This is a genomic window from Bacillus sp. FSL K6-2841, from assembly GCF_037976435.1.
GTDB classification, from domain to species: Bacteria; Bacillota; Bacilli; order Bacillales; family Bacillaceae; genus Bacillus; species Bacillus pumilus.
In genome coordinates, this window is sequence record NZ_CP150266.1 from 3,161,467 (window position 1) to 3,276,809 (window position 115,343).

General features: G+C 41.4%; 115 protein-coding genes (2 of these 115 only partly in view). 44 read left to right on the plus strand and 71 right to left on the minus strand.

What is annotated here, in order from left to right; translation table 11 throughout:
* The 6 genes from tagH to tagD form a co-directional block, all read right to left on the minus strand.
* Positions 1–1,134: the 5' portion of a teichoic acids export ABC transporter ATP-binding subunit TagH gene (gene tagH, locus MHH68_RS16235; protein ID WP_339164111.1), read on the minus strand. It extends 468 nt beyond the left edge of the window; only the first 1,134 of its 1,602 coding nucleotides appear in the window; its start codon is at positions 1,132–1,134; the stop codon falls past the left edge of the window.
* A 19-nt stretch (positions 1,135–1,153) separates the two neighbouring features.
* Entirely contained in the window at positions 1,154–1,981 is an 828-nt protein-coding gene (locus tag MHH68_RS16240; protein WP_142945334.1) for an ABC transporter permease, read from the minus strand.
* 171 nt (positions 1,982–2,152) lie between these two features.
* Entirely contained in the window at positions 2,153–4,519 is a 2,367-nt protein-coding gene (locus MHH68_RS16245; RefSeq protein ID WP_339164114.1) for a CDP-glycerol glycerophosphotransferase family protein, read from the minus strand.
* Between the two features lie 182 nt (positions 4,520–4,701).
* Positions 4,702–6,963 (minus strand): CDP-glycerol glycerophosphotransferase family protein, encoded by a 2,262-nt coding sequence (locus MHH68_RS16250; RefSeq protein ID WP_339164117.1) that lies wholly within the window; start codon positions 6,961–6,963, stop codon positions 4,702–4,704.
* Between the two features lie 48 nt (positions 6,964–7,011).
* Positions 7,012–8,478 (minus strand): alpha-glucosyltransferase N-terminal domain-containing protein, encoded by a 1,467-nt coding sequence (locus MHH68_RS16255; RefSeq protein ID WP_339164120.1) that lies wholly within the window; start codon positions 8,476–8,478, stop codon positions 7,012–7,014.
* 97 nt (positions 8,479–8,575) lie between these two features.
* Positions 8,576–8,965 carry a glycerol-3-phosphate cytidylyltransferase gene (gene tagD, locus MHH68_RS16260; RefSeq protein WP_008343212.1) on the minus strand — a complete coding sequence of 130 codons (390 nt, stop codon included), beginning with the start codon at positions 8,963–8,965 and terminating at the stop codon, positions 8,576–8,578.
* A gap of 372 nt (positions 8,966–9,337) precedes the next feature.
* Here tagD and MHH68_RS16265 point away from each other — a divergent pair, with 372 nt between their 5' ends.
* A complete protein-coding gene (locus MHH68_RS16265; RefSeq protein ID WP_169055811.1) occupies positions 9,338–10,108 on the plus strand; it encodes a WecB/TagA/CpsF family glycosyltransferase in 771 nt (256 codons plus the stop codon).
* A gap of 11 nt (positions 10,109–10,119) precedes the next feature.
* A complete protein-coding gene (locus tag MHH68_RS16270; RefSeq protein ID WP_339164124.1) occupies positions 10,120–11,307 on the plus strand; it encodes a CDP-glycerol glycerophosphotransferase family protein in 1,188 nt (395 codons plus the stop codon).
* Between the two features lie 17 nt (positions 11,308–11,324).
* Here the strand turns inward: MHH68_RS16270 and MHH68_RS16275 are convergent, their stop codons facing one another.
* The 12 genes from MHH68_RS16275 to MHH68_RS16330 form a co-directional block, all read right to left on the minus strand.
* Entirely contained in the window at positions 11,325–13,955 is a 2,631-nt protein-coding gene (locus tag MHH68_RS16275; protein WP_339164127.1) for a glucosaminidase domain-containing protein, read from the minus strand.
* Between the two features lie 125 nt (positions 13,956–14,080).
* Complete coding sequence (gene manA, locus MHH68_RS16280) at positions 14,081–15,031, minus strand: mannose-6-phosphate isomerase, class I (RefSeq protein WP_058013538.1); 951 nt, start codon at positions 15,029–15,031, stop codon at positions 14,081–14,083.
* 146 nt (positions 15,032–15,177) lie between these two features.
* Entirely contained in the window at positions 15,178–15,999 is an 822-nt protein-coding gene (locus MHH68_RS16285) for a carbohydrate ABC transporter permease (RefSeq protein ID WP_339164131.1), read from the minus strand.
* Positions 15,996–16,961: a sugar ABC transporter permease gene (locus MHH68_RS16290; protein WP_058013887.1), complete on the minus strand. Its 966-nt coding sequence runs from the start codon at positions 16,959–16,961 to the stop codon at positions 15,996–15,998. Before MHH68_RS16290 ends, MHH68_RS16285 begins: the two co-directional genes overlap by 4 nt.
* A gap of 61 nt (positions 16,962–17,022) precedes the next feature.
* Positions 17,023–18,288 carry an ABC transporter substrate-binding protein gene (locus tag MHH68_RS16295; RefSeq protein WP_339164134.1) on the minus strand — a complete coding sequence of 422 codons (1,266 nt, stop codon included), beginning with the start codon at positions 18,286–18,288 and terminating at the stop codon, positions 17,023–17,025.
* Between the two features lie 102 nt (positions 18,289–18,390).
* Positions 18,391–19,809 carry a response regulator gene (locus MHH68_RS16300; RefSeq protein WP_339164137.1) on the minus strand — a complete coding sequence of 473 codons (1,419 nt, stop codon included), beginning with the start codon at positions 19,807–19,809 and terminating at the stop codon, positions 18,391–18,393.
* Positions 19,803–21,245 (minus strand): histidine kinase, encoded by a 1,443-nt coding sequence (locus tag MHH68_RS16305; RefSeq protein ID WP_339164140.1) that lies wholly within the window; start codon positions 21,243–21,245, stop codon positions 19,803–19,805. Before MHH68_RS16305 ends, MHH68_RS16300 begins: the two co-directional genes overlap by 7 nt.
* The gene (locus MHH68_RS16310; RefSeq protein WP_339164142.1) at positions 21,242–22,243 is read right to left on the minus strand and encodes a sugar-binding protein; all 1,002 of its coding nucleotides are present in this window, start codon (positions 22,241–22,243) and stop codon (positions 21,242–21,244) included. Before MHH68_RS16310 ends, MHH68_RS16305 begins: the two co-directional genes overlap by 4 nt.
* Before the next feature lie 67 nt (positions 22,244–22,310).
* Positions 22,311–22,766, minus strand: coding sequence for a GNAT family N-acetyltransferase (locus tag MHH68_RS16315; protein WP_339164144.1), 456 nt, complete (start codon positions 22,764–22,766; stop codon positions 22,311–22,313).
* 118 nt (positions 22,767–22,884) lie between these two features.
* A complete protein-coding gene (locus tag MHH68_RS16320; protein ID WP_339164145.1) occupies positions 22,885–23,484 on the minus strand; it encodes a bifunctional 4-hydroxy-2-oxoglutarate aldolase/2-dehydro-3-deoxy-phosphogluconate aldolase in 600 nt (199 codons plus the stop codon).
* Complete coding sequence (locus tag MHH68_RS16325; protein WP_339164148.1) at positions 23,456–24,472, minus strand: sugar kinase; 1,017 nt, start codon at positions 24,470–24,472, stop codon at positions 23,456–23,458. The genes MHH68_RS16320 and MHH68_RS16325 overlap by 29 nt, the downstream gene beginning before the upstream one ends.
* An 86-nt stretch (positions 24,473–24,558) precedes the next feature.
* Positions 24,559–25,569: a LacI family DNA-binding transcriptional regulator gene (locus MHH68_RS16330; RefSeq protein WP_339164150.1), complete on the minus strand. Its 1,011-nt coding sequence runs from the start codon at positions 25,567–25,569 to the stop codon at positions 24,559–24,561.
* Positions 25,570–25,831: 262 nt separating this feature from the next.
* On the opposite strand from MHH68_RS16330, the gene kduI reads away from it, so the two are divergent.
* The 5 genes from kduI to MHH68_RS16355 all read left to right on the plus strand — a co-directional run bounded on the left by kduI (position 25,832) and on the right by MHH68_RS16355 (position 31,256).
* A complete protein-coding gene (gene kduI / locus MHH68_RS16335; RefSeq protein WP_058013530.1) occupies positions 25,832–26,659 on the plus strand; it encodes a 5-dehydro-4-deoxy-D-glucuronate isomerase in 828 nt (275 codons plus the stop codon).
* Positions 26,660–26,663: 4 nt separating this feature from the next.
* A complete protein-coding gene (kduD, locus tag MHH68_RS16340) occupies positions 26,664–27,437 on the plus strand; it encodes a 2-dehydro-3-deoxy-D-gluconate 5-dehydrogenase KduD (protein ID WP_339164152.1) in 774 nt (257 codons plus the stop codon).
* Between the two features lie 106 nt (positions 27,438–27,543).
* Positions 27,544–29,010, plus strand: a complete 1,467-nt coding sequence (locus MHH68_RS16345) for a spore germination protein (protein WP_180309978.1) — start codon at positions 27,544–27,546, stop codon at positions 29,008–29,010.
* Between the two features lie 3 nt (positions 29,011–29,013).
* A complete protein-coding gene (locus MHH68_RS16350; RefSeq protein ID WP_339164158.1) occupies positions 29,014–30,114 on the plus strand; it encodes a GerAB/ArcD/ProY family transporter in 1,101 nt (366 codons plus the stop codon).
* Positions 30,111–31,256: a Ger(x)C family spore germination protein gene (locus tag MHH68_RS16355; protein ID WP_306011307.1), complete on the plus strand. Its 1,146-nt coding sequence runs from the start codon at positions 30,111–30,113 to the stop codon at positions 31,254–31,256. Before MHH68_RS16350 ends, MHH68_RS16355 begins: the two co-directional genes overlap by 4 nt.
* Before the next feature lie 13 nt (positions 31,257–31,269).
* Here the strand turns inward: MHH68_RS16355 and MHH68_RS16360 are convergent, their stop codons facing one another.
* Entirely contained in the window at positions 31,270–32,667 is a 1,398-nt protein-coding gene (locus MHH68_RS16360) for a bifunctional glycosyltransferase family 2 protein/class I SAM-dependent methyltransferase (protein WP_339164162.1), read from the minus strand.
* A 137-nt stretch (positions 32,668–32,804) separates the two neighbouring features.
* Positions 32,805–34,169 carry a sugar porter family MFS transporter gene (locus tag MHH68_RS16365; RefSeq protein ID WP_144461686.1) on the minus strand — a complete coding sequence of 455 codons (1,365 nt, stop codon included), beginning with the start codon at positions 34,167–34,169 and terminating at the stop codon, positions 32,805–32,807.
* 271 nt (positions 34,170–34,440) lie between these two features.
* On the opposite strand from MHH68_RS16365, the gene MHH68_RS16370 reads away from it, so the two are divergent.
* Together MHH68_RS16370 and MHH68_RS16375 are read left to right on the plus strand one after the other, a co-directional pair.
* Positions 34,441–35,406 (plus strand): LCP family protein, encoded by a 966-nt coding sequence (locus MHH68_RS16370; protein WP_003212964.1) that lies wholly within the window; start codon positions 34,441–34,443, stop codon positions 35,404–35,406.
* A gap of 197 nt (positions 35,407–35,603) precedes the next feature.
* The gene (locus tag MHH68_RS16375) at positions 35,604–36,485 is read left to right on the plus strand and encodes a Cof-type HAD-IIB family hydrolase (RefSeq protein WP_339164166.1); all 882 of its coding nucleotides are present in this window, start codon (positions 35,604–35,606) and stop codon (positions 36,483–36,485) included.
* Between the two features lie 56 nt (positions 36,486–36,541).
* On the opposite strand, the gene MHH68_RS16380 is transcribed toward MHH68_RS16375, so the two are convergent.
* From MHH68_RS16380 to pgsB, 5 genes are all read right to left on the minus strand, one after another.
* Positions 36,542–37,765 carry an NlpC/P60 family protein gene (locus MHH68_RS16380; protein WP_339164167.1) on the minus strand — a complete coding sequence of 408 codons (1,224 nt, stop codon included), beginning with the start codon at positions 37,763–37,765 and terminating at the stop codon, positions 36,542–36,544.
* A gap of 106 nt (positions 37,766–37,871) precedes the next feature.
* Positions 37,872–38,042: a hypothetical protein gene (locus tag MHH68_RS16385; protein ID WP_339164170.1), complete on the minus strand. Its 171-nt coding sequence runs from the start codon at positions 38,040–38,042 to the stop codon at positions 37,872–37,874.
* The gene (locus MHH68_RS16390) at positions 38,039–39,205 is read right to left on the minus strand and encodes a CapA family protein (protein ID WP_061409794.1); all 1,167 of its coding nucleotides are present in this window, start codon (positions 39,203–39,205) and stop codon (positions 38,039–38,041) included. Before MHH68_RS16390 ends, MHH68_RS16385 begins: the two co-directional genes overlap by 4 nt.
* An 18-nt stretch (positions 39,206–39,223) precedes the next feature.
* Positions 39,224–39,673, minus strand: coding sequence for a poly-gamma-glutamate biosynthesis protein PgsC (gene pgsC, locus MHH68_RS16395; protein WP_012011488.1), 450 nt, complete (start codon positions 39,671–39,673; stop codon positions 39,224–39,226).
* Positions 39,674–39,688: 15 nt separating this feature from the next.
* Complete coding sequence (pgsB, locus tag MHH68_RS16400) at positions 39,689–40,870, minus strand: poly-gamma-glutamate synthase PgsB (protein WP_012011489.1); 1,182 nt, start codon at positions 40,868–40,870, stop codon at positions 39,689–39,691.
* A 746-nt stretch (positions 40,871–41,616) separates the two neighbouring features.
* Here pgsB and MHH68_RS16405 point away from each other — a divergent pair.
* The 9 genes from MHH68_RS16405 (at position 41,617) to rbsB (ending at position 51,068) form a co-directional block, all read left to right on the plus strand.
* A complete protein-coding gene (locus tag MHH68_RS16405) occupies positions 41,617–43,098 on the plus strand; it encodes a spore germination protein (protein ID WP_268497477.1) in 1,482 nt (493 codons plus the stop codon).
* Positions 43,088–44,185: an endospore germination permease gene (locus MHH68_RS16410; protein WP_268497475.1), complete on the plus strand. Its 1,098-nt coding sequence runs from the start codon at positions 43,088–43,090 to the stop codon at positions 44,183–44,185. The genes MHH68_RS16405 and MHH68_RS16410 overlap by 11 nt, the downstream gene beginning before the upstream one ends.
* Entirely contained in the window at positions 44,175–45,317 is a 1,143-nt protein-coding gene (locus MHH68_RS16415) for a Ger(x)C family spore germination protein (protein WP_268497474.1), read from the plus strand. The genes MHH68_RS16410 and MHH68_RS16415 overlap by 11 nt, the downstream gene beginning before the upstream one ends.
* A gap of 117 nt (positions 45,318–45,434) precedes the next feature.
* Positions 45,435–46,421 carry a LacI family DNA-binding transcriptional regulator gene (locus tag MHH68_RS16420; protein ID WP_061409800.1) on the plus strand — a complete coding sequence of 329 codons (987 nt, stop codon included), beginning with the start codon at positions 45,435–45,437 and terminating at the stop codon, positions 46,419–46,421.
* The gene (rbsK, locus tag MHH68_RS16425) at positions 46,418–47,296 is read left to right on the plus strand and encodes a ribokinase (RefSeq protein WP_339164174.1); all 879 of its coding nucleotides are present in this window, start codon (positions 46,418–46,420) and stop codon (positions 47,294–47,296) included. The genes MHH68_RS16420 and rbsK overlap by 4 nt, the downstream gene beginning before the upstream one ends.
* Positions 47,293–47,685, plus strand: coding sequence for a D-ribose pyranase (gene rbsD / locus MHH68_RS16430; protein ID WP_339164177.1), 393 nt, complete (start codon positions 47,293–47,295; stop codon positions 47,683–47,685). Before rbsK ends, rbsD begins: the two co-directional genes overlap by 4 nt.
* A 15-nt stretch (positions 47,686–47,700) precedes the next feature.
* Positions 47,701–49,182: a sugar ABC transporter ATP-binding protein gene (locus MHH68_RS16435; RefSeq protein ID WP_061409804.1), complete on the plus strand. Its 1,482-nt coding sequence runs from the start codon at positions 47,701–47,703 to the stop codon at positions 49,180–49,182.
* 1 nt (position 49,183) lies between these two features.
* On the plus strand, positions 49,184–50,137 hold the full coding sequence (rbsC, locus tag MHH68_RS16440; protein ID WP_058013514.1) for a ribose ABC transporter permease RbsC: 954 nt from the start codon (positions 49,184–49,186) through the stop codon (positions 50,135–50,137).
* Between the two features lie 13 nt (positions 50,138–50,150).
* On the plus strand, positions 50,151–51,068 hold the full coding sequence (rbsB, locus tag MHH68_RS16445; RefSeq protein WP_012011498.1) for a ribose ABC transporter substrate-binding protein RbsB: 918 nt from the start codon (positions 50,151–50,153) through the stop codon (positions 51,066–51,068).
* 36 nt (positions 51,069–51,104) lie between these two features.
* Here the strand turns inward: rbsB and MHH68_RS16450 are convergent, their stop codons facing one another.
* Both MHH68_RS16450 and alsR read right to left on the minus strand, forming a co-directional pair.
* The gene (locus MHH68_RS16450) at positions 51,105–51,722 is read right to left on the minus strand and encodes a flavin reductase family protein (RefSeq protein ID WP_081042261.1); all 618 of its coding nucleotides are present in this window, start codon (positions 51,720–51,722) and stop codon (positions 51,105–51,107) included.
* A 49-nt stretch (positions 51,723–51,771) separates the two neighbouring features.
* Positions 51,772–52,668 (minus strand): acetoin biosynthesis transcriptional regulator AlsR, encoded by an 897-nt coding sequence (alsR, locus tag MHH68_RS16455; RefSeq protein WP_061409806.1) that lies wholly within the window; start codon positions 52,666–52,668, stop codon positions 51,772–51,774.
* Positions 52,669–52,818: 150 nt separating this feature from the next.
* Here alsR and alsS point away from each other — a divergent pair, with 150 nt between their 5' ends.
* The 5 genes from alsS (at position 52,819) to MHH68_RS16480 (ending at position 57,085) form a co-directional block, all read left to right on the plus strand.
* On the plus strand, positions 52,819–54,519 hold the full coding sequence (gene alsS, locus MHH68_RS16460; protein ID WP_058013512.1) for an acetolactate synthase AlsS: 1,701 nt from the start codon (positions 52,819–52,821) through the stop codon (positions 54,517–54,519).
* 35 nt (positions 54,520–54,554) lie between these two features.
* Positions 54,555–55,325: an acetolactate decarboxylase gene (gene budA, locus MHH68_RS16465; protein WP_058013511.1), complete on the plus strand. Its 771-nt coding sequence runs from the start codon at positions 54,555–54,557 to the stop codon at positions 55,323–55,325.
* A gap of 152 nt (positions 55,326–55,477) precedes the next feature.
* The gene (locus MHH68_RS16470) at positions 55,478–55,954 is read left to right on the plus strand and encodes an Lrp/AsnC family transcriptional regulator (RefSeq protein WP_058013883.1); all 477 of its coding nucleotides are present in this window, start codon (positions 55,478–55,480) and stop codon (positions 55,952–55,954) included.
* A 16-nt stretch (positions 55,955–55,970) separates the two neighbouring features.
* Positions 55,971–56,552 (plus strand): chromate transporter, encoded by a 582-nt coding sequence (locus tag MHH68_RS16475; protein ID WP_339164183.1) that lies wholly within the window; start codon positions 55,971–55,973, stop codon positions 56,550–56,552.
* Positions 56,552–57,085, plus strand: coding sequence for a chromate transporter (locus tag MHH68_RS16480; protein ID WP_058013882.1), 534 nt, complete (start codon positions 56,552–56,554; stop codon positions 57,083–57,085). The genes MHH68_RS16475 and MHH68_RS16480 overlap by 1 nt, the downstream gene beginning before the upstream one ends.
* 37 nt (positions 57,086–57,122) lie before the next feature.
* Here the strand turns inward: MHH68_RS16480 and MHH68_RS16485 are convergent, their stop codons facing one another.
* The gene (locus MHH68_RS16485; protein WP_339164185.1) at positions 57,123–58,442 is read right to left on the minus strand and encodes a UDP-glucose/GDP-mannose dehydrogenase family protein; all 1,320 of its coding nucleotides are present in this window, start codon (positions 58,440–58,442) and stop codon (positions 57,123–57,125) included.
* 116 nt (positions 58,443–58,558) lie between these two features.
* Entirely contained in the window at positions 58,559–58,702 is a 144-nt protein-coding gene (locus MHH68_RS16490; RefSeq protein ID WP_003214884.1) for a hypothetical protein, read from the minus strand.
* A gap of 186 nt (positions 58,703–58,888) precedes the next feature.
* Between MHH68_RS16490 and MHH68_RS16495 the strand changes: the two genes are divergently transcribed.
* On the plus strand, positions 58,889–60,496 hold the full coding sequence (locus tag MHH68_RS16495) for an SWIM zinc finger family protein (RefSeq protein WP_339164187.1): 1,608 nt from the start codon (positions 58,889–58,891) through the stop codon (positions 60,494–60,496).
* Complete coding sequence (locus MHH68_RS16500) at positions 60,483–63,260, plus strand: DEAD/DEAH box helicase (protein ID WP_339164189.1); 2,778 nt, start codon at positions 60,483–60,485, stop codon at positions 63,258–63,260. Before MHH68_RS16495 ends, MHH68_RS16500 begins: the two co-directional genes overlap by 14 nt.
* Before the next feature lie 70 nt (positions 63,261–63,330).
* Here MHH68_RS16500 and MHH68_RS16505 read toward each other — a convergent pair whose 3' ends face one another.
* The 3 genes from MHH68_RS16505 to MHH68_RS16515 all read right to left on the minus strand — a co-directional run bounded on the left by MHH68_RS16505 (position 63,331) and on the right by MHH68_RS16515 (position 65,862).
* Positions 63,331–64,119 carry an STAS domain-containing protein gene (locus tag MHH68_RS16505; RefSeq protein ID WP_058013506.1) on the minus strand — a complete coding sequence of 263 codons (789 nt, stop codon included), beginning with the start codon at positions 64,117–64,119 and terminating at the stop codon, positions 63,331–63,333.
* A 153-nt stretch (positions 64,120–64,272) separates the two neighbouring features.
* A complete protein-coding gene (locus MHH68_RS16510) occupies positions 64,273–65,133 on the minus strand; it encodes a Cof-type HAD-IIB family hydrolase (protein ID WP_339165818.1) in 861 nt (286 codons plus the stop codon).
* A 372-nt stretch (positions 65,134–65,505) separates the two neighbouring features.
* Positions 65,506–65,862, minus strand: a complete 357-nt coding sequence (locus MHH68_RS16515; RefSeq protein WP_058013504.1) for a hypothetical protein — start codon at positions 65,860–65,862, stop codon at positions 65,506–65,508.
* A 117-nt stretch (positions 65,863–65,979) separates the two neighbouring features.
* Between MHH68_RS16515 and MHH68_RS16520 the strand changes: the two genes are divergently transcribed.
* Complete coding sequence (locus MHH68_RS16520) at positions 65,980–66,390, plus strand: YwpF-like family protein (RefSeq protein WP_003215215.1); 411 nt, start codon at positions 65,980–65,982, stop codon at positions 66,388–66,390.
* Between the two features lie 28 nt (positions 66,391–66,418).
* Here MHH68_RS16520 and mscL read toward each other — a convergent pair whose 3' ends face one another.
* Both mscL and fabZ read right to left on the minus strand, forming a co-directional pair.
* Complete coding sequence (gene mscL / locus MHH68_RS16525; protein WP_061409819.1) at positions 66,419–66,814, minus strand: large conductance mechanosensitive channel protein MscL; 396 nt, start codon at positions 66,812–66,814, stop codon at positions 66,419–66,421.
* 126 nt (positions 66,815–66,940) lie between these two features.
* Positions 66,941–67,375: a 3-hydroxyacyl-ACP dehydratase FabZ gene (gene fabZ / locus MHH68_RS16530; protein ID WP_041108123.1), complete on the minus strand. Its 435-nt coding sequence runs from the start codon at positions 67,373–67,375 to the stop codon at positions 66,941–66,943.
* Positions 67,376–67,594: 219 nt separating this feature from the next.
* On the opposite strand from fabZ, the gene MHH68_RS16535 reads away from it, so the two are divergent.
* Positions 67,595–68,650: a tetratricopeptide repeat protein gene (locus tag MHH68_RS16535; RefSeq protein ID WP_058013503.1), complete on the plus strand. Its 1,056-nt coding sequence runs from the start codon at positions 67,595–67,597 to the stop codon at positions 68,648–68,650.
* A gap of 14 nt (positions 68,651–68,664) precedes the next feature.
* On the opposite strand, the gene MHH68_RS16540 is transcribed toward MHH68_RS16535, so the two are convergent.
* The 4 genes from MHH68_RS16540 to spoIIID form a co-directional block, all read right to left on the minus strand.
* A complete protein-coding gene (locus MHH68_RS16540; protein WP_106071348.1) occupies positions 68,665–69,483 on the minus strand; it encodes a flagellar hook-basal body protein in 819 nt (272 codons plus the stop codon).
* Positions 69,484–69,513: 30 nt separating this feature from the next.
* Positions 69,514–70,353 carry a flagellar hook-basal body protein gene (locus MHH68_RS16545; protein WP_268466871.1) on the minus strand — a complete coding sequence of 280 codons (840 nt, stop codon included), beginning with the start codon at positions 70,351–70,353 and terminating at the stop codon, positions 69,514–69,516.
* 124 nt (positions 70,354–70,477) lie between these two features.
* Complete coding sequence (mbl, locus tag MHH68_RS16550; protein ID WP_012011515.1) at positions 70,478–71,479, minus strand: cell shape-determining protein Mbl; 1,002 nt, start codon at positions 71,477–71,479, stop codon at positions 70,478–70,480.
* 184 nt (positions 71,480–71,663) lie between these two features.
* Positions 71,664–71,942: a sporulation transcriptional regulator SpoIIID gene (gene spoIIID / locus MHH68_RS16555; RefSeq protein WP_008343327.1), complete on the minus strand. Its 279-nt coding sequence runs from the start codon at positions 71,940–71,942 to the stop codon at positions 71,664–71,666.
* Positions 71,943–72,280: 338 nt separating this feature from the next.
* On the opposite strand from spoIIID, the gene MHH68_RS16560 reads away from it, so the two are divergent.
* From MHH68_RS16560 to MHH68_RS16570, 3 genes are all read left to right on the plus strand, one after another.
* A complete protein-coding gene (locus MHH68_RS16560; protein ID WP_044140115.1) occupies positions 72,281–72,694 on the plus strand; it encodes a MarR family transcriptional regulator in 414 nt (137 codons plus the stop codon).
* Positions 72,695–72,709: 15 nt separating this feature from the next.
* Positions 72,710–73,897: an MFS transporter gene (locus tag MHH68_RS16565; protein ID WP_339164195.1), complete on the plus strand. Its 1,188-nt coding sequence runs from the start codon at positions 72,710–72,712 to the stop codon at positions 73,895–73,897.
* Positions 73,898–74,001: 104 nt separating this feature from the next.
* Complete coding sequence (locus tag MHH68_RS16570) at positions 74,002–74,601, plus strand: undecaprenyl-diphosphatase (RefSeq protein ID WP_339164198.1); 600 nt, start codon at positions 74,002–74,004, stop codon at positions 74,599–74,601.
* Positions 74,602–74,638: 37 nt separating this feature from the next.
* On the opposite strand, the gene MHH68_RS16575 is transcribed toward MHH68_RS16570, so the two are convergent.
* Positions 74,639–76,027 (minus strand): MFS transporter, encoded by a 1,389-nt coding sequence (locus MHH68_RS16575; RefSeq protein ID WP_339164200.1) that lies wholly within the window; start codon positions 76,025–76,027, stop codon positions 74,639–74,641.
* Positions 76,028–76,239: 212 nt separating this feature from the next.
* Between MHH68_RS16575 and MHH68_RS16580 the strand changes: the two genes are divergently transcribed.
* The 5 genes from MHH68_RS16580 to MHH68_RS16600 all read left to right on the plus strand — a co-directional run bounded on the left by MHH68_RS16580 (position 76,240) and on the right by MHH68_RS16600 (position 80,322).
* Positions 76,240–77,085, plus strand: a complete 846-nt coding sequence (locus MHH68_RS16580) for a transporter substrate-binding domain-containing protein (protein ID WP_235567013.1) — start codon at positions 76,240–76,242, stop codon at positions 77,083–77,085.
* 40 nt (positions 77,086–77,125) lie between these two features.
* On the plus strand, positions 77,126–77,803 hold the full coding sequence (locus MHH68_RS16585; RefSeq protein WP_339164201.1) for an amino acid ABC transporter permease: 678 nt from the start codon (positions 77,126–77,128) through the stop codon (positions 77,801–77,803).
* Between the two features lie 10 nt (positions 77,804–77,813).
* Positions 77,814–78,554 carry an amino acid ABC transporter ATP-binding protein gene (locus MHH68_RS16590; RefSeq protein WP_044140122.1) on the plus strand — a complete coding sequence of 247 codons (741 nt, stop codon included), beginning with the start codon at positions 77,814–77,816 and terminating at the stop codon, positions 78,552–78,554.
* Between the two features lie 193 nt (positions 78,555–78,747).
* Complete coding sequence (locus tag MHH68_RS16595; protein ID WP_339164204.1) at positions 78,748–79,956, plus strand: ammonium transporter; 1,209 nt, start codon at positions 78,748–78,750, stop codon at positions 79,954–79,956.
* An 18-nt stretch (positions 79,957–79,974) separates the two neighbouring features.
* A complete protein-coding gene (locus tag MHH68_RS16600; protein WP_339164205.1) occupies positions 79,975–80,322 on the plus strand; it encodes a P-II family nitrogen regulator in 348 nt (115 codons plus the stop codon).
* 80 nt (positions 80,323–80,402) lie between these two features.
* Here the strand turns inward: MHH68_RS16600 and MHH68_RS16605 are convergent, their stop codons facing one another.
* Complete coding sequence (locus tag MHH68_RS16605; RefSeq protein WP_058013494.1) at positions 80,403–81,299, minus strand: peptidoglycan DD-metalloendopeptidase family protein; 897 nt, start codon at positions 81,297–81,299, stop codon at positions 80,403–80,405.
* Between the two features lie 115 nt (positions 81,300–81,414).
* Between MHH68_RS16605 and MHH68_RS16610 the strand changes: the two genes are divergently transcribed.
* Complete coding sequence (locus MHH68_RS16610) at positions 81,415–81,924, plus strand: GNAT family N-acetyltransferase (RefSeq protein ID WP_058013493.1); 510 nt, start codon at positions 81,415–81,417, stop codon at positions 81,922–81,924.
* Between the two features lie 32 nt (positions 81,925–81,956).
* Here MHH68_RS16610 and MHH68_RS16615 read toward each other — a convergent pair whose 3' ends face one another.
* From MHH68_RS16615 to MHH68_RS16625, 3 genes are read right to left on the minus strand one after another with little or no spacing between them, the layout of a single operon-like run.
* Positions 81,957–82,487 carry a thioredoxin fold domain-containing protein gene (locus MHH68_RS16615; protein ID WP_061409833.1) on the minus strand — a complete coding sequence of 177 codons (531 nt, stop codon included), beginning with the start codon at positions 82,485–82,487 and terminating at the stop codon, positions 81,957–81,959.
* Positions 82,484–83,041 (minus strand): MauE/DoxX family redox-associated membrane protein, encoded by a 558-nt coding sequence (locus tag MHH68_RS16620; RefSeq protein ID WP_339164209.1) that lies wholly within the window; start codon positions 83,039–83,041, stop codon positions 82,484–82,486. Before MHH68_RS16620 ends, MHH68_RS16615 begins: the two co-directional genes overlap by 4 nt.
* A gap of 1 nt (position 83,042) precedes the next feature.
* Positions 83,043–84,842 carry an ABC transporter ATP-binding protein gene (locus MHH68_RS16625; RefSeq protein ID WP_339164212.1) on the minus strand — a complete coding sequence of 600 codons (1,800 nt, stop codon included), beginning with the start codon at positions 84,840–84,842 and terminating at the stop codon, positions 83,043–83,045.
* A gap of 98 nt (positions 84,843–84,940) precedes the next feature.
* Between MHH68_RS16625 and MHH68_RS16630 the strand changes: the two genes are divergently transcribed.
* On the plus strand, positions 84,941–85,450 hold the full coding sequence (locus MHH68_RS16630) for a hypothetical protein (RefSeq protein ID WP_058013489.1): 510 nt from the start codon (positions 84,941–84,943) through the stop codon (positions 85,448–85,450).
* Positions 85,451–85,494: 44 nt separating this feature from the next.
* Here the strand turns inward: MHH68_RS16630 and MHH68_RS16635 are convergent, their stop codons facing one another.
* A complete protein-coding gene (locus MHH68_RS16635; protein WP_339164215.1) occupies positions 85,495–85,899 on the minus strand; it encodes a hypothetical protein in 405 nt (134 codons plus the stop codon).
* Positions 85,900–86,427: 528 nt separating this feature from the next.
* On the opposite strand from MHH68_RS16635, the gene MHH68_RS16640 reads away from it, so the two are divergent.
* From MHH68_RS16640 to rpsN, 4 genes are all read left to right on the plus strand, one after another.
* The gene (locus MHH68_RS16640; protein WP_058013487.1) at positions 86,428–86,850 is read left to right on the plus strand and encodes a DUF5362 family protein; all 423 of its coding nucleotides are present in this window, start codon (positions 86,428–86,430) and stop codon (positions 86,848–86,850) included.
* Positions 86,851–86,994: 144 nt separating this feature from the next.
* Complete coding sequence (gene rpmG / locus MHH68_RS16645; RefSeq protein WP_268497460.1) at positions 86,995–87,144, plus strand: 50S ribosomal protein L33; 150 nt, start codon at positions 86,995–86,997, stop codon at positions 87,142–87,144.
* A gap of 81 nt (positions 87,145–87,225) precedes the next feature.
* On the plus strand, positions 87,226–88,422 hold the full coding sequence (locus tag MHH68_RS16650) for a GTP-binding protein (protein ID WP_058013486.1): 1,197 nt from the start codon (positions 87,226–87,228) through the stop codon (positions 88,420–88,422).
* A 16-nt stretch (positions 88,423–88,438) separates the two neighbouring features.
* Positions 88,439–88,708 (plus strand): 30S ribosomal protein S14, encoded by a 270-nt coding sequence (gene rpsN, locus MHH68_RS16655; protein ID WP_012011533.1) that lies wholly within the window; start codon positions 88,439–88,441, stop codon positions 88,706–88,708.
* A gap of 254 nt (positions 88,709–88,962) precedes the next feature.
* Here the strand turns inward: rpsN and moaA are convergent, their stop codons facing one another.
* Positions 88,963–89,970, minus strand: a complete 1,008-nt coding sequence (moaA, locus tag MHH68_RS16660; protein WP_339164219.1) for a GTP 3',8-cyclase MoaA — start codon at positions 89,968–89,970, stop codon at positions 88,963–88,965.
* 10 nt (positions 89,971–89,980) lie between these two features.
* Positions 89,981–90,769: a formate dehydrogenase accessory sulfurtransferase FdhD gene (fdhD, locus tag MHH68_RS16665; protein WP_339164222.1), complete on the minus strand. Its 789-nt coding sequence runs from the start codon at positions 90,767–90,769 to the stop codon at positions 89,981–89,983.
* Between the two features lie 134 nt (positions 90,770–90,903).
* Between fdhD and MHH68_RS16670 the strand changes: the two genes are divergently transcribed.
* Complete coding sequence (locus MHH68_RS16670; protein WP_058013483.1) at positions 90,904–92,169, plus strand: OFA family MFS transporter; 1,266 nt, start codon at positions 90,904–90,906, stop codon at positions 92,167–92,169.
* An 82-nt stretch (positions 92,170–92,251) separates the two neighbouring features.
* Complete coding sequence (locus MHH68_RS16675; RefSeq protein WP_268497452.1) at positions 92,252–94,600, plus strand: FdhF/YdeP family oxidoreductase; 2,349 nt, start codon at positions 92,252–92,254, stop codon at positions 94,598–94,600.
* A 54-nt stretch (positions 94,601–94,654) separates the two neighbouring features.
* Here MHH68_RS16675 and MHH68_RS16680 read toward each other — a convergent pair whose 3' ends face one another.
* The 6 genes from MHH68_RS16680 to MHH68_RS16705 form a co-directional block, all read right to left on the minus strand.
* Positions 94,655–95,332, minus strand: a complete 678-nt coding sequence (locus MHH68_RS16680) for a VWA domain-containing protein (protein WP_058013481.1) — start codon at positions 95,330–95,332, stop codon at positions 94,655–94,657.
* Positions 95,333–95,414: 82 nt separating this feature from the next.
* Positions 95,415–96,113, minus strand: coding sequence for a VWA domain-containing protein (locus MHH68_RS16685; protein WP_081042276.1), 699 nt, complete (start codon positions 96,111–96,113; stop codon positions 95,415–95,417).
* Between the two features lie 323 nt (positions 96,114–96,436).
* Positions 96,437–97,462 carry a stage II sporulation protein D gene (gene spoIID, locus MHH68_RS16690; RefSeq protein ID WP_339164227.1) on the minus strand — a complete coding sequence of 342 codons (1,026 nt, stop codon included), beginning with the start codon at positions 97,460–97,462 and terminating at the stop codon, positions 96,437–96,439.
* 253 nt (positions 97,463–97,715) lie between these two features.
* The gene (murA, locus tag MHH68_RS16695; RefSeq protein ID WP_034660278.1) at positions 97,716–99,023 is read right to left on the minus strand and encodes a UDP-N-acetylglucosamine 1-carboxyvinyltransferase; all 1,308 of its coding nucleotides are present in this window, start codon (positions 99,021–99,023) and stop codon (positions 97,716–97,718) included.
* 32 nt (positions 99,024–99,055) lie between these two features.
* A complete protein-coding gene (locus tag MHH68_RS16700; protein WP_339164229.1) occupies positions 99,056–99,790 on the minus strand; it encodes a YwmB family TATA-box binding protein in 735 nt (244 codons plus the stop codon).
* Positions 99,791–99,918: 128 nt separating this feature from the next.
* Entirely contained in the window at positions 99,919–100,149 is a 231-nt protein-coding gene (locus MHH68_RS16705; protein ID WP_339164231.1) for a DUF1146 family protein, read from the minus strand.
* A 170-nt stretch (positions 100,150–100,319) separates the two neighbouring features.
* Between MHH68_RS16705 and MHH68_RS16710 the strand changes: the two genes are divergently transcribed.
* On the plus strand, positions 100,320–100,793 hold the full coding sequence (locus tag MHH68_RS16710; protein ID WP_034620330.1) for a hypothetical protein: 474 nt from the start codon (positions 100,320–100,322) through the stop codon (positions 100,791–100,793).
* A gap of 42 nt (positions 100,794–100,835) precedes the next feature.
* Here MHH68_RS16710 and MHH68_RS16715 read toward each other — a convergent pair whose 3' ends face one another.
* From MHH68_RS16715 to MHH68_RS16805, 19 genes are all read right to left on the minus strand, one after another.
* Complete coding sequence (locus MHH68_RS16715) at positions 100,836–101,231, minus strand: F0F1 ATP synthase subunit epsilon (RefSeq protein WP_003214592.1); 396 nt, start codon at positions 101,229–101,231, stop codon at positions 100,836–100,838.
* Positions 101,232–101,255: 24 nt separating this feature from the next.
* Positions 101,256–102,677: a F0F1 ATP synthase subunit beta gene (gene atpD, locus MHH68_RS16720; protein WP_012011546.1), complete on the minus strand. Its 1,422-nt coding sequence runs from the start codon at positions 102,675–102,677 to the stop codon at positions 101,256–101,258.
* A gap of 24 nt (positions 102,678–102,701) precedes the next feature.
* Entirely contained in the window at positions 102,702–103,568 is an 867-nt protein-coding gene (locus MHH68_RS16725) for a F0F1 ATP synthase subunit gamma (RefSeq protein ID WP_012011547.1), read from the minus strand.
* Between the two features lie 88 nt (positions 103,569–103,656).
* Positions 103,657–105,165 carry a F0F1 ATP synthase subunit alpha gene (gene atpA, locus MHH68_RS16730; protein WP_012011548.1) on the minus strand — a complete coding sequence of 503 codons (1,509 nt, stop codon included), beginning with the start codon at positions 105,163–105,165 and terminating at the stop codon, positions 103,657–103,659.
* Between the two features lie 16 nt (positions 105,166–105,181).
* A complete protein-coding gene (locus MHH68_RS16735; RefSeq protein ID WP_012011549.1) occupies positions 105,182–105,727 on the minus strand; it encodes a F0F1 ATP synthase subunit delta in 546 nt (181 codons plus the stop codon).
* The gene (gene atpF / locus MHH68_RS16740) at positions 105,724–106,245 is read right to left on the minus strand and encodes a F0F1 ATP synthase subunit B (RefSeq protein WP_113767797.1); all 522 of its coding nucleotides are present in this window, start codon (positions 106,243–106,245) and stop codon (positions 105,724–105,726) included. The genes MHH68_RS16735 and atpF overlap by 4 nt, the downstream gene beginning before the upstream one ends.
* 120 nt (positions 106,246–106,365) lie before the next feature.
* On the minus strand, positions 106,366–106,578 hold the full coding sequence (gene atpE / locus MHH68_RS16745) for a F0F1 ATP synthase subunit C (RefSeq protein ID WP_003214968.1): 213 nt from the start codon (positions 106,576–106,578) through the stop codon (positions 106,366–106,368).
* Between the two features lie 48 nt (positions 106,579–106,626).
* Positions 106,627–107,361 carry a F0F1 ATP synthase subunit A gene (gene atpB, locus MHH68_RS16750; RefSeq protein ID WP_113767798.1) on the minus strand — a complete coding sequence of 245 codons (735 nt, stop codon included), beginning with the start codon at positions 107,359–107,361 and terminating at the stop codon, positions 106,627–106,629.
* A 7-nt stretch (positions 107,362–107,368) separates the two neighbouring features.
* Positions 107,369–107,752, minus strand: coding sequence for an ATP synthase subunit I (locus MHH68_RS16755; RefSeq protein ID WP_003215321.1), 384 nt, complete (start codon positions 107,750–107,752; stop codon positions 107,369–107,371).
* A gap of 496 nt (positions 107,753–108,248) precedes the next feature.
* Entirely contained in the window at positions 108,249–108,878 is a 630-nt protein-coding gene (upp, locus tag MHH68_RS16760; protein WP_003214553.1) for a uracil phosphoribosyltransferase, read from the minus strand.
* A 147-nt stretch (positions 108,879–109,025) separates the two neighbouring features.
* On the minus strand, positions 109,026–110,273 hold the full coding sequence (gene glyA / locus MHH68_RS16765; protein ID WP_339164234.1) for a serine hydroxymethyltransferase: 1,248 nt from the start codon (positions 110,271–110,273) through the stop codon (positions 109,026–109,028).
* 177 nt (positions 110,274–110,450) lie between these two features.
* Complete coding sequence (locus MHH68_RS16770) at positions 110,451–110,990, minus strand: TIGR01440 family protein (RefSeq protein WP_058013477.1); 540 nt, start codon at positions 110,988–110,990, stop codon at positions 110,451–110,453.
* Positions 110,991–111,002: 12 nt separating this feature from the next.
* Positions 111,003–111,452 carry a ribose 5-phosphate isomerase B gene (gene rpiB, locus MHH68_RS16775; RefSeq protein WP_003214714.1) on the minus strand — a complete coding sequence of 150 codons (450 nt, stop codon included), beginning with the start codon at positions 111,450–111,452 and terminating at the stop codon, positions 111,003–111,005.
* Between the two features lie 141 nt (positions 111,453–111,593).
* Entirely contained in the window at positions 111,594–112,052 is a 459-nt protein-coding gene (locus tag MHH68_RS16780; protein WP_061409856.1) for a low molecular weight protein arginine phosphatase, read from the minus strand.
* Positions 112,053–112,115: 63 nt separating this feature from the next.
* On the minus strand, positions 112,116–112,670 hold the full coding sequence (locus MHH68_RS16785; protein WP_012011556.1) for a manganese efflux pump MntP family protein: 555 nt from the start codon (positions 112,668–112,670) through the stop codon (positions 112,116–112,118).
* 60 nt (positions 112,671–112,730) lie between these two features.
* Complete coding sequence (locus tag MHH68_RS16790; protein ID WP_339164236.1) at positions 112,731–113,783, minus strand: L-threonylcarbamoyladenylate synthase; 1,053 nt, start codon at positions 113,781–113,783, stop codon at positions 112,731–112,733.
* A gap of 161 nt (positions 113,784–113,944) precedes the next feature.
* Positions 113,945–114,388 carry a general stress acyl- n-acyltransferase gene (locus MHH68_RS16795; RefSeq protein WP_339164238.1) on the minus strand — a complete coding sequence of 148 codons (444 nt, stop codon included), beginning with the start codon at positions 114,386–114,388 and terminating at the stop codon, positions 113,945–113,947.
* 63 nt (positions 114,389–114,451) lie between these two features.
* Entirely contained in the window at positions 114,452–115,108 is a 657-nt protein-coding gene (spoIIR, locus tag MHH68_RS16800) for a stage II sporulation protein R (RefSeq protein WP_058013473.1), read from the minus strand.
* A gap of 118 nt (positions 115,109–115,226) precedes the next feature.
* Positions 115,227–115,343, minus strand: the end of a protein-coding gene (locus MHH68_RS16805) for a hypothetical protein (RefSeq protein ID WP_058013472.1). 363 nt of this gene lie beyond the right edge of the window; 117 of the gene's 480 nt are visible here — the last part of the coding sequence; its start codon lies off the right edge, out of view — the gene reads right to left on this strand; its stop codon occupies positions 115,227–115,229.

Below are 115,343 nucleotides of genomic sequence, written 5' to 3' on the forward strand. Positions count from 1 at the left end.
AGCAACAGCCTGTACTTCTTGTCCAAATGGCAAGGTGACATCCGCCTTTTTTTTCAAGGCTTGGTCTTTGTAAAGTGTGAGTGGATCAGACGTGACAATCACCTGTTGATCCACCTTTTTCATATCGGGAGCTCCCTTGGTCTCCGGGTTCTTCGAATGAGGCGCTTCTATCTTATCTGATGGGATTGCACCAAATGTCGCCAGTGTACGAAGCGGGCGATCTGAAAACATCGATAAGGCAAGCAATATCGTTAATACTGCTAAAACTGTCACTTGAAATGCGGGTCCGAACAGTGAACGCCGTTTTCCGTTCTCTTGATAACGAGACACCTTTTCTGTCTTCTGTACGCCTTTGCGGCCTTCTTTATGTTTCAATTGATATTCTTTTTTCTCTTTCTTTGAAAGCTTGTTAAACCACTCAACAAACTCCTTATACTCTTTCACAACTTTTTTCGTATCATCAAACATACGAAGTTCACCATAATGCATCCAAGCTACCCGATCACAGATTTTTTGAATTTGGCTAATAGAGTGACTGACAAAAAAGATCGTCTTTCCTTGTTCTTTGAATTCTGTAATACGGTCCACACATTTTTGATAGAAGGTTTGGTCTCCAACAGAGAGCGCTTCATCAATAATCAGGATATCTGGATCGATATGCGCTGAAATGGCAAAGCCAAGGCGCGATTTCATTCCACTTGAATAGCTCTTTACAGGCTGGTCAATAAAATCACCAATATCCGCAAACTCTACGATTTTTTCATAAAGCTCGTCTATCTCTTTATTCGTCAGTCCCATCATTAAACACTTTAAGCGAATGTTATCTTTCCCGCTTAATTGGTTGTTCAGCCCTGCAGCAATTGCAATTAACGAAGGCTGGCCGTCCATATCAATTTCACCATTTGTCGGTGGAATGATTTTCGCTAGAAGGTTCGACATTGTCGATTTCCCAGATCCGTTAATTCCTACAAAACCAATCGTCTCGCCTTCATATACATCAAAGGACACATCACGAACAGCAAAAAAACCTTTTTCATTTTTATTAGGAAAAAACAGCCCTTTAATCTTATCTGACTGCTTTTTATATAGGACGTATTGCTTGGATACGTTTCGAAACGAAACCTTTAGTTTCATCGTATAATCTCCTTACTTTTTAAAGAAAATCGACAAATTTATCCCTAAATTTCATATGAAGCAATGAACCGACTGTTAAAAGAAGAAGCGTGATCAGCCAAAAATAAAGTGTGTATTTGACATCATGGAAGAACCATTCTCCCTTTAACAAACTATTTCTAAAACCATCGATAATGTAGAAAAGAGGATTCAATCTTAATATATCCCCAATCCACGCTTTGTCTCCAGTGAGCTTCTCTGAAATATTCCAAAAAATCGGCAGCAAAAAGAAAAGTAATCGTGTCACGGATTGTAAAAGAAATTGATAGTCTCTCACGAGTACGCTAATCGTGGAATTAAACAAACTAAACGAAAACATAAACGCGATCATACAAATAAGATAGTATATATATTGCAGCCAATGTGCGTCAGGATAGATGCCATAGGAAATCAGCACAATCAAATAGACGCCCATCATGACAAAGTAGCTGAACAAGTTGGACATAATCACCACAGACGGCAGCGCACTAATCGGAAAATTCATTTTCGATACCATATTAATGCGTTTAAACACACTGTTTGATCCATCAAGAATCGTCGGACTAATGAAGAACCAAGGGATTAATCCAGCAAGCATCCAGATGATAAATGGAACCTCCATGCCTCCAATAACAATTGGCTGTCCTCCGCGAATGCCCATACCAAAAACAAACCAGTAAGCCAGCATTTGAATCAATGGATTTAAAAACTGCCATAAAACACCTAAATAATTCATCTGATATTTTGATTTTGTTTCATAAACAGCAAGTCGCATAATCAGCGGAAATGAGCTGATTTGCTCCTTTAGTATCGTCAACATTGCGTTCATTCTAATCTTCCTTAGATATAAGTTTTTGGGATTACTTTTTTAAAAAGCACCGCTCATAATTGTAACAGATAACGATGCACATTTCATCTTATAACAAAAGTCATGCACATCAAACTAGAAGACAAAAAACCCCCGAATCCTTTCAATCATAGATTCAGGGGGCATAAGACATTAGATAATTTGATGCTCTTTTAAGAAATCTGTAATTCTTTTCGTATTTTGATTATCGTTAAAGCTGTTAATTTTCAAGTATTTTTCTTTATATTCATCTTCCACAACATACTGATTCTCAATCGCATGTTTGACAATACGAATCAGCTCTTGAGTATTATATGCAATCGGTCCTGGAGCATTTTCTTCGTTTACAGGAGGAATTGCTTTATACTGTCTAATCAAGTAATCTTTTTCTTCCCAATAAAAAATAGGGTATGCTCCTCTATATTGTGCATCATAAATAGCAGAAGAGTAATCAGTGATAAACACCTTTGATACTTTTAGCGCTTCCGATGGATTATCAGAAATAATATGTTTATACTGAGGCAGGTTTTGATAAACGTACTGTGAAAATTTGTTATGCGGTACAATTAACAGACGATCAAGAAGACCTGCTTCTTCAAAGCTTTTAATGATTTTAATCAGAACTCTATAGTAAGATGTTTCTTCGATTCTATTTGTATATATTAGTCCCTCTTCCCAATAGCGGTAAGTTGGCATAAAGGCGATCTTATCTGCACCGTCTACTAATTTGGCATGATCAAAAGTTGCGAGACCTGTCAAAATCAAATCCTCACGGTCATATTTCATTTTGTAGAATTCACCAGCCTCTAGTTCAGAGCTGATGACTGATTTATAAATATTATATTGGTTCTTGTCTTTATGGAATCCAAAGGCCATCGGATTATCAACTGGTTTCGCAAACATTATTCCATGCTGCAAAAAGACAAGTGGAACACTCATAATTCTTTCTCTAAGATGATCAATATATAACCTATCATTCAGAACATGGTTAGATAATTCACTTGAAATAAAATAGCTGGCATTGAAGATGCTTAAATAATGTCTCAGACTATATTTCGGAATGATTCCCTTTCCATATTTAGCTTTAAGTGCCGGATAAGCAGTTGATTTCTTATTAAGAATAAAGTAATTTCTTGAGTCTGTTTGACAATTCTCTTGTACATAGTCATACACTCTAATAGCGGATTCATCTGCTTTATCACTCTTTTTCTCAAAAAACAAATTCACACCATACTTCTTGTCTTTATAGAATGATGATAAGATACTCGCTATTTTTATTTTTACTTTACTAAATAAAGAATATTCCTGTGAATAAGGAATAATGGTTGATGTCACATTTCCAAATAGATTTGTTCTTAGTACTTGAAGCTTGTCCCCATTCTTTTTCGTAATATATGTTTTCACCTTTTTATCTCTTTTTTTCAGCCTTAAACTATGGATAATTCGGTTATCATTTCCAACGAATAGGTTATTATGGATTCTGCTGTCTAAGTCAAGATCATTTAACGAAATTTTAAAGAAACCATACCTTTTTAGGAATTTGATCTTTCTAAATGGTCTTATAAATTTCGCCACTTGGTAATCAGAATTTCTAATGTACAGATATTCATATTTTTGGTCTGAATTATACGCGTAATGTGTCAGTCTTCCATAAACATAAAAGCTATTAAACAAACTAAAAATACGTAGTCTTGATGTATGTTTTGTAACAAGATAAGGGTTTCCTCTTACTAAGTAAACACCATTCGTTCTTACATAAATGTAATACCTTTGTTTATTAATCACCAAAATATTAATGATATTATCTTCTTTGAATTGCTCTAATGTATCTTTACCAAAAACCTTGAGCGGCTGATATCTAGGAACAAGTCTAAAGTTGACTATTTTCTTTTGCTCAGTCACCTTATTTAAAATTTTGATTTGATTACGATTATTCACAGTCACTTCAATATCTTTATGTTCCTGCATCACATCAAACAAAATTTTCCTTACATTTAGTTCTTTATTTTGGCAATCATACGTAACGACAAAGTTGAAGGGACTATATTTGATAAAGGAGATGTCTACAAATCTTCTATCTGCCCCATGAATCTTCAAATCCATTTTATAATTCCGATTGATCTCATCTACGTTCAGCAGCCCTGAGAATAATAACAGTTCCTCTTCGCCTCTATATAAGCCATAGCGGTCTAACCCTAATTGTTTGACATATATATCTTCAAATTGATTGTTAATGTCGATAGGATGTATTTGATTTGGTTGAAGAATGTCAGAACTTTCTTTGACAATATACAAGTTCTGATCCTTAGAATAAAGATAGATCATTTCATTAGAATGATCTATTGAAGATTCAAAAATCATCTGATCCTTTACATTAATTTCACAAATCCTCTTTGATTCGTTTACAATTAGCTCTTTAAATTCAAAAGTACACAACTTCTCTATGTCATCAATATATAACACTAACTTTTGTTCATCTAAATTAAGAATTTCTATAAAATTATGATAAAGTTTGTACATTGAAGCACCTCTATATTATTTTCAGCAAATTTACATTACCGGATAATCTTATCTAAATTTAGCATGTTTACTGTTAAAATTCTATGTTTTTTTATTTTTACCATAACTTTTAAATATGTGTACATTGGAATAAAAAACACAAAAAAGTACCGTTCAAAAGATGAAGAACGGTACTTTTTAAACTATTTTTCAGAAAACACTACTTCCACTACACGCTTCGAAGACTCTCCGCTCTCTAAGTAACAGAATTTCTCATAAAAGGGCGCGAATGAAGCTGGCAATGTAAAGTTTGGCTGTTCTGTTTCTCTTACCCAGTCAATGACGCTGGCTGTTTCTTTCACAAGAGGTCCAGGTGCTTCTTGTTCAAAATCGAAGTAGAAGCCCCTCAGCTTGTCACGATATGTTTCAATGTCTGGCACATAGAACAGCATCGGACGTTTGAGGTTTGCATAATCAAAGAACACTGATGAGTAGTCAGTGATGAGCAGATCAGAAATCATATAAAGGTCTCTAATGTCTTCGTAATGAGAGAGGTCATAGGCAAAGCCTTCATATGGCCCTAAATCAAAGTTTTCAGCGACTAAATAGTGCATACGCAGAATGATGATATATTCGTCTCCGATAGCGGCTCTCAGCTCATGCAGATCAAGGTCTAAATCAAATTTGTACTGCCCCTTTTTATAAAATTGATCGTCTCTCCATGTTGGTGCGTATAAGATCAATTTTTTATCAAGCGGCAGGTTCATCTTTTGTTTGAGTGCTCTCATCGTTTCTTCATTGTTTTGATTGTGAAGGAAGTCATTTCTCGGATATCCTGACTCAATCATAGTCTTTTGAAATTGGAAAGCTCGTGTAAAGATTTCGGTCGAATAAGCATTTGGAGAAATGAGATAGTCCCAATTCGATGCTTCCTTCGTGAAATTCTTTTTGTATTTCTTTGTGTTTGTTCCAGGCATATGAACTTCGTCCATATCCATCGCCAGTCGTTTTAACGGTGTACCATGCCAAGTCTGTAAGTATGTGGTGTGTTCTGGTTTTGGAACCCATAGCGGCAAACGACTGTTTACGACCCAATACTCCGCTCTTGCCATTGCAAAAATCCATTTCAATGACAGACGATTGATATAGTAGATGCCCTTTTCCTTAAATGGTGCTTCATGCCCTTTTTTCACGCTCCAGATCAGCGTATATTCAGGGTGATTTTCTTTCATATATTCATAAATACCACGCGGGTTACAACTGAATTGTTTTCCATTAAAGCTTTCAAAAATAACGGTTTTCTTCTTCACAGACAACTTACTTGCCAGCTTAAAGGTCGTTTGGAAAGTTCTTGTCACAAGGCGGTTACGAACTTTCTTTATTTTACCGATTTGCTTTTTGAACTTCTTCCACTTGCTTTTGACGTAGTACTTCGCACGTGTTTTCATTGTATAATCATTGATTCGGATGCCAAGCGTTTGTCTTTTTTTCTTTCGATACACCTCATATCGAATCGGTACATCATTTCTTTTATGAATTTGGACAAGTCCTTTGAGTTTGTTCGAGCGATCTCCAAGCACTAAAGAAGTGGTTGTTAATGTTTCCTCTGCTCCGTTCACATCGCAGATAAATTCAAGATAAAAGCGGTATACAAAGCGTTTGTTTAATGAATAGGTCAATTCCTCTAAAGGAACTTCCGCTGAAAATTGATAAAGCTGTGGTACATGTTGATCATCACGGTATTCGATCACTTCATCTTTTATATAGGTGATATTTACCGGAAAACGATGCTCAATTGGTTCTTCACCATTTTTCTTCAATAGAAGCTTTGCTTCTATGATCTCATACGGATGTTCAGCACTTAGAACGCCTGCATAACCGGACACAGATAACATACATCCTTTGTTGAGCTCGATATGATTGAATTTCACAACCTTCAGCTCACGTTTGATTTTCAAAGATGCATTTCCTTTGTCTGTGCGGTATGGAATAATATACAGCATGGCGTCTTTATTTTCTAAAAAAGTCATCTCAGGTTTTTCTATTTCCATTTTTAAACGGCGTTTATAGTATGACGTCTTTTCTTCTACTTCGGCATGATCCGTTTCTTTTAGTTCTTCTTCCTCTTCTTCCGAATCAGAATCATAGGCCGAGTCCTCAAGCTCGTCCTCATCCTCTTCTTTGTCTGCACTCAAATAGTCCGTCACATACAGGTTGTATGTCTGACCCTGCTCTAATGCAAGCGGAAGCGATGATTCACTCAATACCAATTTGAATAGATTGTCTTCTTGATGAACAAGCGGCAGGAAAAGCTCTTGTTTTGATACTCTTTCCCTCATAAATAAATAAAATTCTCTATCTGTTAATGGCATGTCATCGTCGATACGAATAAGCATTTCTAGTTTCTCATGATGATTTTTTAACCCTTCAACGACACTCTTCTTATGAATTCCCTCTTCAATCATTAATCGTTAATCTCCTCTGTTCAGAAATCTTACCGTTGTGTTGTCACATTATTTTACTTTCCAAGAATAGTTTCCTTGTTTCGTTTGATACGACCATCCATCGATTGACGACGGTTTATTGGTGAGCAGCTCTTCCTCTACTTCTAGACGCTGCAAAACTTCCTGAAGTTCTTCTGTTTTAAAACGAATGTAAAAATCAACGTATTTTGTTTGATTCGTTTCAATGTTTTTCTTTGTTTGAAAATGGCCAATTGGGAAGCTGACTTGATGGTTTTCATCGATTGTTTGAGATATGATTTCAGCTCCATTTACTCGATCATATCCTGCGAAATCAATTTGCACATGATCCGCATGACTCATTTCGTCCCTCAGCTCAAGCTGAAGATGAAGAACATGATGTTCAGCGCTTAGATCACGCAAAACCCATTTCATGCGGTCCACGATCCTTCTCAGTTCATCTTTACGCTCACGGTTTTCGAGCATTTGATGAAGCGCTGTATTCCAAAGAGACATTTCATCAGAAGGCACAAGATAAAAATAGGCTTGTTCTCCCAATACCTTCTCAACATCTAACTTATGCTTAGTATCTCCAAAGAAGACGGCATCCACTTGCTGTTTTCTTATTTGTTTAAATAATTCTCCGTAATGAGAATAAAGTTGATGCGGATCTTCTTCATAATGTGCGTCATGTACAAATGCAGCATAATACGTTGTTTCGGGCTGTTCGACTTTAAACAGGTGACGGTCTTGATCCCGGTCTTCTGTAATCATCAGTTTCAAACGGTCATTTTGTGTTTGAATACTAGATAACCATAGTTGCTTTATATCCGTCTTCTTTGTAAAAGTTTGAATTCCTGTTTTTTTATACCAATTAATATGCCGGACTGGATTCTTTTTTGTATCTCCAGGGTAGATGATCTCCATATAGATATTGCCATCGTCATTGATTAGTTCTTCCAAGTATAGAGCACCTGTATGAGGAACAAAGCTTTGTACTCTGCACAAAACGCCCTGCCAATTGTACTCTTCCCTCTTTACTAATTGCTGCTCTTTATTATATTGATCAATAAAACAAATAGGGGAAGATGGCAGTTCATATCTCGTCACCTGCACTGTTGATTCTTCTGCTGGCATCACTGCTTCATTGATCGATTGAAAAGATGTACCAATGATAAATTCCGAGTAACGCCTTTTACTTCCACTTTCCGGTAGAATATAGTGCTCAAATACATTCAAGATGTCAACTTGGTGAAGAAAGGTCTCCTCCAAGCTATGAATATGTTCTTTCACATTTGCATCATAATTCAAAGTTAAAATGGCATTACGTTTATGTTTGTCAGCCAATGGCTTTAATCTCGCTTTTAAAGACTTTGTTAAGGGCTCATCCTGTTTTGGTACATCACCCATGATAAAGTAGTAATCCATATCAGGCATGTCAACTGATGTCATTGTTTCATGTTGTTCAGGTTGATCCAATGTGTGTTCAACTTTTTTCTTCATCCAATTTTGAAACAAAGGAAGCTCTCCTTAAAAATAATGATAACTTGCTCATTGTATTTTACATGAAAAAGTACTTCTCACCAAAAGATAAGAAGTACTTTTTTTCGATCTATTAAAGTCCAGCAATTTCTTCCTTAATTTGTGTTGTCGAGATGCCTTCTGTTCTTTTCAAGTACACGACTTCGCAATGCTCTTTCAAGAAATCGAATTTACCTTCCCAGTCATCTCCCATGACAAACACATCAATATCGTGCTCTTGCACGTCACGGACTTTTTGATCCCAGCTGTTTTCTGGAATGACTTCGTCTACATAACGAATCGTTTCAAGAATCAGCTTTCGATGCTCGTAGCTGTGATAAGCCTTTTTTGATTTTTGCAAATTAAACTCATCTGTCGATATGGCCACCACTAAGTAATCTCCAAGCTGCTTTGCACGTTCGAGCAGCTTAATGTGCCCCCAGTGTAATAAATCAAATGTACCGTAAGTAATAACTTTCTTCATTGCAAACATGAACTCCTTTCTTCATTCCTTATTCAACTGCTTTCATGCAGTAATGTTTATCCGTAATCCTATGATCATCGTTCGTATTTTTTCGCTCTTCGGAACCTCATTATATCACAGCGCCTATCAAACGTTAAGCAGATGTAAAGACAAACTATTTCCAATTTATTGGGTGAAGAAGGGAAAGTCCGAAGAATCAATGTTTCTCGCAGCAGCATCCTTATGAATTGATGAAAATGTCATGAAATTTAAAGGTTTGTAAAGTTATTGTTAATATTTCATGGAGCATCTGTGATAAAATGATGTGTAGACGAAAAACGAATTTACTAATTAACGTTCATAGATAACAAGATAAAAAAGGAGGTCTAAACAATGCAAACAGAAGTGGTCTCTAACCTTTCTTATGTAAACGGCGACCTAGATGAATTTATTAGCTATATGAATCACCATCATATTTCTCAAAGAAGAGGCGCAATGATTGCGACTGTCAATCCAGAGATTGGCTATGCTGTTATGAAGGATCATGCATATCATCAAGTTGTTTCTTCTGCGGATTATGTTCTGCCGGATGGTGTTGGCGTCGTCTTGATGTCACGTTTGACACAAAGTCCGCTGAAGTCAAGAATTGCTGGCTTTGATGTCTTCATGTCTATGCTTGATCTAGCAAACAAGCAGTCTAAAAGTATCTTTTTATATGGGGCGAAAAAAGAAGTGCTTGAGGCTGTTAAACAGCGAATTGATACGGAATATCCAAATGTGGTCATCGCAGGCAGCTGTGACGGTTATCAAGCAGATAAACGTTTCGTAGCAAAACAAATCGCTCGCTCGAAAGCAGATATGGTGTTCGTTGCTTTAGGTTATCCAAATCAAGAGAACTTTATTTATGAATACCGTCATTTATTCCCGCAGGCTGTTTGCATCGGTTTAGGCGGAAGCTTTGATGTATTTAGCGGAACGGTGAAGCGCGCACCACGATGGATGATTAAAACAAATACAGAATGGCTGTACAGACTTGTTGTGAATCCATGGAGATGGAAACGAATGCTGAATATTCCTAAATACGCTTTTGCCGTATTGAAAGAAAACAAAGGGAAAAAACGTTACTATCCTGAGCAAGCAAAGGATCAGACGAAACAGCTGTGAGAGACTGACCAATGATGAATATACGCTCAATGATCATTTCATGCTATGCAGCTTTCATTTCTTTCATTGGATGGCTGATGAGCGGCGTGAAACCACGAGAAAACCAGGTGACGCTGCTTGTTTCATTTCAAGAGAATACAGCTGCTCTTATTGATGCTTATCAACAACAGGCGAACATGACGATGAAGTTTACTGTCCTCTATACGAAGCATGCTTCTGCGATAGAAAAGGACGAGTCTCATCTGTCATTTCGCTATTTTCATGAAAAAAATCCTCTCCATCTTATTCGATGTATTTATACGATGTTTAAAAGCAAGGTTGTCGTGACAGATAATTACTTTCTTATGACAAGTGTACTCAGAAAACGTCCTTCTACCACCTGTATTCAAGTATGGCATGCCAATGGGGCGTTGAAAAAGTTCGGGCTTGAAGATGCTTCAAATTCGGAACGAAGTCCTCGTGATATTAAACGGTTCAAACGAGTCTATGCGTCTTTCGATTATATCGTTACAGGCTCAGATCATATGCGCGAGATTTTTAAATCTTCCTTTGGGGTGAATGATGAACGTTTTTTACCAACAGGTGTACCGATGACGGATGTGTACTATGAACAGCATCAGCCTTCCTTGAAGCCGAATGATTTTCCTAAAGGGAAAAAGATCCTGCTTTATGCACCGACCTATCGAGACTTTGCAATGGACGGTCTTGTCCTGCCTTTTTCAAAAGAACAATTGCAAACAGAGCTAAACGGTGATTATATTCTGCTCGTCAAGCTTCATCCGGCGGTCAAACATTTAGCGAAGGCGGAAACAGACGATGAATGGATATTTGATGTATCCGATCAGCCGCTTTATCCATTGCTTTGCGCATGCGATGTACTGATCACAGATTACTCGTCGATCGTGTTTGAATATGCACTGCTTGAAAAGCCTGTTTTGTTCTTCACTTATGACTTAGACACTTATCGCAAGAAGCGCGGTTTAGTCGATCGATATGAGGACATCATTCCTGGGAAAGCTTGTATCACTCAAGACATGCTCTTGATGGAGCTGCTTCAACTAACCGAATCAGATAATCAAGACCAAATCAAAACCTTCGCCGAGGAATGGAATCAATATTCAAAGGGAAGGTCCAGTGAGCAGCTCTTATCCTTTATTGAACAACAGCTCTTACACAAAAAACGTCCGGCTTCTCAATAGGAAGCACGGACGTTTTTTTATTTGTTATACACCGGGATATCGTAATACAGAGTATAGTCATCAAGCAGGTTATACAAACTATACATACGAGTGACTTGCTTATAAGCCCAGCCTATATCTGTTGCATATTGATGAGTCGCTGCACTAGACCAGCGCATTTTATAAATTGTATCTTGTTTGTATGTGGCATGATTGATATAGCTGTTGCCAATGAATTTTGCTCCGCCAATAATGGCAGCCTCTGGCGTGAACCATTGCTGTTCATACGCATACTTTGCACCAAGATAGTTCGGATTGCTGTCGTATGCGCCAATGCCATACATGTTATATACTTTCTTTCCATTAAACATCGTCCCATTCGCTAAAATGGAACCTCCGTTACCTGTTTCAAGCAGCGCGTGAGAAATGAGATAAATTTCGTTGATATGATACGTTTTCGCTGCCGTAATGAATGCTTGTCCTTTACCTGCAAGAATCCCTTTGCCTGCTAGAATCTTTGAATTGACTTCTGCAGGATTGAGATTCGCAGCTTCAGAGAGTTTCAGGAATTGAAAATAAGATTGCGTGCCTTCTGCAATATTAGCTGGGTCTACATATTTTTGCACCTCTGCTGCACTTGCATTTCTCCAGCCAAGGCTGATCTTGATCCAGTTTCCTTCTTTCCCAAGCTGTTTCACTTTTGCTCCTTTGTTCAGCTGCGCCACGATGTTGCTTGCAGAGCTCGAATCTGGTGTCGAACGGACATTTAAACCGTCCGTATTCACTGTTGATGTTGCTTGGTCTACATATGGTGCATAGACATAAGCCGCACCATCTGTCTGTGGTGATACCTTCATTTGTTTGTTGACCATCTCATTGACAGTAAGGTTGTAGTTCGTTTGCATGACCATTGGGCCATTTTTGATTTTTACGGCTGTAGCTGTCCAGCCATATTGACTTTTCACAAAAGCAATGGCTGCATTTACAGTTGGTAACCCTGTGAATTGCTGCGTAATGTTGATTTTGTAGGTTGGTTTCGTTGTTGTTTGGTAGGCTGCTGGTTCATTCCGTTTTTTGAAAAATGCCATACCTTGATCGCGCAATGCAGTTGTTGAGATGGCACCTGTTTTGATCTGATATTGACCATAATCAGCTGCACCTGTTTTTTGAGCAGCTGCTTTCATTTTTTGTTTCGTTAAATAACTTAACGCTTGATTCAGTTTTGTCTGATTCACCGTCGGCTCTGTTGTGATCCGGTATTGTTTAACCGCTTCAGTCAACGTTTTTGTACTGCTGGCAACGCCATTTTTCTTGATAATCTCTTGAGCCTGCTTGACTTTATTTTGCTCATATACAGGTGTTGTCTTGAGACTATACGTTTTGCTGACAGCTTGGCCCTTACCAGTTGTAATGCTGCTTGTCACCTTCTGCGTTTTTAAATATGCGGCACCTTTATTGATTTTGGCTTGCTCCGCCGATTGATTGACGACAAGTCGATACGTGCTGTCAGATGCTTTACCTGTTTTTTTCGTTGTTGCTGATACCTTTTTCCTTTGGAAGAAAGCTGCTGCTTTTTTCGCTTGGTCATCTCCTAAAAGGTTTCCAGTCACTACTTGATATGGCTGAGTAGAAGAGATCTTTTGCGATGTGTAGCGCCATTTCTTTTTCTTGAAAAAGGCCACCGTTTTTCCGTATGCTGTATCGTTCAGTTGATTGAGCTTCACGATATAATTTTTTGTTTTTCCCACTCGCTGTACAGTCCCTGTAGCGCCGGTTTGTTTCTTAATCTGGGCCGCAGCTGAGGATGCCTGTTTGTTGTCTTTGAAATAGCCTGATTCCAAGCGATAAACATTTTTTAAAGCGCCTGTCTTTTGAATCTTCCCGCTGATCTTTGCTTCTCTTTGAAGCTGGGTAAGAAGCGTCTGTGCTTTTGACTGGTTCGCTTGTGCAGCTGATGTGACGATGTAATATGGCTTGCCTGCTGTCACCGTTTGAAGCACCGCTTTTAAACCAGACTCTTTTTGAAAGCCTTGCAAGATCGTATTCGCCTTACTTTGCCCAACGATACCGCCTGAAATCAGCTGATACACAGTGCCTGCTTTGTTTTCAGTTTGGTATGTACTAGTGACACCGGCCTGCTTTTGTAATTCGGTTTGAATATTTTTGACTTTCGTTTCAGAATCAATGGTTCCTGAAATGACCTGATAGGAAGGTCTGCTTTGATTGATCACTTCATAGGTGCTATTGAGTCCTGAGGTTTTCGTTAGCTCGAGTGAGAGCTTTTTCGCCTGAGCTTCATCATTGACGGGGTCAGATACGACCTTTTGTAATGGAAGGCGGTCACCTACTGGAGACACCGTACCGCTCATGCCCGTCTCTTTTTTTAATGCAGCTGCACTTGCACTCGCTGCTGCTTGTGACTCATATCCTGAGGCAGTGAGCTGATAGGTCGACGTGTTTCCTGAGGTTTGATAAGTGGCTGTCCACTTTTTGTCCTTCTTCAATGTTTCCACTGCTTTTTTCACTTCTGACTCTGTTGTAAATACTTTTGAGGTGTTCATCGTATAAATGGATTGATCGACATAGGAGGCTGCTTGCGCTTCATTGCCCGCCTGTACTGTCATACCAAAGGCAGCTGCGAGTAACATAATCTTGATGGTTTTTTTCACGTTCACTGTCCCTCTCTTAACTTTGCATAATCGTCTACTAATCTCTTTATCGACAAAAACAAGTACTCTTTCAAGTCATTTATGCAATAGAAAAATAGAGGACCCCTTCGAAGTCCTCTTTTCCTTTATATATGCGATACAATCAGTTCACAAGTTCCTTCAATTGAGAAGTTCCCTGTTTCAGCCGGCAGGATAAAATGAGCTCCTTTAGGCAGTGGATATGTATGCCCATCATGCGTTAGAGCCCCTTCCCCGCTAATTACACTGCACAGCAAAAACGGATAATCTTGCGAAAGCTCTACTGCTTGATCAATTTCCCATTTATACACTGAGAAATACTCTGCTTCAACAAAAGTTCGAATGGTCAGCCCACGGCGTGTTTCAACTGATTCATCTGCATAACCATCTACATGGGGGACCGTTGTGACATCAATGGCTTGCGCAAAATGAAGTTCACGTTCATGGCCATTCTGATCTTTTCGTTCATAATCATATACCCGATAGGTGGTATCTGAGCTTTGCTGCGTTTCGAGGACAAGCGTTCCTTCGCAAAGCGCATGAATGGTACCGCTTGGCACATAATAAAAATCACCAGGCTTAATCTTCACACGACGCAAAAGTCCTTCCCAATCTCCACTGTTCATCATGGTCACAAGCTCAGTTCTTGTTCTTGCGCTGTGCCCATAGATCATTTCTGCTCCTTCTTTGCAGTCAATGATATACCAGCACTCTGTTTTTCCAAGCTCGCCATTTTCATGTCTTTCCGCGTAATCATCATCTGGATGAACTTGAACGGACAAGTCCTGGTTTGCATCTAAAATTTTAGTTAACAGCGGGAATCGATCGCCTTCTATTCCCCCGAACAATTCTCTGTGATTGTCCCATAGTTCGATCAGCGTTTTCCCTTTATATGGACCGTCTTGCACGACACTTGGTCCGTTTGGATGAGCAGAAATTGCCCAGCATTCTCCCGTTTGATCAGAAGGAATATCATAGCCAAATTGATCTCTTAAGGCTGTACCTCCCCATATTCTCTCCTTCAATTCAGGCAGTAAAAAAATTGGTGACTGCTTCATTCAGGATGACTCCTCCCTTTGCTACCCTTTGATAATCCTTATAAGGCTTGATGAAAACTAGCAAGTCTCAACTTTTATTATGACGCTATCTAAAGAGAAGTCAATCCTTTCAGTACACCAAATGAAAACGATAACACGAAAAGATTTCATCCTTTGACAGAGCCTGCGAGAAGCCCTTTGACAAAGTATTTTCCGAGCAGTATATAGACCAAAAGTGTCGGCAGTGCGGCCAATATTGCCCCTGCCATTTGGACGTTCCATTGCACAATTTGACTGCCTGATAGATTTTGCAAGGCAACCATCACCGGCTGATGCTCTGCAGTGGTCATCGTGACTGCAAATAAGAACTCATTCCACACATTTGTGAACTGCCAAATCGCGACCACCACAAATCCTGTGATCGAAAGCGGAAGAATCATATGTCTGAAAATCCCGATAAACCCTGCGCCGTCCATTTTTGCCGATTCAATCATTTCATCAGGAATGCTCACATAGAAGTTTCGAAACATGAGTGTTGTGATTGGAAGTCCATATACGACATGGACTAGTACCAAACCTGGAATCGAATTGTATAATCCGACTTCACGCAAAAATTGAATCAGTGGGATGAGGATACTTTGATATGGAATAAACATCCCAAACAGCATTAGAGTAAAGACTACTTCTGATCCTTTGAAACGCCATTTTGATAGGACATAGCCATTCATCGCCCCTAAGACAGCAGACAATGAGGTAGCCGGAATGACTAGATAAAGAGAATTCATTAAATTGGGCGCTAGCTTTTCAAATGCGATTTGATAGCTTGAAAAATCAAGTGTTGACGGCAGTGCCCACATTTTCTCAAGGGTTACTTCACCTAATGGCTTCAAACTTGTGACAAGCATGACATAAACTGGCATGAGAAAAAAGAGACTGCACAAAATCAATAAAGCATAAAGAACTGGACGGACAAACCATCTAGCTGTCATGATGACGCCCCCTTCCGGCTCGACAGGAGATATGGCACAATAAAGACCGCAACTGAGATCAGCATCACAATCGCGATAGCGGCACCGCCCGCATAATGGTTTCCTCTAAAGGTCATTTCAAACATGTACACGCCCGGAACATCTGTGACAAAGTTTGCACCCGGTCCTGTCATCGAGTAAATCAAATCGAAAATCTTTAATGAAATATGAGCCATGATGATAATGACACTTGCAGTTATCGGTTTTAATAAAGGAAAAATAATCTTCCGGTAAATCTGCCATTCGGTTGCGCCATCCATTCTAGCAGCCTCTCTTACTTCCTCTGGAATGCCTCTCAAACCCGCCAAATACATCGCTAGAGAAAATCCAGTCATCTGCCAAACAGCTGCAATTACGACTGCAATGATTGCCGCAGGGACACCAAACTCAATTTTCCCCCAGACAAATCCAGCTAAAATATTCGTATCCGTGTACCACTTAGGCTGGATACCAAGCGTCTTTAAAAACAGATTCACCCCAGTGGACGGGTTTAAAATCCATTGCCAGACGACCCCTGTCACAACGAAGGAAAGGGCCATTGGAAAGAAAAATAAATTCCGAAATAGAGATTCACCCTTGATCTTTTGATCTAGTAAAATCGCAAGTGCAAGCCCAGAGGCAATAACGGCTCCAATAAAGAATAGAGTAAAAAAGACCGTGTTCCGAAGATCTGACTGAAAGCGGAAATCTTGAAACAGCATCATATAGTTTTGAAGCCCTGCGAAAGAGAAATCAGGAACAAGCGAGGTCCAATTTGATAATGACACATACCCTGTCCAACCAATAAAGCCGTAAACAAAGATGAATAATAACACAGCCGACGGGGCTAAAAATAGAAGCGCAAGCAGCTGATCCCCACTCCATTTTTTCCGAACACGTTTGACTTTGGGTGTTGATGCTTTTGTGATCGGCGATGTATCCATGCGCATGAAGCTACACTCCTTTTTAAAAAAGAGGCGGTGCTTAGTCGCCGCCTCCTCGTCTTTATTTCATTGAATCTTTTAAAGATGAAACAAACTGGCTGCTGTCTTTTTGTGTGACGAAGATATTGACGGCTTGATTCGCTTTTGTCACAAACCCTTCTTCAGCAGCTGAACCATGCGCGAGAGACGGCGCCAGCTTTGAGTCTTTAAATGCCTTCATCGCCGATTTTCCGTATTCATCATATTTAGACATATCTGCATCCACACGTGCCGGAATCGATCCCTTCAGCGGGTTAAATGCATCCTGTCCTTCCACAGATCCTAAGACAGATAAGAATTTCTTCACGTTTTCTGGCTGTTTCACGCCCTTTGGCAGTCCAAATGTATCGGTGATCACCATAAAGCTTCCCTCTGTTTCAGGAGTCGCCACGTATCCAAAGTCTTTATTCACCTTCAGATCCAGATCATTCACAAAGTACCCCTTCGCCCAGTCGCCCATGACGTTCATTGCAGCTTCCCCTTTTGCTACGAGCTGCGAGGCATCCTGCCAGTTACGTGAGCTGTGGTCATCATTGACATATTCAAGCATACGTCCAAAGATGTCTGCCGCTTCCTTCACTTTTGCGTCATCCATTTTCATGTCTCCAGCCCAAAGTTTTTGATATCCATCAGCGCCTAAAACGCCGAGCAGTACACTCTCAAACAAATGTGTTGCTGCCCAAGGCTCTTTATCCCCAAGCGCAAGAGGTGTAATGCCTTTTTTCTTTAAAGCATCTGCTGTCTTGAAAAATTCATCAAAGGTCGTTGGTGGCTCTAAACCTGCATCATCAAATACCTTCTTGTTATACCAAAGCACATTGCCTCTGTGAATATTCACTGGTACTGAATAGATTTTCCCATCTTTGCTGACAAGGTCGATGAGTGATTCCGGAAATTTGTCTTTCCAGCCTTCCTTTTCATATAGATCATCCAGCGGCTCCATTTTACCTGCTGCGACCCAGCTCTCATTCAGCTCCGCTCCGCCATGTACTTGGAATGTAGCTGGCGGGTCATTTCCTTGCATCCGGCTAGTCAGAACAGCCTTTGCATTTGTACCAGCACCACCTGCGACAGCTGCATTTTCAATTGGAATATCTTTATTTTTCTCTTCAAACAATTGAATGAGTGCTTTCAGTCCGTCCTCCTCACCTGCTCCAGTCCACCAAGAAAAAATGTCGAGCTTCTCTGCTCCGCCCTCTTTTTTTGCATCTGAGCTCGTCGATGAACTACAGGCAGTGACGATAAGCATACAGAGAACTAACAGCGTAAAGCCTAATTTAACCTTCATGATTGATCCCCCATCCCTATTTTGTAAGCGTTATCATAATAAGTATAATGGCAGATCCTTGCTTTTTTTTAGGCAAACTTCTTCACTTTTTTATGAAATTCTTCATTTTTTTACGGTCTGTTTTCGATATTCCTTCGGTGAACAGCCGACCATCTTCTTAAACACACGGCTGACATAATTAGGGTCTGTATATCCTGCCTGATAGGTAATTTCTTTTAAACTAAGCGAGCTGTCTTTGAGAAGCCTTTTGATTTTATCCAGCCGGCAGGCAGTCACATACTCTTTAAATGTCAGCCCTGTCTCGTCTTTAAACCTTTTTGTGAAATAGGTCGGACTTAAATCAACATAGGCCGCAGTCTGTTCCAGCGTGATCTGTTCACAAAAATGCGTTTTGATGTAGCGCTTTGCCCGCTCAATATCATTCACAGTCTGGTTTCTTGCTTCGTACACGTCAAATAAATATTCACAGCACTGGCGGCATTCTGCTGCCGTGTTGATCGTTAATATAGGCCAGTCTGTTCGGAGTCGTGATTTAAATAAGATCAGCAGCTCTTTTAGTTGAGACAGGGTCGCCCCCTCTAGTTCAAAAGCATCGAATAAAGCGAGCGCCTCCTCTCTTCTCCCTTCTTCCATTGCCTGCATCATATCGTCTGCAAGCTCAGGCAGATGGATCAATGGATGGGACTGTTCTTCTGTTTGGTAAAAGCCATAACGAACAACGCCAGAACTCTTTTTCCGCTGATAATAGGAAAGCTTCGCCTCTGCTGCACTTTTCTGAAGATAAAGCGGATTTGAGACCGGGTGTCCCATGCCAACGACAGGTGAAGGCTGATCGTTGGTTGTGGCATTTCGAATCGCCTGCAAGACATCTGCCTTTAACTGACCAGGCGCTTGGTGACGATAAATGAGACATGTAAACAGCTCACCACTCACCTGAATCGGCACCGTATGAAAAAGGGGAGATGTCTGTAAATGAATCAACAACTGATTCCCGATTGTCCGCTGCACAGCGATGACAAGACCTGCTTCGAATTCATGAAACAGTTGTCGAAACTCCGTGGAAGTATAGGATTGTCCGTTTATGACATGAGCTTCAAGCCACTTTGACTGCTGACCGGCCGCCAGCGCCTGCCGCTGAGACGCCTCCTGCTGAATCTCTGACGCAACCGTTCGAATGGCGGCGATGGTTTCATCTTTGTCAGCCGGTTTGACGAGATATTGTTTCACTCCTTCCTGCATCGCTTGCTTGGCATAATCGAACGTATCGTAGGCTGTCAGCATAATAAATTTTGTATGAGGACTGATCGCTTTGATTTGCTTGATCGCTGTCAATCCATCCATTCCAGGCATCTGAATATCCATGAGCACAAGATGAACGGGCTCAGTCCGCACGAATTCAACCGCCTTTTTTCCATTTTCAGCTTCTCCTGCTATATGACACTCTGGAAGCCAATCGGTCATGAACTTCCGCATCGCTAGCCGTTCTATCTTTTCATCATCTACAATCAGCACGTTCAGCATGCCGGTCCCTCCTTCATTGGAATAACCAATTGAATAGTGGTGCCTTCGTTTGGATTTGAGTCAATTTGAAGGGCATCTTGTACCCCATAAAACAAACGCAGCCTTGACATCACATTTCGAAGACCGATTCCTGTTGAATGCCCTTTACTCAACATGTTTGGATCTTCCTCTTCTTTTTCTGATAGCAATCTTCTTTTCTCTTGTTCATTGATTCCCATCCCATTGTCCCGAATCCGAATCATCACATAGCCGCCTTCTTGATAGATCGAGAGCTCGACAAGTCCATCTTCCTCTTTTGGTTCGACGCCATGAATAAAGGCATTTTCAACAAGTGGCTGTAAGGTGAGACTTGGGATACGTACAGATAAACACGATTCATCTATGGTCGTTTTGCATGTAATACGATCGGCAAATCTTGTTTCTTGTATATGAAAATATTCTTTGACCACTTTTACTTCTTGTTCGAGCGTAACGGATGCACTGAGAGCTGACAGCGAATAACGCATGAGAGTGGAAACAGATTGGATCAACCTTGATGTGGCATCCGCTGATTCTAAGTAAGCCATGCGTGAGACGATGTTTAAGGTATTAAATAAAAAATGTGGGTTCATTTGGTTTTGGAGCGTTTTCAGCTTCATATCTTTGATTTTTTGATCTAAAGCTGCCTTTTGTTTCATCTCTTCAATCATCATTTTCATCTCTTGACGCATTCGCTGGAAGGCCTCATTTAATACAGAAATTTCATCCTTTGAGGTGACATGCAAGTCCGCTCCATCAAAGTTTCCTTCTGATACTTCCTTTACGCTTCGAGAGAGATGGACGATCGGTCTTGAAATCCCGCCAGCAATCATATACGCCATCCATAATGCGACTCCAATGGACAGTGTAAACAAACATAGGGTAAAGAGCGCATAGGTTTGGTGTCTTTTTTGCAGAGATTGATAGAGTACTTGATACTCAGACAATTCATCATCAAGCAAGGTCATTGTTTGCTCTTGTATGTAGGAGGAGACGGTTCTTACTTCCTTCACACTTGCTGCATATTCTTTGATTTTTCCTTCTTTTACATGTGTCATGGTCGCATCACTCTCATTGATGAGCGTCCGTATCATATATTGATATTTTTCAATAGAAGGAACTGCCGCATGAAGCCCGGCATCTTTTCGCAATGTCTGGTCGTAGGATTTCATTTTTTGTTTTGAAGCTAGGTATTCTTTGGCAAACTGCTGATCCTTTTCAATCGCATACGCATTGACCTTTTCATACATCGTTTTTGCCTCTGTCGATATATCATTAAGCAGGAGAAAAGAACGAAAGCTTCTGCTATATTCCGATACGATATTCGAGCTGCTCCAATAGACGAAAAAAGCGGCCACGTTTCCAAGAAATACAAGGGTTAAAAATGCCAGTAACAACTTGCTTCGAATCCTTTTCACGGCTGCACCCCCTGCCTTCTGTCTGTTTGCTGTAGCGGCAGATCCTCTTGCCGAATCACACTCGTTCCTGTGTACTGAAGCGGCTCTTCTTTTTCACCTTTCTGCAAGCGCACAAGCGATTCTACTGCTTGATAGCCCATTTCATAAGGATGCTGAACAACGACTGCATCAATCTTTCCATCATCGAGCGCCTGAATCGTATCTGGCAATGTATCAAATGCGAGTACATAGACATCTGTGGACGATCGATATTGCGCTGTTGCTTGAATGATACCTGCACCATCTAATGCACTCGTGCCGTAAAATGCAGTGAGCTTTGCATGATCGTTTAATAGTTTATACGCGGCACCGGAGGCCCCTGATTTTGTAATGGCTGATTCTTCTATTCCAACAATATGAATGCGTTTTTCAGCGGCGACGGCATCTCGAAATCCTTTGACGCGCTGCTTTTGATGAACGGCATCAAGCCTGCCTGTGACAATTCCTACGTACTGTTCGCCTTTTGTATCTGCGATGAGTGCCTGTCCTGCGATAAAGCCTGAATAATAATTGTCCGTGCCTACATACACTTGACGCATGCTCCCCTCTGCATCTGTATCAACGGTGACAACATCAATGCCCTTTTCCCTCGCCTTCTGAAAAAGCGGTTTGTATTTTTTCGCATCAAGTCCCTGTGTCATAATGCCATCAACATGCCCTGCGATTGCCATATCAATGGTTTTCAAATGATCATCTATATCGGCTTGCTTCGGACCCAAATATTCTAAATACACGCGATGAGCGGCTGCCGCATCAGCAGCTCCCTTTTGGACCAGCTGCCAATATTCATTATCAAGTTCCTCCGGTACAAGGACAAAGTGATATTGATAGGTTGATGACGCTTTTTCGGAAGCGTTTTCAATTTTAAATAAATCTTGACCTAATGATGTTAAAAAAATGACAGATACGACACAAAAAGTGAGAAAGGTGCCCACCCCGATCCACTTTGATACTTTCACCACATCCTCCCCCTTTCAAAAATTGCGCATAAAAAAAGAGCTGCTTATAAGCATACTCTCTCGACCTCTATAATTCCTTTGTCATAAATAAACTGTTTGGATCTTCTTGATATGAACCGAAAGGCGGACAAATATAAAACCCAACACTCTCATATAGTTTTCTTGCTGGCTCAAAGAAAGACATCGCACCTGTTTCTAAGCTGACACGTGAATAACCGCGCCTTTTTGCCTCTTGGAGAAGATGGTTCAGCATATACCTCGCTACACCTTTTCGCAGATGGAGAGCCGCGGTTCTCATGGATTTGATTTCACCGTGCTCTTTTGACAGCTCCTTTAACGCTCCGCAGCCAAGAAGCTCCTCTCCATCCCGTACACTCCACACTGTGACATCTTGCTTTTTCAAATCAGCTAACGGAAGGGCATGAATGCTTTCTGGCGGGGAATGCTCTTTCATTTCTTCTATATGAGCGGTAATCAGCTGTTCTATTTGTCCATCCGTGAGTGTATCTTGTTGAATGTACACATCTATCACTCCTTCACGATCATTGTACGTGAAGAGTCAGTATTCACCAGCTGTTATGTCAGATAAACGAACAAACAACCAGCATTCATCTGCCAGTTGTTCATTTGATAGCACCTATTTATGAAGAAAGAACCGCTTGTAATTCTTCTGCCGTACTGCTTTCAAGCTGACTTCCGATCCCTACTGCCACTGCGCCTGCTTTCAGCCAGTTTGGCACATCGGTTGGATGAATACCTCCCGTTGGAATAAATTCAATGTCTGGAAATGGGCCTTGTAAGTTTTTCATATAGGATAAACCGAAGGAGCCACTTGGAAAAAGCTTGAGCAAGCAGTATCCAGCTGCTTTTGCCTGCATGATTTCACTTGGGGTGAGGACACCTGGTACATAGAGTGTGTCGTGAAACGAGAGATGCTCTCCAATGACAGGAAGATATCCTGGACTGACAATAAATTGTGAGCCTGCGCCAATGGCTGACTGCGCCTGCTGAAGAGTGGTGATTGTGCCTGCTCCTACAATTAGATCTTGCTCATGCTGAAAAGATGCAATGATGCGTTCCGCATTGGGCGTGGTATACGTCACTTCAATGGCTCGAACGCCTTTTTTCTTTAAACGCTCAATGATCTCAATCCCTTCTGCTTCGCTCCCCGCTCTCACCACTGCGATCAGCTTACAAGCCGCAAGACGCTCTTTAACGCTCAAACTTGCTGACTTTCCCATATCCTTCGTCCCCCTTCATATATTCCCGTCTTTGATATCGTTTGGCTCCCTTCATAAAAGCCTGAAGCTCTTCCCGAGTAGGCAGACCGTCCTTATCGCCTGGAGACATCACCGCAAGAGCCCCTACAGCATTGCCTCTTGTCACAGATTTTTCATATGATAAACCGTCCAATAAACCACTAATGACCCCCACGGCAAATCCATCACCGGCACCGACTGTATCCACGACATTGGGCACATAAAAGCCGCTCACAATCCCCTGACTGGCTGCACTTTTATAAAAGGCACCTTCTGCACCGAGCTTAATGACCACAAGCTTGACGCCTTTTTGCAAATAAACATCTGCAATCTCTTCCGGCTCGTAACAGCCTGTGAGCCTTTGCCCTTCTGCAAGCCCCGGAAAAAACCAATCCACTTGAAAAGCTATCTGATTTACTGTATGGATCATATCTTCTTCCTCTTCCCATAGCTGCAGCCGAAGGTTTGGATCAAATGAAATGGTTTTGCCTGCCTCTTTCATCTTTTGAAGAGCATGAAAAGAGAACGCTCTCATTTCATTAGATAACGCAGGTGGAATACCTGTCATATGGAGATGTCCTGCCTGCTTGAAATAATTCACGGGAAAGTCGCTTGGACTCATCGTGCTCGCAGCAGAGCCTTTCCGATAATACGTGACATCAGGATCTCCATCTATCACTTTGGATTTAAGTAAGATCCCTGTTTGAGCCCCATCATTTGAACGAATCACTGCACTTGTATCGACTCCTTCTTTTTGAAGCTCTTCTAAAATAAATGTGCCAAGTGAATCTGCTCCTACTTTACTCATCCATCCCACATCAAAACCTAGCCTCGCTAAACCGACTGCCACGTTACTTTCGGCACCAGCAAGCGCCTTTTGAAATGTATGCACTTGATGAAGCTCCCCGACTTCTTTTGCGTAAAACATCGCCATTGATTCCCCAAATGTGACCGCATTCAATGCTTTCACTCATTTCTCCCCTTTCATGGTACCGGTTTCAAATTAGTTGAAAAAGAGAGAGCATGCACGTATGTATACTCTTCTCTGTCTGTTGTTTATAAGGATTTTCTTGCGATGATTTCTCCATCAAGCTGAATGGTTTGGGGCGCACTTTCATCCCCTTCAAGCCGAGTCTTGATTTTTTGCATGGCGGCTTTCCCCATTTCATGAGATGGCTGGGCAACCGTTGTGATTCCAGGCCCAATCAGCTTATACCATTCTGTATCATCAAAACCTGCAATGCCTATATCTCCTGGAATCTTTAATCCGAGGTCTACAAGCTCACTAATCAGCTTCAGCATAAGTAATCCATTGGCTGCTAAAATCGCTTTTTTCTGCTGGTTTGATTGGACAAAATGGACAAGTTCTTCTCGCAGTTGTTCCTTTTGTTTCAAATCAATTTCTACAATGAGCGGCTTCTTATGTTTACTCATGGCTGTCTGTTCATATGCTTCTTTTCGTTCTTCACGAGGACTGATCCCATCGACCGGCTCAGTAAAGAAGGCGATGTGCTCATAGCCTCTCTCATACATTTGTTGAAGCAACTGGATTGTGATATCACGGTTATTCGTTGTCACTGTATCGACTTTTAGTTCAGGTAATTTCCGGTCAACAAGGACAATCGGCACACCGTTTTTCTTAAAATCCTGCAGAATGTCATTGTTCTGGCCTGTCGTATTGATGATGAGCCCTTCAATATAATGCGCATTCAGCTTGAGGAGCATTTCGCGTTCTTTTTCTGGCCGGTTATCTGTATTGCATACCATAATGCTGTATCCATATTCATCACAAATTTCTTCGACTCCGCGAAGTGTGGCAACAGAGAATGGATTTGTAATGTCGGCTACAATAAACCCAATGACCTTGCTTTTTCTTACTTTCAATCCTTGAGCGAGCTGACTCGGACGATAATGCAGTTCTTCAATGGCTTTTTTAATTTTTTTGACCTTTTCAATAGAAATTTCATTTGTTCTGCCATTGATATATCTGGATACAGTTGATTTTGAAACACCTGCATAATCGGCCACTTCGTTGATGGTCACTTTCGTTTGCTTTTTCTCTTTCATTCAAAAAACTCCCACAATCAATGTCTTCTCATTTGTTTCGAAACCGATTTCAAATAACTTAAAAAGAGCATATCATAATTTCTTGTATTCCAGAAGATTTTTTTGTTTGAAGATGGCAAATAAGCATTTAAATAAACAAAAAGAAAGCGATTTCAAAATAACGGTTGACGATACTCTCTTTTTCCTCTAAAATTTTCCTTGAAACCGATACCAAATAAAATACCTACATTTTGTTTCAGATGGAAAGGGAGGCTTATTTCAAATGGAAAATCGTTATGCTGTACATCCTGAGCAGGTCAAGCGTTTTACAACAGAGGAACTTCGTCGTCATTTTCATATTCCTACACTATTCGTCAGCGGTGAATTGAAGCTCTACTATTCGCATGAGGACCGTGTGGTGATTGGCGGGGTCATGCCGTCTGCAGAACCGCTCAAATTAGATGCCGGCGACTTTCTACGTACGGAGTATTTCCTTGAAAGACGCGAGATCGGCATTGTAAATGTCGGCGGTCAAGGAACGGTCACTGTCAATGGTGAAGCCTTTGTACTGGAGCACAAAGATTTCTTATATATTGGGCTTGGACACGAAGATGTACAGTTTGCTAGTTCATCAGGCGAAGAAGCAAAGTTCTATCTTGTATCAGCCACCGCTCACAAAGCGTACCCTACGCAAAAAGCTGCCATCGCTGAATTAACACCGAATCACTTAGGGGAAGCGTCTGCTTCAAACGTACGAAACTTGTATCAAGTCATCCACGCAAACGGTATTCAAAGCTGTCAGCTCATGATGGGAATCACTCAACTGGAAACCAATAACACGTGGAATACGATGCCCGCTCATATTCATGATCGGCGTATGGAAGTGTACTTATATCTTGATATCGAAGAAGATGCTCGTGTCTTTCATTTTATGGGGGAGCCATCTGAAACAAGACATCTCGTTGTGGCCAATGAGGAAGCGGTTATTTCTCCTGCCTGGTCCATTCATTCAGGTTCGGGTACAGCGAATTATTCATTTATTTGGGCGATGGCGGGCGAGAACTATACGTTCAAAGATATGGACTTTGTCCCAATGGACCAGCTGAGGTAATGTGATGACGACAGCATCCTATGTAACGTCCCTCTTTTCTCTTGAAGGCAAAACAGCCCTTGTGACAGGTCCTGGAACCGGCATTGGGCAGGGCATTGCTGTGGCGCTTGCCAGGTCAGGCGCAGATATTATCGGCACATACCACCACACACCGCTAGAGGAAACGAAAGCGCTCGTCGAACAGGCGGGCCGCTCGTTTCATGCGGTTCAGATTGATTTTTCCGACCCTCAAACTGCAAAACAGGCTGTCGATGCCATGTTACAAAAGCATACGATCGATATCTTAATCAATAATGCTGGCACCATTAAAAGAGAGCAGGCTGCTCATTATTCAGAGGAAGACTGGCATACGGTCATGGATGTGAATATCAATAGTCTCTTTTTCCTCACCCAAAGGGTTGGGCGGCAGATGCTGAAAACTGGTCAAGGGAAAATTGTTAATATTGCCTCCCTTCTATCATTTCAAGGCGGCGTCTTTGTCCCCGCTTATACAGCAAGTAAACACGCAGTCGCAGGGCTGACGAAGGCATTTGCAAACGAATGGGCGAACCAGCAAATACAAGTGAATGCGATCGCTCCTGGTTACATTGCGACCAATAACACGCAAGCCATTCGGGACGATGAGAATCGAAATGATGAGATTCTCAAACGAATCCCTGCCGGTCGCTGGGGAAAGCCTGAGGATCTAGCCGGTGCTGCTGTTTTCCTTAGCTCACCAGCCTCTGATTATATGAACGGTCATATTTTAGCTGTTGATGGCGGCTGGCTTGCGAGATAAAACAGACGAGAGAATTCCTATTTGCAGGAATTCTCTTTTTTCTATTTGCATAATTCTCCACCATCCGAGTCACTCTATAAAAAACATGACATGAGGGTGAGGTATTATGAAAAGTCGTATTGAACAAGATATAGCGTCCGTCATCAAGCGCGTCAAAAGCTTTGCCGGGAAAAGTGATGATATCGTGTTCCACTCATTTTCATTTGGCCCTTCTGCTATCTCTGCATGTCTCATGTACATTGAAGGACTCACAGAATTTGAGATGCTTTCCAAACAAATCATTTCACCTATGCAAAAGGAGCTGGATATCACCGAAGTTGATTCTAGTACGCTTCCAGCCCTGTCTAAAACGTTCTTTGGCATCCAAAATGACGTGCTGGAGGATATGAACCTTGCCATCGAGCAGTTATATAGCGGCAGGGCTATTTTATTTGTAGATGGCGCGGCTCAAGCACTTGCACTCCAAACGAACCTTTTTCAATTTAGAGAAGTAGAAGAGCCGCAATCGGAAGTCCTTGTAAGAGGGCCTCGGATCGGTTTTATTGAAAATCTTGAAAAAAACACGGCTTTAATCCGTGAGCGGGCAAACGACCCAAACCTTGTCATTCAAAAGGTGAATGTAGGTACTCGCAATAAAAAGTCCGCAGCCCTTGTGTACGTTCGTGATATTGTTGATCCCAAATTAGTAGAAGATGTTTTAGCACGCATGGCCGAAATCAAAATGGATGACATCCCTGAAACCGGCTATATTGAACAGCTGATTGAGGACAGTCACATCTCCATTTTTCCGCAGATTCAAAATACAGAACGTCCAGACCGGGTGATTGCTTCTGTGCTTGAAGGGAAAGTATCGATTTTACTCGATGGCACTCCTTTTGCGCTCATTTTACCGATGACCTTTACAGCCTTGATGCAATCACCTGAAGATTATTATCAGAGATGGACTAGCGCGACTCTTTTACGTTTACTCCGTTATATCGCTGTTTTGCTCACAATTTTTTTACCCGGACTTTACATTGCACTTGTCTCTTATCACCCAGGCTTATTACCCACACGAATGGCACTCACCATCGCAGGCAGTCGGCAGAATGTTCCGTTCCCTCCTGTTGTTGAGGCGATTCTCATGTCTTTTACGATAGAGCTGCTGCGGGAGGCTGGACTTCGGCTTCCTAGAGCCATCGGGCAGACAATTGGGCTCATTGGCGGCGTCATCATTGGTCAGGCGGCTGTCCAAGCCAATATCGTCAGTGCCTTAATGGTGATTATTGTGTCGCTGACGGCACTAGCTGACTTTACGGCACCGTCCTATGACTTTAGTTTCCCGCTGCGCATCTTGCGGTTTATGGCCATTTTCAGTTCAGCGATGCTTGGGTTATATGGCTTAATCATGTGTTATTTATTTGTGCTTTGTCACCTGATGCAATTAAAGACCTTTGGTTTTGACTATTTCACACCTGTTTTGTCTTCACCGTTTTCAGATTTAAAAGATACGTACGTACGTTTACCAATTGGGCTATTTAAATCGAGACCGAAAACAGCAAAAATAAAAAATCTCAAAAGACAAGGAGATTAACCGATGTACAGAGCTGAGAAGCTATCATTGTTACAAGTCACCATTCTGTGCAGCTCTACAATGATAGGCGCTGGAATTTTAACCATTCCTCGCAGTTCTGCCAATTCAGGATTCCCTGATGGCTGGATCATTGTATTACTACAGGGAGTCATCTTTGCTTTCGTTGCTTTTTTGTTAGGATGGATTGCTGAAAAAAATGCGCCGGATACCATTTTTGAATCAAATAGAAAAGGAGCCGGTGCAATCTTTGGCACATTCTTCAATTTAATACTGATTGTCTATTTACTAGGCATCGTCGGCTTTGAAGCGCGTGTTCTCGGGGAAGTCGTCCAATTTTTCCTGCTGGAATCGACTCCCATGGCAGTGATTGTGATGATTTTTCTTCTCGTGGCGATCTATCATTTGAAAAGTGGTATTTTTCCAATAGTCAAAATGGTGACATACATATATCCGATGACGATGATTATTTATATTGGGCTCATGCTGTTTAGTTTGAAAATATTCGACTTTGATTACTTACGCCCAGTGATGGCGCACGGGTTTAAAGATTTCAGTAATTTGTTCTCTCAAACATTTATTCAATTTACAGGCTTTGAGGTCATTTTGTTTGTTGTACCGCTCATTTATAAAGACAAATGGTCGAAAGCAAAGTGGGCTGCTGCGATCGGGGTTGGAATGACTTCTCTTATCTATTCTCTCACGCTCTTTATTGTGATTGGTTCCATGACCGTTGGAGAAACGAAATCCCTCACCTGGCCCACTGTCTCACTCATTCAAGCACTAGAACTTGAAGGGGTCTTCATTGAACGATTTGATATTTTTTTACTGACGATCTGGACGTGCCAGCAGTTTATTTGCATGCTTGGCTTTTTCCAATTTGCCATTAAAGGGTGCCACACAGTCTTTAAGACGACCAATGTAACGAGACTGCTATGGCTGCTGTTTTTGATTACCTCTGCGCTCTCTTTATTTCCGAGAAATATCAATGAAGTCTTTTACTACTCTACTTTACTCGGCTATGCGTTGTTCGCCGTTTTAGCCATTCCTTTTATTACAGCCATTCTGCTGATGATACGCAAAAAATGGGGAGGTCGTTCTGCATGAGAGGAAGACGTGTACTGTATATCTTTTTGTCCTGCTTTCTTTTCCTTCTATCAGCAGGATGCTGGGACTTAAAGGATATTGAAAAATTATCATTTGTGCGCGGCGTTGGAATTGATGAGGAGGATCAGAAAGGAGTTAAGCTCACTTACCAAAACCTAGTACCGAAGATGGGCGGGACACAAGAGGCTGATTCTCCTGGCTATGTAAACGTCGTCTCGAAGGGGAAAAATGTACTGGAGGCTGTCAGTAATGTCTCCTTAAAGGATCCGCCAATCTATAGTGATCATCTAAAAATCTTCCTCTTCGGCAAAAATCAGGCGGAGCATCACGATATTCAAGGAACGCTCAATCATTTTATTCGAGATGATGAAGTTCGGCGAAGCAGCTACCTCCTCGTATCACGTGATGATGCATCAAAAGTGATCAATCAAAAATTGAAATCACAGCAAAAGGTTCCAGTTGAACATATCTTTGAAACATCCAAAAACCGAAACTTTAACGGAAAGATTTTGCTGCCAACCCGTATTGGCCGGGCATCTGATTACTTCCAGATGGGCGTTAGCTTCCTTGTCCAAAGTGTAGATGCGATAGACGGCGAACTTATCTATGATGGGGCAGGAATCATTCACGGAAAAAACCGAAAGCTGATCGGTTTCATCCCTGCAAAGGATGTTCAATCTTTAAATTGGGTGATGGACCGAATTTCAGGCGGCGTTGTACCTGCCACCTACAAAGGCTTTCCGATCACATACGAAATTAAGAAATCCAAAACTAAGATTGAACCTTCTCTGAAAGATGGGCATATTTCCTTTAAAATCATTGTCAACACAAACGGAAAGCTTTCTGAAGATCAGTATCCTCCAGAAAATTCATACGATGAACAGTACATCCAAAGATTTGAGCGTCTTTTTGCAAATAAAATTAAACAAAGAATTCAAAAAGCGGTTCATCATGTACAAAAAGAGGTGGGCGTTGATCCCATATTTTTAAGCCGGCAGTTTCGTATTAAATACCCTGACTATTGGGAAAAGCATCGAGACGAATGGGATGCGCTCTTTCAAGAAGCGGATATCGAATATGAAGTCAAAGTCAGTATTTTGAACTTTGGGGCAGAAGGTGCAACAAAAAGCTTTAAATGGTAAAGCAAAAAGGCGGTTATCCCGAAGGGGAGCCGCCTTTTTTACGTACGACGATGAGAAGCTGATACAAGGTCACTTGATCAGTCAACGCTTTTGTTTGAAAGCCAAGTGACGCTCCTACTCTTGCCACCTCATCAAAAAACAATTCGACGTTTTGATCAATCGGAACATTGATCCTCTTCTCGATCACCCGTTCAAACAAATGATCTGGGAAAAGCGCACGCATGGTGTTTGGTGTGAAGAACCTCAGGTGACCTCGGTCTAAAATTCCTACATCTTGATACGTAAAATCACCGGTCATTAACGGGAGAAGCACCTCCGCATGCATCATGTTTGGCAGACAGCAAATGATCACACCGCCTGGCTTTAAAGATGCGTGCGCTTGTTCAATCATGTGCCAAGGATCTGACACATGCTCTAAAACATCCGAAAAAATGACCGCATCAAAAAAGGCCTCTTTCTCTAACCACGGGTACTCATCTGCTTTTGCCTCAATGACTTCTTTGTAATATGCCTTTGCGATGGCTGCTTTTAATGGATCAGCGTCTACGCCGTACATGTCAACAGTCTGCCGGTTCATTAGTTCAAGCCCTGTTGCCCCTGCGCCGCATCCCACATCCAGTACACAGGCAGCATCTTCAGGCAGCAGAGCCGCAAAGTATGGATGAGGGGTCATCAGATTGAGGTCGATGCCCCATTTATCTAAAAACCGCAGCCTGTTCTCTGCAAACAATGTAGAGATGTTCGTTTCTTGATTCGCTCGAAAAGTTGCATGACCATGATGATGCACAAATGAATCGTGAACGATTTGAAGCTGATATCCCTTCAGCAACGATCTCAAACAAAGGTCGTCATCCTCAAATGATCCATACACGAACCGCTCATCAAATAACCCCACCTCTTCAATGAGCTCTTTTTTCACAAGCAGACAAAATCCCACAAGCCGATGTACATAAGTTCTCTGACCTTTTTTCGCAGCCGTATAATTCTTCGCAAAGGCTGGCAGTTCCTTCACATCTGTATACGCTGGCTCGACCATTTGAGGACCGCTCACATAGTTGGAGACTGGTCCTACCATCCCAATGCGTTCTGATGCAAATAACGCCTCTCTTAATGGAGAAAGCCAATTTTCCGTGACGATCGTGTCGTTATTTAAAAAAAGAATGCTATCTCCTGCCGCTTTTTTTGCTCCTTGATTACAGCCTTTTGCAAAGCCTCGATTTTCTTCATTTTCTATGAAAATCACATCGTTCAGCTCTCTCACATATTCCTTTGTCCCGTCGGTTGACGCATTATCAACGATGATGAGTTCATATTGGTCACTTCGGGTGTGCTGCTTGATGCTGTCGATACATTTTTTCGTTAAATGCAGTTCGTTGTATGTCAGGATGACAATGCTCGTTTTCCCTTTCATCTCATTTCCACCTTTCGCCCGCCTGTTCCATATGTATGTCGTATGCAGCACGTTCAGAAGATGAGAGATTGTCCTTTCTTGATTAAACGTTTGTTTAACAAAGAAAAACCAGCTGCATACGGGCAGCTGGTCATTGTTCACACCGTTTTTCCTTCGTCACCTGCGACGGCACGGTTTCTCTTTTTTAAATCTTCTTCAATTTCTTCAAGACTTTTCCCTTTCGTTTCAGTCACCATATATTTCACAAACAAGAAGGCGCCTACGCCGATGACCGCGTAAATAAGGAAAAGATTACTGATACCCATCGCGCTTAGTAAAGTTGGGAATGTAAGCGAGATGATTAAATTTCCTGTATGAAGGAGGAAGGTAGAGACACCTGTACCAATTCCTCGGACATGTACCGGAAACAGCTCAGGAAGCATGACCCAAACGACAGGACCCCAGCTGACAGCAAAGATGACGATAAAGAGCCCTAAACAAATAATAGTCGTCCATCCTGCAGCTGTTGACCCCTCGAAAAATCGATTGACCACTGACAGGACAATTAAGCTTAAGACCATGCCAGCATTCCCAAATAAGAGCAGCGCTTTACGCCCTACACGGTCAATGATTTTAATCGCCACAAACGTCATGACGACATTCACTGCCCCAATTCCAACGGTTCCTAAAATGGCCGCTGAATTACCAAAGCCAACGCTTGTGAATGTTTTTGGTGCATAGTAAATAATCGTATTGGTACCGATAAACTGCTGCAAAAAGGCAAGACCGACCCCAGCGATTAATGCTGGGCGTACCCATGGCTCAAATAATTCCTTAAAACCGCCTTTTTCTTCACTTTCCGCCTGCTGAATATCAGAAATTTCTTCTTCCACTTCTTGCTTACTCTTTCTCAGTTTAGATAATATCTCTTTTGCACGGTCTGCCTGTCCATGGACAAACAGCCAGCGGGGGCTTTCCGGCATAAATAGAATCCCACATAATAAAAGCACAGAAGGAACAACCGCAATTCCAAGCATGAGGCGCCATGCTTCTGCATCTGCTAAAGCGTAATTCACAATATAGGCGAGTAGAATACCAAATGTGATCATGAGTTGGTTTAAAGAGGACAGTGCTCCTCGCGATTCCTTTGGAGCAAGTTCAGATAGATATAATGGAACAATCGTTGTCGAGCACCCGACAGCAAGCCCTAGCACAATTCGGAATAAGACCATCACTTCCGTATTCGGGGCAAGAGCTGTACCAAATCCGCCGATAATAAACAAAATCGCTGCGGCGATGATGGCTTTTTTCCGCCCAAATTGATCTGTCAGCTTTCCAGATAAAGAGGAACCGAGCATCGCTCCGATTAGAATCGAGCTGACAACAAGTCCCTCTGTAAATGCGTTTAACCCTAAATCCTCTTTCATAAATAAGATGGCGCCAGAAATGACACCTGTATCATAGCCATATAAGGCGCCGCCAAGTGCGCCGAAGAAATAAAGCCAGCCATTCCGATTTTTCATGTTCATAACCCCTCTTTTGTTCTGTATGTACTGGATGTTTCTCTATGGAAAATCATTTTCCTCACTTTCTGTCACTTCAAACATTTCGATGTTTTATGACAAATATATTTCATTTGCGTATCATTGAAACTTTTTACGATAAGAAAACGTCAATTAAGCGTTAGTGAAAAAAATGTCGCACTATATCCCGTTTTAAGGTATATTTGTTTTAGTTTGTAAGCAAAAAGAAGGACATCTTTACTATAAAAATCATAGCGAGGGTTTAAAATATATGGATCAATCAAGAAGCAAACGCAAAGGAAAAAAGCGTTTAAAACCATGGGTGAAAGTCACTCTATTTATAGTCGGTATTCTTTTACTGACAACCGCTTCTGTCACAGGCTATGCCTACTATAAAGTGACAAGCGCTGCAAAAAAAGCACAAGTATCTTTAGATCGCGGCGCACAATCTGTCAAACGGATTGAAGCTTTTGATCCTGGGAAAGACAGCTTTTCTGTCTTGCTGCTTGGCATTGACAGCAGACCGGGTGAAACAGTGAAACAAGCACGAAGCGATGCGATGGTCTTAGCAACCGTCAATCGTACAAATAAAACCGTGAAATTATTAAGCATTCCAAGGGACTCATACGTGAATATTCCAGGGCATGGCTATGACAAAATTACACATGCACACGCATTTGGCGGTGCAGATTTAACCTTAAGTACAGTCGAAGATTTACTAGATATTCCGGTTGATTTTGTGATCCAAAGTAATTTCAAAGCATTTAAAGAGATCGTCAATGAACTAAACGGGGTCTCTATTAACGTCAAGGATGAATATGTGGTTAAACAGGTTCTAAAAGATACAAAGGGCAAGGTACAGCTTCAAACAGGTACTCATACGCTAGACGGTGATCAAGCACTCGCATATGTGAGAACAAGAAAAGCAGATAGTGATTTAATGCGCGGACAGCGTCAAATGGAAGTATTAAAAGCCATTTTTGATAAATCAAAATCGTTAACATCTATTCCGTCATATGACAATATCATTGATACACTTGGTGATAATGTCGCGACCAACCTTTCAATGAAAGAGCTAGTCGGGCTTTTCCCGCTTCTGACGTCATTGAAATCGGTAGATACCATCCAGCTGAAAGGCTCTGATTACCAGCCAAACGGAGTTTATTATTACCAATTAGATCAAAACCAGCTAAACGAAGTGAAGACTGAATTGAAAAAGCAGCTTGAATTATCATAAACAGAAAGCGTCCCTAGGGGCGCTTTTTCTTATTGACAATGATGCAGATTTTTCCCCTTTGGCTTATTTCCTTGATCATTCGTTCATTTTTGTTTAGCCTTGTAGAGAGGATCAAGCATCGTATTGCTCATGAGAATGAAGGAAATCGTACATACTTTGAAGAGGCGATTGCATGCATGAAGGAGGATTTGACAGCGATGAAAAAAATGATTGCGATTGATTTAGACGGTACACTTTTAAATACAAAAAGTGAAATATCTGCTCAAAACCGGGAAGCATTGATTCGTGCGAAGGAAGCGGGATATATTGTCACCATCTGTACAGGGCGGGCGACTTTTGATGTGAAGGAACTGCTTGGCGATTTGGACATTCCTATTATTGCAGCAAACGGCGGAACCGTTCATACTGAAGGCTACAAACTTTTCAGCCGCATCACACTCGACCAAGAAGCAGGAAAACAAGCGGCTAGGGCATTAGTAGAACGAAACATTTATTTTGAGGTCTACACGGACGATGCGCTCCTCTCTCCTTTTGATGGAAAAGAGAAGCTGAAAGCAGAATTTGATGTGATCAAAAGTGCGAATCCAAATGAGGATATAGCTGATTTATGGGAAGGGGCAATGACTCAATTCAAACAATTTGGCATCAAACCAGTGGATGATATCCGCCAGATTTTTGAGTCGAATGAAGCAACCTATAAATTACTCTGCTTCTCATTTGATATGAACAAACTACAGGAAGCACGAGACCTCCTCGCGGAAATGCCTGAGCTTTCATTGACCTCTTCTGGAAAACATATCATTGAGGTACTTCCAAAAGAGTCTGGGAAAGGACATGCTCTCAAAAAACTCGCAGCTCATTATGGCGTAGACCGCTCACATATTTATGCGATCGGTGACAGCCCCAACGATCTATCCATGTTTGAGGAAGCAGGCCACCGCATTGCTATGGGAAATGCAGTCGATGTCATTAAAGAAAAGAGCACTTATATGACAAAAGGCAATCATGAAGACGGTGTTGCTTACTTTATTGATTTGCTTTTACAAAATCAATTCCATGAAAAAAAGACGCTTGTGTGATCAGCGCCTAGAGAGAAGTCTAAAAGTCCGATGCGAGCATTGATCGGGCTTTTTCTTTATTTTTTAATTCGAACTGCCGTCTCATACTTATCCTTCCAATACGTACTTGTTTTCATATTCGTAAGCACGACACCATTTGAGACGGTCACATGAATGACTTGATTTGACCCTGCATAAATCGCCGGCATCAATGACGCCCCTCTAAAGAAAACGAGATCTCCCGGCTTCAGCTCCGACCGTTTCACAGGCGTACCTGCCTTGACTTGACCTGACGCATAACGAGGCAGCTCCATACCAAGCACTTCACGATACACATACTGTGTGAACCCTGCTGTGTCAAAGCCTTGCTTTGGATTCGTCCCACCTTTAACATAAGGAACTTCACCAATATACGTAGCAGCTTTTGAGACAATCGGGTCTTCTTTTGCTAATTTCAGCTCCGTTAATCGTTTCGCACCTGTCCATTTTTCGCGCCAATACGACTCAGACAAATAAGAAATCGTCACACTTTCCGAACGGCTCGCATGAATAAAACGGTCGCCCCCAATATACATCCCTACATGAGAAATACCTGGCTTATATGTGTTGCTAAAAAAGACAAAATCCCCAGGACGTATATCATCTAATGCCACTTTTTCTCCAACCATCCACTGCTGTTCAGCACTTCGAGGCAAATAAATCCCTATTGATTTTTCAAATATATATTGTAAAAAGCCTGAACAATCAAAGCCAATCTTAGGGTCTGCTGCACCAAATACATAAGGAATACCTAAATATTTCATCGCATCTTGCACAAGACGATCATCCGAGATTTCCGGTGTGCCGGGCAGTCGTTTGACTGCATAAAATCGGTTCGTCCAGTACTTGCTTTTGCTGACGTCTGTTTTCACTACACCTTGACTAAGCGTGATGTGGATGACCTGATCGTTACCAGCGTACAACGCTACATGTGTCGGGATATCCTTTGTTTCTTCAAGGCTGCGAAAATATACAAGGTCACCAGGCTGGGCTTTATCCCATGATACCTTTTTTCCAATCTGATACTGGTCAATCACCTTCCGCGGCAAATCAAATGCGCCTGATGTCTTGTACACATATTGCGTAAACCCTGATGCGTCAAAGCCCGTTTTTGGATCGGTTCCTCCTTTATGATAAGGTGTTCCAATCAACTTTTCCGCTTGCTGCAAAGAAGACACTGTTTGAGCAGATACTTCTGATTGAGCCATGAACATCAGCCCTGCGAGCGCGCATCCACCAATCAATATTTCTTTCCATTTCATGATCTTTCCCCTCCTTTCTTCTATAGTTTCGGCATGACACCTAACATTTTACACCTTTTTTCGACAAAAAAGAGCACGCAATGCGTGCTCTCTATGCTCGTTAGAGTTATTTACTTGCTTCCGTTTTTGACTGTTTTTGTTGTTCAATTTTCTGCATTTCAACCGAGATCTTTTGTTTTTCATGATCTGTGAGGCTGTCACTAAATTTAAAAGCAGACATAAAGACAAAGACTAAAACTAACGCAACAAACGGCCAGCTTGCTTTTAGAATTTTCATTTCTTCTCTTTCCCTCCGTTTTCTTTTAAGTGTTTAACTTTATCAGCGTGATCTACTTCAAAGAAAATGTGTCCGTCTTTTTCTTTCCAATCCGCATTCGTACCATTTGTCAGCATACGGATAATGGATTTTGATTCAAATGATCCTGCTTTAACCGGAGCAGGTGTTGCTTCTTTGATGTACATTGGGACAACTTCAAATGTCGCTTTTCCATCTTCATTCAGATGATACTGAACAAGTGCAGAATCACGTGTTCTTGACCAGCCTTGGTCAAAAATAAAGTTTCCTAAGCTATAGAAGATCGCCGTGCCGTTATAGACTTCCATTGGCTCAAGAACGTGCGGATGAGCACCGATAATGACATCAGCACCAGCCTTTGACATCGCTCTTGCCAATTCTCTTTGTCTATCGTTTACCTCATTGTTGTACTCCTGTCCCCAGTGAGCATGAACAACGACGATATCTGCCTTTTCAGCAGCCTGCGAAATCATCGGAATAAAGATAGATGGATCGGCTGGCAAGATACCTGCCTGGCGATTCGTTGCTTTAAAATCTTTCCCATACACATCAGTAAAACCAAGTGTAGCGATTTTGACACCATTTACTTCTTTATACGAAATGTTCTGCTTCGCATCCTGAAGGTTACGGCCTGCGCCTGTATAATCCATGCCAGCTTGATCAAAGGCATCAATCGTTTTGTTTAGCCCTTTTTCACCATAGTCAGCCGCATGGTTATTCGCAAAGTTTAATACAGAGAAATTCAAATCTTTCAACGCTTTGACAGAATCCTCATCTGTTTTTAAATGAATATTCTTTTGCGCCGCTTGTTCTTGATCTGATGCGACTGGATGCTCAAAGTTACCAGTCACATAATCTGACACATCAAAGTATGGTTTGGCATAGCGGAAGAGATGCTGTTTTCCATAACGGTCTGTTACTTTCTCTACGTTTCTTCCAAACATAATGTCACCGACAAACGAAGCGGTCAGGATGTTTTCTGGGTTCTTTTGTACAGTTGGCACTTTTGCTTGCCCGATAAACGTAAATAGAAATGTACAAGCAATGACGATCGGTAAAGCAATCAGCACGTGTTTATTCGTTTTTTTCTTTTGGCTCTTTGTGATTTTCAGCAGCTTTTCCTGAAAGCTCAATTTTTTATTCATCATTGGACACACCTTATCTTAAAATAGATAGTAAACATACATGATGGCAAATGTTGCACCACTTAGAAGTAATGTGCTTCCAAGGGTAATTGTAAGACCTTGCTTTTGAATCGTATTTGCAATCAATCCAGGAACGATAATACCGATTCCGCGGAATTCTGCTATTTCAAATGGGACCACTGGATAGAAGAAATCAAAGACCAGCTTTAAGGCAATCCCTGTAATCAGCATCGCAGCAAACTTTCTGCGTCCGTATAAAATCATAAATTTCGAAAGACCAAAGCGAACGATGACATACGTAAGCAAACTGACAGATAAGACAACTAAAATGAAAACTGGCTGGTTAAATACAAGCGCTAGATAACCTGGTACAACAAGTCCAGCTGGTACGATTCCTGTTTTTTCTGCAAAGATTAAACTAAGTAGAACACCTAAAATTAACGAGATATAAAGATCTGATCCGAACATTTTCTATATTTCCTCCTAGCTGACAAGCTGCTTAATTTTGTATTCTTGAATTTTTTCGATTAACGGTTCAGCGGCACCATGAATATTGCCGACTCCATAAACCACTCGATTATGAAGCTTTTTCTCAAGCATGTTCATAATTTCTTCTGTAGATTGATATTCAAGGTTGTGTAAGTGGTCAGCCGGGATTTTTCCATCCTCATATGCTTTTACAATTGGATCTGTTGTTTCACCAATTAAGACGAGATCACTTGCTTCAATATAAGGAAGTACATCCTCCGCAAACTGGATCGTTCGATCTACACGATCCGCACGGCAGTTCATGATAATAATCGGTTCATCTGTTGGATATCCAATTTCTTTTACACGCTTCCAAATGTTCAATGTAGATGATGCGTCATTTGCCGCAAAACCATTTACAAAGTGTCCAGGCGTTTTCGCATCCATTAATGGAAGAATTCTCATCGCTCCTGGATCAGGCGGCGCATTTAACATTCCTCGGAATGCCGTATCTTCATCAATTCCCAATGCCTGTGCAACACCAAGTGCAAGTGAGGCATTATCTGGGAAGACCATGTACTCAAATTTCCGTAAATACTCATCAGAAATCTTGGAATTATCTGCAACAATGACTTCTGTATTGCGTTTTTTCGCAATCTCTTTAAAGAAATCCGTATATTCACTATCCGTAATAACCAAGTGTCCATTGTAAGGAATTGTCGCTGTAAAGGCTTCTGCTATTTCATCAAGTGTCGGCCCCATGACGTCCATATGATCTTCAAGAACGTTTACGATCACGCCAATATTCGCTTGAAGCAGCTCTTCTTGAAAGATTATTTGGTAATCTGGATTTACCGCCATACATTCACTGACGATGGCATTTGCTCCTCTTTCAACGGTTTCTCTCATAACTTCCTTCTGCTCACCGATATTCGGTCCTTGCGGTTTCCTTTTAATCGGTTTCTCCTCTGGCGTATCCCAATAAATCATTCTTGCATCTGTTCCCGTTGTTTTGCCGACAGTTTTATAACCTGCCTCCATTAAGATACCGGTTGTCAATCTTGTAACGGTAGACTTTCCGCGAATACCATTAATATTGACGCGCACCGGTAGGGCATCGATATTTTTCTGGTGACGCTTCTTTTCAATAAAGCCAATCCCTAACATGATGACACAGGCTATAACGATTAACCACATCGCTTATCTACATCTCCTTTTTTTATGAGTGTGATATGTAAATTCAATCATCAGTATATAGGTTCAGCATAAAATCACAATCGGTATTATGTAACATAATCTTTCACTTCCTCGTATGCCAAATTCCTCTAATCAGAAGGTGTATTGACCTAGCTCCTCTTTAAATGAAAAGGCCAAAAGACGGACAAAAATCAGCCTGAATTTCGCCTTCAATCAAGAGTAAGCGTTACCATCAAGCATCGAAAAATCTTTTGTCCTTTTCTCCCTAAATTTTTTGACAATTATTAAGATGTATTTTGAATCAATGTTTTAAAGCCTTTCAAACTCTATAACATCAGTCATATCAGCGCTTTAAATGAATAGTGCGTGTTTTGGAATGTTTTCGATTTTTGAAGGAACAGGTTAGAAAGTCATCCTCATCGCTCAGAATGCTACGTGTTGACCTATGACAAAGGTCATCTCTAAAAAAATCAAGTCATATGCTTATTTTCAGGTCACGAAAAATTGGGATAAAATGTAAACTATTGATCATTTCGAAATGCCTTCTCATTACGATATTCGATCCTTATGACCTAAACAATGAAACATTATTCATTTGTTTTTATCAAGATTCATCATTTCTTAACATTTTTAATATGATTTTAGTTGAAAGTTGTCATCTTATGTCATGCTTTCAACTAAGGTGACGAATAAAATAAGCCTGTCCGCTCACACTATGGTTAAAAAACTGTGAGAGGAGGCTAAAGATGCCAAACGCCAATGAGCAAACACGCTTGCATTTTTTATCAGGCAGCTTCGAGGAAAAAATCCGGATTCTAAAAAAGACATTTCAGCAAAGCGGGGATTTTGAATACCGGGAGTTAATGGTGAATGAAACGAAATCTGTCTTGTTTTTTGTTAAAACAAGGGTAGATGAAGGTAAATTAAATAATTTCATTATCGGGAACTTGTTAGGCCCTCCTGGAAAGCAGGATTATACAAAGTCTCTTAGCACACTCGAAACTGGTGACTTGACACTGATTACAGACAGTATCATTGCAGGAAGCATTGCCTTTCTTGAAGAAAATGCCTCACAGATCAAATTATTTACCGTTGGGCAGCCTCCGCTGCGCTCTATTTCTGAGCCTTCTTCAGAAAGCATCATCGCGGGTGCTCATGATGGATTTGTGGAAAGCTTAGATACGAATTTATATTTGCTGCGTTCTCACTTAAATGATCGGAAGCTCGCCATTCAGTACCATAAGGTCGGTACAAAATCAGAAACAAAGCTTGCTACAATTTATATTTCTGATATTGCCAATCCAGAAAAGGTAGAAGAAGTGAACAGACGTATTTCTTCTATTAAAGTAGACACACTGCTCAGCCCTGGGTCTATCGTTGAAGCAATTGAGGATGATTCATTTTCTATTTTTCCGCAGCTGATTGATACAGAACGTCCTGACAAAGTCAGATCTGCCATCCTTGAAGGCAGAATTGTTGTATTGATGGATGGCAGTCCGATGGCCATTATTCTTCCTATCACATTCTTTAGTTTTTTTCAGTCGCCAGATGATTATAATAGCCGCTGGATTCCAGCTACATTTATCCGTGTTTTGCGTTATCTCTCCTGTATCATCGCAGTCATACTGCCATCTTTTTATATCGCCGTGATTGGGTTTCATTATGAGGTGGTTCCTGATGAACTCGCTATTACGATGAAGAACTCTATTATTGGGATTCCCTTCCCTCCTTTAATAGAAGCCATGCTGATGGAAATTACCATTGAACTCATACGGGAAGCTGGGGTGCGTCTGCCAAAACCCATCGGGCAGACCATTGGGATCGTAGGCGGTTTGGTCATTGGGGATGCGGTAGTACAAGCAGGACTCATCTCGAATGTCCTTATCGTTGTCGTTGCCGTGACTGCCGTTGCTTCCTTTGTCCTCCCTTCATTTGAAATGACGTCTACCATCAGGATGCTGCGTTTTCCGCTCATGTTCATGGCTTCAATGTTTGGATTTATCGGCATTTCATTTGGCCTTGCCATCGTCCTCATGAATTTATGCCGCCTAGAATCATTAGGTGTACCGTACTTATCACCTGTTACACCTTTTAACTGGCAGGATTTAAAGGACACCGTCATTCGACTACCTATGTGGATGTACAAACAGCGTCCTGTTTATTTAAATCCGCAAAGGAAAAAACAAATTGAACAATTGAGAGGATGGGAAAAGAAAAATGAAAAATAAAATATCTCCATCTCAAGCGGTCTTTTTTCTCATTCAATCTCAAATTGGTGTAGGGATTTTAGGGCTTCCTCATCTGCTGATGAAGGATATGGGGCACGATGGGTGGATGGCCATCATCTTAGCCGGCGTATTTATTCAAATCATCAATACCATATTCATTTACATCATTCAGAAATATCCTGACATATCGTTCTTCCAAGCATTAACCAAAGTCTATGGGAAATGGATAGGACGAATTTTGATCGGGCTGTATACTATATATTTTGCCTCGGTCTGTATTGTGGTTCTGTCGATTTTCACAAGAATACTCGGAATATGGGTACTGCCACTTACGCCAAACTGGGTCATTAATTTATTGCTGATGATCTCTATTATCTATATTGCAAAAGAAAAAATCACAGCGATCGTCAGATTTAACTTTATCTTGACTCCCTTTTTGCTCATGCTGTCTTTACTCATGTTCTATTCATTAAAAGGAACCAATATTGACTACCTCATGCCTTTCTTCCAGACGGACCTGTCTCAGTTTCAGCTTGGATTGAAAGATGTGGTACTCTCAATGAACGGCTTTGAGATGATTCTCATCATCTCTCCTTTCATGAAAGGCACCATCAAAGAACGGTATAAAGTCATGACCATTTCAAATATATGCACGACACTTTTCTACCTATTTATTACATTGATTTGTTTTATGTTCTTCAGCCCGATTGAGCTTGATATTATTCCAAATCCTGTGCTTTATCTATTAAAGACCATTACATTCGGAATAATTGAACGAACAGATTTAATTTTTCTTAGTTTCTGGGTGTTTGTTATTCTTGCCACACTCAGCAATTACCTTTACTTCTGTGCCAATGGCCTAGCGAGCCTTCTTAAGAAAAAAGATCATAAAAAATATGTCTATTATTTTGCTATTTTTATTTACGCGGCTTGCTGTTTCCTCGCAAACGATAACTTTAGAATACAGCGCTTTAACGAATTTACGACCATTGCACAGATCTCAGTAATTTACACACTTCCGATCATTATGGCCATCATCATCTTTATCAAACATCGCAAAGGGAAGGTGAAATCACATGCGTCATAAGTTTTTGCTGACGCTCCTCATGTGTGTGTCTCTCATATTCATGCCTGGCTGCTGGGATCAAAACTTATTAAAAAACATCTCTCTTGTGTTAACGTCTGCGGTTGATCAAGGTGAGGTCGACAATGCGAAATTCTCTATCACCTATCGTAAAGTCCAGCAGTCTCAAAGCATGGAGCAAGGAAATTCAGGCAGCTATTTAACCACTGTTCTCACAACGGAAGCCCCTACATTAAGAAAAGCAAGAACCAACTTCAGCCGAATTGTCGATCAAAAAATTGATATGTCAAAAATGCGGGTCATGCTCATTGGTGATGAATTTGCTCAAAATCAGATTCTTCCTTACTTAGATATGTTTTATCGAGATCCAAAAAGTCCTTTGCTCGCAAATCTTGCAGTGGTACAAGGGGGAAGCTGTGTGGAATTAATCAATCAGCTCCTCAAGGAGAAGCTCATTGTGAGCGATTATTTAAACAACCTCATCACCACTGCATCTCGGTCCTCCCAAGTAGCACCGAAAAACATTCAAAGCATTCGTTCCAAAATGCTGCAAACTGGAGAGGATTTCACACTGCCGTTACTTCACTATGATCAAGAGAAAAAACTAACGAGTGTAAAAGGCGTCGCCTTATTTGATAATGAGAAAAAGAAAGGTGAGCTGTACGGACAAGATGCCATTCTTCTCACTGTCATGGACGAGAAAATGGGCAATTATGCAAACTTCACTAAAAAAGTAAGAAGTGATATGAAATCAAAGGAGAACAATTACATCACCATTCAAGTGACAGATTCAAATAGAGACATCAACATTGTCAATCCTGACCATCGAAACTTAACCTTTTCTCTTGAGTATGAATTTACGACCTCTGTCCTTGAATACCCGAAAGATAATCTAGACACAGATAAAAAAATTGAAATGCTCAACAAAAGGCTTTCTGAAATTTTTACAAAAGAAGCAGAAAAAGTGGTATCTGTTCTGCAAGAAGCTAACTCTGATGTACTCAGCCTAGGGAGAAAATATCGGGTAAAACACTATGATGAATATATGAAAATGAATTGGGTTACCGAATATCCAAATGTAAAAATCATCCCAAAAGTCAAAGTCAATATTACACAAACAGGGATTATTAGTTAAGAAAAGGAAGAAGTCATCTTTCTTTTCTTTTTTTATTTTTTTAAGATTGTCATTTAAAAGCTTTCATGATAATCTATTTGTGTAAACGGTTACACATTCACGAAGGGAGGCACTCCATTGGCTACAATTAAAGATGTTGCAAAAGCTGCACAAGTGTCTGTTGCCACTGTGTCTCGCGTACTGAACGATACTGGATATGTCCATTCAGATACGAAAACCCGCGTGACACAAGCGATGCAGGAGCTGAACTACTTTCCCAATGAAGTGGCTAGATCCCTTTTCAAAAGAGAATCCCGCTTAATCGGTTTGATCTTGCCTGATATCACAAATCCCTTCTTTCCTCAGCTTGCTAGAGGCGTAGAGGATGAGATTCATGCGCAAGGTTTTCGGTTGTTATTCGGAAACAGTGATGAAGATCGAGAAAAGGAATTGGCTTATTTACAAACCTTTAAACAAAATCAAGTGGTCGGTGTCATCGCTGTCACAAACGAACCCGAATCAGATATATACAATGATGATGAATTGCCGGTTGTGTTCTTAGATCGAACCGTTCCACATGCACCTTCTGTATCTGCAGATGCTGCAGCTGGCGGGAAAATGGCCGCAATGGAATTAATCAGGCGCGGCAGCCGGCAGATCACACTGCTGAAAGGACCTGCCCACCTTCAAACAGCGCGGCAGCGATTCAAGGGTGCACTCGATGTACTAACCGAAAAAGGCGTCGACTTCCATGTGATGTCTAACGCTTCGTTTTCTTTTCAAGAAGCCCGTAAAAGTGCCAAGGCTCTATTCCAGCTGTACCCTGAAACAGATGGCATCATTGCGAGTAATGACATTGTCGCAACAGCGGTCATACACGAAGCACTTCGGATTGGAAAAGCCGTTCCAGAGGATGTTCAAATCATTGGGTTTGACGATATTCCGCAAAGCGAGCTGCTCTTCCCTTCCCTATCGACAATTAGGCAGCCAGCCTATGAGATGGGAAAAGAAGCGGCACAGCTGTTAATCAAAGCGATTCAGAAACAGCCTATAGATCAACCAGTTATCCAAATGCCCGTCTCTTTTATTGAACGAGAGACCACAAGAAAGGTGGATTCACAATGAGTCATATTGTTGTAGTAGGAAGCTGTTCTATGGATTTAGTCGTCACTTCGAACAAACGACCAAATGCCGGTGAAACAGTATTAGGCGAATCATTTAAAACCGTACCAGGCGGAAAAGGCGCCAATCAAGCAGTCGCCAGTGCCAGACTCGGTGCTGATGTATACATGGTCGGCCGGGTCGGTGATGACGCTTATGGTCAAGATATTCTCAGCAATCTGCAAGGTCAAGGGGTCTGCACCTCATATATGAAACCGGTTACCGAAATGGAAAGCGGAACGGCTCATATCATTTTAGCAGAAGGTGATAACAGCATTGTTGTGGTCAAAGGGGCAAACAATGAGGTGACACCTCACTATGTAACAGATGCTCTTTCTTCTATTGAAGATATTGGAATGGTCCTCATTCAGCAAGAAATTCCTGAAGAAACAGTCGAAGCCGTCTGCACCATTTGCAGCGAGAAAGGGATTCCAGTCATCTTAAATCCCGCACCAGCTCGTCAAGTTTCTCAGCAAATATTAGATCAAGCTGCCTATATTACTCCAAACGAACACGAAGCAGCTCTTATGTTTGATGGACTCACCATAGCAGAAGCTTTGCGCCAATATCCAAACAAGTTACTCATTACAGAAGGAAAAAATGGTGTTCGTTACTTTGACGGAATAAAAGAAGTGTTGGTGCCGGGCTACCCTGTGAAAGCCGTCGACACTACAGGCGCTGGTGATACTTTTAACGGTGCTCTAGCTGTAGCACTAACAGAAGGAAAATCCCTATACGACGCACTTGCCTTTGCCAACTTAGCCGCATCTATCTCTGTTACAAAGTTTGGCGCACAAGGCGGCATGCCAACAAGAGAAGAACTGGAGAGAAAGAAATGAAAAAAAACGGCATCTTAAACAGTCATATCGCCAAGGTACTTGCTGACCTTGGTCATACAGATACAATCGTCATCGCAGACTGCGGCCTGCCTATTCCAGAAGGTCCAGTCAAAATCGACCTGGCATTATCGATCGGCACACCGTCCTTTCAGGAGGTCACCTCCCTCCTTCTTCAAGAAATGGCGGTTGAACATATTACTGTGGCTAGTGAAATCAAAGAAGCCAATGAGCGAGATCATCTATTTCTAAAGAAAGCGTTCCCAAAATCATTACATGATGTAGACCACGAGACGTTCAAAGACATGACCAAACAGGCAAAAGCAGTCATTCGCACGGGTGAAGCCATCCCATACGCAAACTGCATTCTTCATGCCGGTGTCATCTTTTAAAAGGAGGAGCCAGATATGAACATTGAGATGCATAACATCCATAAGGCCTTTGGAAAAAACACCGTTCTTTCCGGGGTCTCCTTTGACCTCGTCACAGGTGAGGTTCACGCGCTCATGGGTGAAAATGGCGCAGGAAAATCAACTTTAATGAACCTGCTCACAGGTCTTTATTCATTAGACCAGGGAACGATTCTTATCGACGGGAAAGAAACCGCTTTCAAAAATCCGAAGGAAGCGGAACAACACGGTATCGCCTTTATTCATCAAGAGCTCAACATATGGCCGGATATGACCGTCTTGGAAAACCTATTCATCGGGAAAGAAATCTATACGAAGTTTGGATTGCTAGACACAAAGAAAATGAAGGTTCTTGCCCAAAGCCAGCTGGACCGATTGTCTGTGAACCTCTCGCTTGATCAAGAGGCAGGCAGCTGTTCTGTTGGACAAAAGCAAATGATTGAGATTGCAAAGGCATTAATGACGGATGCGAAGGTCATCATCATGGATGAACCAACGGCAGCTCTTACAGACCGTGAGATTGAAAAGCTCTTTCAGGTCATTGAATCTCTCAAAAAAGAAGGCGTATCTATCGTGTATATTTCTCACCGTATGGAGGAAATCTTTGCGATCTGTGATCGGATTACAATCATGCGCGATGGGAAAACGGTCGATACGAAAGCCATACCTGAAACGAATTTCCATGAGGTCGTCAAAAAAATGGTCGGCCGCGAATTAACAGATCGATACCCTGAGAGAACGCCTTCTCTAGGAGATACGATCCTTGAGGTGAAGCAAGCGACAAGAAAAGGACAATTTCAAGATATCAGCTTCTCCGTTAAAGCTGGAGAAATCGTCGGTGTTGCAGGCTTAATGGGCGCTGGCAGGACTGAAATGATGCGGTCGCTGTTTGGTCTTGATCCTCTTGATCAAGGGGAAATCTGGGTTCATGGAAAAAAAGCTGTCATTAAAAAACCAAGTGATGCCGTTAAGCTTGGCATCGGTTTTATTACAGAGGATCGCAAAGATGAAGGACTCATGCTGGATGCATCCATTCGAGAAAACATTGGTCTGCCAAACTTAGAAAGCTTCTCTCCAAAGGGACTGATCGATAAGAAAAACGAACAGGATTTTGTTGACCTGCTCATCAAAAGATTGACGATTAAAACGGCTTCCTCTGAAATCTCTGCTCGAAGTCTCTCTGGTGGAAATCAGCAAAAAGTCGTCATCGCCAAATGGATCGGTATCCAGCCGAAAGTCTTGATTTTAGATGAACCGACAAGAGGTGTCGATGTCGGAGCGAAACGAGAAATCTACCAGTTAATGAATGAACTGACTGATCGAGGTGTTGCCATTTTAATGGTCTCCTCTGAGCTCCCAGAAATTCTAGGGATGAGCGATCGAGTGCTTGTCATTCATGAAGGAACCATCAGCGGAGAGTTAAATAAAGCAGACGCAACACAAGAACGAATTATGACACTAGCTACAGGAGGGAAGTAACATGAAACCACTTACTTCAAATGGACGATTTGATCACATCATGCAAAAACTTGGGCCATTCTTAGGACTCATCATCCTTGTCGCCATTGTTTCTATATTAAATCCGGCCTTTTTAGAGCCATTAAACATCTTAAACTTACTTAGACAAATCTCCATTAATGCCCTCATTGCCTTTGGTATGACATTTGTTATTTTAACCGGAGGAATTGATTTGTCGGTCGGTGCCATTTTAGCACTTTCTAGTGCGCTGACTGCCGGATTTATCGTGTCTGGTATGGACCCGATTTTCGCTATTATCGTTGGCTGTATCATCGGCGCTATTCTTGGAATGGTCAACGGTCTTTTAATCACAAAAGGAAAAATGGCTCCTTTTATCGCAACACTTGCCACGATGACGATTTTCAGAGGGTTAACACTTGTTTATACAGACGGAAACCCGATTACAGGACTCGGTTCTAACTATGCATTTCAGTTATTCGGACGCGGGTATTTCTTAGGCATTCCTGTTCCAGCGATCACGATGCTTCTCACCTTTATCGTACTTTGGGTCTTGCTTCATAAAACACCTTTCGGCAGAAGAACATATGCCATCGGTGGAAATGAAAAAGCAGCCCTCATCTCAGGCATTAAAGTACCACGTGTCAAAATCATGATTTATTCATTAGCTGGGTTCATGTCTGCTTTAGCAGGTGCCATTTTAACATCCAGGCTAAATTCAGCTCAGCCAACAGCTGGTACATCCTATGAGCTTGATGCGATTGCTGCTGTTGTACTTGGCGGGACAAGCCTTTCTGGCGGAAGAGGACGAATTGTCGGCACACTGATCGGGGTGCTTATCATCGGTGTCCTGAACAACGGTATGAACTTACTTGGTGTATCATCATTCTATCAATCTGTTGTGAAAGGGATTGTCATCTTGATTGCAGTCCTACTAGACAGAAAGAAATCTGCTTAAGGAGGCAGCTGCTATGAAAAAATATCTCATTCTCATTCTGACTCTCTCATTGTTCATGCTTTCTGCCTGCTCGCTAGAACCGCCAGAGTGGGCCAAATCAACAAAAGATGGGAAGAAAAAAGACATCAAAATCGGTCTCTCGATCTCGACCTTAAATAACCCATTCTTCGTTTCTCTCAAAAACGGGGTGACGAAAGAAGCGAAAAAGCTTGGCATCGAAGTCGTCATTGCAGATGCACAAAATGATTCAGCGAAACAAACAAGTGACGTAGAAGACCTCATTCAACAAGGGGTCGACGCATTACTCATCAACCCAGCTGATTCATCTGCTATCTCAACTGCTGTTGAATCAGCGAATGCTTCAGATATTCCTGTCATCACATTAGACCGTTCAGCTGAAAGCGGAAAAGTAGAAGCACTTGTTGCCTCAGATAACGTCAAAGGCGGCGAAATGGCAGCCAACTTTATCATCGACAAGGTCGGTAAAGGAGCAAAAGTCGCTGAATTAGAAGGTGTACCAGGCGCCTCTGCTACACGTGAGCGCGGAAAAGGATTCCATCAAATAGCAGATAAAGATCTAAAAGTGACAGCCAAACAAGCGGCTGACTTCGACCGAACAAAAGGATTGAACGTCATGGAAAACCTCCTTCAAGGAAACCCTGACATCAAAGCCGTTTTTGCCCACAATGATGAAATGGCACTTGGCGCTTTAGAAGCGATTCAAAGCTCTGGAAAAGACATTCTCGTCGTTGGCTTTGACGGAAACGAAGATGCACTCAACTCGATCAAAGCAGGAAAACTATCTGCCACAGTCGCCCAGCAGCCAGAGCTGATCGGGAAACTGGCAGTCGGCGCTGCAAGCGACGTCTTAAAAGGGAAAAAAGTAGAAAAGAACATCGCAGCTCCACTGAAACTAGAACAGAAAAAATAAACACAAAACCCCCGATTTCTCTCGGGGGTTTTCCTATTATTCCGGTCTTTTTAGCACAAATGACGTCCCTAAATGGGCGTAATCATTTCCCGCTAAACGTGCGACTGGCTTTAGTTCATGAGTCGAAACATAACCTTTTTCCGCATCATACACAGCCTCATCTAAATGCGCACACACAACCCGGCCAATGATATGATCGACCGTGATCTCCCCTTCATCATTTTGAAAGGTAAGATGCTTTTCAAGTTGACATTCAAAGCGAATACGTGCTTCCTGAATGCCCGGCACTGACACGACATGGCTCTTTACTTGATGAAGACCGGTTCGATCCAGCTCACTCTCTTCCTGTGGCAGCGTAGCAGCTGTTTCGTTGATATCTTCTATTATCGTTTCATCACTCACATGGACCACAAATTCTCCCCTGTCAATCATATGCTGCGCTGTGTCCTTCATCTGACCTTCGCGTCGTCCAATAGAAACTGCGAGGAGCGGCGGGTGTCCGCTAATGACATTAAAGAAACTAAATGGTGCGGCATTGACCACATCGTCTTTAGACAGACTTGTAATAAACGCAATCGGTCGTGGAACAATAGAGCCCGATAATAATTTATATGCTTCTTTTCGTGAAAGCTGATCCATTTGCAACGTAATCAATTCAGCACGCCTCCTTTTGGTGTATCGACATCATACCATACCCCTTTTTCTATGCCTCTGATTCAGGCTCGGTGCGATGCAGGATATGGTGGACAAGATGAAATAAAGCAGGATTATGATTTTCTCGTCTATAAGAAATCGTCCATTCTGCCAAAAGCTGTTCACCCTCAATGGACCGATACACAACATCTAGATTAAATAAACGCCGGGCTGATTTCGGAATGACCGCAATGCCGATACCAGCTGTGACAAGACCAATCACCATTTGATATTCCGCCGCCTCCTGCACAATATTCGGAGAAAAACCGTACTTTTCACATAGCAGGACAAAGTGTTGATAAAGGGACGGCCATGATTCCTGTGATAAAGAAATAATCGGTTCATGACGAATATCTTCGATCGTGACTGCCTCTTTTTTCGCCAGCGGATGATTTTTCGGAATCGCAAAAATACATTCACTTTGCTTCATCAAACGGCTGACCAGTTCTTCATGAGGCGATGTAGGATGTAAAAAACCGATATCAATCTCCCCATTTAAAAGCGCTCCTAGCTGCTGTGGAACAGAAAGCTGTTTCAGCTCAATACTGACAGAGGGATACAGCTCTCTGAATTCGCGTACAACTGGCGGCAGAATATCATACGTCGCTGTTCCAACAAACCCTATGATGATTTTCCCCAGCTCTCCTCTTGCTGTATGCCGGGCATGATCAACGGCTTTATTAAGCTGATGCAGCACACCTCGCACCTCATGTAAAAAGACCTTTCCAGCAGCTGTTAGCTCCACCACTCGCTTTGACCGGTGAAACAAAGGAAACCCCAATTCTTCTTCAAACTGTTTAATTTGCTGACTAAGTGGAGGCTGTGTCATATTCAACCGTGCGGCTGCTCTGCCAAAATGCAGCTCCTCCGCTACTGTGACAAAGTATTGCAAATGTCTCAGTTCCATCCTTTCACCCCTCGCACACTTATTCGTGAAACATATTAAAACCACGTTAAACATATATTGGAAATTTTCCATTTTGAAATGTATAGTAAATCATATCATGAAAATATATTTTCATAAAAAATTTTACTTGCCGAAAGGAGTGCGGGGTAAATGAATTCTCAAGCACAACCCCTAACAAGACGAGGAGCAGAATTGATTGTTGATACGCTGATTGCTCAAGGTGTGACCCATGTTTTTGCAATTCCAGGTGCCAAAATTGACGCCGTATTTGATGTATTAAAAGACAGAGGTCCAGAGCTTGTCCTATGCAGACACGAACAAAATGCCGCCTTTATGGCAGCTGCTGTCGGCCGCTTAACCGGCAAACCAGGTGTTTGTCTCGTGACATCAGGTCCCGGCGCATCTAATTTAGCAACAGGTCTATTAACAGCCAATACAGAAGGTGACCCTGTTGTCGCAATCGCTGGAAACGTCATTCGTGCAGATCGGCTGAAACGAACACATCAATCACTCGACAATGCGGCATTATTCAAACCAGTCACAAAATACAGTGTTGAAGTACAAGACGTTCATAATATACCCGAAGCCTTAACAAATGCTTTTCGCGCGGCACAAAAGGGGCAGGCTGGAGCAGCATTTATCAGCTTTCCACAAGATGTCGTGACAGAACACACTACACAAACACCAGTGTCTGCTCACCCTTCTCCAGAACTAGGTCCTGCACCGGATGCTCTCATCAGCTCGGCTATCGCCAAAATTCAAAATGCACACTTACCTGTTGCCATTGTGGGAATGAAAGCAAGTCGTCCAGCTGCTGCAAAGGCTACTAGAACATTATTGAAAACACTTGGAATTCCATTTGTCGAAACGTACCAAGGAGCTGGCGTTCTCTCAAGAGAGCTTGAGTCTCAATATGTAGGCAGAATCGGTTTATTCCGAAATCAGCCGGGCGATCTTCTCATTGAACAAGCAGATGTCCTTTTGACCATCGGCTTTGATCCAATTGAATATGATCCGAAGCATTGGAATATTCAGCCGAAGCAGCGACAGATCATCCATGTCGATGACATGCAGGCAGATATTGATCATTTTTATGAGCCGGCGCTTGAGCTTGTCGGCAATATAGCTGAAACCGTTAAACATCTAGCCCATGACAGTGTTCCACTTTCTCTATGCAAAGAACAAATTGAATTCGTCACTGAATTGCAGGAGCTGTTAAGCGACATTGAAAAAGCACCAGAAAGAGAAAGTCATCTATCTCACCCGCTGGATGTCATTCATACATTAAGACGCCTGATTCCTGATGACACGAAGGTCACGTGTGATATCGGGTCTCACGCGATTTGGATGTCGCGTCACTTCCGCGTCTATGAGCCGAACACATTCCTTGTGAGCAACGGCATGCAAACATTAGGCGTCGCCTTACCATGGGCCATTGCGGCTTCCATACTGAACCCAGATGAAAAGATCATTTCGGTCTCTGGTGATGGTGGTTTTCTCTTCTCTGCTATGGAGCTAGAAACAGCCGTCCGCATGAAAACAAATCTCGTTCACCTTGTTTGGAATGACAGCACATACGACATGGTGGCGTTTCAGCAGGAAATGAAATATGACCGCACATCCTGCGTTGAATTCGGACAGATCGACTTAGTGAAATATGCGGAAAGCTTTGGAGCGACTGGATTACGGGTTAACTCACCTGAAGAGCTTTCAACTGTCCTACAAAAGGGTATAAACATAGAAGGACCCGTTATTATTGATATTCCGATTGACTATCAAGACAACCCAGACCTCGCCAGTCAAAAATGGCCAGAAGTCTTTCGTGAAACACACACATTGAACGTCAGATAAGATGTCCATACATTACACCAAAGGAGTGAGCGGATATGGGTATGATGCACCCAATGAATCAACAGAACGACACAAGACAACATGACAAACAGCAAGAGGTCTATCAAGTATCGACGATGACCTCTTTGCTGGAAGCCGTATATGATGGAGATTTCTCCCTTTCACAAATTCCCGAGCACGGTGATTTCGGCATTGGTACATTCAATCAATTAGATGGAGAGCTGATCGGCTTTGACGGCGCATTCTACCGGCTGCGCTCGGATGGAACAGCGACACCGGTTACCGATCAAGACTATTCACCCTTCTGCTCTCTAGCATTCTTTGAAACTGATATCGTTCATCGAATTGATGCAGCCATGACAAGCAAAGAGCTAGAAGAAGAAATCGACCGCATTTTACCGAGTAAGAATGTGTTTTATGCGATCCGCATTGATGGATCATTCAAAAAGGTGCAAACACGTACGGTCGAAAAACAGGAAAAACCTTACGTTCCGATGGTGGAAGCAGTCAAGTCACAGCCCATCTTCGATTTCGAGGATATTCATGGAACGATCGCTGGTTTCCGTACACCGCAGTACGCACATGGTATTGCGGTAAGTGGATATCATCTTCATTTCATTGACGACGATCGAAGTGTCGGCGGACACGTTTTTGATTACACTGTTGATCAAGTGACCATCCGAATTTCTCAAAAACGCCATATGAATTTACACTTGCCAAATACGCAGGAATTCTTCCAAGCAGACATTGATCGAGCTGACCTCGCACAGCAAATTGCGAGTGCAGAAAGCAGCCCAGATCAATAAAATAAAGACACCCCGGTGATTCCGGGGTGTTTTTTATGCAAAAGGAATTTTTATTACTTCATTACATTTCATTTCGTTAGTAAATTGAAATTCACCCATTCTATTCGTAATGAAACATGTTAAAATATCAACAGAAGAAAGGTGGTTATATGGTGGCAAACGACTTTAGCATCCCGAACTTAACATTAGACGAACGAGATAAACAAATTTTATCCCTATTACATGAGGACGGGCGTATGTCCTATACAGATCTTGGAAAACAAGTCGGTCTTTCACGTGTTGCTGTACAAGCCCGTATTCAGCAGCTAATTGAAGCAGGTGTCATTGAACGATTCACAGCTGTCATCAACCCTGCTAAGATCGGCATTCATGTTTCTGTCTTCTTTAATGTAGAGGTTGAGCCGAAATTTTTAGAAGCAGTCGCCCTTCAGCTCGAACAGGAAACAGCTGTCACAAGCCTTTATCACATGACAGGGCCAAGCAAGCTGCATATGCATGGCATTTTTCAAAACGAACAGGAAATGGAGACATTCCTAACAAAAAAACTGTACCCGCTGGAAGGCGTTGTGAGTGTGGACTGCCAAATGCTCATTAAACGGTACAAAAGCCGAATGGGCATGAAATTGTAGACAGGAGTTGAATCACTTGCAATCATATATCGAACTCATCATCGCTATGGTGCGAACCGGCATTCTCGGTTTTGGCGGAGGTCCTTCCGTCATACCACTCATTCGCCATGAAGCGGTAGTGAAATATCAATGGGTCAGCGATGACGAATTTGGAGAAACACTCGCCATCGCCAACGCATTACCAGGTCCGATCGCGACCAAAATGTCAGCATATCTCGGCTATCGATTGAAGGGCGTATCCGGCGCAATCATCGCAACAGCTGCCCATATTTTACCGTCATGTCTCGCCATGGTGGCACTCGTTACACTTGTCAGCGTCTTAAGCTCCTCACAAATCATTCAAAATATGATTGGCGCCGTGACGCCAGTTATTGCCGTCCTGCTTGGGATCATGGCATACGAGTTTGGACAAAAAACGCTGAAAGGCTTCGGAATGATCTTCGGGATCGCTCTGTTCCTTCTTGCCTTTATCGGGCTGCAGGTGCTGTCCATTCATCCAGGAATCATTGTCATCATCTTTTTATGCTATGGCGCTTTTCATTTCAAACTGAAACAACGCTGGAATCGACCAAATAAAGAGAAAGGGGTGTCTTCATGATGCTGATTCTCTTTTTATTCTGGGCATTCTTCTTGTCCAATCTATTAGGATATGGCGGAGGACCTGCATCCATTCCGCTGAATTATGAAGAAATCGTCAACCATTTTCATTGGATGACGAACGAAGGGTTCTCCAATATGCTTGCTTTAGCCAATGCACTGCCAGGACCAATTGCGACGAAAATCGCAGCATATGTCGGCTATGACGTCATGGGCTGGCCAGGCTTTATTGTGGCACTGCTTGCAACTGTTCTGCCATCAGCCATTGGATTGATTTTACTGCTCAAGCTGATTGACCGCTTTCGCCAATCTCCTGTCGTCAAAGGCATGACCTTGTCCGTCCAGCCTGTCATTGCAATGATGATGCTTTTATTAACATGGGAAATTGGCGGAGATGCAGTAAAAGCCATTGGCTGGACGCAATCGCTCGCTATTGCCGCGATCTCCTTTTTCTTTATGACTAAATTCAAAATGCACCCCGCCTTTCTCATTGTGGCTGCCTTTTTATATGGCGGATTGATTCTGCCGCATTAAGAAAACCGATAACATGGCCTGTGTTATCGGTTTTCTTTTACATATAGATTGGAGAAATCGGTCTGCGCCCAATCGAATGATATTCGACTCCTGCTTGTTCTGCTGCTTCAAGCGTATGGCAGTTTCGCCCATCGAAAATAAGCGGCTGTCTCATCCATTCCTTGTAGGATGTGAGGGGAAACGTCTGAATTTCTGTCCACTCTGTTAATATACAAGCTGCATGGACATCCTTTATCGCTTCTTCCATCGTATGAGCAAACTTGACTTGATCCGGCAGTTCACGAGCGGCATGGCGTGAGGCAACAGGATCATACGCCACAAGCTCCGCGCCTAATTGATGGAGTTCATGAGCGATGGGTACCGATGGCGCCTCCCTCATATCGTCTGTATTCGGTTTAAAAGCAAGGCCAAGAAGTGCAATTCGCTTTCCTTCAAGATTTGATCCCAGTCTCTCCTGAATACTTCGGATAAAACCCGCTCTCTGCTCATTGTTTACTTTGATAACAGCCTTTAACAGCTCAAAATCATGCGACACATGCCCTGCGATTTGGACAAGTGCATTTGTATCCTTTGGAAAACAAGAACCTCCGTAGCCAATCCCCGCCTTGAGAAATGAAGAACCGATCCGCTGATCGAGCCCCATTCCCTGCGCCACCCATTCAACATCAGCACCTGTTTTTTCACAAATGGAGGCAATCTCATTCATAAAGCTTATTTTGGTCGCAAGAAAAGCATTAGATGCATACTTGATCATTTCTGCACTTTTTCGGTCTGTCTTAACCACTGGCAGGTGGAAATCAGCATACACCTCCTCAAGCCGGTCTAATACAGCTTTTGTTTCAGCCCCAATGACAAGCCGATCTGCCCTCAATGTATCTGAAATGGCAGAGCCTTCTCGTAAAAACTCTGGGTTAGATGCAATCGATATTGGCTCATTCCGTCCTAATTCTTGATGTATCATCTGTTCGATTTGATCACCCGTTCCAACAGGCACCGTACTTTTCACCACAAGAACCGCACCTGATTTCGCTTTTGTACCGATCTCCTTTGCGGCTTGAAACACATATTGTAAATCAGCTTGACCATCTGCCTGCTGCGGGGTGCCAACCGCAATCATTAACACATCAGCCCGCGGGTAGGCTGCCTCCCCATTTATGTGAAATTGAATTCGTCCTTGCTCAAGATTGCGTTTCAGCAGTTCTTTTAATCCTGGCTCATACATTGGTGGATGCCCCTGTTTCAGCTGCATGACCTTTCTTCGGTCAATATCAATACATGCCACATTGTGCCCTGCCTCCGCTAAACACACACCTGTGACGAGTCCCACATATCCACAGCCTGCAATTGCAATATTCATGACACCATCAGCTCCCCATACGCCTTATGCTTGTAAAGACATCGTATGCTGGGAGCTTTCTTTCCATTCATAAAAGCATACAAAAATCCCCTGCCATCACTAGCAGGGGGTCACTTTTATGAAACAAGACCATTTCGAATATGAGCAATCAGATTTTCAAGCATTTCTTTTGTTGTGACATCATTTGAATTCTCACCAATATCATGAGCGTACATCAAAATTTTTAAAAACTCTTCTTGATTCAAACCCTTATTATCCATGTCTGTATCCTTTCGATTCCACTAATTTCATTATTATATGCTGTAAGGTTGGTTTATGCAATACTCTAATACATCATTCGACAGCTTTTGAAATTTATGACCATTTTCATGAAAAACTTTTTTATAAATCACCATTGAGCTATAATAAAAGAATTGGAATCTTTTACTTGGTTAGGAGCGGATCAAATGCTTCAGCACAACATCAATGAAGAAGAACTCAAGCAAACAGCCGAACAAATCAAAGAACTTCTTCCTGCAACAGATGAAAACAAACAACTCATCAAAAAAGCATTGATTACTTATAGACAGGACAGTGTATATCGTCTCAAGCAAGAATCTGATACGGAATGGTCAGCTTATGTACATGATGTCGTGGCAGCAAGAGTCCACCTTCAAGTGCTGTTTCCTGTGAGAAGCAGCTGCTCATGTCCGGCAGATGGACTTTGTAAACACATTCTCGCTGTCTTCTTTTCGCTGTACGCTCAAGTGGAGAGTGTGACCGGATTTACAGAAAATTGGTCAGAAAAGGATGAATTACAACGCAGCAAAGAATTAATTCGCCAGCACTTCCAAGTGAAGCGCCCAGACGAACAATCACTCCAAAGCTGGTTGAATTTTTTCCAAGAGGAATTTAACCTCTGGCTGAAACGGACACCAAAGCACCAGCAAACACCGCAGCATTTGTATTACGGCTATTTATCGATCTTAAAAAAACACGCACCTCATTCACCTGAATTCAAGAGTTTGTATGCGATTCATACGTCAATCGATGTGTGGTTAAGGATTTATGAATTAATCGACCTTGGCCAGCTTGATGCCAAGAAGGACTTTTATTCCATGAATCCATATGTAGAACAGCTCATGAACACCATTTTTGATTCAGTGGATCACTTAAAAACATACGCCCTTTCCTTTTCCCTCGATCCGTTTCTTGAAAACACACCAACTGCCGTTCGGACACTTCTTCAAATAAACGGACCTTTTCAACATGAACGAGTAGCGGTCTTTATGGAGATTTGGGGCACCATATTAAATAGAGGGAAATGGGTTAAAAAAGAAACAGAATTACTAAAGAACGCTCAGCAGCAAAAACAAACGGTTGAGCGTACCATCGGATTGATGCACATGGATTATTTACTGAAAGAAGACGATAGCCTTTTTCAGCAATTAAAGCTGCTCAATGCAGATATGCTGCCAAATGTGCTCAACTGGCTGAAGGATCTGACAAACCGCAAGGACTGGAAGCGGCTCAAGCTCTGGTATCATGAGATCACCTATATTTTAGAGGAATATTGCCAGCTCGACCTTTCCTACAGAGAACTGCGAGGAGCTGTCAGTGATTTCTTCTTCTATTTAGACGCATACTTTAAGCAGACGAATGATCATCATTTATATGAACGCTACCTCCAGATCTGCATGCCCTATGCGTTTACTGAATATAGTCAGCTCTTATATGCACAAGAGCGTTATGCAGAATGGATTGAAATTCACAGCCTTGTTGGTTTCTCCATCAGTGAACTGGAGAAGGACCTGATCAAACAAATTGCAAAAGAGGAGCCTGAAGCGCTCATTCCGTCGTATCACCGTGAAATCTCACAGCTTCTCGATCAAAAGAATCGAAGTGCTTACCGGGAATCTGTGAAAATGCTAAAAAAACTGCGCACGCTTTATCATAAAACGAAACAAACTGCGATTTGGGAAAGATATGTAAAGCAGCTACAGGATTCAACGAAACGGCTGCGTGCGTTCCAAGAGGAAATGAAGAAAGGAAAATTAATTGATGACACGCCATAAACAAATTGTCATTCATGCAGAACAAACAGAAGATTTCTCTTTCACCATTTCAGCGCAAGCAGAGGACGGACACCCTGTTCCGCTTAATGAAATGAAGAGGCAGCTTTTCCAATGGCACGAATCGTCTTTTTACGGAACATTTTTAGAAGATGTGAGCTTTATTGGCACACCTGCCTTCCTGCTAAGCCCTTGGATGACCGTTGAACTGCTAGGGAAAAATTCATTTAATACCTTTAGTCATGTGACACTAACCGATGAAACGGAACCACTGATGAAGACAGCCTCCACCATTTATGAATTCATCGAGGATGAAGATTTTATTCCCGATTACGAGGCTTGGACAAAAGGTGTCCTTCGTTTTAAAGACAAAGAAGGACTATTAGATGGCTATACGGCTGAGTGGTTCTCCTTTGCCGTACAGGATTACATTCAATATGATGATGCCTTACAGCAGAAATGGAACCGCATGACAGAACAATCGCCTGCGCTCTCATCCTTCCAAGGACATTTTTTAGATGAGCAGGATTTTTTGGAAACGATTGGCTGGATTGATGACGACACACCTTTCACTGTCGGCTTGCGTCTAAATGAACCCGATTTCGACGGAGACGATTGGAAAATCGAATTGTTTTTGCGTGATAAGAAAAACAGCGATCTTCACTTTTTTGAAGGCATCCGTTCATTGAAAAGATCTTGGCATCCGTATCAAGATAAAATCTCCAGAGAGCTGGAGCGATTCGGTCAAATTGTCCCTTGGCTCTCTTTCACATCTGGCACCACGCTCATGTCAGAAGACGAAGCATGGCTCTTCCTATCTGAAGCAAGTGAAACACTTGTGAATATGGGCATTGAGATCCTGCTCCCATCGTGGTGGCAAATTGTCAAAGAAAGCACCATGATGCTAAAAGCAAGGATTTCCTCTACTCCAAGAGGCGAGTCGCATGTCGGAATGGATGCCTTGATGGACTTTAATTGGCGCTTTGCTACAAACGGCATCGAGCTGACAGAAGATGAGTTCAACGAGCTTGTCCAAAGTAAACGGCGCCTTGTCAATATTCGTGGACAATGGATCAAAATCGATCCAACCTTCATCCAGCAAATGAAAAAATGGATGGAGCGCGCCGAAAATGAAGGGCTGCACATGTCTGATATTTTGTCACGTGAACTGGCAGATCAAGAAGCATCCTCTGAATCGGTTCCAGAGCTGCTAGACAGCTCAGCATTTGCACATATTCAATTTGAACTCTCGTCGCAATTAAGAGGGCTTGTCCATCAGTTAAATGATACGCAGGAGCTGCCTTCATACGAAATGAGTGAGTCCTTCAAAGGCACACTCAGACCGTATCAGCAGCATGGTGTCAACTGGCTGTTATTCTTAAGATCTCATGGATTTGGGGCTTGTTTAGCAGATGATATGGGTCTTGGAAAAACAATTCAAATGATTGCATATTTCACATATTTGAAAGAGCAGGAGCAAAATGCCGCTCCATCTCTCATCATTGCTCCGACCTCTGTCTTAGGAAACTGGCAGCGAGAGCTTGAAACCTTCGCGCCACATTTGAATGTTGCCTTGCATTATGGGCCATCGCGTCCTCAAGGGGAACACTTTACAAAGGCATACGAGTCAACAGATATTGTCCTGACATCTTATGGACTCTCACATTCTGATCGTGATGAATTAACGTCAGCAAAGTGGGATACGATTTGTTTAGACGAAGCCCAAAACATTAAGAATGCCCATACAAAACAATCGAGAGCGATCAGACAGCTCAAAGGGCAGCATCATATTGCCCTTAGCGGGACACCTATGGAAAACCGTTTAACAGAGCTTTGGTCCATTTTTGACTTCGTCAACAAAGGATATCTCGGCAGCTTGACGAGCTTTCATAAGAAATTCGTTCTGCCGATTGAAAAAGACCGTGATGAAAAAAGAATTGAACAGCTGCAGCAGCTGATTAAGCCTTTCCTTTTAAGACGAACAAAGCAAGATGAAGAGGTCGCCCTGAACCTGCCTGAGAAACTCGAAGAAAAAGAATACATTCCGCTATCCGCTGAGCAGGCTTCTTTATATGAACAGCTCGTGAAAGATACTTTCGAACACATGGCTTCGTTAACAGGAATGCAGCGGAAAGCCATTATTTTAAGTATGCTCGGCAGACTCAAACAGATTTGCGATCACCCGGCTCTCTATTTAAAAGAGAGTGGAACCGATGTGAAACTGCTGAAACGTTCATTAAAAATGGATAAACTCGCAGAGCTGTTAAAAGCAATACATGAACAAGGAGAAAGCTGCCTCATCTTTACGCAGTATATTGGAATGGGGAACATGATCAAGCAGCTGGCGGAAAAGATGTTTGGAGAACCCGTTCAATTTTTAAATGGCAGTCTGTCCAAACAGGAGCGGGATAAAATGGTGGACCGCTTCCAGAAGAAAGATTTCAACATCTTAATTCTCTCTTTAAAAGCAGGAGGAACAGGACTTAACCTAACCGCCGCAAACCATGTCATTCACTACGACAGATGGTGGAATCCTGCTGTGGAAAACCAAGCGACCGACCGTGCTTATCGGATCGGACAAAAACGATTTGTTCACGTCCATAAGATGATCACAACGGGCACGATCGAGGAAAAAATCGATCAAATGCTCGAAACAAAACAAACGTTAAATGATCAAATTATCCAAAGTGAAAGCTGGATTACAGAGCTATCGACAAACGAACTAGAAGATTTATTCACATTAAGCGCCGCCGCTCAATCATCTTAATCCAAGCAAAAAGAGGACTTTTCTCAAACATGATGAAAAGTCCTCTTTTTTCATTTCATATGAACATAGGTTAAATGTGCAGTTTTTTCAATGCAGATTTCACGTTCATATACGTATTCAATTCACGGAAGTCTTCTCTCATTTCTCCCATTTTCATCGCAAGGTTCGGTTTAATTCCTGTCACGATGAGTTCCGTACCAGTCATTAAAATCAAATCGTTCAGCTTAAAGATCGCATCTGCCACAAATGAATCGACTTCTAATAAACCAGACAGATCGACAATAAAATAATCGTCCTTGGATTGAGAGATATAGGTGGAGACTGTGGAGATAATCTTATCAAATCTTGGCGCTGTTAACGTACCAATGATCGGTAACACAGAAATACCATCTTTCACAGGAACAATGGGAACAGAAATGTTCAGCACTTCATCAATTGATTGCTCAAGAAGCTCCTGCTGTTCCTTCTCTTTCGTGACATCCTTTTGCAGACCAACGAAATAAAGACGTTTCCCTTCATTTTCGTCAATCCAAAGAGGAGCTACACTTAACTCATTCCAAAACATCTGTCCAGATTTTTTATAATTTTTTAGCTGAACAGTGACAGCCTCTTTGTTCTCAATTGCTGTTCTAATTTGTTGGAGAGCGTTTTGCTCTGTTTCATTTCCTTGAAGGAAACGACAATTCTTCCCCAATACTTCGGGTTCTTGATAGCCTGTCATATCTAAAAAGCCCTTGTTCACATATATTAAAGGATTATCAGGTAAAGACGGGTCCGTCACCGTCAGGCCAACCTGAGTATAGTCTAAGGCTTCCTTGATTAAATGCAGATTTTCGGACTTATAAGATTCCAGCGCCATTCGTTTACTCTCCTTAATTTCCTTACAAGCGGGTTATGTTCATAATCAAATTATATGATGTTCCACATCATGTGTAAATAGAAGTAGTTCTGAATTCCTCTTTTGTAGAATGCGCTTTATCCTATGTGATTTATACAACGACATCTGATGCATCTACTTCAAAAGGTGTCGAATCATACACGCCACACCATGTTCATCATTTGTTAACGTGACATGATCAGCGATTTCTTTCATATCCTGTCTCGCATTGCCCATCGCAACCCCAACACCAGCTGCTCGAAGCATCGATTCGTCATTTAAGCTGTCTCCTACAGCCGCTGTCTGGTCTAAAGGAATACCAAGTCGTTCTGCCAGTCTTGTTAATGCCTGGCCTTTAGATGCATCCTTTGAACCAATTTCAAAGTTATGATCGGCTGAACTGACCATTGTGACATCTGAATCATCACCAAACATATTCCATCCTTTCTTCAATCTGTCTTCAAAGAAAGAGAAACCTAAAATGTTGTAGAATGAAAGCTTTCGATCCTCACGAAACAACTCTTTATATGTATCAATATAAGAAAAACCTGACTGACTATATTGCACTTCTGCCGCTTGTTTTAAAACACTCAGGTCCGTTTCTGGATTTGCACTTTTTAAACGATCCATTTCAATCGCAAGAAGCTCTCTACCACGATTCGGTGTGAAAATGGCTTCGTTTGTAAAAACTTCATAATAATACTCACGTTCTTCAAGCCATTTCAATATGCGTTTGGCCTTTTCTTCTTGTAAAGCAGCTGAATGATATACTTGTCCAGCCGGATCATGAATCACAGCTCCATTGGCACTAATCACCCATGTATTCATCCCAAGCTCATCAAAAATAGACCTCACATCAAAATACGCTCTTCCTGTTGACACGACAACTTCCAATCCATTCGCCGCTGCTTCCTTTAACGCCTGCTCATTTTCCTGACTCACTTTGTGTTCACTATTCAATAACGTTCCGTCTAAATCCGTTGCGATCAATTGAATGTTTGTCATCGTTCTCTCCTTTTTGTCTCCATTTTGGCTATCATACCGCTGATAAAATCCATCATCAAGAGGTGATCGGTTTATCATTGAATAAAAGAGTACCCGGCCACGCTACATGACCGGGTACACACAAGGGGATTTAAGGGGACACATGACCTATACAAAGAAACGATGGTTCTATTACGCAGTGTTCTTATGCTCAAGGCAGCGTCTATCAGCTTTAGCTAGAGGGGGGCTGTCAGATGCTAGACGTTACCTTTTGATTCAGACCGTACCTCCTTTCCTTTTAACTGCCCTTAGTCTACCGAGAAAGGTTGTATGTGACAAAACATGAAAATGAAAGAACGCCCCCTCAAATTCTCTATTTCCTCTTTAATTTCTGCTTTTTACCGCTTGAGTATAAAACATCATCTTGTTTTGTTTGACGAAAAACTTATTTTTCATAAATTGATAAAAAACGTCTGAATGAATCCAATTACTAGAAGGCATGTGAATATAATCAGATCCATCCCACGCAAACCAATAAAAACAAAGCTGCCCGTCATGAATCGACAATTGAAATTCAAAGTAGTCCATTTGATCCTCGGTGACGTATTGAAACGTGAGTGACTCGCCTTCTTCCATGTACACATCACAAAATGAAAGAATGTCTCCCCACGAATAAACGCGCATTGTGCTCTTTGCCTTCTCTTCGCCAATATGTATGTTTCGTAATTGATAAGACTCCATAAAACATCTCCTTTCACTCATATGCAGCTCGCTTTAAGCAGGCAGCGGTTTCATTTATACAGATGTTGTATGCTATAATATTACTTACGAATAATGAACGCTTGTGAGGTGAAAAATATGAAAACCTTTAGGCTGATTGATTTAAAAATCGAACTTGATCCAAAGCAAGATAAAATGTCCAGCATTCCCCTTCGTGACGGTTTAATCATTAATAAAGAAGATGGTGAAAATCACTGGATGATCGAGGCACTCATTCCAAAAAAACATAGACAGGTGTTTGAGGTGCTCTTTCAGCAGCACACTGAAGTGAAGATTCTTGTGACGATCACAAAAGAAAACAACCGCCCTGTTCATCTATCTGTCCAAGTCAAAAACATTGTTGCTTTAGAAGAAAACATTTCTGTGCTGCTCGATGGTAAGATGATTACAAATCGTTATAGAACAGAAACAGAAGAAGTACTAAAAGACCTCGTCAAAGAGGGGCTTTCCGGAGAAAAACTACTGGATGCATTTAAACAAAACACATAAAAAAGAGCGGAGTTAGCCGCTCTTTTTTTTATTGCACATCTTTCGATTGGCTTTGATTTTTCAAGAGATCTCTAATTTCAGTTAGTAAAACTTCCGTTTGATCCGGCGTTTCTACAACCTCTTCTTCCTCTACCTTTTTCCGTTTTAATTTATTCAAATAACGAATAAAGATAAAAATGGAAAACGAGATAATCAAGAAATCAATCACTGTTTGAATGAAGCTTCCATATAAAACTTGCGCAGATCCGATCTTAATAGATAGACCGCTAAAATCATGTCCGCCAATAATAATGCCGACAAGCGGCATGATCAAATCATTTACAAGAGAAGTGACAATTTTGCCAAATGCTCCCCCAATGATGACACCTACAGCCAAGTCAATGACATTTCCCTTGACTGCAAATTCTCTAAATTCTTTCAGCATCTTTTATCACCTTCATCTTTTTTTGTCTAATATGACGTTTTTTTGTCAAAAATGCAAGTCCTGATCCGTTCAGACTAGTTGTTTCCATATAAAAAGCGATTCATCCTTGATGAACCGCCAGGCAAATCATGATACTTTAGGACCGATAGAAAATGTAAGTTCTGCTTCACATGCCACTTCGCCATCTACTGTGGCTACTGCTTTTCCTTTGGCAACTGGACCGCGAAGACGTGTCACTTCAACCTCTAAACGAAGCTGATCGCCAGGCTTGACCTGTCTTTTGAATCGGCAACTGTCAATTCCAGCAAACAAACCGATTCTCCCTTGGTTCTCTTCTTTACCTAAAATGATGACCCCAAAAACCTGAGCAAGCGCTTCTACAATAAGCACACCTGGCATAACTGGGTATCCTGGGAAATGACCGTTAAAAAATTCTTCATTTACTGTTACATTTTTGATTCCAACCGCTCTTTTGTCACCATCGACTTCTAAAATACGGTCAACCAATAAAAATGGATAACGGTGTGGAATAATGTCTTGAATTTGCTGAGCATCAAGCATGTCTTGATCTCTCCTTCTTTTCTATATCGCTGATCTTCATTTGATTCCTATAGAAGTATATTATGAATGCTCGTATTTTTCAACGTCCGCTCCACACATATGGCAAAAAATAGAATCTACTATTGCCTATTGTCATCAAATATAATCCACACTACACTCATTGTTTTTTCACAAATATGGTAATATATATTACATCATTGATTGAATAAGAGGGTAAAAATGAATTTTATGAGTGATAAATCCATTAAAAAACTTCTCCATTCGTGGTATACAATGCTAAAGCATCGACATTTTTCGAAGGCTGAAGAAATCAAAACAACTCTATTAAAACATCAACGTAAAATATCAAAAAAACAGGAACTCTATTTACATTATCAGCTGATGCTTTTTCGGCATCAGCTCTGGATGAATCAGACAGAGGACTTAGAAAAAATGAAACATGAACTGATGCAGTACAAAGACCAAATGAACGATCAACTGCATTATTATTTTAACTTCTTTCTCGGTTTATACGAATCTTTAAAAAGTGATCAAAATGATGCCATTCATTATCTTGAAAAAGCAGAAGAAAAACTGCCGCTGCTAGACGATGAGCTAGAAGAAGCCGAGTTCCATTTTCGTACAAGTGGTGTTTATTATAACAAGCGCTATTCGTTGTTATCGATTCGTCATGTTGAAAAAGCCATGGATATCTTTGCAAAGCACGGGGATATCCATAGCATTTATCGGTGCAAAATTGTCCTCGCACTTAACTTTAGTGATCAAAAAAAGTATGAAGAAGCAGAAGCTCTTTTTATTGAGATCATCGAATACGTGAAAATCATTGATGATCAAGAACTGCTCGGTATCGTTTATTATGACGCTGGCTTTATTCAGTCGAGACAAAACCGTCACAAGAAAGCGCTGGAATACTTTAAAAAAGCACTTCGTCTGCCAGCATACCGAAAGTCCGCACACTCTTATGTATCGTGCCTCTACGAAACAGTGCGTTCCTGTTATAAAGAAAATTTAACCGATGAAGGTATGAAGTATATTCAAAAAGGATTAAAAGAAGCCGTTGCTTCACAATTTGATATATTAAGAATCAAGTTCCAAATTTTATTTCTTCTCTACAGCCAAACGCCAAAGGCAGATGAGCAGATTGCAAGGCTCGTCACATGCCTTGAACGAAAAGAAGCTTGGATTGATCTTGAGGATTTGCTTGCCGATGTCTCAGATTTTTATAAAAAAAAGGGCGACTTTGAGCGAGCCGCCTTTTTTATCATGAGAGGCTGATGTCAGCCTGCTCATTATCGAATTGTATTTACTAATCCAAGCATCTGATCACCCATCGTAATCGTTCTTGAGTTCATCTGATAGGAGCGCTGTGTTGTCATGAGATCTGTTAATTCTTTAGACATGTCCACATTCGACGTTTCAAGTGCACCTTGCTGAAGCTGAATCGCTTGGCGGTTTGCTCCATTTAGTGCTGTTAATGCACCTTGATAAGTACCGTCAACTGAGAATAAATTATCTCCTTCAGAGACAAGTGCTGAAGAGTTATTGACTTGCACAACACCTAGATTCACTTGCTGATTCGGTTGATTATCTCTTGAAATGGCTGTCAGACGTCCATTTTTATCAATTGAAATATCACGAAAATTCGCATTTAAGACGATTTCATTTCCGTTTTCATCAAGAATCGGATGGCCTTCGCTAGTGACAAGCTGCACTTGATTACGATTATTGCCTGGCTGTAAGTAGAGAGAACCGTCTCTTGTATAACGAATATTACCGCCGGCATTGACCTGCATATACTGAGAAGGCGCTCCAAATGCAACATCTAGATCACGGCCTGTTTCTTTAATAGAGCCTTGCAGTGAGTTAATGGACGCATTGACCATCGTACCCGTACCAAGCCTTAACCCATCAGGTGTCAGACGACTGTTTGCCACCTGCGCATTTTTTTCATCCACTTGGTTGAACTGTTGCCTGATCAGCTCTGAGAAACGGGTATTTTTCGCACGGTATCCTGTTGTTTCACTGTTCGCGATGTTATTACTGATAATATCAAGCTGCTTTTGTACTTCGTTCATTGATACAGCTGCATTGATCATCGTTCTAAGCATGAGAATCCTCCTTTCTTTTTCATTTCTTGATTAATACACTCTGCCAATTTCATTCACTGCTTTTTCTAAGCTTTTATCATACGCTTGAACCACTTTTTGGTTTGTTTCAAATGCTCGATAAGCGGTTGTCATTTCTGTATATGATTTCGTCACATCCACGTTCGACAGCTCCGATACACCTTGACTTAACGTATAGGACATTTGACCGTTATTGACTGCACTTGGCAGGGGCTGGTTATCAGCTGTACGGTATAAATCATTTCCTTCTCTCGCTAAGTTTCTTGTATCCACCGCAACACGTACATCAATTTGTCCAAGATTTTGTCCATTTTCACTCACAGTTCCATCTGCATTCACTTTGAAATTCTCACTCTGAACCGTGATTGGCTGACCTGTCACAGAAAGAAGAGCACGCCCATTGATCGTCAACTGATTTTGTGCGTTCAATGTAATCGAGCTACTTTTCGTATAACGAACGCCTTCTGGGGTATTGACCGCATAAAAGAGCGCTGATTTCTGATTGGTCTCAGGGTTGATCGGCACATTATTTTCGACTAGTGCGATATCCGTTGTTTGATCTGTTGTTTTTAAAGTTCCTTGGGTAAATTGAGGAATCAGTTCCTGCATATATGTCCCCGTATTAATGCCGCCAATCGGTGTTTGCTGAGGAACACTAAACCCTTTGCCTGAAGAAGTTTGGAAACGTCCTGACTCCATTCGGCTAAGCAGCATTTCTGGAAATGCCCGCATGGCCCCCTCATCCGCTTTATATCCTGGCGTATTCGCATTTGCGATATTATTTGAAAGCATTTCTGTCCGCCGCTCTTGAGCGATCATGGCAGATGTTGCGGTGTATAGTCCTTTTAACACGTGCTCACCTCATTAAAATTCTTTCACATGACCTAAACACAATCTTCTATGAAATATATCGGCATATTTGCAGGGTTCTTTAATAAAAATCCCCCATTCTTTCGAAAAAGAATGAGGGACATCATTAGCTGAGTTTACGCTTTGGCAGCTTGTCCATATTATCAAGCATGACGCCAGTACCAACAGCGACACAATCCATCGGATTCTCAGCAACGAAAACTGGTACTTTCAGCTCTTCTGCAAGCAATTGATCAAGCCCGTTTAGAAGAGCTCCGCCACCTGTAATGATGACGCCGCGATCAATAATATCAGCTGATAATTCAGGCGGTGTTCTCTCAAGAACTTGCTTTGCAGCCTGAACAATCGCAGATACAGATTCACGCAATGCTTCTTCTACTTCTTTGCTTGTGACGGTAATCGTTCTTGGTAATCCTGTCACCATGTCTCGTCCACGAATTGAAATCTCTTCGTGACGTGCGTCTGGGAATACCGTTGCAACTTGGATCTTAATATCCTCAGCCGTGCGTTCACCGATCAACAGCTTGTACTCTTTTTTAATGTAGTTGAGAATTTCCAGATCAAATTTGTCTCCAGCCATTTTAATAGAAGAGGCGGTTACAATGTCACCCATTGAGATGACAGCGATATCTGTCGTTCCGCCTCCAATATCTACGACCATGTTTCCACTTGGCTGAAAAATATCCATACCAGCACCAATAGCTGCTACTTTTGGCTCTTCTTCAAGAAATACATGCTTACCGCCGCTTTTTTCAGCAGCTTCTTTGATCGCCTTCTGCTCAACAGATGTAATGTTTGTCGGGCAGCAGATGAGCATACGCGGCTTAGAGAATAGCCCTTTCACATTTAATGAGTTAATAAAATGCTTGAGCATCGCTTCAGTTACTTCAAAATCAGCAATTACGCCATCTTTTAATGGACGAATCGCAACAATATTCCCAGGCGTACGTCCAACCATGCGTCTCGCCTCTTCTCCAACAGCCAAAACTTTTCCACTGTTTTTGTCAAGAGCTACCACAGATGGTTCATTTAACACAATTCCTTTTCCTTTGACATGAATCAGTACATTGGCAGTACCAAGATCAATTCCAATATCCCTAGCAAACATCTATATATATCCTCCTTGAAAATCTGTTTCCATAGCAAATACCACATTCTGCCCTAATTATATATTCTATCATAATTTGCAGAAAAAAAGATATTTCTTTACAAAAGTCTTTACAAAATTTGTGGTTAGAAACTACCGATATGAGGAAGATATATATATCATGTTTATGAACAAAGAACTAAGCTTACTGTTTCACAGGCTCGCCTTCTAAAATTTCTTCTTTTTTATACTTTAATTTAGTGGCTTCTCCCCCTCGCAAGTGGCGGATTGATTTATGATAATCCAGTATCTCCTTCACTTCATTAGCCAGATCTGGATTAATTTCTGGCAGTCTTTCTGTTAGATCCTTGTGTACAGTACTTTTAGAGACTCCAAATTCTTTCGCAATTACACGAACGGTTTTCTTTGTCTCCACGATATACTTTCCTATCTTGATTGTTCGCTCTTTGATGTAATCGTGCACACCACTCGACCTCCCTAAAATGGATGTGAGAAGTGTGAAATGAGATCCGTATCAATAGTGTCCATTTTTAGCGGCGCTTGTTCGTCTTAATTTCTCATCCATTAGGTAGTAAATGCCAAACACGATCCCTCACCTCAAACACTCTCTTTGTCAGGTTTGTAACAGTGTATTAGCATTGCATAGGGAATATGCTAAAAATGAAGATGGGACAAGGGATTTATCAGAAAATGCAATCATTTCGAGTGACGAAAATTTTCACTTTACAAGAATGGGTCGAGCACGTAAAATAGAAAAGGTGATTTTATTTACCTAGCTAAATATTTAATAAAGGTGAGCATATGGATACGTTAAATAGAGAGTGTTTACATCAAATACACCAAAGCGCCAGGTTGCTGTCTAAAAAGGCGAACGAAGCGCTTGCTGCTTATGACTTGTACATGTCCCAATGGACTGTACTTTTTTGTTTGGACACATTCGGCCCGAAAACCCAAAAAGACATTTGGACATATTTGAACGTCGAAGCCCCAACCATTACCCGAACCGTAACCCGTCTAGAAGCAAATGGCTGGGTGCAACGTGTACAAGGAAAAGACAAACGTGAAAACCTGATCGTCATGACAGATGATGCTAAGGCCCGATTTGAAGAAATCAAACGTACGATGGAACAATTTGAAGAAGAATGTCTTTCAGATTTCACCCACGAAGAAAAACAACTCCTCCATACACTTTTACACAAATTATCAACTGAATAGGAAGTGACATACATCATGAACGAACGCATTTGGACAAGAGACTTTATCATGATTGTCCTGGTGAATTTATTTACGTTCACCTCTTTTTATGCCCTTTTAACCTTGCTGCCTATTTACACAATGGATGAACTAAATGGAACAGAATCACAGGGCGGTCTTCTTGTGACGGTCTTCTTATTGTCCGCCATTGTGACAAGACCATTTTCTGGAGCGATTATTGAGAAATTCGGTAAAAAACGGATGGCGATTTTCTCATCAACGGCGTTTGCCTTACTTACTTATTTATACATCCCAATTGATCAATTCCAAACGCTTCTCGTGCTGCGTTTCGTGCAGGGCATCTTTTTTAGCATTTTGACGACAGTAACCAGTGCCATTGCAGCAGATATGATTCCAAAACATAAACGAGGCGAAGGACTTGGCTACTTTGTCATGTCCATGAACCTTGCTGTTGTCATCGGTCCATTTATTGCACTAAATCAAGTAGGAAAAGTAGGATTCCATTCCTTATTCCTTCTTTTTTCCATTATCGTGACCATTGGTGCCGCTTTTACGATGCTCATCAGACAACCAGAGCTTGAAGATGGAGGAAGTGTTGTCTTCCGATTTACTTTTTCTCACTTGTTTGAAAAAGGTGCCTTAAAAACAGCGGCAGTCGGCATCATTATTTCCTTCTGTTATTCGCCGATCATTTCATTTATTTCAGTCTATGCCAATTCCCTTGACTTGATGGGGGCAAGCAGTTATTTCTTTATTGTGTTTGCGGCAGCGATGCTTGGATCACGTCCATTTACAGGCAGACTTTTTGACCGAGTAGGACCTCACATTGTGATCTATCCTTCGATTGCTCTTTTTGCGATTGGTTTATGGATGCTGACAGCTACACATTCAGCTACAATGCTTCTGCTATCAGGTGGTGTCATTGGACTTGGCTACGGATCGCTAGTGCCATGTTTACAAACACTTGCCATTCAGCACTCACCAGCCCACCGTACAGGCTATGCGACGGCTACTTTCTTCACTTTATATGATACGGGTATTGCTGCTGGCTCTTTTGTATTTGGTCTCCTTGTCAGCTTCACAGACTTTTCAAATGTATATCTCATTGCAGGTATTGTTGTCTTGCTCAGTATGATTGTTTTTTATTGGAGCGAACGAAAGCCCCAAGAAGCAAAAGCACAGAAGGTCTCCCTATCAGAATAGGATTCTATTTTAAACTTCAACGGAAACATGCTAAAATATAGGATGTTTCAAATAGACGATTATTTGAAAAATAGTTGGCATTAAGCGAAGGTATAGGTGATGTTTTGAATTACGAACTGTTTAAAGTGATACACGGGATGGCTCATCATTCTGAGTTTTTAGATCAGGCCATGATTTTCATTACGAAAAAGGCCATTCTTGTGTATGCCCTTGTCTTATTGATTTGCTGGTTTTTAGGTAATCACAAATTTAAGAAGCATGTCTTCTTTTCCGGTGTAACAGGCATCGCGGCACTTATCGTCAATTTTGCCATTACACTGTTTCATTATGAAGAGCGGCCGTTTGTGGCGCATAAAGTCGACACACTCATTCCGCACTCAGCAGACGCTTCCTTCCCAAGTGACCATACAACAGGTGCACTGGCTCTTTCACTTGCCATTCGATCTCGCAATAAAAAGCTTGGCAACATCTTGCTCGTCTTTGGATTACTCACAGGATTCTCCCGCATCTGGGTTGGTCACCATTATCCATTAGATGTCTTAGGCAGCCTGGTCGTATCAATTGTGGTCGTCTTTATCATGAATAAATTATGGAAATTATTTGACTCTCCAATTGATCGCATCGTCACTTTCTATGAGACAATTGTAGGGAAAATATTCAGAAGGAAGCAAAAGGATCAGGGTTCTGACCTGTCTAACTCTTAAGCGGCTTGCGATAACGTGATGAAGATTCTTCTTCCACTTATCGCGCCGCTTTTTTTATTGACTGTCCTCCTCTGACCTTGTTCGAAAAATAAAGACTGACACCAATACCAATAAGAGAAATCATGATCAACGTCCACCCTAACTGCTCAAAATGAGGACCAGCAATTTCATCCCCAAACAACATACCGAGAACGGCAGACGATAGAATGGAACCAAGGTAGCGGCATGTTTGAAAAAGCCCAGAGGACGTGCCAATCATATGCTGAGGGCTTGCCTTGAGCATCGCAGCTTGCAGCGCAACATTGCCAATCCCGTAACTAAGTCCAAGCAGCGCTAGAACCAGCCCTTTCCCCCATAATGGTGCCGGAATAAAAAAGAAGGTCATCGCAGACGCTCCAGCCAGCATCAATACCGCACTGGTTAATACAGGATGGCGTTCATCCCCGCGGTCCACCCACTTTCCCGTCAGCGGAGAGACAATGATGCTCACCCCAGACATGCAAAGCATAAAAAGACCCGTCATTTCCACACGCCAGCCTAATTCATCTTGGAAATAGCTCGGCAAACCAAAGAAAAGACAATAGAAAAAGATATTTAAAATGATAAATTGCACATACACAAGTGAAAGCCGCTGCTCCTGTCTGAACATCCGAATTTGAATAAATGGTTCATCCACCTGATACTCCCACCAAATAAAAGCGCCTGCACTCAAGAGACAAAGAATTCCCTGTACATATTGAATGCCATGACCTAGTGATAATAAAAACGAAAGCAGAAGGACAATACAAACTGTAAAAAGAAGCATTCCTGGCAAATCGAGCCTCCGTACCGTTTCACCTATACGTAGCTTTCTCTTTTTCTGCTCCTTTGGAAACAAAGATAGTCCAAGAAAGAAGCTGATCAAAATAAAAGGCAGATTCACTAAAAAGATAGCCGGCCAGCCGCCGATTGTCATCAAAAAGCCGCCAAGTGTAGGTCCAAGCGCCGTCATCGCAGAAGCAAAAATGGACAATACCGCTAATGCCGATGCCTGCTTTTCCTGAATATGATCCCGAATGAGTCCGACACCAGAAGGATAAATGGCACTGCTCCCAATTGCTTGCAACAACCGAATCACAATCAGCACCGCAAACGTCGGGGCAAATGGTGCACAGATGGCTGAGACTGCTACCAGGCCGAGTCCGAATAAAAATAATGTTCTCCGGCTCATCACATGATCCCCAATCCGGCCGCTCACTGGCTGCGTCACCGCACTAGCTAAATAAAAAGACGAAATAAGCCAAGATACAGTCGTAAATGATAAACCGAATTCATGCTGAATTTGATGCAGGGCCAAAGAAATCATTGAGGAATTCAACGGATTTAACATCGTCCCAAAGGCAATCGCAGTTAAAAAGACTTTTCGGTTGTCCCTCCACTTCTTCATTTACAGCCCCCCTCTTTGTGTTCTGGCTTGCTAACCCTTCCGTTATTATGAGATTCATTTCCCTTTTTTACCCTGATCAATTCAAGTTCTCTCTTGGAAAAGCAAGACATACATTTTAAAAAGGGCGAGTGTTGGAAAAACACATGTAAAATTGAGAATATGAGGTACAAATGGTAAGATGCTACACATATTGAAAAGCCTACTTTCTCCTTATATGGAGAACGGCTGAAAAGGAGGAGAAGCTTATTATTAAGAAAAGACGGTTTTGGGTCCCAGCCCTTTTCTCGGTTGCAGTATTACTTCTGTCTTCGTGTGGTTCAAATGAAACAAATGGGAACGGAGATAAACGTAATTCTACAGCGAAAGGGTCGCCAATTTTGGAGGATGGAAAATTTATATTTGCAGCATCAGGTGAATTTCACCCATTCAGTTACATGGATGGAAATCAGATGTCAGGCTTTGATATCGATGTAGGCAATGCGATTAGTGACAAACTAGGCCTCGAGCCTATACAGAAGAAATATAAATTCGCAGGCATTGTCGAAGGTGTGAAATCAGGAAAATTCGATGCGGCAGTTGCAAGTCATACCATCAATGAGGAACGAAAAAAACACGTCCTTCTTTCTAAGCCCTACTATTACTCTGGCCCGCAAATTTTCACAAGACCTGGAGCAGACATTCAACATGCTGATGATTTAAAAGACAAAGAAATCGCTGTATCTAAAGGCTCGTCCTACGCTGATATCGCAAAGGAACATAGCGGACAGGAACCAAAATATTACGACAGTGATGTCGTCGCTTTAGAAGCACTAGCCAACGGAAAACACGATGCAGTCGTGACGGATTTCGCGACAGGCGCAGAAGCCATGAAGAAAAAATTAAAGATCGAGGCTCAGGAAAGACTCGGACAAAGTGAGCAGGCAATCGCTGTTTCAAAAGAAAATGAACAGCTCATTAAAGAGATCAACGATGCGATTGACGCACTAAAAAAAGACGGAACATTAAAACAAATTAGCGAGAAATATTTTAATGAAGACATCACGGTCAAACAAAATTAAAACCACGATTGTGCGCCTTTTTTAGGCGCACTTTCTTCAAATGGAGATGATTGTTTTGCCTACCCTATCACATTTTTTTCAGACGCTGATTGATTCAAGAGGTATTTTTTTAGAAGGTATGCTGCTCACCTTACAGCTCACTGTGATCAGCATCTTCATCGGCATGTTCATCGGGCTCTTCTTTGCTTTATTGAAAATATCACGCGTGGATGTCTTCGGTTATATCGCCAATGCCTATATCTTCCTTGTACGCGGCACACCACTGATTGTTCAAATTTTCATCCTATATTTTGGACTGACAGAATTAAATATCCCCGACTTCTGGGCCGCTTCCATTGCGCTCGCCTTTCATAATGGAGCGTATATAGCAGAAATATTCAGAGGCGCCATCCAATCAATTGATCAGGGGCAAAAAGAGGCAGGACGCTCTCTTGGTATGGGACGTTTCCTAACAATGAGGCGCATTATTCTCCCGCAAGCGATGCGGCGGGCCCTCCCCCCTCTTGGTAACCAGTTCATTATTGGCTTAAAAGATTCATCACTCGCCGCTTTTATTAGCGTCAATGAACTATTTAACGTCGCCACGACCCAAGGTTCAAACAGCTTTGACAATATGACCTATTTACTTGTTGTAGCCGTCTATTACTTAATTCTTGTCCTGCTGTTAACGTTCGCTGTCCAAACCTTTGAGAAGAAACTATCAGTCAGTGACCATTAGGAGGAGAAACATGACAGAATCAAAGGAACTCATTCGTGTTGAAAAACTAAACAAACACTTCGGAGAACTGCATGTTTTAAAGGATATCGACCTCACTGTTTATGAAAATGATGTAGTCGTCTTAATTGGAGCCAGCGGCTCTGGAAAAAGCACCTTGCTCCGCTGTATGAACTTTTTAGAAATCAAAAATGATGGAGAAATCATCATTGATGGCAGCCCTGTTCACCCAAAACGCGATCAATTAAACGAGATGCGGCAAAAAATAGGCATGGTGTTTCAGCATTTTAACCTCTTTCCGCATAAAACTGTGCTTGAAAACATCATCGAGGCGCCTGTTATGGTGAAAAAAACAAAAAAGACTCAAGCTGTATCAGAAGCCAACGTCCTGTTAGAAAAGGTCGGACTTGCGGATAAAGCCAACGTATATCCTTCTAAACTATCAGGCGGTCAAAAGCAGCGTGTGGCTATTGCAAGAGCTCTCGCCATGAAACCAGATGTCATGTTATTTGACGAACCTACGTCTGCCCTCGATCCAGAGCTTGTAGGCGAGGTGCTGCAAACAATGAAAAGTCTCGCAAAAGAAGGCATGACGATGGTCATCGTCACACATGAAATGGGCTTTGCGAAAGAAGTCGCCGATCGCGTCGTCTATATGCACGAAGGTCGTATCGTCGAAGAAGGCACACCATCAAAATTGTTCGATTCACCTCAAGAGGAACGAACCAAAGTCTTTCTCAGCTCCATTTTATAGGTCAAACGCCCTTTATTTTTCGTGCTCAATGCACGTTTTTTCTCATTTTTCACGAACTTTTCATCCATTTATATTGAATATAACCAAAAACCATGTAAGATTAACTTACATGAATATGTTATATATGACTTTTCTCTCTATAATGAAGAATTAAGAAATCAATTAATTCTGAATGATTCAGGGGGAATGCAGCATGCAAATGGGTGATACAGTATTTATGTTCTTCTGCGCACTACTCGTGTGGTTAATGACACCGGGTTTAGCCTTATTCTACGGAGGACTCGTGAGAAGTAAAAACGTCTTAAGTACAACCATGCACAGCTTAACTTCACTAGCGATCGTCTCTATCGTATGGATCATGTTTGGCTATTCCTTGGCTTTTGCGCCAGGAAATGCATGGATTGGAGGCTTAGAATGGATTGGACTAAAAGACGTTGGCTTTGAGCCTGGTTCCTACAGTGAGACCATTCCACATTCATTGTTCATGATGTTCCAAATGACCTTTGCCGTCTTAACAACAGCCATCATCTCAGGTGCCTTTGCTGAACGGATTCGTTACTCAGCGGTCGTCGTGTTTACACTCCTTTGGGTCACATTTGTATACGCGCCAGTCGCACACTGGGTATGGGGCGGCGGTTGGATTGGCGAAATGGGTGCGCTCGACTTCGCTGGAGGAAACGTGGTTCACATTTCATCAGGTGTGGCAGGTCTAGTCGTAGCGATTGTGCTCGGGAAGCGTAAAGAAGCAGCAAGCTCTTCTCCTCACAATTTGATTTATACTCTTCTTGGCGGAGCTGTCATTTGGTTTGGATGGTTTGGCTTTAACGTTGGAAGTGCCCTTACCTTAGACAGTGTCGCAATGTTTGCCTTCATTAACACCAATACAGCAGCTGCTGCGGGAATCATCGGCTGGCTGTTAGTCGAGTGGATGATCAACAAAAAGCCGACCATGCTCGGCGCGATTTCTGGAGCCATCGCAGGTCTTGTCGCAATTACACCTGCCGCAGGTTTTGTCACACCTTTTGCTTCTATCATCATCGGATTCATCGGCGGCATCGTGTGCTTCTGGGGAGTCTTCTCACTCAAAGCCAAATTTGGCTATGACGATGCACTAGATGCATTCGGTCTTCACGGAATTGGCGGGACTTGGGGTGGAATTGCAACAGGGCTTTTCGCAACAACCTCTGTCAATGACGGTGGAGCCAATGGCTTATTTTACGGAGATCCCAGCTTACTTTGGAAGCAAGTCGTCGCTATTGTAGCCACCTATGCCTTTGTAGCTGTTGTGACATACGTGATCATCAAAGTGGTCAATCTCTTCTTTAAGATTCGCGCAACCGAAGAAGAAGAATCAGTGGGTCTTGATTTAACCATGCATGGGGAAAAAGCTTATCAAGATTAAAGAAAAAGGGGTGTCTCTATGAGCAAAATGTATAAAGTGGAGATTGTCACACGTCCAGCCAATTTTGAAACATTAAAGGTGGAGATTGGAAAGATTGGTGTCACTTCCATTACCTTTTCGAATGTACACGGCTGCGGTTTACAAAAGGGACATACAGAGTTATACCGCGGCGTCAAAAAGGAAAGCAATGTGTACGAACGATTAAAGATTGAAATCGTCCTAAGCAAAGTACCTGTCGAACAGGTCGTTGAAACAGCTCAAAAGGTACTTCGTACAGGCGAACCAGGGGATGGGAAAATTTTTATATATGAGATAGAAAATACAATCAACATTCGGACAGGTGAAGAAGGACCTGCCGCCCTTTAAACCATCCTCCGCTGAGTGCGGGGGATTTTTTAAAGACAGAAAAAAACCTCTGCATGATTCATATACAGAGGTTTCAAGACTTAAGATTGTTTTGTTTCTTCAGTTTGACTGCTGTCTTTAGAGGAATCAGAAGACTTTTCTTGATCAGAGGATTTCCCCTTCTCATCAGACTTTTCTTCAGATTTTTCTCCAGCAGGCTCTTTGGCCTTATCTTCAGCAGCAGGTTCCTTCGTTTTTTCATCAGCTTTTGGCTGAGCAGGTTCTTTTGCTTCTTCCGTCACTTCTTGCGCGGCCTTTTCAATAGTTGAAACAGGCTTGTCAATAAAGCTAAGTGGATTAAGCGCTAAACCTTCCATACGAATTTCAAAATGCACATGGTTGCCGCTTTCAGCACCATAAAGATTTTTACCAGAAGCACCGATGACATCATTCTGCTTCACTTCATCGCCTTCTTTAACACTCACTTGTGACAACGATTGATAAACAGTCGATAATCCATCTTCATGTTCAATTTCAACGACGTGACCGAGAACTGGATCTTTTTTCGCTTGAACCACTGTTCCACTAAGAGCAGCTGTGACGTCAAACACTTTGCCATCTTTATCTGCAAGATCAATACCTTTGCTCAAGGTATAGGTGTTATTATAGTTTACAAGTGCTGCTTCTTTTTCTTTTTGATCAGCATCTGCTTCATAGAACTTTTTCACGACAGAAACATTATCAGAATTCTGGACTGGCATGGCAACATTTTCAATTGGCTTTCCAACTTCAACGGCATCATCACGCTGTTCTTGCCCTGTTTGATTTCCATCAGATAGTTGGTCTTTCACATCTTTTGATACAGCTTGATACCAAAGAACGGCTGTTAACACGACCGCTGCGCTGACCAAGTAAATTGCAGGGAATACCCAGCGCTTACGGAAAAATTGCTGAACTTTTGTGATTTTGGAAGTACGTTTCTTTTCTTCCTCTCTCATTTTTCATCACCTCAGCAACATTCTGAACACTTTTCAAAAAATATATACACACGAAATCATTTTTCTTTTTATTTTGCGCAATCGCATCAATAATATGTATGATGAATGAAAAAAGATGGAGGACTTTATTGTGAAAACTTTCAACCGAATAGCAACAGAAGATGACCTCAAAGCAATCGTTGATATTTACAATTCGACCATTGCTTCAAGAGAAGTAACCGCCGATACAGAACCAGTTTCAGTTGAAGACCGCCGACAATGGTTTTTAAATCATTCAGAGAAAAGACCTCTCTATGTGAAAACAGATAAGGATGGACATATTTACGGCTGGCTCAGCTTTGAAACCTTTTATGGAAGACCTGCATACAACGGAACCGTTGAAATGAGTATTTACTTAAACCAAGACTATCGCGGGAAAGGCTTAGGGTCACTTTTTTTACAAGAAGCCATTGAGCTGGCACCTTCACTAAGCATTCGAACGTTACTTGCCTTTATTTTCGGGCACAACGAAGCCAGCATTCGATTATTTAAAAAGCACGGCTTTGAGACATGGGGTCACCTGCCACGCATCGCAGAAATGGACGGCAGCAGGTACGATTTAGACATTCTAGGAAAAGAATTATAAAATGAGCGTCTCTCAAACAAAGAGACGCTTTTTTATGATGCGTGTAACAACTGTTCAAACTGTTTCGCATTTTGAACAGCTTTTCTTTGGAGGATGATGCCATGTTCATCTATCAGAATCGCTTGCGGAACGACAGTTACCCCATACAGCTCCATGATTTGCGAAGAGCGCATATACACAGCTTGATCAGGCAGCAATTGAAGGAGCAATGCATCATCTCCTTGTTCATCTCCATTGATGAAAATAAATTGAGTATCATCACTAGAAATGTGCTGACGCATATCAGATAAAATGCTTTTGCATGTCATACAAGTGGTATTTACAAATAACAGCATCACAGCTCTTCCACTCTGTAAATACTCCTTTAAAATGACCTTATCTCCTAAATGTGTATAGCTTCGAAATAACGGCGCAGCATCACCAACATCCGCTTCCTTTAATTCAATCCCATCAAGGGATTTAATTTTACTCATAAATTTTCCGATAAAGCGGGCAAGCAAAAACACGACAGCCAGCTGAGCAATGACAATGAATAACACAATAATTAGTAGAATATCAGTCATTTCACTTGGTCTCCTTCTATATACGATTCAAATTGATTCATCCATTTTCTTTTGAACATCACAATGGTTTTCCCCACCGCTATAATCAAATAGACAGCCACTGCAATCAGAAAACAGATCATATGAAATGGCCATGGAATTGTTTCTACATAGGGATGTGCATAAAACAACCCAATCACAAGAGCCAGCATCGACACATTACGAATCACAATTCCCCAGTGAAGATGATCATTTTCAAACAAACCTCCACAGCCGCATGAAATGTTACGATGTCCTCTCAATAAATTGAAGGTGACCGCTCCAGTATAGATACATAAAAGTGCTGTAAGGCCAATCGCAGGTACAAGAGACATGTTCCACACGAACAATAAACCCGTACAAACCAATTCAACAGTCAAAAACAAATAAAACATTGGCGCCGTGAGCACAGGAGGCAGCAGTCGATAAGCATTCATCTGCTGAATATGCGCCGTTTGTTTTCTCACTTTATCAAGCCATGTACCTGCAAAGATCATTCCTAACAAATAGACACCTATAAAATAAAAGACACTCACCTTACGCCATCTCCTTTTGTTGAAATAGTTGGGATTGTGCCTCGTAAAGCCTTTTGTACTCTCCATCTAGCGCCATTAGCTCTTCATGGTTCCCCTCTTCAACGAAAGCACCATCCTTCATCACGATAATCCGATCTGCTAAGCGGGCTGCTCCCATACGATGTGTGATAAACAAGACCCCTTGATCCTGCGTATGATCGAATAGCTTTCGAATGAGTGAAATCTCCGATAGTGGATCGAGAGCAGAAGTCGGTTCATCTAAAATGATAAAATCACTTTCTCTAAAAAAGGTTCTCGCCATCGCAAGCTTTTGCCATTGTCCGCCAGACAGTTCATGACCTTCTTCAAAAAAACGGCCAAGCTGCGCATCGTATGTTTCTTCCATTTGATGAATTCTTTTCTCTATGCCTGCTTGCCGTGCAGCTGAGATCGTGCGCTCTTCCTTATCTATTTCGTCGATACGGCCAAATCCAATATTTTCTTTCACAGTGAATTCGTACTTCATAAAATCTTGAAAAAGGACAGCCATTCTCGCATGATAGGATTTTTTATAAATGGTTGAAATAGACTCACCATTGACCTTTTGCATATTCGGCTTGTCTGGATCATATAAACCGGTCAAACATTTAATTAAGGTCGTCTTACCTGATCCATTATCCCCTACCAATGCAATGCGTTCACCTTTATTGATATGAAAATGTATATGTTCAATAGCAGGCGTTTTCATATTCGGATAGGTAAAAGAGAGATTTTCTAGCGTAATGGACTGAATACATTCAATCCTCCGAAGCGATGCCCCTTCCTCTGTCTGCTCATCAATTTCTTCTTCTCTCTTTTGAAAAGTTCTCATTTCATCAATATAGAGACTCGTTTCATATAAACTAGAACATTCCCTCGTCAAATCCTGAAAACCGCTTTGAATATTTTGCACAGCTTGGAGTACAGCGACAAAAGTACCCGCAGCTAATTTCTTTTGAAAGATAAGAAAGACAATAAAAAGACCACAGCACACATAGGCAAATGTCATAAGCAATCCGCCTGCCATCTCCCAGCGAACCTGACGTTTGAGTAATTTATATTTTTCATCTGCACTTTTTACATAATGACCTTGCCACTTTTGAAGAAGGTAATCTCCAATTCCATATAAACGGATTTCCTTCAATGAATCTCGCTGTGCAACAAGGTCGGATACATACATTTCTCTTCGATCATTGGCAGTTAACATCCGATTTAATTGATACCGTGCGCCTCCAAAGAAAAGCTCAATCCATAAGACAGGCAGAGTACATAAGATCAGAATGACCGCCAAGCCCCAATGGATACCAATCATATAAATGAGAAGTGATACAACAGTAATCAATGCGCTCATAATTGTAAAAATACTTCTAACCATACTCAGAACATGCTGATGACTGTTCATCACACGTTGACTTTCATTATAAAAAGACGGGTGTTCAAATGTAATATATGGAAGCCTGGTCGCCTTTTGAAGCAATTCACCCTTCAAATGCAAACCAATCAAATTTGTCGCTTTCTGTTGACTAAGCTGAAGAATGAATTGCAGCCCATATCCTAAAACCACAATGACCATTTGCAACCCAAATAACCTTAAAACCTTTTGAATGTCACCTGAAGAAGTCATAAATAAAATAATTTCATTAATCAATGTTTGAATAATCCAGACACTAGCCAAAGGCATAAAGCCAACGATCACTTGGATGAATAGAGTTAACAGAAGATATGATCGACTTCTTTTCCAAGTATAAGAGATTGCATATAAACAATGGTTCACTGTACTCATCAAACGCTCCACCTTACACCATTTAGTATAATTGACATAATTTTGATATTCATATTATGATAGCTCTGCGTAACTTCATTCTGAGAGGACGATATACGATGACTTCAATCTTACTTTTACAGCTAACTCTTATTCTTTGCAGCCTTTTATTGACGATCGGAATCATGATCTATTTAAAACACCAGATGGCATTAATCATCTTACCAATCCAGCATGTTGGACAAAAACTTGTTCATCCGCTACTCGAAAAACCATCACCTATTCAAATAAATGATTTACTGCAAAACAATCACAAGCAACAGCTGCTTATATTCACTGACACAGCATGTCCGCACTGCATTCCATCACTGGAACAATTCCTAGAAACGAAAAAGCAGCGTCAATTAGACATTTCTTTTAGTATTTTGTTAAAGAATGGGAAAGAAGAGGATCAAGAATTATATCGTGATAACCAAACCAGCATGCGAATTATCTCAGTAGACGAACAAATGATAGGCGCCTTTCATATTGAAGAGTTTCCATATTACATCATGGTAGAAGAAGATGAAACAATCTCATATGCAGCTCCTTTTCCCGATGGTCTTTATTCAAGGTTCTCTGCAAAATAAACATAAATGAGGCATGTGAAGATAAAAAACACACGCCTCTTTTTTTATTGGTTTGGATCTGCCTGAACATCCTGATCCTTTTCCCTTGCAGCGATCTCACTCACTTCACTTGAAGCTGTGGCTTGTTCCTCAGCTTGTTCAAACTCACTGCGAGCCTCATTTGAAATATCTACTTGGTCACCATGCTGATTCACAGTAACGGACGAAGAAGACGATTCTTTTTGAACCTCTTTCTCTAGTTCCTTTAATTTAGACACATGAAGCTCTAAATCTTTTCCTTGCTGAACTAGAGTCAATTGTTGAAATAATGCCTTTCTCTCTTCTGGAGAATGGTCGCCTTGAACAATTTTCGCTGCTTGGTTTAAAAAAGAATTGGATGTTTGACCCGCTTGACGACTGTTTGACGTCTGCATAGCATTTGTTAAGAATGAAATTGAAGATATGCTCATGCGTTCACATCCTATTAAATAAAATCCTTGAATTTAGCAGCCACATCTAATGCGTTCTTGGCTAGTACAAATCTCACCTGTATCACGATCCACGTAGTAACGGAAAGTTCCAACACCTTGAAGGAAACAAGTTGGCGCTGATTTGCATGAAGTGACTAATTTTTGCAAAATACATCTTGAAGCTGCAGGTTGAACATTGGTCATTTTGTTTAAGAAACGATCTAACATATGAATTCCACCTTCCAAATTTTATGGTAACACAACACAATAATAACCAATTACAAGACAACTAACAACATATTTTGATAATTTTACTAATTAATTTTAACTACTAATCTTATTTATGACATAAATTGTCGTTAAAATTAATTAGTAAATGTTACTTTTTTCTTATTCGAAGATAATTTATTTATCTATAAATAGTAAAGTGAAGATAGAAATATTTTTTATTTGTTCTACATTCACTCTTCCTAAAGTACTACCTGCTCAAGTATGATAAAGAGTGAATACATAAAGGAGTGAACACCATTGCAACAAACTGAGAAAATCATTCAATCTCTTCATTCGATCACAAAGTGGGGAAAAGTTGGTAGTATATTTCTCTATATTTCAGGGGGCTTAGCTATTCTTATTGGTTTTTGGCTTGTTCTTCCTGCTGCCCTTGGCGTCTTCCTCATTATGATGGGAATCCATGTACAAAAATCTGTAAACGCAGCTGAACAATTAATTCAAACTCCTGATACTTCTTATGAAGAGTTATTAGAACAATATGCTAAGATGATGAAAATGCAGACGCTATTTGCCATATCAAGTATTGTCGCAGCCATTCTCTCATTCATCGCCATTATCCTGATGCTGATATTAGGCGGTCTAGCATTTCTTCAAGAAATTCCTAGTGACATTCAGCAATACGAAGGTGAATACGAAGAAGAGCTTGGTGACTTTTATTAATGGAGGGGGGTATCAATGAATATTCGATACCCCCTTTTGTTTGATCATTTTGCATTGGTCACCCTACTAAGCTTGACATTCCCTCTTGATCATTTTAAAATACAAATCGTAACTATTACGAATTAAAGGAGGGGCCTATTACTGATGCGCGTAAAAATTACCTTAGCCTGTACTGAAACAGGTGACAGAAACTATATCACAACAAAGAATAAAAGAACGAATCCGGACCGACTTGAGTTATTAAAATATTCTCCTCGGTTAAAGAAATATACCCTTCATAGAGAAACAAAATAATTTTTTAGGTTTTAAATCGTAATCATTACTTTTTAAGAGAGGCGGAAATGAACATGATCGTTGGCAAAGGGACAGAAGGAAATGAATAAGCGAATACCCGTTACAGTATTAAGCGGTTTTTTAGGAGCTGGAAAAACAACAATATTAAATCATGTACTACAAAATCGTAAAGGGTTAAAAGTAGCTGTGATTGTTAATGACATGAGCGAAATTAATATTGATGCAGAACTAGTCAAACAAGGCGGTGAGCTCTCCCGATCAGATGAGAAGCTAGTTGAATTATCTAATGGTTGTATTTGCTGCACATTAAGAGAAGATTTGTTAATTGAAGTAGAGCGCCTATGTAAGACTGGTCATATTGATTATATTGTCATTGAGTCAACAGGTATTAGTGAACCAATTCCAGTCGCGCAAACTTTCTCTTATATTGATGAAGAAATGGGGATAGATTTGACACGCTTTTGCCGGTTAGACACGATGGTCACTGTTGTAGATGCGAATCGTTTCTGGACCGACTTCCAGTCAGGAGAAAGTCTATTAGACCGTAAACAAGCCGTTTCCGATGATGACGAACGAGAAATTTCCGATTTACTGATTGATCAAATTGAATTTTGTGACGTCCTGATTATCAATAAGTGTGATCTAGTATCAAACTCAGAATTAGACCGACTTGAGCACGTGCTGACAACACTTCAACCAGAAGCATCTATCATCAGAACCTCAAAAGGGCAAGTAAAACCCAGTGACATTTTAAATACTGGTTTATTCGACTTTGAAAAGTCCAGTGCTTCTGCTGGCTGGATTAAAGAAATCAACGCAGGGCATTCTCAGCATACGCCGGAAACTGAAGAATACCAAATCTCATCCTTTGTTTATGAAAGAAGACTCCCCTTCCATACTGGCAGGTTAAATAATTGGTTAGATCAGATGCCAGAGCAAATAGTTCGCGCTAAAGGATTTACATGGCTTGCCACACATCATGATTTAACCATATTAATTTCACAGGCTGGAAAATCTGTTCAGATTGAACCAATTGCCTACTGGATTGCTGCCTTGCCTGAGCAAGAAAAAGCACAGATATTAAAGCAAGAACCAGAGCTTCTTGATGAGTGGGACGCAGAATTTGGTGACAGGCATACAAAACTTGTGTTTATTGGCGTAGATTTACCTAAAGCAGATATCATTCGCACACTTGATCAATGCTTACTCACACCTGAGGAATTTGATCAAGATTGGAAAACGTTTGAAGACCCCTTTCAATGGAACATCCAACATTAAGCCAGGAGGGTTTTAAGTGGCAAAGAAATCTAAAATTGCTAAAGAAAAAAAGCGGCAGCAGCTTGTATTGAAATATGCAGAATTAAGAAAAGAGTTAAAAGAACAAGGTGACTATGAAGCTTTGCGGAAATTACCTAGAGACTCTTCCCCTACCCGCTTAAAAAATCGCTGTGAATTAACCGGTCGCCCTAGAGGTTACTTACGAAAATTTAAAATGTCTAGAATTGCTTTTCGTGAGCTTGCCTATAAGGGCCACATTCCAGGAGTGAAAAAATCGAGCTGGTAAAGATTGAGTTGATCTTATCACAGCTCCAATAAAAGTAAAGTAGTAAAAAATGTTGAAAAATCTATTTTCTAAGCTTATCTCCACCTTCTCGAGACACAAAATAACATTTTAAAAACCAGCAGAAAATCTGCTGGTTTTTGATCATGACAGGATTCTTCAGATGAATAGACCTATTTCTAAAAACAGATTTTCAACAATGATTAGGATATTTTCTCTACTTTTCAAAAAATCATGATCATGATACTTTGTTGTCACTACCCACCGATGTATGACATTTCAACTTTTTTCTGATCTTTCTTCTTCTCTCTCTCGGCTGAATATTGATCTTGTCTATTCGACCATAGTTCTTTCAATATGTTCTTTATATCTTCATTATCTTTTGTCGAGCGAATCACCCGTTTCAGATCAAAACCCGATGATGCAAAAAGACATGTAAACAATTCACCGCGAGCAGAAAGTCTCGCTCTATTACATGTTCCACAAAAAGCATCTGAAACAGAAGAAATAATGCCTATCTCTCCTGATCCATCTTGGTAAAAGAATCGGCTGGCTACTTCACCTGGATATTGAGGAGGTTCTGGTTTGATGGGAAATGTTGAATCAATTAGACCAATGATCTCTTTCTTTGTCATGACATGCTCTAGATTCCATTTGTTCGTATTTCCGACATCCATAAACTCGATAAATCTGAGAATATGTCCTTCTTTTTTAAAGTAAGCTGCCATTGGCAAAACATCCTGATCATTCACACCTTTTTGAACAACCATATTGATCTTAATAACAAGTCCAGCTTTTTTTGCAGCCTCAATCCCATCAAACACTTTTTGGATAGAAATATTCCTTCCGTTCATTTGCTTAAAACGGTCAGGATTTAATGAATCCAAACTAATGGTGACTCTTTGAAGACCTGCTTTCTTTAACTTTTCTGCATATACAGGTAAAAGCGTTCCATTGGTTGTCATAGCAATGTCTTCGATTCCTGGAATTTTTGAGAGCTTTTCTATTAAGAGAGGCAAATCTTTTCGCATTAAGGGTTCGCCACCCGTGATGCGTATTTTCACCACACCTAGGTCCTTTGCAAAAAGAGTAGCAAGCTGTTCAATTTCTTCGAAACTAAGCAGTTCTTCTTTATTCAAAAAAGGATAATCTGGTCCAAAAATTTCAGCAGGCATACAGTACGTACATCTAAAGTTACAGCGATCTGTTACTGATATTCTTAAATCGCGCAATGGTCGATGTCTCTTATCCAATATACTGTCCATACTTTGCCTCCTATTCTGTTATACGCTGATGGTGAGTGTATATATTAAAAGATTCTCCTCTGACAAATCCAACTGTCGTGATATTTAATTCTTCTGCCATATTAAGCGCCAGCTCAGTAGGTGCTGATTTTGAGATGACGATTGACACTCCTAGTTTTGCTGCCTTCAATAGAACTTCTGACGATATCCGGCCGCTAAACACAAGAATTTTATCTCTAAGCGGAATCTGATGAAGTAAACAGTATCCATAGATTTTATCTAATGCATTATGTCTTCCTATATCAGTTCTAGTGATGAATAGCTTTTCTGTATCACACAGTCCAGCATTATGCACACCACCAGTATGTTGAAACAATTGACTTTCTTCTTGTAAACATTTCATTAGACGCATACAGGTTTCAGCAGAAATGCTGATTCGATCAATGGCTGTTTTTGCTGTTTTCACATCTTGGAGAAAATAAAAGTGTCTCCCTTTCCCACAGCAAGAACCAATCACCCGCTTTGTAAAATCTGATGATTGAAATCCGCTTAAGTGAACTAATTCAACATAGGCAAAGCCCATACTTTCATCTATTGTAAACCTTTTAATCTCATTTTCAAATCGAATGACTCCTTCTGAAGCTAAAAAACCGATCACCAACTCTTTCAAATGATCTGGTGAACAAACAAGTGTTACAAATTCCTCTCCATTCACGATCACAGTTAAAGGAAATTCTTCTACAACTTCATCTGTTTTGCAAGTAAATTGACCTTCACGGTATTGGTGTATGACTCGTTTCTTTTTAACAGAAGGATTCATTGTATGATCTTCCTTTCAGCACAAATTTAGTTATATGAACCAATCAAATTGTGATATTATTTTAAAAAGTCATAAAAATGTAACATATTTCTATCTTATCAAACTTTTTGATTGCTTTATATGGGGGGAACAAAATGAACAAATCGAAAAATCGCTGGCTCATCGCAACAAGTGCTGTGGGGATTCATTTATCTATTGGGTCTGTTTATGCTTGGAGTGTTTTTACGAATCCTTTACATCAAGCCTTTCAGTGGTCATTGACAGAAATAAGCCTAACCTTCAGTATTGCTATTTTATTTTTAGGATTATCTGCTGCTTTCATGGGACATTTCGTTGAAAGGTATGGTCCAAGGGCATCAGGGCTCTTCTCAGCCATTTTCTTCGGTATCGGAATGACAGGGTCAGGATTCGCTGTCCACATGTCCTCACTCCCTCTCCTCTATTTATTTTATGGTGTACTCGCTGGGATAGGATTAGGGGTAGGTTATATTGCACCTGTATCAACTTTAGTGAAATGGTTTCCGGACCGAAGAGGACTTGCAACTGGCTTAGCTATTATGGGTTTTGGATTTGCGTCTCTTATTTGCAGTCCAATTATCCAATATCTCATTGAAAAAGTAGATATCGCAAATACCTTTTACATTCTTGGAATTTCCTATTTTATGATCATGGTGATTTCATCTCTTTATTTATCACCACCAACACCTGATGACGTCAAACAATTTGACGTGTTAAAAACAAATCAAAGAAAAATCCCTCAGGATTTATCACAGCTTACAGCAAATGAAGCGATCAAAACACGACGTTTTTATTATTTGTGGCTCATGCTCTTTATTAATATCACATGCGGAATTGCCATTATTTCAGTAGCATCGCCTCTTGCTCAAGAAAGTGTTGGATTCACTGCAGGTGCTGCAGCTACCCTTGTTGGCATTTTAGGTGCTTTTAATGGTTTAGGACGGATTGGCTGGGCTTCCTTCTCAGATTATATCGGAAGGCCGAATACGTATACAATTTTCTTTAGTATCCAGCTCATTGCTTTTCCTTTACTTCCCTACTTAAAAGAACCACTCGTCTTTTCAATCGTGATGGCGATCATTTATACGTGCTATGGAGGAGGGTTTGCCTCAATTCCAGCCTATATTGGGGATTTATTTGGCACGAAACAACTTGGTGCCATACACGGTTATATTCTGACAGCTTGGGCAGCTGCTGGTTTAGCAGGACCTTTATTTTCATCCTTTATCCGGGATATAACAGGTAACTACACGCAGAGTCTGATGGTGTTCTCTGGCTTATTTTTCATCGCTTTTATCATATCTCTTCTCATCCGGAAGGATATTCAGCAGCTTAGAGAAACAAACCTTACTGCTACTTCTTCTATCTCATCCCGACCTTAATTTGAATTTGACAGAATCACAATCTAAAGGTAATTTTTAGATATGAAAACGCTTTATATAGTAATAGGAGGGTGATGATATCATGGGGAAAACAAAACATAAGGGGCCTATTAAGCTTAATAAAAAACCCTCACCAAAGCTATGGGCTTCTTTTGCGCCTATGGGACTTGGAAAAGTAAAGCCGAAACACATTCGAGATACGATGAAAGTGGCGTGGGAGAACAAGGATAATCTCCCCTATGCATATCGTATTTTAACGCAAGGCGTGTGTGACGGCTGCGCCCTTGGTGTCTCAGGGTTATATGACCAAACGCTCGCAGGACCTCATATATGCACCACAAGACTAAATGTACTTCGACTTAATACAATGCCAGCTATTGATCCAAAATGGTTTGAAGACATTCAACAGCTCAAACACATGGACAGCACCACTCTTCGCAAACTTGGTCGTATCCCTTATCCACTCATTCGAAAAAAAGGTGACAATGCCTTTACGCGTATTTCTTGGGATGATGCATTAGATCAAATCGCAGCTAAAATCAAATCAATTGATAAACGGCAGCTCGCTTTCTATTTAACAGCTAGAGGAATTACAAATGAAGTCTATTATACCGCTGCGAAGGCAGCTCGCTTTATCGGGACAAATCATATTGATAATGCGTCTCGCATTTGTCATTCACCGAGCAAAACCGCTCTTAAGCGGTCCCTTGGGATAGGAGCCTCCAGCTGTAATTACAACGATTGGATCGGAACAGATGTCTTAATTTTTTGGGGATCTGTCGCAGCAAACAATCAGCCCGTTTCAACTAAATATATGTATGCGGCGAAAAAGAAAGGAACCAAAATTATTGTCATCAATCCGTACAAAGAGCCTGCCATGGAAAAGTACTGGGTTCCCTCTATTCCAGAAAGTGCTTTATTCGGCACAAAAATCGCGGATGATTTCTATCAAGTCAATATAGGCGGCGATATTGCGTTTATGAACGGTGTCATCAAACATTGGTTTGACATGGAGCAGCACGCCCCCCATTCCGCTCTTGATCATGAATTTATTCAAGCTCATACTACCGGCATACAGGATTTACAGCAGCATGTCGCACAATTGAAATGGGAAGACCTAGAGACATCATCAGGCTTATCAAAAGAAAGAATGAAGGAATTTGCCATCCTTCTTGCCAATGCCAATTCAGGCGTTTTCATTTGGAGCATGGGTCTTACTCAGCACCGCTTTGCAACTGATAATATATCACAGGTTGCCAACCTTGCTATGTTACGTGGATTTATTGGCAGGAAACATTGTGGTGTCATGCCAATTCGCGGGCATAGCGGTGTTCAAGGTTCTGGTGAAATGGGTGCTGACCCATTTGTTTTGCCGGGCAGTGATTTTGATGAGGAGAATATTGAAAGAATCGAAAAAATTTGGGGTTTTGACATTCCGAAGTGGCATGGTGACACTATTGGGCAATCATTTGAGAAAATGGCTCTCCCAAAAGAACATCCGCAAAAACTCAAAATGCTGTTTACGAGCGGCGGGAACTTTTTAGAAACGATGCCAAATCCAGATGCGATCGAAAAAGCTTTATCTGAGCTTGAACTTCGTGTCCATCAAGATATCATTTTGAATACCTCTACACTTGTAGAGGCAGAGGAGACGGTAATTGTTCTGCCTGCTATGACAAGGTATGAACAGCCAGGCGGCGGTACATCCACTAGTACGGAACGCATGGTATATTTCAGTCCAGAAATTGAAGGTCCTCGGATTGAGGAAGCCAGAGCAGAATGGGATATTTATATTGATCTTGCAAAAAGAGTACGGCCAGAAGATGCTGAGCTGATTCATTTCGAAACGGCTGAAGACATTCGCCGCGAGATTGCGATCGCAAATCGAAACTATGATGGCATCCAGCATTTACGTCATAAAGGAGACGTTTTTCAATGGGGAGGTGCCTGGCTATGTGAAGACGGAGAGTGTCCAACACCGGACGGCAAAGGACATCTTCTTCCTGCCCAGCTGCCTCAATACCGAAAAACTGAGGGTCATTTTCATATCACGACAAGAAGAGGAAAGCAATTCAACTCCATGATCTATAGTGAAAAGGATGCCTTTAATGGTGGGAAGCGTCATTCTATCTTGATGAATGAAGATGATGCTAAAGAACTTTATGTCAAAGAAGGTGATCCAGTTGTTTTGTTTAATCAATATGGATCCTACCAAGGAGTCGCTCAATTTGGGGAGTTGAAACGTGGCAATATCGCTGTTTACTGGCCTGAAGGGAACGTTTTAATTCCAAAGGGTGTGTATGAGAGCTACTCACAGATTCCCGAATATAATACGGCGGCCATATTAGAAAAAGCTGAAACCTTTCATGCAAGAAAAGACCAGCACTACGTGGAGAAACGAATTGATGAATTAGAAACCACTTTGAATTGATCTTCACCTAAAAAAACAGCTGGGGAAAACAAATCCCCAGCTCCCATTCATATCCTACTGACCAAAAGTGCTCGCTTCACTTTGTAGAATGTGATTCAATTCTTCGGCATTTGCAGCCGGTTGATATTGTCCACCGCCCGCTTTTGCAACAGACTTTAGACTTTTTGCTTCTTTTTCATTCACGTCAAAGCCGATGATATTAACAATGGTGTCAATTCCGCCTTCATGTAGTTCCTTTGCTGCTTGTGAAGGGCTTCCTCCACAAGTTTCTTTACCATCGCTGACGACATAGACAATATTTTTCCCTTCAGCCTGGTGATCTTCAAAATCTTGCTTCGTATCTGTTAATGCTTTTGCAAGTGGTGTCCAGCCGGTTGGTTTATACACATTCAGAGCTTGCTGAAATGTTGATGATTCATATGATCCAAATCCATAAACGGCTTCAGAGCTTCCACAAGAAATTGCTTTTCCAGCATTTTTATTGGTTCCTTCATGACCAAACACACGAAGAAGGACTTGTGTATCATCTGATAAAATACTTGCGAAGCTTTGAATAGAACGTTTGGCGATATCGATTTTCTTTTCGCCTTCAACTGATTGTGCCATGCTGCCGCTTAAATCAAGTAATATCACCACATGAGCTGGCTCCTGTTTTTTTGTCACAGCATGAGCTGGTGAAGAAAGAAGCAGGACAAGGCTAGCCAAAATAGTTAATACAATATTGCGTTTCATTTATAAAAACCTCCCTTTTTACATTTGTACAGAAAAAGAGAAACGAAAGCATACATCAATCGTTTCCCTTTTGTTCAGCAAGTTATTCGTGTAATTTTAATGATTCTGCTGACAGGATAGAACCCATTTCTTTACCAGTGCTTGCTTGGTAGTAATGGCCCTTACCAGCTTTGGCTACTTGCTTTAATTGACCTTCATAGCCATCGTTAAAGTCTAATCCAATGACATTAACAACAGTCGACCCTTTAGAGTTATGCAATTCTTTTGCTACTTTTACTGGATCTCCGCCACAAGTTTCTTCGCCATCAGTGATGAGGTACACAATATGTTTTGTACCATTATTAAGCTGTTCATCCGTTTGCTTTGCATCTTCAAGAGCACGAGCAATCGGTGTCCAGCCATTTGGTCCAAGTCCGTTTAATGAGTTTTCGAAGCTGTCTTTTTCGTAAGGCTGTACGCCATAAACGCCTCTAATGACTTCACATGATTGAGCTTTACCTGAATTTTTGTTGTTTCCTTCAGAGCCAAACAAACTCATACGAATTTTAGCGTCTTTTGGAAGTGACTGAGCAAATTTAAATACCTCTTGTTTAGCGAGGTCAAATTTGCGTTCTCCCTCTACTTTTCTTGCCATGCTTCCACTTGCATCAAGTAAAATGGTGACTCTTACATCTTTGTTATGTTTTTTGACTGTAGATGCTTTTGCAAATACTGGTGAAGAGATTGACATAGATAATGTCAATACAGCTAAGGTTACGAGTGTAAATACTTTTTTCAACATCATTTTTCCTTCCTCCCTATGTATTAAATTGAAACATCTTAATCGTAAAATATTCTGTCTTGGAATGGTATAGGACTCGGTCCCTTTTTCTCTTTCATCAAAATCACTAAAAATCTGTCAGTTGTCTAGATACATTCACCCAACACATCATTTTTTCTCTTGTTTTCTCCTTCTTTCGAGGGGCTTTGTATCGGCCATCGGTGCTTGTCGGGACGTAAATGTTTAAGATTTCCTGAGGTGCGTCTTAAGTCGCAAATTGACACATTCTGTTCAAACCTCTTGAAACACACAAAAAAGATGCCCCATTCTGAGGCACCTTTGCTTTATTTTTTAGCCATATATGTGTTAAGAAAACGATCAGCTGATTCAATTTGAATCCCTTTATAATAATGTTTCACGATAGCATCCACTTTTTTGCCTGACTGTGCCATATAATGCGCACCGTACTGACTCATTCCAACACCATGGCCATACCCTTTTGTCGTGATGATGATTTGCTGGCCTTGGCGTTCCCAAGTAAAGTCCGCTGAATGAAGTCCTAATGACTCTCGAATGTCTCTGCCTGTCAGTGTTTTACCGTTTATTACGGCTTTTGCTACTTGATTACCTGGTGTCCGTTCTACTATCTGTCCTACCTGAGCCTGCTGAGTGAGCGTCACACCTAATTTTTGCTGAAATTCACTAACTGGGATGGTTTTCTTGTTTTGAAATTTTGGCGATTTTTCATCCCATTTACTTGAAACACTTTTCAAATATGGGATTTCATTTTTCCAATAAGCTTCGGCATTTTCCGTTTTCCCGTTACTTGTTGAAAAGAATGAAGCATCAATTGGCTTCTCGTCATAAGTCAGCACTTTTCCTTGTGTGCTGGCAACAGCTTCTGTAACTTTTTTCAACTTCCAATTGTACGCCTTCCCCCAAATTTTCTTGAGTTCCTGCTTGTTTTTATACACCTGGAACATTTGGGTATCATCTACAAGAGAGCCCTTTGGTGATTTGACGGTCTTATCGATAATCATTTGTCTGACGATATACGTTCTTGCGGCGAGTGCCTGTGCCTTGAGTGCTTCCATCTCAAAATCAGCTGGCATTTCAGACGCTACGACACCGATCACATACTCTTCTAAGGGGATGTTTTCTACCTGTTGATGAGCAGAACGATAAACGGGGATAACGACGGGTGATTGCTTCAATTTGACTGTACCCTTCACTTCTTTTTTAACTGATGGCTCCGCTGATACATGCTGGCTTGCCTCCGGTTTCCCTTGAAACGTCGGCAACACAAGTAAAGTTGGAATCATTAAAATAATGATGCATATTCCTGCGATGGTCCATATCATTGGTTTCATATTTGGCTGCCCCCATTTTCATTGAATCTCTTTTATCCTATGGGGAGGGACAAGCTAATATGACAGCTTCTTTCATTCGGTGGACAAGTCTTTTGATGAAGATAAGAGGCTGTTTATCAACTGATTTTACTGTTCGTCTGTATGAATAAAATTTAAGATGATTGGATACACTAATGATAAGCTTTAAAAATAAAGCAATCTATGATTCTAAAAAAAATCAGCATGCCCCATGGACACACTGATTTCTTGATGATTACGCGTTCAGATCTGATACAACTTGTTCTTGTGTCACATCTGCTGTTTCATCGTTTACTCTTTCAATATCTGCACCGATTGCTGCAAGCTTCTGGTGGAAGTTCACATATCCACGATCGATATGCTTCAACTCAGTGACACGTGTATGACCTTCTGCTACTAATCCAGCAAGTACAAGTGCTGCTCCTGCTCTTAAATCAGTCGCTGACACTTCAGCACCTTGAAGTTGAACCGGCCCGTTGATAATAACAGAGCGACCCTCAATTTTAATATCACCATTCATACGGCGGAATTCTTCTGCATGCATAAAGCGGTTTTCAAATACCGTTTCTGTAATCATGCTTGTTCCGTTCGCACGAAGCAATAGCGCCATCATCTGAGATTGCATATCCGTTGGGAAACCAGGATGTGGCATTGTTTTTAGATCAATTGGCTTGAGCTCAGATGGTCCAATGACTCTTAAACCTTCTTCTTCTTCAATGATCTGAATACCCATTTCTTCCATTTTTGCTACAAGTGATGTCATGTGCTCCGGCACTGCGCCTTTCACAAGAACATTTCCTTCTGTAATGGCTGCTGCCACCATGAAAGTACCTGCTTCAATTCTGTCAGGGATGATGTTGTGTTTTGCACCGTGAAGTGTTTCCACACCTTCGATTTTGATTGTACCAGTACCAGCTCCGCGAACTTTACCGCCCATGGCATTGATGTAGTTTGCCAAATCAACAATTTCAGGTTCTTTTGCTACGTTTTCTAAAATCGTTGTTCCTTCAGCTAATGCTGCTGCCATAATGATGTTTTCAGTTGCGCCAACACTTGGGAAATCCAAATAGATTTTCGCACCTTTTAAACGGCCTTTGACTTCAGCCTCGATGAAACCATTTCCTACTTGAATTTTAGCTCCCATTGCTTCAAAGCCTTTTAAATGCTGGTCAATTGGTCTTGAACCAATCGCACAGCCTCCAGGTAATGCAACTCTTGCATGACCTGTTCTTGCTAAAAGTGGTCCCATGACGAGCACAGACGCTCGCATTTTACGGACATACTCAAACGGAGCCTCAGTTTCTAGTGCATGAGATGCATCCACTGATACTTCGTTATTTTCAAAATGTACTTCTGCTCCTAAATGACGTAACACTTCATTGATTGTATATACATCGGAGAGCGTAGGTACATCACAAATTACGCTTTTTTCTGTACTTGCTAACAAAGATGCAGCGATAACTGGTAAAACGGCATTTTTTGCTCCTTCTACTTTAACTGTACCGTTTAACTTTTGACCGCCGCGGACGATGATTTTTTCCAAGGTCTTCCCCTCCGCGTCCCAAATTCTCTATATTAATATTCAGTCGTTACGATTGGTGTGCCAACCGTAATCGTATGATTTTCGTTCATTTCCGAACTTCTGATGGCAATTTGAACATTCATTTTATCATTTGAAGTCATAATGAACTGTTCCCACTTATCTGTGTAAGCGGAAAGCGACACAAAATTAGACTCAACGAGATACTCAACTGGTTTTGCTTGAAATTCATTTCCTAACATTTCAGCTTTTTTTTGCAAAACAACATCCATCATACCATTTACATGACCATCGAGACAAGTAAAAATTACAAATTTCTCTTGTAATATGCTTTTTGCATGACGTACGAACTGATCATATGTATGCTCCCAGGTATTCAGTGGGCGAGCACCTTTTTGCTCATATAATAAATACGACTTTTGATTGGATTTTGTGTCGGTCTTCACGAGTAAAATTTTCGTTAATGTATCATTTTTTTCATCTTTGTAAATTCCTGTGACTTTGGTGACATGTTGTTCTTCTTTTTCGGTCCACTCATACTGTCGTAGTTCGTCTTTGAAACGTTTCACTTTTTTTGAAAATTGTTCGGATGAAATGTTTACATTTGTTTTGGCGTGAAGAGTCCATCCATCTACTTCAATTTGCTGGTTGTTCAGACCTTCTGCTATTTGGGCGAGCGGAGAAGATTCTTCCGCACGAACACCTTGAATCATCAGAACAAAAAAAAGAATAAACGCAAATAATGGCCAACCTTTTATATACTTTCTCACTTCTCATTCCCCCTTGCTACAAGTGTTGCCGCAAGGAGGTCTATGCATACGTGGAAAAGTCATCAAAGGCCATACTTTTGACACTTCTTTTTACGTTCCCGCATAAGGCAGTGACCAAACCTTTTATGTTAGAACATATAAGGGATTTGTCTGGAGAAATTTAAGTAATCAAGGAAGAAATTGCTGACTGCAGATGCAATAGCAATGGTAATGAGCATCATCAGCAATCTTGCCTGAATGATTTTCCCTTTTTTAATTAGTGGGTCAATATTTACGGCAAGCAATGCCCACCATGTAATCGCAATAAAAAACAGGTGGATCACAATACTCACAATTGCTTGTTGTCCTACGTCGTCCATACAGTTGAATCCTCCTTTTATTTATTTCTGTAAAGGAAAACTCCCTTTCATTATATCCGCGAAAATCGGAAAGATGAATCATTTGGAAAAAAGAGCTACATTTAGAGTAAATCCCCTCTTATCCTGGTGCCAAGGAGATGATATACTGCGTGTGGAAGGAGCTGTACACATTGAAAGATTCTTTTCCTGACTTTGTTGATTTGTACGGAGAACTGGTTCCCTCATTTGATCATGAATGGGAGGCCATTGCTTTCTACTTTGATTATAGACAGACACAGCTAGAAGAATTAGCGCAATTGTGTCATTTTCATAACATTTCTTTGGATTATTCTGAGGAGAGCCTGTATCAGTTAGAAACACTTTACTTTGATGCATTTACCAAGCAGTTGTTTGCTGAGTGGAAAATGCCAATAGATGCATTAGAAGCGATGATGAGTGTATATATGGGAGAGGTTGTCCTCCGTCATCATTCTGATGCTGACTGGGTGGTACGTCCTTATATGGACTCTCCGCATCAATATACGCTGGGTTTGCGCCGGCACAATAAAACGTGGCATAGTACGCAGTTTTGCGAGCACTTATATCTTGAAAAACAGGATTCTCACCCGTATGTGTCAATGTACCAATCCCTCATGTCATTCTAAAAAAAATCCTTCTTATCATTGTGATAAGAAGGATTTTCTGTTTTATTTCCCTGCTACATTTAAACGGTTTAACGCCCGTTTTAATGCGAGTTCCGCCCGGCGTACATCACTTTCATTCGGGTGGTTCAAATGCTCTTCAGCACGCTGTTTCGCTGATTTCGCACGGTCGACATCAACTTTATCTGATGTTTCAGCGGCCTGAGCAAGAATGGTTACTTGTTCAGGGCGAACTTCAACAAATCCGCCACTTACTGCAACCAATTCAGTTGATCCACTATGTTTTAAGCGAACTGCACCGATTTTTAGCGGAGCAACCATTGGAACGTGGCCAGCTAAAATACCAAGCTCACCGCTTTCTGCTCTCACACTGACCATTTCCACATCCGCTTGATACACTGGGCCGTCGGGAGTAACGATATTGACTTGAACGGTCTTCATGCTTTTACCCTCCTAAGGACCAGATTAGGCCTCTACACCCATCTCTTTGGCTTTTTCAACCACTTCTTCAATGCGTCCAACTAAGCGGAATGCATCTTCTGGAAGGTGATCGTATTTACCAGATAAGATTTCCTTGAAGCCTTTAACAGTTTCTTTCAATGGCACGTAAGAACCTTTTTGGCCAGTGAACTGCTCTGCTACGTGGAAGTTTTGAGATAGGAAGAATTGAACACGACGCGCTCTATGTACAACAAGCTTATCGTCCTCTGATAATTCATCCATACCTAAAATGGCAATGATATCTTGTAGTTCTTTATAACGCTGCAATGTTTGCTGCACTTCACGCGCAATGGCATAGTGCTCTTCGCCAACGATCTCAGGTGCAAGTGCACGAGATGTTGAAGCAAGAGGATCAACCGCTGGGTAAATACCCATTTCAGTCAGCTTACGCTCAAGGTTTGTCGTTGCATCAAGGTGAGCGAACGTTGTTGCTGGAGCTGGATCCGTGTAGTCATCCGCAGGTACATAGATCGCTTGAATCGATGTAACCGATCCTACGTTTGTAGACGTGATACGCTCTTGCAGCTGACCCATTTCTGTTGCAAGTGTCGGCTGATAACCTACCGCTGAAGGCATACGTCCAAGAAGGGCTGATACTTCAGAACCTGCTTGTGTAAAACGATAGATGTTATCGATGAAGAACAATACGTCTTGACCTAGTTCATCACGGAAATGCTCTGCCATTGTCAAACCAGTTAGGGCAACACGCATACGTGCACCTGGTGGTTCGTTCATTTGTCCGAAGACCATGGCTGTTTTTTCGATAACGCCAGAATCTTTCATTTCGTAGTAAAGGTCGTTTCCTTCACGTGTACGCTCTCCAACACCAGCGAATACAGAAATACCGCCGTGTTCTTGTGCGATGTTGTTGATCAATTCTTGAATCAGAACGGTTTTACCTACACCGGCTCCACCGAATAGACCGATCTTTCCGCCCTTGATGTAAGGAGCAAGAAGATCAACAACTTTAATACCCGTTTCAAGAATTTCAACTTCTGTAGAAAGTTGATCAAAAGAAGGCGCTTGTCTGTGGATTGGATCTCTTTGAGCTTCCACACCAAGTGGCTCATCTAAGTCAATGTTATCTCCCAGTACGTTGAATACACGTCCAAGTGTTACGTTACCAACTGGTACTGAAATTGGTTTTCCAAGGTCTACAGCTTCCATACCGCGCTTCACACCATCTGTTGAAGCCATTGCGATGGTTCTCACTGTATCGTCACCTAAATGTAGTGCTACTTCTAAAGTTAAGTCGATATCAACTTCACTTTCACTTTCCGCTTTATGCGAAACTCTGATCGCATTATAAATCTCAGGCAAGTGACCATCTTCAAAACGAACGTCTACGACTGGTCCCATGATCTGACTGATGCGTCCTGTTTTCATTGCATTCCCTCCTGACAATTATTTCTATTCTAAGGCAGCTGCTCCGCCGACAATTTCTGTAATCTCTTGTGTAATCGCTGCTTGACGAGCACGGTTGTAAGAGAGTGTCAGGCTGTCGATCAATTCCTTTGCGTTGTCTGTTGCACTCTTCATTGCTGTCATTCTTGCAGCATGTTCACTTGCTTTACTGTCAAGAAGCGCACCGAAAATCAAACTCTCTGCATATTGAGGAAGGAGAACTTCAAGAATTTCTTCTTCAGAAGGCTCAAACTCATAAGATGCGGAACGTTTATTAGGTGTCGCTGCGGCCGAAATGTCCGTTAGCGGCAATAATTTCTTTTCTGTTACTTCTTGTGAAATGGCACTGACAAAGTGGTTGTAAAACATGTAAAGTTCGTCAAACGCTTCATCAGAGAACATTTGAACTGTACTGCTTGCTAATTCTTTAATATCAGCAAACGCTACTTCGTCTCCAAGCCCTGTTACTTCAGAAATAACTGGAATACCGCGCTTTTTGAAGAAGTCGCGTCCGATTTTACCAATCACAATTACCGCATATTCATCAGCTGACTGATGACGAGATTGAATGGTTTGGTAAGCGGCACGCAAAATCGAGCTGTTAAAAGGTCCTGCAAGTCCTCGATCAGATGTAATGACGAGATATCCTGTTTTCTTGACAGGTCTTGAAAGAAGCATTGGGTGCTTAGCACTTGTTCCAGTTGCGATTGCAGCAACCACTTCCTGGATTTTCTCCATGTAAGGAACAAAAGACTTCGCATTGTTTTCAGCACGATTCAGTTTCGCAGCTGATACCATTTGCATCGCTTTTGTGATCTGACTCGATTTTTTCGTTGACGTGATCCTTGACTTTATATCGCGTAATGAGGCCAAAGATTTCACCACCTTTTTTCAGGAATCCGTGTTCATTTACGTGAAAAGAGAGAAAAAGAGAATCTTTTTCTCTCGGAAAGATTACTAATTAGTTGCTTGGTGCAAACGTACGTTTAAAGCCTTCGATTGCTGTATTCCACTCTTCATCAGCAGGCATGTTTCCTGTTTGAGAGATCGTGTCAAACAATCCTTTATGGTTTTCTTCAATGTACATGAATAACTCAGCTTCGAAACGTTTGACATCAGCAACCGCAACATCGTCTAAGTATCCTCTTGTGAGTGCATAAAGAATCGCTACTTGTTTTTCAACTTTAAGCGGTTTGTTCAAGTCTTGTTTTAAGACTTCAACAGTTCTAGCACCACGGTTTAATTTTGCTTGAGTCGCTTGGTCTAGATCAGATCCAAATTGAGCGAATGCTTCAAGCTCACGATAAGAAGCAAGATCCAGACGAAGTGTACCTGCTACCTTTTTCATCGCTTTGATTTGTGCAGAACCACCTACACGGGATACAGACAATCCTGCGTTTACTGCTGGACGTACGCCTGAGAAGAAGAGGTCAGATTGTAAGAAGATCTGTCCATCTGTGATTGAAATAACGTTTGTTGGGATATATGCAGAGATATCACCAGCTTGCGTTTCTACGAAAGGCAATGCTGTGATAGAACCGCCACCCTTTGCGTCACTAAGCTTCGCTGCACGCTCTAATAAACGAGAGTGAAGATAGAAAACATCACCAGGGAATGCCTCACGACCTGGAGGACGACGAAGCAATAATGAAAGCTCACGGTAAGCTGCCGCTTGTTTAGAAAGGTCATCATATACAACAAGTACGTGCTTGCCGTTATACATGAATTCCTCACCCATCGTTACACCTGCATAAGGAGCAAGGTAAAGAAGTGGAGCGGGCTGTGATGCAGAAGCTGTGACTACAATTGTGTAATCAAGCGCACCATGCTTACGAAGTGTTTCAACAACACCACGAACCGTTGATTCTTTTTGTCCGATCGCTACATAAATACAGATCATGTCTTGATCTTTTTGGTTAAGGATCGTATCAATTGCAACAGATGTTTTACCTGTTTGACGGTCACCAATGATCAATTCACGCTGTCCGCGTCCGATTGGAATCAAGGCATCAATTGCTTTAATTCCTGTTTGAAGCGGCTCATGTACAGATTTACGATCCATAACGCCTGGTGCTTCACTTTCGATTGGACGAGTTTTGCTTGTTAAAATTGGACCTAGTCCATCAACAGGCTGACCAAGTGGGTTCACAATACGTCCGATTAACTCTTCACCTACTGGAACCTCCATGATACGACCTGTACGTTTTACATCGTCACCTTCGCGGATATCTTTGTAAGGTCCTAAAATAACGATACCTACGTTAGACTCCTCAAGGTTTTGAGCCATACCCATTACACCGTTAGAGAACTCAACAAGCTCTCCTGCCATAATGTTGTCAAGGCCATGTACACGCGCGATACCGTCCCCTACTTGGATGACTGTACCGACATCTTTTACTTCAATTTCAGATTGATAGTTTTGGATTTGCTGCTTTATCAGCGCGCTAATCTCTTCAGCTTTGATACTCACTAAGGTTTCACCCCTTCTAACGATTTTCGCCTGCAAGCTGACGTTCAATGCGGGAAAGCTTTCCGCTGACACTGCCGTCATAAATGCGGTTTCCGATACGGATTTTCACTCCGCCTATTAGATCCTTGTCAATCACATTTTCAACACGCAGTGATGTGACTCCGGCTTTTTTGGCAAATACTTCAGATAAAGATTGAATTTCAGCACCGCTCAGCGGTTTCACTGAATACACGATCGCATCGTCTATTTGTTTCGTGCGGTTTGCAAGTTTCACAAACTCAGACGTCATCTCAGAGAAAATGTTCGTGCGTCCTCGGTCAATCAATAAATACATTGTGTGCAATACATGTGTCGAAACACCTTTGAAAGCTTCTGCAATCAAATGTTTCTTTTTGTCTGCCGTAATCTTTGGATGAACAAGAAAGTCATTCAACTCTTGGTCAGCCTTTAGAACTTTTTTGATCTCATTCAGCTCTTTTTCAGTTTCGTCTACTGCCGAAGAAGCAAGAACGATGTCAAAAAGAGCAGAAGCGTAACGCTTAGAGACAATAGTCACGCTCATCGGCTTTCGCCTGCCTCTTTAAGATACTCTTGAATCAATTTCTCTTGTGCTTGCTCATCAAGTTCTCTTTCAATCACTTTAGATGCAATAAGTACAGATAGTGATGCAACCTGCTCGCGCAGTGCAGCCACAGCTTGTTCTTTTTCTTTCACGATTTCAGTTCTAGCTGACTCTTTCAAGCGCTCTGACTCTTGACGTGCTGCTTGAATGATCTCTTCTTTTTGTTTCTCACCAATCTTTTTCGCATTTTCGATGAGTGTATGTGATTCTTCGCGTGCTTCTTTCAATAAGACACGTTGTTCTTCAAGAAGCTTTTCAGCTTGAACGTGCTTTTGTTCAGCACTTGAAATTTCGTTTAAAATATAATCTTCACGCTGCTTCATAATCCCTAATAAAGGCTTTAGCGCAAATTTCTTTAAAAGTGCAAGCAGGATGAGCATAGTTATAAGTTGGAAAAGTATATCCCCACCTGTAAATAAACCAGCACCCGCTCCTAGTACCACTGGTAACTGTGACATCTTTGTTAGACAACTCCCTTCTTAAATAATATGTTAAGAAACAAAACATAAAGGAATGGCGAAGTTTCGAACAAATCTGATCTTCGCCATTAAAATTCATATTTGAGCGCTTCTCACATATTAACCAAAGAATGCCAAGAATGCGATAACGACAGCGATAATTGGAAGTGCCTCAACTAAAGCAACCCCGATGAACATAAGTGTTCTTAGTTCTCTACCAGCTTCTGGCTGACGAGCGATTCCTTCAACTGTTTTAGATACGATTAGACCGTTACCAATACCTGCTCCTAGTGCTCCCAAACCGATTGCAATTGCTGCTGCTATTAAATTCATTAAAAAGCTCCTCCTTTAAAATAACGTCCTTTTTGGACTCTCAATTTTTTAGTGTTCGTCGCTGACTTTATGGGAAATGTATACCATTGCCAGCATAGTGAAGATAAATGCTTGAATTGTTCCGACAAACAAACTGAATGCCTGCCATACAATCATCGGCACGATGGCTCCTAATGTACCAATTATACCAAGCGCAATGTTTTGCGAGTAAAAATTGGTCGCAAGCCCTGCAAGCAAACCAAGAAGAATCTCTCCAGCAAAAATATTTCCATAAAGACGCAAACCAAGTGTTAGCGTGTTTGCAAATTCTTCAATGATTTTTAGTGGAACTAGATATGGGATTGGCTTGAAGAAGTCTTTCGTATATTCCTTTACTCCTTTTGCCTTGACACCGTAGTAATGTGTCAAACCCATAACCATAATTGCTAGTGTCATTGTAATTCCAGGATCTGCTGTTGGTGATTTCCACCATAAATTGTTATCGATTGTAACCGAAAATGGCAGTCCAAGCATGTTTGAAACAAATATGTACATGAGTAATGTAACGCCTAGCGCTAGAAATGGGGCTCCTGTTTTCATGTCCATCGAACTACCTATGATATTTCGAACAAAATCAACAATCCATTCCATGAAGTTCTGCGCCTTTGTCGGACGTATAGACAGAACACGAGTAGTCAGCACCGCTATGAGAAGAACGATGATACTAGCAATCGTAATCATGAGAACATTGGATAAGTTGAACGTTAACCCTAAAAATTCTGTCGTTTTTGAACTGTGACCCAAAGAGTATTCACCTCTCTTCCATAGTAGAACGTTTAAGTTGAATGAAGGAATCTATCATAATGACAGGATATATTGTCATTAATCCTATAACAACACCTGCCAGATGAACTTCATTAGGGTAACGCCAAGCAATCGCTACTGCGAGAATTGCGTTGGCCCACCTGGCTGTACTTCCCATTGAACGAATGGATTTTCCTTTTTTAACCGCTCGATCAAAAGCGTGCATTCTCCGTATAAGAAGGAATAAATTAAAGAAAGCAAAAATTGTGCCGATAATCAAACCAAGAAACAGTGGTTTAAAACCAGGCATGGCATAGCCAAACACAAAAATTGCCAATAGATAGAACATGTATTTACTCTGTCTGCGGAAAATCGCGTTTGGATCGTTCATTCATCTGACTCCCGATGAAAAATATTGTAAAAAAGGTGATAAATGGTGATGAAAACTGCGTAGAAGACGCTTATGATAAGCAGTCCTGTTCGAAAAAAATCAATCACCCATCGGTCTAATTGCACAATCAGACTTGAAATCTAAAGATCTATGGGATGTTGCTTCATTCGCTGATACAAACCCTGATAATTAAAGGGTTCACAATGAGGATTAGTAGAGTGCTATAGGCTATGAAAACCTTACCATAATACCCTCGTTTAGCATACAATAGCGTCTATGATGTGTCAATCCGTTGAAAGTTAAAAAACTTTTCTATAATGATAGAGCACACAAAATGTTCACAATTTCATCAAACTTTAGGAGACACATGACATTCATTGAAAAAAACAGCTAATGTTCAGTATACATTGATTTTTCTAAGAACGATATCAACCGTTTGTCATATATTTCAAAAAGCCCACATGCACGTTTGCATGTGGGCTTTTATTAAAACATGTTATTTCGTTCCATACATACGGTCACCGGCATCACCAAGACCTGGAATAATGTAACCTTTTTCGTTTAATTTCTCATCTAATGCTGCAATGTAGATATCAACGTCAGGATGATGCTTTTGCATTTCTTCTACACCTTCAGGAGCAGCAATCAGACACATGAAGCGAATGTTTTTCGCCCCGCGTTTTTTCAAACTGTTCAATGCTTCGACTGCTGAACCTCCAGTTGCAAGCATTGGATCTACTACGATAAATTCACGCTCTTCCACATCAGATGGAAGCTTCACATAATATTCAACAGGCTTTAATGTTTTCGGATCACGGTATAAACCGACATGTCCCACTTTAGCAGCTGGAATGAGTTTTAAAATCCCGTCCACCATTCCAAGACCAGCTCTTAAAATTGGCACAACACCGAGTTTCTTCCCTGAGATCACGTTTGATTTCGCTACTTGTACAGGTGTTTCTACATCTACCTCTTCAAGCGGTAAGTCTCTTGTGATTTCAAATGCCATTAATGTTGCGACTTCATCCACTAGCTCTCTAAATTCTTTTGTTCCTGTATGAACGTCACGAATATATGTAAGTTTGTGTTGAATAAGCGGGTGATCAAATACATAAACCTTTGCCATAGCTTGCTACAACTCCTTTTCTGTCATCTTCCGGTGAACTTTGCACACTTCCTACAATTCTACATAAAAAGACATCATCTTTCAATATGATTCGCAAATCCTACAAAAAAAACCCACATGCCAAAAATAGGCAAATGGGTCTGCTTTTTAATAATCTAATTCGTTATATAGAGGGAAGCGGGCAGTTAGATCAGATACACGCTTTTTCGATTCTTCTAATTTCGCTTCATCTTCATGATGTTTTAGAGCAAGCGCAATAATGGAACCGACTTCTTTCATTGCTTCTTGATCGAAACCGCGGCTTGTCACTGCTGCTGTACCAACACGTACACCACTTGTGACAAAAGGTTTTTCTGGATCATAAGGAATCGCATTTTTGTTCACTGTAATACCGATTTCATCAAGAACATTTTCTGCAATTTTCCCTGTGATGCCAAGAGAACGTAAGTCGATAAGAACAAGATGGTTATCCGTTCCACCAGACACAAGCTGAATATCTTCAGATAAAAGGGTTTCAGCTAGCTGCTTTGCATTGTCAATGACGTTTTGTGCATATGTTTTAAAATCTCCGTTCAATACTTCACCGAAAGAAACAGCTTTTGCAGAGATGACATGCATCAGCGGTCCACCTTGAATACCAGGGAAGATCGATTTGTCGATCTTTTTCCCAAACTCTTCACGGCATAGAATCATTCCGCCGCGAGGTCCACGCAATGTTTTATGAGTCGTCGTTGTCACAAAATCTGCATAAGGAACTGGATTTGGATGAAGACCTACTGCAACAAGACCTGCAATGTGAGCCATGTCGACCATAAAGTAAGCACCGACTTCATCCGCAATCTCACGGAACTTTTTGAAATCAATTTGACGTGGGTATGCACTTGCACCCGCAACAATTAGCTTTGGCTTATGTTCACGTGCTTTTTCAAGTACATCTTGATAGTCGATATGCTGCGTTTCTTTATCAACACCATATTCTACAAAGTTGTACTGTACACCACTAAAGTTAACAGGGCTTCCGTGTGTTAAATGCCCGCCATGTGACAAGTTCATACCTAGCACTGTATCGCCATGCTCAAGAATGGTAAAGTATACGGCCATATTCGCTTGAGCACCTGAGTGAGGCTGTACGTTCACATACTCAGCACCAAAAATTTCTTTTGCGCGGTCACGTGCGATATCTTCTACAACGTCTACATGTTCACAGCCGCCATAGTAGCGTTTACCAGGGTAACCTTCTGCATATTTGTTTGTTAATACAGAGCCTTGTGCTTCCATGACTGCTTCGCTTACAAAGTTTTCTGATGCAATTAATTCAATTTTGTCCTGCTGGCGTTTCCGCTCTAGTTGAATTGCCTTGAATACTTGTGCGTCTTGCTCAGGTAAATGTTTCATCAGCGAAATCCTCTCCAATCTATTTCCATTCGATGTTTTCACCATCTCATTGTACACGGTTTTTGAGTGAAATGTAAAAGTTTTTTTGGGAAATCGACTTCTTTTTTTATGAAAACCCGAATATTCAAGTGGTAAAGCGCCTTCATCATTCAACATTATATTAGAAATATATCTAAGCTATGATCTTGTATAAACCGCTCGTTCTCCGCCAATCAGCTTCGGACGCGTTTTCGCAAACGTCACATGTGCATGCCCTAATTGATGGCGACTGAGGCGAACAGGTACAGCGACTCTCTTTAGATGCATCCCAATCAATGTATCACCGATATCAATTCCAGCATGCGCCTCGATGGATTCAACTAACACAGGATGTTCCATATGCTGATACGCATGAGCCGCCATCGAACCACCCGCCTTTCGGACAGGTACTGCCGCCACAATCTCTAGGTTAAGCCGGAAAGCCACTTCTTCTTCCACAACAAGAGCACGATTCAAATGCTCACAGCACTGGAAAGCCAGCTCAATGCCGGTCTCTCGTCTTAACTGATCCAATTCTTGATAAATGGACGCAGCTATTTGCTCACTTCCTGCTGTCCCAATATGCTCACCAGCCACTTCTGATGTACTGCAGCCGATCACTAAAATTTGCCCAGCACGCAGTTCAACCATTTGATGAAACTCTTTTAACATTTCAAGCCAATCTTGACCAATGTTCATGTTAAGCGCTCCTTATAGGTGCTTTTCTTCGTAATCAGCAATCTTACCAATCCGTACAGCATGTCGTCCTGCCGTAAATTCTGTTGTCAGCCAAATATGCGCAATTTCACGTGCTAATCCAGGTCCAATAACTCGTTCTCCCATTGCAAGGACGTTTGTATCATTATGTTCTCTAGTTGCTTTCGCACTAAATGTATCATGCGCCAGCGCACAGCGAATTCCTTTTACTTTGTTTGCTGAGATACTCATACCAATGCCTGTCCCGCAAATTAAAATGCCGCGGTCCACTTCTCCGTTAGCCACCATGTTAGCTACAGGAAAAGCATAATCTGGGTAGTCTACAGAACCTGATCCACATTCACAACCCATATCAATGTATTCAATCTTCAATTCATCCATCAATTGTTTGATTTCTTCACGAATATTCGTTCCGCCGTGATCGGATGCAATAGCTACTTTCATCGGGCAATTCCTCCTAAGGGTGAGTTGATCTGTTATGCCTTACATTTATTCTTTATTTACAGTTATATTTTAACCTCTGCTTAGTCATTTGCAAACAAAAGCAGAAAAACCGTTGATGCAACGGTTTTTACAGGTTGTCCATTATGAGGATGTCTGATCCTTTTTCAATTTCTCAGCCAGCTGCTGAAGCAATGCTTCAAGTTCATCACGTGTTTCCTGATAAACAGACAGGCTTCCTCCAAATGGATCGGATACATCGCCTTCTGCCCCTGTCGCAAATTCCTTTAGAGTGAAGATCTTGTCTTTTGCATGTGCATATTGCTCCACAATCAACTGTTTATGCTGCATGGTCATGGTGAAGACGTAATCAGCTTCTCGCAGAAGATCCTCTGTTAGTTTTGCTGAAGAGTGATTCAGTGGAATGCTTTTCTCAAATAATGCTTCGACCGCTTGAGGAGAAGCCTTCCCAGCATCTGAGGCAAAAATGCCCGCTGATTTAACAGTGACCTCTAAACCTTTATCTTGTGCAATTGAAGCAAAAAGGGCTTGAGCCATCGGACTTCTGCATGTATTTCCCGTACAAACAAATAAGATTTTCATCTTTCGCCCTCCTTTTCTTCTATTATATAGCATTTCATTCTACATGTTATGTAAGGAGACTGACTAGAGCGGAAATAATAATTTGATACCAAAGGCTAGTAAAATGATTCCGCCAAGCGCCCCGCTATATGATCCCACCCATGATCGAACCTGTTTACCGAGTAATAACCCAAGCCATGTGAGGATCATACTAAAAAAACCAAACAATAAAATGGTCATCCATACGTGAGAACCGTAAATTCCGAGGCTTAAGCCAACGGAAAAACTATCTAAGCTGACACTTGTTGCGAACAGAACAAGACCAGCGCCAACAGGTGCGATAAATGGTTTATCTTCTTTTCGAATAGACGCAATGATCATTTGCAGCCCGAGCACCAAAAGCAGCGCCCCGCCTATATAGGTAGCAAGGAGACCGAGCCAGCCTGATAGGAGCTGACCTGTTAGCATACCAAAAAGCGGCATAAACATATGAAATATACCAATGACAAGTCCAATATAAATGATCTGGCGGAACCTCAGCTGAATCATTCCCATGCCAAGTCCAACCGAAAAAGCATCCATCCCCAGTGCAAAAGCCATGATACTGAGCGTCAGCAATTCGCCAGCTAGTTCGTACATGTAAATCCCCCTTGGACACGCATTCTCCTTTAACCTATGTTTGTCCAAGAAGGGTTAGAACTATTTGAATGAAGAGAGAGTGCGCTCTCCTGCCGCTTTTTGCAGACGGTTCATAATTGCTGAACCAACCCCCTGCTCTGAAAAGGCTTCTGAAATAATGACATCTACATCTGTCTCATCAAATTGTCTCAATACACGATATAAGTTTGCCGCTATCGTTTCAGGTTTTTCTCTCCATCCACAGCTGAAGACAACATCTGCAGCAAACAACGATTTCTTTTCTTCTGTTGTCAGCACACCAACTTTTAAACCTTCCGCCTGGTATGTTTGAATGTGACGCTGCATCTCTTCATCACTTCCAAAAAAGAGATACATCTTAGCTTCAGGGGCATAGTGTGTGTATTTCATCCCTGGCGATACAGGCGCTTCGTCCTTTTTTGTCAGCCCCGGGTCAATACTGACCGTTCCTACTATCTCTTCTAATGCTTCTTTTGTAATTCCGCCAGGCCTTAGGATGACTGGAATCTCATCGACACAGGAGACAACCGTTGACTCAACGCCAATACCCGTTGAACCACCATCGATAATCCCAGCGATTCTTCCATCGAGATCACTCGCTACATGGTCAGCTTGTGTCGGAGATGGTTTGCCTGAACGGTTGGCACTTGGTGCGGCAATCGGCAGACCAGCCGTTCGGATAAGCTCAAGCGCAATCGGATGGTCAGGCATTCTCACACCGACCGTGGATAAACCTGCCGTGACCTGCTTTGATAAAGTGCCAGGCTTACACGAAAGAACAATGGTTAAAGCACCCGGCCAAAAGGCTTCCATCAATGCCTTTGCTTTTTCGCTTTCTATTTGTGCAAATTCATGAAGCTGCTCAACCTCCGCAATGTGGACAATCAATGGATTATCACTTGGACGCCCTTTCGCTTCATAAATTTTCATGACAGCTTCTGTCTCTTTCGCATTAGCCCCTAGTCCATACACCGTTTCTGTCGGAAAAGCGACCACTTCGTTTTGCTGCAATAACAACGCTGCCTGTTCAATTTGTGGATAGAATGTGGATAAATCCTTTTCTAAATCCACAGACCATCTTTTTGTATTTAACATCATACAAACTCCTTTTAAAAAAGATAAAACTGTTGATATATCTCAATTATCCTTTTGAAAGTATAAAAGATGATGGTCAATAAAACAAGCATTGTCCACAATTTGTGGATAACGCTTGTTTAACGGTGGATAAGTATGTGTATAAGTTCAATATATTGTGATTAACTGGATTTTTTTTGAAGAACCACAGCCTGTTCTTTCGCCAAGAACTCTTTTGCATGTGCAGATCCCCACATGCTTTCTGGAATATCCTCTAAGGCCGTGAAGCCCATCAATGTCAAAAAATCATACGAGGAGGAGTGGTTGGCAACGACATAAAACGTATCCACACCTATTTTCCCTCCGAGCGTTTGAACACTTTGGAACAAAGACACGATATGTCCCTGACCTAATTTATCTGATATGACAAGAGACCGCAGCAGGCCCTCTTGTTCACTAAGCTGTTCAAGACCTAAACACCCTGCCAGCTGACCGTCCGCATCTTCCATGACAACAAATGTCGTATGCTCTGCAAGTGTGACGCCGCCTTTCGCTTGTCCTTTTTCAAGAAAAGCATTGATCGCTGGAGCATCTTCTTCTGTGGCTATTCTTAACTGATAATACATGCTTTCACCTCTTTTTGATCTCTTACTTCAACTCTATGAGGCAAAAACAGATTTATACCTTTTTTAGGAGAAAAGACTAGAGACCCATTCGAATAAAAAGAATTTCACTTCCCCCGTCTCTTCTTTCTCTTCTTTGACCACTTCATTCACAGACTCATCTGTTTGCTGGGCTGTCACTTCGTTATCTTCATCACCCTCTGGCGATGCAATGGCTTCTCCATTTGAAAAATCGATAAAGCAGAGCGGCGGGAATAACACACACCACCAATTGGCTCCATCCCCTTCTCCAAGCGTAATTAAAATGGCTTCATATTTCCCAGCAGGATAAACGAAATTTCCATAGAGCTTTGTTGGAAATGAAGCTTTTTGGAAGCTGACTGATACGGATTGATCAATGTGCTGCTCTTTCAATTTCGCTTTGGCAATACGATTGATTTCTGGTAACTTGGAACGAATCACACGTCTTGCTTCTTCAATGGATGTAAGGTCTTTGACCCATTCCGTCATATTAGCATTGACTTCGTCACGGATGCTTCTTTTCACATCCTGATCTGCTGAACGATCACTATTTGCTAAAATGCGTAATCGAATGGCTTCATCGGGTATCACCACAGGCTGATTTGCAGAAGCAGCCGCTGTCTCCTCCTTGCCAAGGTTTGCAAAAGCACCGCATAATAATAGAAACATATAAAGACAAATCATCATTTTACTTTTAAACATGATGTGTTCCCCCCACTTTTTCTCTTCGCTACAAACATTGTGTCCAGAAAACCCATCTCATAAACAGGAAAAATGATTTTTTTAATAGATTATGAGTCAAATAAAAAAAGCCGTTCTATTAAGAACGGCTTTGGAGTGAGGATTGGTAATCGGAAGGGTACAGTCTTCCATCCCAATCTCGGCTGATTTTTAACCCTGCATCTGTTTTGATGACAGTCATTGCTCCTTTTTTCTC

Bases quoted from the DNA above. Each gene is read 5' to 3' on its own strand.
- MHH68_RS16650 (WP_058013486.1), top strand. From the start codon at position 87,226: ATGAATAAGCGAATACCCGTTACAGTATTAAGCGGTTTTTTAGGAGCT.
- MHH68_RS16405 (WP_268497477.1), top strand. From the start codon at position 41,617: ATGCCAAACGCCAATGAGCAAACACGCTTGCATTTTTTATCAGGCAGC.
- MHH68_RS16320 (WP_339164145.1), bottom strand. From the start codon at position 23,484: ATGGGAAAGTCAGCAAGTTTGAGCGTTAAAGAGCGTCTTGCGGCTTGT.
- MHH68_RS16370 (WP_003212964.1), top strand. From the start codon at position 34,441: ATGGATCAATCAAGAAGCAAACGCAAAGGAAAAAAGCGTTTAAAACCA.
- kduD (WP_339164152.1), top strand. From the start codon at position 26,664: ATGACGACAGCATCCTATGTAACGTCCCTCTTTTCTCTTGAAGGCAAA.
- MHH68_RS16795 (WP_339164238.1), bottom strand. From the start codon at position 114,388: ATGTATTATCAGTTAAGAATAGCCACAGAAGAAGATGCTCCAGCGATC.
- MHH68_RS16250 (WP_339164117.1), bottom strand. From the start codon at position 6,963: ATGATTGAAGAGGGAATTCATAAGAAGAGTGTCGTTGAAGGGTTAAAA.
- MHH68_RS16715 (WP_003214592.1), bottom strand. From the start codon at position 101,231: ATGAAGACCGTTCAAGTCAATATCGTTACTCCCGACGGCCCAGTGTAT.
- MHH68_RS16360 (WP_339164162.1), bottom strand. From the start codon at position 32,667: ATGAAAGGGAAAACGAGCATTGTCATCCTGACATACAACGAACTGCAT.
- MHH68_RS16685 (WP_081042276.1), bottom strand. From the start codon at position 96,113: ATGTTGAAAAAAGTATTTACACTCGTAACCTTAGCTGTATTGACATTA.
- MHH68_RS16365 (WP_144461686.1), bottom strand. From the start codon at position 34,169: ATGAAAAATCGGAATGGCTGGCTTTATTTCTTCGGCGCACTTGGCGGC.
- MHH68_RS16500 (WP_339164189.1), top strand. From the start codon at position 60,483: ATGACACGCCATAAACAAATTGTCATTCATGCAGAACAAACAGAAGAT.
- MHH68_RS16495 (WP_339164187.1), top strand. From the start codon at position 58,889: ATGCTTCAGCACAACATCAATGAAGAAGAACTCAAGCAAACAGCCGAA.
- MHH68_RS16590 (WP_044140122.1), top strand. From the start codon at position 77,814: ATGACAGAATCAAAGGAACTCATTCGTGTTGAAAAACTAAACAAACAC.
- MHH68_RS16285 (WP_339164131.1), bottom strand. From the start codon at position 15,999: ATGACAGCTAGATGGTTTGTCCGTCCAGTTCTTTATGCTTTATTGATT.
- MHH68_RS16585 (WP_339164201.1), top strand. From the start codon at position 77,126: ATGGAGATGATTGTTTTGCCTACCCTATCACATTTTTTTCAGACGCTG.
- MHH68_RS16265 (WP_169055811.1), top strand. From the start codon at position 9,338: ATGCAAACAGAAGTGGTCTCTAACCTTTCTTATGTAAACGGCGACCTA.
- MHH68_RS16515 (WP_058013504.1), bottom strand. From the start codon at position 65,862: ATGGAGTCTTATCAATTACGAAACATACATATTGGCGAAGAGAAGGCA.
- upp (WP_003214553.1), bottom strand. From the start codon at position 108,878: ATGGCAAAGGTTTATGTATTTGATCACCCGCTTATTCAACACAAACTT.
- atpE (WP_003214968.1), bottom strand. From the start codon at position 106,578: ATGAATTTAATAGCAGCAGCAATTGCAATCGGTTTGGGAGCACTAGGA.
- rbsB (WP_012011498.1), top strand. From the start codon at position 50,151: ATGAAAAAATATCTCATTCTCATTCTGACTCTCTCATTGTTCATGCTT.
- MHH68_RS16490 (WP_003214884.1), bottom strand. From the start codon at position 58,702: ATGGATAATAAGGGTTTGAATCAAGAAGAGTTTTTAAAAATTTTGATG.
- atpD (WP_012011546.1), bottom strand. From the start codon at position 102,677: ATGAAAACAGGACGCATCAGTCAGATCATGGGACCAGTCGTAGACGTT.
- MHH68_RS16375 (WP_339164166.1), top strand. From the start codon at position 35,604: ATGAAAAAAATGATTGCGATTGATTTAGACGGTACACTTTTAAATACA.
- pgsC (WP_012011488.1), bottom strand. From the start codon at position 39,673: ATGTTCGGATCAGATCTTTATATCTCGTTAATTTTAGGTGTTCTACTT.
- MHH68_RS16735 (WP_012011549.1), bottom strand. From the start codon at position 105,727: ATGAGCGTGACTATTGTCTCTAAGCGTTACGCTTCTGCTCTTTTTGAC.
- atpF (WP_113767797.1), bottom strand. From the start codon at position 106,245: ATGTCACAGTTACCAGTGGTACTAGGAGCGGGTGCTGGTTTATTTACA.
- rpmG (WP_268497460.1), top strand. From the start codon at position 86,995: ATGCGCGTAAAAATTACCTTAGCCTGTACTGAAACAGGTGACAGAAAC.
- pgsB (WP_012011489.1), bottom strand. From the start codon at position 40,870: ATGTGGTTAATCGTTATAGCCTGTGTCATCATGTTAGGGATTGGCTTT.
- fdhD (WP_339164222.1), bottom strand. From the start codon at position 90,769: ATGAATCCTTCTGTTAAAAAGAAACGAGTCATACACCAATACCGTGAA.
- rbsK (WP_339164174.1), top strand. From the start codon at position 46,418: ATGAGTCATATTGTTGTAGTAGGAAGCTGTTCTATGGATTTAGTCGTC.
- MHH68_RS16485 (WP_339164185.1), bottom strand. From the start codon at position 58,442: ATGAATATTGCAATTGCAGGCTGTGGATATGTGGGACTCGTCACAGGT.
- MHH68_RS16670 (WP_058013483.1), top strand. From the start codon at position 90,904: ATGAACAAATCGAAAAATCGCTGGCTCATCGCAACAAGTGCTGTGGGG.
- MHH68_RS16345 (WP_180309978.1), top strand. From the start codon at position 27,544: ATGAAAAGTCGTATTGAACAAGATATAGCGTCCGTCATCAAGCGCGTC.
- MHH68_RS16625 (WP_339164212.1), bottom strand. From the start codon at position 84,842: ATGAGTACAGTGAACCATTGTTTATATGCAATCTCTTATACTTGGAAA.
- MHH68_RS16770 (WP_058013477.1), bottom strand. From the start codon at position 110,990: ATGAACATTGGTCAAGATTGGCTTGAAATGTTAAAAGAGTTTCATCAA.
- MHH68_RS16535 (WP_058013503.1), top strand. From the start codon at position 67,595: ATGAATTTTATGAGTGATAAATCCATTAAAAAACTTCTCCATTCGTGG.
- tagD (WP_008343212.1), bottom strand. From the start codon at position 8,965: ATGAAGAAAGTTATTACTTACGGTACATTTGATTTATTACACTGGGGG.
- MHH68_RS16565 (WP_339164195.1), top strand. From the start codon at position 72,710: ATGAACGAACGCATTTGGACAAGAGACTTTATCATGATTGTCCTGGTG.
- MHH68_RS16240 (WP_142945334.1), bottom strand. From the start codon at position 1,981: ATGAACGCAATGTTGACGATACTAAAGGAGCAAATCAGCTCATTTCCG.
- MHH68_RS16300 (WP_339164137.1), bottom strand. From the start codon at position 19,809: ATGCTGAACGTGCTGATTGTAGATGATGAAAAGATAGAACGGCTAGCG.
- rpiB (WP_003214714.1), bottom strand. From the start codon at position 111,452: ATGAAAGTAGCTATTGCATCCGATCACGGCGGAACGAATATTCGTGAA.
- rbsD (WP_339164177.1), top strand. From the start codon at position 47,293: ATGAAAAAAAACGGCATCTTAAACAGTCATATCGCCAAGGTACTTGCT.
- MHH68_RS16680 (WP_058013481.1), bottom strand. From the start codon at position 95,332: ATGAAACGCAATATTGTATTAACTATTTTGGCTAGCCTTGTCCTGCTT.
- manA (WP_058013538.1), bottom strand. From the start codon at position 15,031: ATGAAGCAGTCACCAATTTTTTTACTGCCTGAATTGAAGGAGAGAATA.
- MHH68_RS16380 (WP_339164167.1), bottom strand. From the start codon at position 37,765: ATGAAATGGAAAGAAATATTGATTGGTGGATGCGCGCTCGCAGGGCTG.
- MHH68_RS16330 (WP_339164150.1), bottom strand. From the start codon at position 25,569: ATGAAAGAGAAAAAGCAAACGAAAGTGACCATCAACGAAGTGGCCGAT.
- MHH68_RS16415 (WP_268497474.1), top strand. From the start codon at position 44,175: ATGCGTCATAAGTTTTTGCTGACGCTCCTCATGTGTGTGTCTCTCATA.
- MHH68_RS16270 (WP_339164124.1), top strand. From the start codon at position 10,120: ATGATGAATATACGCTCAATGATCATTTCATGCTATGCAGCTTTCATT.
- MHH68_RS16630 (WP_058013489.1), top strand. From the start codon at position 84,941: ATGACTTCAATCTTACTTTTACAGCTAACTCTTATTCTTTGCAGCCTT.
- MHH68_RS16480 (WP_058013882.1), top strand. From the start codon at position 56,552: ATGCTGATTCTCTTTTTATTCTGGGCATTCTTCTTGTCCAATCTATTA.
- MHH68_RS16350 (WP_339164158.1), top strand. From the start codon at position 29,014: ATGTACAGAGCTGAGAAGCTATCATTGTTACAAGTCACCATTCTGTGC.
- MHH68_RS16505 (WP_058013506.1), bottom strand. From the start codon at position 64,119: ATGGCGCTGGAATCTTATAAGTCCGAAAATCTGCATTTAATCAAGGAA.
- MHH68_RS16355 (WP_306011307.1), top strand. From the start codon at position 30,111: ATGAGAGGAAGACGTGTACTGTATATCTTTTTGTCCTGCTTTCTTTTC.
- MHH68_RS16610 (WP_058013493.1), top strand. From the start codon at position 81,415: ATGGAGGACTTTATTGTGAAAACTTTCAACCGAATAGCAACAGAAGAT.
- MHH68_RS16290 (WP_058013887.1), bottom strand. From the start codon at position 16,961: ATGGATACATCGCCGATCACAAAAGCATCAACACCCAAAGTCAAACGT.
- MHH68_RS16385 (WP_339164170.1), bottom strand. From the start codon at position 38,042: ATGAAAATTCTAAAAGCAAGCTGGCCGTTTGTTGCGTTAGTTTTAGTC.
- MHH68_RS16575 (WP_339164200.1), bottom strand. From the start codon at position 76,027: ATGAAGAAGTGGAGGGACAACCGAAAAGTCTTTTTAACTGCGATTGCC.
- spoIIR (WP_058013473.1), bottom strand. From the start codon at position 115,108: ATGTTTAAAAGTAAAATGATGATTTGTCTTTATATGTTTCTATTATTA.
- MHH68_RS16675 (WP_268497452.1), top strand. From the start codon at position 92,252: ATGGGGAAAACAAAACATAAGGGGCCTATTAAGCTTAATAAAAAACCC.
- MHH68_RS16635 (WP_339164215.1), bottom strand. From the start codon at position 85,899: ATGAGCATATCTTCAATTTCATTCTTAACAAATGCTATGCAGACGTCA.
- MHH68_RS16245 (WP_339164114.1), bottom strand. From the start codon at position 4,519: ATGTACAAACTTTATCATAATTTTATAGAAATTCTTAATTTAGATGAA.
- spoIID (WP_339164227.1), bottom strand. From the start codon at position 97,462: ATGAAACCAATGATATGGACCATCGCAGGAATATGCATCATTATTTTA.
- MHH68_RS16705 (WP_339164231.1), bottom strand. From the start codon at position 100,149: ATGGACGACGTAGGACAACAAGCAATTGTGAGTATTGTGATCCACCTG.
- MHH68_RS16295 (WP_339164134.1), bottom strand. From the start codon at position 18,288: ATGAAGGTTAAATTAGGCTTTACGCTGTTAGTTCTCTGTATGCTTATC.
- mbl (WP_012011515.1), bottom strand. From the start codon at position 71,479: ATGTTTGCTAGGGATATTGGAATTGATCTTGGTACTGCCAATGTACTG.
- MHH68_RS16755 (WP_003215321.1), bottom strand. From the start codon at position 107,752: ATGAACGATCCAAACGCGATTTTCCGCAGACAGAGTAAATACATGTTC.
- MHH68_RS16410 (WP_268497475.1), top strand. From the start codon at position 43,088: ATGAAAAATAAAATATCTCCATCTCAAGCGGTCTTTTTTCTCATTCAA.
- alsR (WP_061409806.1), bottom strand. From the start codon at position 52,668: ATGGAACTGAGACATTTGCAATACTTTGTCACAGTAGCGGAGGAGCTG.
- MHH68_RS16560 (WP_044140115.1), top strand. From the start codon at position 72,281: ATGGATACGTTAAATAGAGAGTGTTTACATCAAATACACCAAAGCGCC.
- glyA (WP_339164234.1), bottom strand. From the start codon at position 110,273: ATGAAACATTTACCTGAGCAAGACGCACAAGTATTCAAGGCAATTCAA.
- kduI (WP_058013530.1), top strand. From the start codon at position 25,832: ATGGAAAATCGTTATGCTGTACATCCTGAGCAGGTCAAGCGTTTTACA.
- MHH68_RS16390 (WP_061409794.1), bottom strand. From the start codon at position 39,205: ATGAATAAAAAATTGAGCTTTCAGGAAAAGCTGCTGAAAATCACAAAG.
- MHH68_RS16540 (WP_106071348.1), bottom strand. From the start codon at position 69,483: ATGCTTAGAACGATGATCAATGCAGCTGTATCAATGAACGAAGTACAA.
- fabZ (WP_041108123.1), bottom strand. From the start codon at position 67,375: ATGCTTGATGCTCAGCAAATTCAAGACATTATTCCACACCGTTATCCA.
- budA (WP_058013511.1), top strand. From the start codon at position 54,555: ATGGGTATGATGCACCCAATGAATCAACAGAACGACACAAGACAACAT.
- MHH68_RS16790 (WP_339164236.1), bottom strand. From the start codon at position 113,783: ATGTTAAATACAAAAAGATGGTCTGTGGATTTAGAAAAGGATTTATCC.
- MHH68_RS16595 (WP_339164204.1), top strand. From the start codon at position 78,748: ATGCAAATGGGTGATACAGTATTTATGTTCTTCTGCGCACTACTCGTG.
- MHH68_RS16780 (WP_061409856.1), bottom strand. From the start codon at position 112,052: ATGAAAATCTTATTTGTTTGTACGGGAAATACATGCAGAAGTCCGATG.
- MHH68_RS16520 (WP_003215215.1), top strand. From the start codon at position 65,980: ATGAAAACCTTTAGGCTGATTGATTTAAAAATCGAACTTGATCCAAAG.
- rbsC (WP_058013514.1), top strand. From the start codon at position 49,184: ATGAAACCACTTACTTCAAATGGACGATTTGATCACATCATGCAAAAA.
- MHH68_RS16615 (WP_061409833.1), bottom strand. From the start codon at position 82,487: ATGACTGATATTCTACTAATTATTGTGTTATTCATTGTCATTGCTCAG.
- MHH68_RS16785 (WP_012011556.1), bottom strand. From the start codon at position 112,670: ATGTACGAACTAGCTGGCGAATTGCTGACGCTCAGTATCATGGCTTTT.
- MHH68_RS16435 (WP_061409804.1), top strand. From the start codon at position 47,701: ATGAACATTGAGATGCATAACATCCATAAGGCCTTTGGAAAAAACACC.
- moaA (WP_339164219.1), bottom strand. From the start codon at position 89,970: ATGGACAGTATATTGGATAAGAGACATCGACCATTGCGCGATTTAAGA.
- MHH68_RS16600 (WP_339164205.1), top strand. From the start codon at position 79,975: ATGAGCAAAATGTATAAAGTGGAGATTGTCACACGTCCAGCCAATTTT.
- mscL (WP_061409819.1), bottom strand. From the start codon at position 66,814: ATGCTGAAAGAATTTAGAGAATTTGCAGTCAAGGGAAATGTCATTGAC.
- MHH68_RS16605 (WP_058013494.1), bottom strand. From the start codon at position 81,299: ATGAGAGAGGAAGAAAAGAAACGTACTTCCAAAATCACAAAAGTTCAG.
- alsS (WP_058013512.1), top strand. From the start codon at position 52,819: ATGAATTCTCAAGCACAACCCCTAACAAGACGAGGAGCAGAATTGATT.